65 protein-coding genes, 1 tRNA gene and 1 riboswitch (1 of these 67 cut by a window edge) are annotated in these 85,557 nt (G+C 31.3%); of the genes, 21 read left to right on the forward strand and 45 right to left on the reverse strand.

What is annotated here, in order from left to right; genetic code table 11:
• The 3 genes in view from glmS to J3U20_RS09510 are tightly spaced (at most 39 nt apart) and all read right to left on the reverse strand, a layout consistent with a single transcriptional unit that may run on beyond the window.
• Nucleotides 1-291, reverse strand: partial view of a glutamine--fructose-6-phosphate transaminase (isomerizing) gene (gene glmS, locus J3U20_RS09500; protein ID WP_160543048.1) — the 5' portion only. It extends 1,554 nt beyond the left edge of the window; the window shows 291 of its 1,845 coding nt (coding positions 1-291); it begins with the start codon at nucleotides 289-291; the stop codon falls past the left edge of the window.
• 39 nt (nucleotides 292-330) lie between these two features.
• Nucleotides 331-1,845, reverse strand: coding sequence for a DUF4270 family protein (locus tag J3U20_RS09505; protein WP_160543047.1), 1,515 nt, complete (start codon nucleotides 1,843-1,845; stop codon nucleotides 331-333).
• A gap of 7 nt (nucleotides 1,846-1,852) precedes the next feature.
• A complete protein-coding gene (locus J3U20_RS09510; protein ID WP_160543046.1) occupies nucleotides 1,853-2,662 on the reverse strand; it encodes a glycogen/starch synthase in 810 nt (269 codons plus the stop codon).
• Nucleotides 2,663-2,766: 104 nt separating this feature from the next.
• On the opposite strand from J3U20_RS09510, the gene panC reads away from it, so the two are divergent.
• Both panC and J3U20_RS09520 read left to right on the forward strand, forming a co-directional pair.
• Complete coding sequence (panC, locus tag J3U20_RS09515) at nucleotides 2,767-3,609, forward strand: pantoate--beta-alanine ligase (protein WP_160543045.1); 843 nt, start codon at nucleotides 2,767-2,769, stop codon at nucleotides 3,607-3,609.
• Between the two features lie 271 nt (nucleotides 3,610-3,880).
• Nucleotides 3,881-4,909, forward strand: a complete 1,029-nt coding sequence (locus J3U20_RS09520) for a lysylphosphatidylglycerol synthase transmembrane domain-containing protein (RefSeq protein ID WP_160543044.1) — start codon at nucleotides 3,881-3,883, stop codon at nucleotides 4,907-4,909.
• Nucleotides 4,910-5,054: 145 nt separating this feature from the next.
• Here J3U20_RS09520 and J3U20_RS09525 read toward each other — a convergent pair whose 3' ends face one another.
• The 4 genes from J3U20_RS09525 to J3U20_RS09540 form a co-directional block, all read right to left on the reverse strand.
• The gene (locus J3U20_RS09525; protein WP_105296945.1) at nucleotides 5,055-5,636 is read right to left on the reverse strand and encodes a 50S ribosomal protein L25/general stress protein Ctc; all 582 of its coding nucleotides are present in this window, start codon (nucleotides 5,634-5,636) and stop codon (nucleotides 5,055-5,057) included.
• Between the two features lie 7 nt (nucleotides 5,637-5,643).
• Complete coding sequence (locus J3U20_RS09530; RefSeq protein WP_105296944.1) at nucleotides 5,644-6,579, reverse strand: ribose-phosphate pyrophosphokinase; 936 nt, start codon at nucleotides 6,577-6,579, stop codon at nucleotides 5,644-5,646.
• Nucleotides 6,580-6,696: 117 nt separating this feature from the next.
• The gene (locus tag J3U20_RS09535; RefSeq protein WP_160543043.1) at nucleotides 6,697-8,112 is read right to left on the reverse strand and encodes an SGNH/GDSL hydrolase family protein; all 1,416 of its coding nucleotides are present in this window, start codon (nucleotides 8,110-8,112) and stop codon (nucleotides 6,697-6,699) included.
• Between the two features lie 10 nt (nucleotides 8,113-8,122).
• Entirely contained in the window at nucleotides 8,123-9,361 is a 1,239-nt protein-coding gene (locus J3U20_RS09540) for an OmpP1/FadL family transporter (protein WP_160543042.1), read from the reverse strand.
• Nucleotides 9,362-9,590: 229 nt separating this feature from the next.
• Between J3U20_RS09540 and J3U20_RS09545 the strand changes: the two genes are divergently transcribed.
• Both J3U20_RS09545 and feoB read left to right on the forward strand, forming a co-directional pair.
• A complete protein-coding gene (locus J3U20_RS09545) occupies nucleotides 9,591-9,830 on the forward strand; it encodes a FeoA family protein (protein WP_105296941.1) in 240 nt (79 codons plus the stop codon).
• Nucleotides 9,831-9,837: 7 nt separating this feature from the next.
• Nucleotides 9,838-11,868 (forward strand): ferrous iron transport protein B, encoded by a 2,031-nt coding sequence (gene feoB / locus J3U20_RS09550; RefSeq protein ID WP_160543041.1) that lies wholly within the window; start codon nucleotides 9,838-9,840, stop codon nucleotides 11,866-11,868.
• 53 nt (nucleotides 11,869-11,921) lie between these two features.
• On the opposite strand, the gene J3U20_RS09555 is transcribed toward feoB, so the two are convergent.
• Both J3U20_RS09555 and J3U20_RS09560 read right to left on the reverse strand, forming a co-directional pair.
• Entirely contained in the window at nucleotides 11,922-12,437 is a 516-nt protein-coding gene (locus tag J3U20_RS09555) for an HPP family protein (RefSeq protein ID WP_160543040.1), read from the reverse strand.
• Nucleotides 12,434-12,973, reverse strand: a complete 540-nt coding sequence (locus J3U20_RS09560) for a TetR/AcrR family transcriptional regulator (protein WP_160543039.1) — start codon at nucleotides 12,971-12,973, stop codon at nucleotides 12,434-12,436. Before J3U20_RS09560 ends, J3U20_RS09555 begins: the two co-directional genes overlap by 4 nt.
• Before the next feature lie 350 nt (nucleotides 12,974-13,323).
• Between J3U20_RS09560 and J3U20_RS09565 the strand changes: the two genes are divergently transcribed.
• The 8 genes from J3U20_RS09565 to J3U20_RS09600 all read left to right on the forward strand — a co-directional run bounded on the left by J3U20_RS09565 (nucleotide 13,324) and on the right by J3U20_RS09600 (nucleotide 25,773).
• Nucleotides 13,324-14,979, forward strand: coding sequence for a fatty acid--CoA ligase (locus tag J3U20_RS09565; protein WP_160543038.1), 1,656 nt, complete (start codon nucleotides 13,324-13,326; stop codon nucleotides 14,977-14,979).
• A 224-nt stretch (nucleotides 14,980-15,203) separates the two neighbouring features.
• Nucleotides 15,204-16,430: an isocitrate dehydrogenase (NADP(+)) gene (locus J3U20_RS09570; protein ID WP_160543037.1), complete on the forward strand. Its 1,227-nt coding sequence runs from the start codon at nucleotides 15,204-15,206 to the stop codon at nucleotides 16,428-16,430.
• Between the two features lie 169 nt (nucleotides 16,431-16,599).
• On the forward strand, nucleotides 16,600-16,851 hold the full coding sequence (locus J3U20_RS09575) for a type B 50S ribosomal protein L31 (RefSeq protein ID WP_105296935.1): 252 nt from the start codon (nucleotides 16,600-16,602) through the stop codon (nucleotides 16,849-16,851).
• A 133-nt stretch (nucleotides 16,852-16,984) separates the two neighbouring features.
• Nucleotides 16,985-17,299 carry a hypothetical protein gene (locus J3U20_RS09580; protein ID WP_160543036.1) on the forward strand — a complete coding sequence of 105 codons (315 nt, stop codon included), beginning with the start codon at nucleotides 16,985-16,987 and terminating at the stop codon, nucleotides 17,297-17,299.
• Nucleotides 17,300-17,372: 73 nt separating this feature from the next.
• On the forward strand, nucleotides 17,373-18,089 hold the full coding sequence (bshB1, locus tag J3U20_RS09585; RefSeq protein WP_160543035.1) for a bacillithiol biosynthesis deacetylase BshB1: 717 nt from the start codon (nucleotides 17,373-17,375) through the stop codon (nucleotides 18,087-18,089).
• A 39-nt stretch (nucleotides 18,090-18,128) separates the two neighbouring features.
• Nucleotides 18,129-18,202 (forward strand) — tRNA-His (locus J3U20_RS09590).
• Between the two features lie 1,297 nt (nucleotides 18,203-19,499).
• Entirely contained in the window at nucleotides 19,500-23,081 is a 3,582-nt protein-coding gene (locus tag J3U20_RS09595; RefSeq protein ID WP_160543034.1) for a C10 family peptidase, read from the forward strand.
• Between the two features lie 370 nt (nucleotides 23,082-23,451).
• Entirely contained in the window at nucleotides 23,452-25,773 is a 2,322-nt protein-coding gene (locus J3U20_RS09600; protein WP_160543033.1) for a C10 family peptidase, read from the forward strand.
• 71 nt (nucleotides 25,774-25,844) lie between these two features.
• Here the strand turns inward: J3U20_RS09600 and J3U20_RS09605 are convergent, their stop codons facing one another.
• From J3U20_RS09605 to J3U20_RS09645, 9 genes are all read right to left on the reverse strand, one after another.
• Complete coding sequence (locus J3U20_RS09605) at nucleotides 25,845-27,110, reverse strand: APC family permease (protein ID WP_160543032.1); 1,266 nt, start codon at nucleotides 27,108-27,110, stop codon at nucleotides 25,845-25,847.
• A gap of 27 nt (nucleotides 27,111-27,137) precedes the next feature.
• Nucleotides 27,138-29,582 carry a TonB-dependent receptor plug domain-containing protein gene (locus J3U20_RS09610; protein ID WP_160543031.1) on the reverse strand — a complete coding sequence of 815 codons (2,445 nt, stop codon included), beginning with the start codon at nucleotides 29,580-29,582 and terminating at the stop codon, nucleotides 27,138-27,140.
• Nucleotides 29,583-29,688: 106 nt separating this feature from the next.
• Nucleotides 29,689-29,787, reverse strand: a riboswitch (SAM riboswitch).
• Nucleotides 29,788-29,863: 76 nt separating this feature from the next.
• Entirely contained in the window at nucleotides 29,864-31,012 is a 1,149-nt protein-coding gene (locus J3U20_RS09615) for an MFS transporter (protein ID WP_160543030.1), read from the reverse strand.
• Between the two features lie 115 nt (nucleotides 31,013-31,127).
• Complete coding sequence (locus J3U20_RS09620) at nucleotides 31,128-33,659, reverse strand: ATP-dependent Clp protease ATP-binding subunit (protein WP_160543029.1); 2,532 nt, start codon at nucleotides 33,657-33,659, stop codon at nucleotides 31,128-31,130.
• 160 nt (nucleotides 33,660-33,819) lie between these two features.
• Complete coding sequence (locus J3U20_RS09625; RefSeq protein ID WP_105296926.1) at nucleotides 33,820-34,155, reverse strand: DUF2149 domain-containing protein; 336 nt, start codon at nucleotides 34,153-34,155, stop codon at nucleotides 33,820-33,822.
• Between the two features lie 2 nt (nucleotides 34,156-34,157).
• On the reverse strand, nucleotides 34,158-34,754 hold the full coding sequence (locus J3U20_RS09630; RefSeq protein WP_160543028.1) for a MotA/TolQ/ExbB proton channel family protein: 597 nt from the start codon (nucleotides 34,752-34,754) through the stop codon (nucleotides 34,158-34,160).
• 34 nt (nucleotides 34,755-34,788) lie between these two features.
• Nucleotides 34,789-35,481: a hypothetical protein gene (locus J3U20_RS09635; RefSeq protein WP_160543027.1), complete on the reverse strand. Its 693-nt coding sequence runs from the start codon at nucleotides 35,479-35,481 to the stop codon at nucleotides 34,789-34,791.
• Nucleotides 35,482-35,500: 19 nt separating this feature from the next.
• A complete protein-coding gene (locus J3U20_RS09640; protein ID WP_160543026.1) occupies nucleotides 35,501-39,715 on the reverse strand; it encodes a cobaltochelatase subunit CobN in 4,215 nt (1,404 codons plus the stop codon).
• A gap of 43 nt (nucleotides 39,716-39,758) precedes the next feature.
• Complete coding sequence (locus tag J3U20_RS09645) at nucleotides 39,759-40,994, reverse strand: T9SS type A sorting domain-containing protein (protein WP_160543025.1); 1,236 nt, start codon at nucleotides 40,992-40,994, stop codon at nucleotides 39,759-39,761.
• 120 nt (nucleotides 40,995-41,114) lie between these two features.
• Between J3U20_RS09645 and J3U20_RS09650 the strand changes: the two genes are divergently transcribed.
• Together J3U20_RS09650 and J3U20_RS09655 are read left to right on the forward strand one after the other, a co-directional pair.
• Complete coding sequence (locus J3U20_RS09650; RefSeq protein WP_160543024.1) at nucleotides 41,115-43,286, forward strand: TonB-dependent receptor plug domain-containing protein; 2,172 nt, start codon at nucleotides 41,115-41,117, stop codon at nucleotides 43,284-43,286.
• Between the two features lie 3 nt (nucleotides 43,287-43,289).
• Nucleotides 43,290-44,342, forward strand: a complete 1,053-nt coding sequence (locus J3U20_RS09655) for an HmuY family protein (RefSeq protein ID WP_160543023.1) — start codon at nucleotides 43,290-43,292, stop codon at nucleotides 44,340-44,342.
• Nucleotides 44,343-44,387: 45 nt separating this feature from the next.
• On the opposite strand, the gene J3U20_RS09660 is transcribed toward J3U20_RS09655, so the two are convergent.
• From J3U20_RS09660 to rsfS, 6 genes are all read right to left on the reverse strand, one after another.
• Nucleotides 44,388-45,281 carry a bifunctional 5,10-methylenetetrahydrofolate dehydrogenase/5,10-methenyltetrahydrofolate cyclohydrolase gene (locus J3U20_RS09660; protein WP_160543022.1) on the reverse strand — a complete coding sequence of 298 codons (894 nt, stop codon included), beginning with the start codon at nucleotides 45,279-45,281 and terminating at the stop codon, nucleotides 44,388-44,390.
• A 243-nt stretch (nucleotides 45,282-45,524) separates the two neighbouring features.
• Nucleotides 45,525-46,181, reverse strand: coding sequence for a phosphatidylserine decarboxylase family protein (locus tag J3U20_RS09665; RefSeq protein WP_160543021.1), 657 nt, complete (start codon nucleotides 46,179-46,181; stop codon nucleotides 45,525-45,527).
• Nucleotides 46,178-47,041 (reverse strand): phosphatidate cytidylyltransferase, encoded by an 864-nt coding sequence (locus J3U20_RS09670; protein ID WP_160543020.1) that lies wholly within the window; start codon nucleotides 47,039-47,041, stop codon nucleotides 46,178-46,180. The genes J3U20_RS09665 and J3U20_RS09670 overlap by 4 nt, the downstream gene beginning before the upstream one ends.
• Nucleotides 47,042-47,053: 12 nt before the next feature.
• Nucleotides 47,054-47,623 (reverse strand): hypothetical protein, encoded by a 570-nt coding sequence (locus J3U20_RS09675; protein WP_160543019.1) that lies wholly within the window; start codon nucleotides 47,621-47,623, stop codon nucleotides 47,054-47,056.
• A gap of 99 nt (nucleotides 47,624-47,722) precedes the next feature.
• Entirely contained in the window at nucleotides 47,723-49,720 is a 1,998-nt protein-coding gene (gene ftsH / locus J3U20_RS09680) for an ATP-dependent zinc metalloprotease FtsH (RefSeq protein WP_185149857.1), read from the reverse strand.
• A gap of 50 nt (nucleotides 49,721-49,770) precedes the next feature.
• Nucleotides 49,771-50,145, reverse strand: coding sequence for a ribosome silencing factor (gene rsfS / locus J3U20_RS09685; protein ID WP_105296916.1), 375 nt, complete (start codon nucleotides 50,143-50,145; stop codon nucleotides 49,771-49,773).
• Between the two features lie 126 nt (nucleotides 50,146-50,271).
• Here rsfS and J3U20_RS09690 point away from each other — a divergent pair, with 126 nt between their 5' ends.
• From J3U20_RS09690 to J3U20_RS09705, 4 genes are all read left to right on the forward strand, one after another.
• Nucleotides 50,272-50,967: a biotin--[acetyl-CoA-carboxylase] ligase gene (locus tag J3U20_RS09690; RefSeq protein WP_160543018.1), complete on the forward strand. Its 696-nt coding sequence runs from the start codon at nucleotides 50,272-50,274 to the stop codon at nucleotides 50,965-50,967.
• A 108-nt stretch (nucleotides 50,968-51,075) separates the two neighbouring features.
• Nucleotides 51,076-52,452, forward strand: coding sequence for a tetratricopeptide repeat protein (locus tag J3U20_RS09695; protein WP_160543017.1), 1,377 nt, complete (start codon nucleotides 51,076-51,078; stop codon nucleotides 52,450-52,452).
• A gap of 46 nt (nucleotides 52,453-52,498) precedes the next feature.
• Nucleotides 52,499-53,140: an ACP phosphodiesterase gene (locus J3U20_RS09700; RefSeq protein ID WP_160543016.1), complete on the forward strand. Its 642-nt coding sequence runs from the start codon at nucleotides 52,499-52,501 to the stop codon at nucleotides 53,138-53,140.
• Nucleotides 53,137-53,535: a thiol-disulfide oxidoreductase DCC family protein gene (locus tag J3U20_RS09705; protein WP_160543015.1), complete on the forward strand. Its 399-nt coding sequence runs from the start codon at nucleotides 53,137-53,139 to the stop codon at nucleotides 53,533-53,535. The genes J3U20_RS09700 and J3U20_RS09705 overlap by 4 nt, the downstream gene beginning before the upstream one ends.
• Nucleotides 53,536-53,589: 54 nt before the next feature.
• Here J3U20_RS09705 and J3U20_RS09710 read toward each other — a convergent pair whose 3' ends face one another.
• From J3U20_RS09710 to J3U20_RS09730, 5 genes are all read right to left on the reverse strand, one after another.
• Nucleotides 53,590-55,737, reverse strand: coding sequence for an endonuclease MutS2 (locus J3U20_RS09710; RefSeq protein ID WP_160543014.1), 2,148 nt, complete (start codon nucleotides 55,735-55,737; stop codon nucleotides 53,590-53,592).
• A 117-nt stretch (nucleotides 55,738-55,854) separates the two neighbouring features.
• Nucleotides 55,855-57,228, reverse strand: a complete 1,374-nt coding sequence (gene dgt, locus J3U20_RS09715) for a dGTP triphosphohydrolase (protein ID WP_160543088.1) — start codon at nucleotides 57,226-57,228, stop codon at nucleotides 55,855-55,857.
• Between the two features lie 124 nt (nucleotides 57,229-57,352).
• Nucleotides 57,353-59,020, reverse strand: coding sequence for a formate--tetrahydrofolate ligase (locus J3U20_RS09720; RefSeq protein WP_160543087.1), 1,668 nt, complete (start codon nucleotides 59,018-59,020; stop codon nucleotides 57,353-57,355).
• Nucleotides 59,021-59,189: 169 nt separating this feature from the next.
• A complete protein-coding gene (locus J3U20_RS09725; RefSeq protein ID WP_255448192.1) occupies nucleotides 59,190-61,616 on the reverse strand; it encodes a TonB-dependent receptor in 2,427 nt (808 codons plus the stop codon).
• Nucleotides 61,603-63,276, reverse strand: a complete 1,674-nt coding sequence (locus J3U20_RS09730) for a M23 family metallopeptidase (RefSeq protein WP_160543013.1) — start codon at nucleotides 63,274-63,276, stop codon at nucleotides 61,603-61,605. The genes J3U20_RS09725 and J3U20_RS09730 overlap by 14 nt, the downstream gene beginning before the upstream one ends.
• A 458-nt stretch (nucleotides 63,277-63,734) precedes the next feature.
• On the opposite strand from J3U20_RS09730, the gene J3U20_RS09735 reads away from it, so the two are divergent.
• On the forward strand, nucleotides 63,735-64,196 hold the full coding sequence (locus J3U20_RS09735; RefSeq protein ID WP_160543012.1) for an energy transducer TonB: 462 nt from the start codon (nucleotides 63,735-63,737) through the stop codon (nucleotides 64,194-64,196).
• Entirely contained in the window at nucleotides 64,183-65,502 is a 1,320-nt protein-coding gene (locus J3U20_RS09740) for a M28 family metallopeptidase (RefSeq protein WP_160543011.1), read from the forward strand. The genes J3U20_RS09735 and J3U20_RS09740 overlap by 14 nt, the downstream gene beginning before the upstream one ends.
• Before the next feature lie 60 nt (nucleotides 65,503-65,562).
• Here the strand turns inward: J3U20_RS09740 and deoD are convergent, their stop codons facing one another.
• Nucleotides 65,563-66,279, reverse strand: coding sequence for a purine-nucleoside phosphorylase (gene deoD, locus J3U20_RS09745; RefSeq protein ID WP_160543010.1), 717 nt, complete (start codon nucleotides 66,277-66,279; stop codon nucleotides 65,563-65,565).
• 112 nt (nucleotides 66,280-66,391) lie between these two features.
• Entirely contained in the window at nucleotides 66,392-67,588 is a 1,197-nt protein-coding gene (locus tag J3U20_RS09750; protein WP_160543009.1) for an aspartate aminotransferase family protein, read from the reverse strand.
• Nucleotides 67,589-67,960: 372 nt separating this feature from the next.
• Between J3U20_RS09750 and J3U20_RS09755 the strand changes: the two genes are divergently transcribed.
• Complete coding sequence (locus tag J3U20_RS09755; protein ID WP_160543008.1) at nucleotides 67,961-69,331, forward strand: hydroxymethylglutaryl-CoA synthase family protein; 1,371 nt, start codon at nucleotides 67,961-67,963, stop codon at nucleotides 69,329-69,331.
• A gap of 69 nt (nucleotides 69,332-69,400) precedes the next feature.
• On the opposite strand, the gene J3U20_RS09760 is transcribed toward J3U20_RS09755, so the two are convergent.
• The 14 genes from J3U20_RS09760 to J3U20_RS09825 all read right to left on the reverse strand — a co-directional run bounded on the left by J3U20_RS09760 (nucleotide 69,401) and on the right by J3U20_RS09825 (nucleotide 85,319).
• The gene (locus J3U20_RS09760; protein ID WP_160543007.1) at nucleotides 69,401-70,531 is read right to left on the reverse strand and encodes a DegT/DnrJ/EryC1/StrS family aminotransferase; all 1,131 of its coding nucleotides are present in this window, start codon (nucleotides 70,529-70,531) and stop codon (nucleotides 69,401-69,403) included.
• Nucleotides 70,532-70,649: 118 nt separating this feature from the next.
• Nucleotides 70,650-71,420, reverse strand: coding sequence for an FKBP-type peptidyl-prolyl cis-trans isomerase N-terminal domain-containing protein (locus tag J3U20_RS09765; protein WP_160543006.1), 771 nt, complete (start codon nucleotides 71,418-71,420; stop codon nucleotides 70,650-70,652).
• A gap of 28 nt (nucleotides 71,421-71,448) precedes the next feature.
• A complete protein-coding gene (locus J3U20_RS09770) occupies nucleotides 71,449-72,186 on the reverse strand; it encodes an FKBP-type peptidyl-prolyl cis-trans isomerase (RefSeq protein WP_160543005.1) in 738 nt (245 codons plus the stop codon).
• 225 nt (nucleotides 72,187-72,411) lie between these two features.
• Complete coding sequence (locus tag J3U20_RS09775) at nucleotides 72,412-72,720, reverse strand: hypothetical protein (RefSeq protein ID WP_160543004.1); 309 nt, start codon at nucleotides 72,718-72,720, stop codon at nucleotides 72,412-72,414.
• Between the two features lie 314 nt (nucleotides 72,721-73,034).
• Nucleotides 73,035-74,126, reverse strand: coding sequence for a DNA polymerase III subunit gamma/tau (gene dnaX, locus J3U20_RS09780; protein ID WP_160543003.1), 1,092 nt, complete (start codon nucleotides 74,124-74,126; stop codon nucleotides 73,035-73,037).
• 42 nt (nucleotides 74,127-74,168) lie between these two features.
• The gene (locus tag J3U20_RS09785) at nucleotides 74,169-74,591 is read right to left on the reverse strand and encodes a Fur family transcriptional regulator (RefSeq protein ID WP_160543002.1); all 423 of its coding nucleotides are present in this window, start codon (nucleotides 74,589-74,591) and stop codon (nucleotides 74,169-74,171) included.
• 1 nt (nucleotide 74,592) lies between these two features.
• Nucleotides 74,593-76,356, reverse strand: a complete 1,764-nt coding sequence (argS, locus tag J3U20_RS09790) for an arginine--tRNA ligase (protein WP_160543001.1) — start codon at nucleotides 76,354-76,356, stop codon at nucleotides 74,593-74,595.
• Nucleotides 76,357-76,519: 163 nt separating this feature from the next.
• Complete coding sequence (locus J3U20_RS09795; RefSeq protein ID WP_160543000.1) at nucleotides 76,520-77,833, reverse strand: PAAR-like protein; 1,314 nt, start codon at nucleotides 77,831-77,833, stop codon at nucleotides 76,520-76,522.
• Between the two features lie 4 nt (nucleotides 77,834-77,837).
• The gene (locus J3U20_RS09800) at nucleotides 77,838-78,737 is read right to left on the reverse strand and encodes an ankyrin repeat domain-containing protein (protein ID WP_160542999.1); all 900 of its coding nucleotides are present in this window, start codon (nucleotides 78,735-78,737) and stop codon (nucleotides 77,838-77,840) included.
• Between the two features lie 150 nt (nucleotides 78,738-78,887).
• Complete coding sequence (locus J3U20_RS09805; protein WP_160542998.1) at nucleotides 78,888-79,925, reverse strand: hypothetical protein; 1,038 nt, start codon at nucleotides 79,923-79,925, stop codon at nucleotides 78,888-78,890.
• A 248-nt stretch (nucleotides 79,926-80,173) separates the two neighbouring features.
• Nucleotides 80,174-81,163 carry an alcohol dehydrogenase catalytic domain-containing protein gene (locus tag J3U20_RS09810; protein ID WP_160542997.1) on the reverse strand — a complete coding sequence of 330 codons (990 nt, stop codon included), beginning with the start codon at nucleotides 81,161-81,163 and terminating at the stop codon, nucleotides 80,174-80,176.
• 97 nt (nucleotides 81,164-81,260) lie between these two features.
• Nucleotides 81,261-82,457 (reverse strand): glycoside hydrolase family 10 protein, encoded by a 1,197-nt coding sequence (locus tag J3U20_RS09815; protein ID WP_160542996.1) that lies wholly within the window; start codon nucleotides 82,455-82,457, stop codon nucleotides 81,261-81,263.
• Between the two features lie 73 nt (nucleotides 82,458-82,530).
• On the reverse strand, nucleotides 82,531-83,862 hold the full coding sequence (locus J3U20_RS09820) for a DNA recombination protein RmuC (RefSeq protein ID WP_160542995.1): 1,332 nt from the start codon (nucleotides 83,860-83,862) through the stop codon (nucleotides 82,531-82,533).
• Nucleotides 83,863-83,921: 59 nt separating this feature from the next.
• Nucleotides 83,922-85,319 (reverse strand): dipeptidase, encoded by a 1,398-nt coding sequence (locus J3U20_RS09825; RefSeq protein ID WP_160542994.1) that lies wholly within the window; start codon nucleotides 85,317-85,319, stop codon nucleotides 83,922-83,924.
• Between the last annotated feature and the right edge of the window lie 238 nt (nucleotides 85,320-85,557).

The following is an 85,557-nucleotide window of genomic DNA, read 5'->3' on the forward strand; positions in this document are numbered from 1 at the left end:
AATTGCTAATTTTCCGTTATTTGATATATGAGGGTGTGCATTTATATCACTGGGAACTCCATGGGTGGCCCATCTTGTATGGCCTATTCCTACGGTTGCTTCTGAGTTTAAATCTTTACATTTAGCTATTAAATCGGATACTGAACCTTTTGTTTTTCTTAATTCAAAGGCTCCGTTTTCATTTAAAACTATGCCCGCACTATCATAACCTCTATATTCTAACCTTTTTAAACCGTTTAATATGATGGGTAAGGCTTTTTTATTTCCAATATATCCAGTTATTCCACACATAATTTAATGTTTTTATATTTTTCTATATTAAATATATATTTAATTTTTAGTATAAAGTATTTCTAATCTTAACTTTTTATCTCCTGAATTTTTATTACCATAAAAAGTTAATCGGAAAGGTTCATAAGCTCTTGTCGTCTTTGAATATCCTAAATATTCATTACTGTTGTTAGAACGGGTTATAAAATTACCCATTTCTACAAGTATTTCATCATTAGGTTTATTTTTTTCTACAATATCTTTGATTTGTTTGGTAACGTTCAGTGTATAATATTGGGGATTAGTTTCAAAATCGTACTTTGGATTAAAAAAATAACCCGCTAAACCGGAATAAAAAGTTAAATCAGGCAAAAACTTCTTTTGTGTATAATTATATCCGTATATATAATCAGGTTTTGACTGTACGTTTTCTGTAAGGTAAAATTTCAATTTTGCTCCCGTAATAGCCCAATTGTGATTTTGAACCGAATCTTTTATAGCTTCTAATTGTGAATCATCTAATTTAAGATGAATGGAAGGCCCTCCCATACCTTGTAAAAATAAAATGGATTCACCTAACTGCTTATTCGGATTCTGCATTTGCTGCTTAAATTGGGAACTGGCAGTATTACGATTATAAAAGTTATATTCTCCTACCATTGAATTATAGGCCGAATTCATGGTAAATGAATAAGTTGCAGGTGTAAAATTATCTGATGATTGATCTTTATATCTATAATAAGCAATTAAGGTCATTTTGCTTACCGGGAAATTGAACATGAATTTTGAATTTTCATCGACCGGTTGTATTTTAATTCCTTTAAAATACTGAATAAATCGTGAATTATCACTAATATCTGCACTTCCTTTTTTACTGAAAAAATATTGGTAGAAATAATCGGGATCTAATTTTATTCTATATCCGGCAGCAGTAGGTTCTGAAATAACTTTTCCATCACTTGTTTTTACCGATATACTGGTCAATGAATCACCTAACAGTGCATTTCCTAATTTATCGCCAACATCAACTGTTTTATTGGAATAAAACTTAGAAGAGGTTGATTCCAAAAATGTATTAATCCTATTTACATTAACTTCCATGGAATTACCTGCTTTACCTAAATAGGAAGCTAATGTATATTTTTTAACGTATTTTATAGTATCGACACCACTGGTACTTCCGGGATTTAAAATGATTTTCTTTTCTTTGTAAGAAGAGGAATTGAACGCCGGATTGAGGCTTAACACAACAGAATCGACTTGCTGGATAGTACCTTTGATTTCATCGGCTGTACTTAGTCTTACTTGAATATTAAAAGAGGCTTTTGATTTCCCAAAAGTATTATCTTCATAAATACCTATCAAACCACTTCCTAGAGTGTTATAATCTGCTCGAATAGTATCGTTGTTTGAAATATTATACGCAACCAGATCAACAAATGTTTTATTTCCTTCTAATTTATCAGGTATTAGATTAGCTCCAATATCTGTTGTATCATTTTCACAACTTAATAAAAAAAAGGTTGGAAGTAAAGTTAGAGCTAATAACTTTACTTGAGACTTAAATATTTTCATAGTTGTTTTACTCTTGGATCTTTATTTCGCTGGTGACGTGATAAATTTCTTTGACATCTTCATTTTGAATAAAATCAAATTTAGGATTGCTTGATTGTTTAAACATGTCTTCCAATTCGTCAATTAAAACTTCTTCGCCTTTTACAATAGTGTCGGATCCTTTCATGGCTTCTTTGATAATACTTACGTATTTGTTATCAGTTAAGTAATTTAATTTACTTGTATCTATATTATCAAATTCCAAAATATCTTTAAGATTATTACTGAAAATCCCGTTACTTCCTTGGTTATAAACCGATGTGATCACTTTTATATCACTGAAGAATGCATCATTAGCATAATTAGTTTTCAAATAAATTGGTAAAAAGCTGGCCATCCATCCATGTAAATGAATGATATCGGGTATCCAATTTAATTTTTTTATTGTTTCTAAAACCCCTTTGGTAAAGAAAACAGCCCTTTCATCATTATCTTCAAACCATTCATTTGCTTCATCTTTATAGGGAGATTTTCTTTTGAAATATTCATGATTTTCAATGAAATAAACTTGCATCCTTTCTCCCGGAAGTGAAGCTACTTTAATAACCAATGGCTGATCTAGGTCATTTATAATCAAATTCATACCTGATAGCCTGATTACCTCGTGAAGCTGAAATCTTCTTTCATTTATTTGCCCGAATCTAGGCATAAAGATTCTAACATCATTTCCTTGTGCAAACATTTGTTTGGCTAAATTGTAAACTCCTGATGAAATCGGATTTTCGTCAAAGTATGGTACTAATTCTGAAGTAACGTGAAGTATTCTTTTTGAACTCATTATAAATTGAAGGCTGATTATAATTTAACAAAGTTACAAAAAATTAATCAAACTGTAGTAAGTTTGCATTTTAAACCATGACATTCGTCATTTAAATCTTAAGTATGTTATTATTAAAAACCAGAAATGAATTATTTGATTTCATTCAATATATCCACGCTAAAAAATTAACTTTAGGATTTGTTCCTACTATGGGTGCACTTCACGAAGGCCACCTTTCTCTTTTTAAAAAAGCTATTGAAGATAATCAATATACTATAGGCAGCATTTTTGTAAATCCTACGCAATTTAATAATCAAGCGGATTTGATTAAATACCCTCGCACGGAAGAAGCAGACATTGCAAAATTGGAAAGTGTCGGTTGCGATGCATTATACTTACCAAGCGTTGAAGATTTATACCCAAATGGGTTGGAATGTGAGTCAATAGATATGAACGGATTGGATGTTGTTATGGAAGGAGCTTTTCGCCCGGGTCATTTCCAAGGTATGGCAACGGTTGTAAAGCGTTTGTTATTACAAGTTCAGCCTACCAGAGCCTATTTTGGTGAAAAGGATTTTCAACAGTTACAAATTATCCGCCAAATGGTCAAAACTTTACAATTGCCTGTCGAGATTTTAGGAATGCCAATCATACGTGAATCCAACGGTTTAGCTATGAGTTCGCGTAATATGAGGCTTACTGAGGAATTTAAGAAAAAATCATTATTTATATATCAATCATTACTTAAAGCTAAAGAATTATCATCCCATTATGCTCCTGAAAATGTGATTTGCAAAATTGAAAAATTGTATCTCAATTCAGATTTAAAATTGGAATATTTTACTATAACTGAAGAAGAATCACTACAAACGGCTCAGTCTTTTGACCCCTCTAAACACTACAGGGCTTTTATAGCAGTCCATGCCGGAGAAATCCGTTTGATTGATAACATTCAAATAAGATAAAGCGTAAAATAAATTATATCATTACAGACCATTAAAAAACTATTACATTATTTATTTATAAATTATAAATACTTTATCTTTATTTAAATAATATTATATCTTATAATCTTAACTATTTATTTAAATTATAATATATTAAACATAAATTTATTATATTTATGTTTATTTATTACAATTTTTCAACTATTTATATTTTTACTATTTTTAAGTTTTTTGATTTTGGAGATTATACGATTAATTATTATTTTGGTCTGAATAATACATTGAATACATGAATAAAAAATTAAAAAATATTCTTACAGTTTGTATATCTGTTATAATTGCCGGTGGACTAATGTTTTTAGTTTCTAAAAGCTTAGGTGGTGATTTTATAGAAAAAACCATATCAACTGCAAAAAAAGCAAACTATTTTTGGATAAGCATGGCTGCTATCTTCGGTTTAGGAGCTTATTGGATCAGAGCTGTCCGATGGAATTTACTTTTAGAACCCATGGGCTATAAAATTAAAAATTCGAATGCTTTATGGGCTCTTTCATTTGGGTATTTTTTAAACTTAGGAATTCCAAGAATGGGAGAAATAGGAAGAGCAACTGCTTTACAAACCGTAGAAAAAGTACCTTTTACCAATTCATTTGGGACTATCGTTACTGAAAGAATTATCGACTTATTTTTTATGTTATTTTTTATTCTTTTAGCTTTAGTTTTTAATTATTCAACATTACTGTCTTTTTTTGAATTACTAAGTAAGAATAAAACGAATAATCCTGATGAAAAAAATTACACACTTTATATTTCTATACTTGTCGTAATTTTATTATGCTGTATTCTAATGTACATATTCAGAAAAAAATTGCTTCAATTATCAATTATTAAAAAAATAGTATTTTTCATAAAAGGAATTATTGACGGATTAGTTTCAGTTTTTAAATTAAAACAAAGAGTGAAGTTTATTTTATTGTCCTTCGGAATATGGATATGTTATTTTTTTGCTTCTTATCTTGTAGTATTTGCCTTGCCAGAAACTTCTTCTCTACCTGTCCAAACAGGCTTTTATATTTTAGCTGTAGGAACTTTAGGCATGTTAGTACCTGCCTCGGGAGGCATAGGTGCTTTTCACCTTGCAATGATGATCGGGTTTTCGGCTTTATATTTACAATCCGGAAAATCTCTAGATGAAGGTAAAGAAATTGGCTATTCTTATGCAATACTTGCTCACAGTTTACAAATGGTGTTAATGATTATAATGGGAATCATTTCAATAATTATGCTCACAAGGAATAAAGAAAAAACAATAATTTAAAATTAAAAAAGTGATAAACTTTTTAATTATAACAAATTAGTTATATTATATAAAAAATAAAAAAGCTGTTCGTTTTGAACAGCTTTTATTTTGATTTATATAGAATACTATAGATTCTAAATTAATTTCGAAAACTTTATGAGTATTAGTTTTCTGATTCGTCATCTGCAGAAGCAGCCTTAACATTTCTAGATGTTTTCACAGCTGCAATTACAGTATTAGCCGGATGCAATATTTGGTAATCTTTTAATTCAACTTTAGATACTTCAAATTTATTACCAACATCTAGAGAAGTTACATCTATAACAATCTCATCCGGTAAATTTGCTGGAAGAGCTTTAACTCTAAGTTTTCTTAAGTTAACACGTAATACACCTCCTCTAACAACTCCTTTTGCTCTACCGGTTATTACCACAGGTACTTCCATAGTAACATATTTTTCCGGATTTATTTGATAAAAATCAGCATGGATTATCTTATCTGTTACCGGATGAAATTGTAAATCTTGCAAAATAGCATCTATTTTTTCTCCATCTATTTCCAAAGTAACTGTGTGTGCTTCAGGAGTATAAACTAAATCAGTAAAGCTTCTTTCTTTAGTAGAAAAATGGATTACATTTTTTTCTCCATAAACAACACAAGGAACTTTTTCAGCATTACGTAAGGCTTTTGAAGAATTTTTACCTACGCTTTCTCTTTTTTCTCCTTGAATTGTAATTGATTTCATATAATATTTACATTATAAATTTTTTACTTATTGATTCTCTGTTATGTACCAAGTTCATCACTTCTCCAAACAAAGGGGCGCAAGATAACACTTTTATTTTACTTACCAAAGTATTTTTTAAAGGAATTGAATCAGTTACAATCACTTCCTCCAATTTAGAATCGTTGATCCTGTCATAAGCAGCACCTGAAAAAATAGCATGTGTTGCCATGGCTCGTACACTGGTTGCTCCTGCATCCATTAATATATCAGCCGCTTTAGTTAAAGTCCCTGCAGTATCAATCATATCATCTACTAAAATCACATTCCTTCCTCTAACATCACCGATTAAAGTCATAAAATCGACATTATTGGCTTTTTTTCTTTCCTTATAACAAATAACCACATCAGCATCTAAATATCCCGCATAGGTTCTTGCTCTTTTTGCTCCTCCCATATCCGGAGATGCAATGGTTAAGTTGTCTAGATTTAGTGATTTTACATAATTAATAAATATTGCAGACGCAAATAGATGATCAACCGGAATTTCAAAAAATCCTTGAATTTGATCAGCATGTAAATCCATAGTCATAACACGCGTTGCACCGGCAGCAGTCAATAAATTGGCTACCAATTTTGCTCCTATCGGAACACGAGGTTTATCTTTTCTGTCTTGACGCGCTAAACCAAAATAGGGAATTACAGCTGTTATCTTATCTGCAGATGCTCTTTTGGCTGCATCTATCATTAACAACATTTCCATCAAATTATCTGCCGGTGGAAATGTTGACCCTATAATAAAGACTCTGGAACCTCTTACCGATTCTTCTAAACAGGGTTGGTATTCACCATCACTAAAATCAAAGAAACTCATTTTCCCTAGGGGCATTCCATAACTTTGTGATATTTTTTCTGCTAAAGAAACACTTTCTCTAGTCGAGAAAATATGGACTGGTTGAATCATTTATATGTGTTAAAAATATTTTCTGAAAACGAGTACTGCAAATTTATGATTTTTTTAATCATACCATAATAAAACTGAACAAAATTTGTTCAGTTTTATTAAATATTTACTTTATCTTTAAGGAAACTTAACTGCTTGATATAGATTAGGATTAACGGAAGGAAGATTCGATTTAAATTTAAAGTTTATACTTTTAATAAATTCATTAGCTATAATTGCATACCCTCTTCCGGTTGGATGTATACCATCTAATGAAAAAAATCCTCCTGTTATAAATTCATTGGTATAACTTACTCCGTTGAAAAGAATACCTTCTTTTGTTTTTAAATTTTTAATTAGTGAATTTGTATCTGTGATTGCCAGATTATACTGTTTTGCTACAGTTTCAATGCTCTCATTAAATGCTTGAGTTGCATCTTTGATGGTTAGAATCTCCTTATCGGTCAAAACATATTGATCCTCTATAGGTTTTGAAGTTCCTCCACCCGTTTTTAAAATGGAAGATACTGACAATAGAAATAAATCTTTTGAGGTAGACATCCTTATAGAAGGAAGTCCCATCGCATCTAAATTTGTTAAATTCTTATCTATAATTACTCCTCCATTAGCTTTATCTTCCGTAAAAACAATTTTTCTACTTGCGGCTTCTTCTTCTGTAATTATATTTTTTGCTTTTGCTTGATCCAAACCGGAATTATACTTTTGATAGGAAGCATTTAAATTTTTTATTTGCTGCGGTGTAAATTGATTGGCTTTAAAAGGTAAGGACGAAACTTTATTGAAAAAAGGAAAATCGGTAACGTCCGGAATTGTAGCTACCACTCCTTTTGCCGAATTTGAGGTAAGTGTTTGTACCAATGTACTATAAGCATTCTGAAAAGTTGAAATATCTGTAATCACAGCCGATCCATCTCCTCCGGAAGTGGCATAGCTTAAAATATCATTAATTCCAATCCATAAAGAAAAAAAGGTAGGATTTTGTTCCATTACATCTTCTACCACCGTTGCATTGGGCTTAGAAGCAAATCGTACAAAATAAGGATTGGATTTTTTGGAAGCTAAATGAGTCGGATTTCCATATCCCGCCGCAAGCAAATGAAATGATTTAGCTCCCGGTATACCCATATTTTGATATCCATCTTTTGAATATATATTTGCCAGTGTAGTTGTTCCTACACCCTTACTGGTAACCGGAGCAAGAGAACCCTCGGCTACTACCAATATTTTTTTATTATCCACTTTCGCACTCGGAATTCCTCCTAATTCATCTGCCATAAAAGGAATATTAAATTTTTGGCAGCCTGAACGCTTCATTTGCTCGGCAATCATTAACGGAAAGGATTCCTTTTGTCCTGATATATACAGTGCATTATCTCTAAAACCTGCAGTAAACGAATCTCCTAAGGCTATATATTTAGAAAAATTTGCATCTCCCGAACTAAATACCGTATGTAAATCTTCATTAAAGTCATTATTGCATGAAAGGAAAAAAATAAACATTCCTAACCAAAGCATTAGTATATTCTTACTCATTTCTAATATTTTAAAAAGGATTCCAAGCTAATCCCAGCCCGAACATAAAGCTATGCATCTTGACATCTCCTTTGAAATTATAAAATTTATTTACTACTTTTCTTGAATTACCAACATAATACATCCCTGTCATATCAAGCATTAATTTATCTTTTAAGAATTTATAACCAATACCTCCGGTTATGGCATTATTATCTGTACTTGGCATTTCCGGACTCCAATAGTCTTTACTGATCGGTGAAGGATCGTAGTAGTATCCTAAACGAACATCCAACTTATCAGATACGGAATATTCTGAACCCACTCTAAATGTATGAGTGTTATGTAAATTTTTAGGCGATGTGGATATCGTTGGATCGTTGGGATCATTGCCTACCTTATTTTGATTGAAATCAATTGTCAAAGCTTTGTATTTATTCCATCCAGAAATATTCAAATCGGTGGAAATCGTCCATTGAGGCAAAAGCCTATAGGTTAATCCCAGTGTGATTTCAGAGGTAAGGGGTAACTTTGCATTAAATCGGTCATTTTCCGTAGGAAATGATTCACTTCCAACTAATGATTTTGGAAGGTAAAACCGGGCTTTTCCATTGACCGCATGAATATCGATATTGGAACGATAGGCTATACTGAGATCCAAATCTTTAATCGGTCTAATATACATACCTACATTATACCCATTACCGGTTGCATTTTTATCAACCAGTTTCATTCTTCCGCCTATTGATGATATAGCTTTTTGCAGATTAACGCTTCCTAATGCATATATATATCCGGCACCCACGCTAAACCAATCATTTAGACGATAGGCTACAGTTGGTTGAAAGAAATACGACCGAATAGTAATTTTAGTAATTAAATCTTTACCTTCCCAATTTTGTCCCCAATCGACGCTGCTGCCGAAAGGAGTAGTAAAGCTAAAAGCAACGGATAGTTTATCAGTGGCTTTATAGGCTATATTAAACAGAGAAGGCGTACTTACCGGATTATCTGTTTTTGTTTTATATAAAGTAGGCTTATTTTGAAAATCAGCATTTCCCATTATTATGAAAGTTCCCGCTGCAATGCTTAATTTTGAGGGTATAAATGATATACCTGCCGGATTGAAGAAAGCAACGCTTGCATCTCTGGCATGAGCACTGGTGTGTGCCATAGCTGCTTGTCTAGCTCCTTGAAGTGATACCCTAAACCCTCCTCCTTGCATTATAATAGATGTCATAATAAAGAACATAAATACTGCTTTTCTCATCATTATAAATGTCATAGTGTAGCAAAACTATAGGATTTTTAAGAAATTAATAAATTTCTATTTCTTTAATTTTTAATTTGATAATATACCTTAAGTTTTAGTGGTAGTTTTATATTAAGAATCTTTTGGTATCTAGTCTATTAAATAATTTTTGATTTTATTTAGATTAAATACAAATAATTCATATATTTGCTAGAGAATATTAAAAAAGGTGTTTAGTTATAAAATCATGCTTACCCATAAATCCCTTTCATTTTTAAAACCAGCACAACAAGCAAAAGTTATAGGATTTTCTGAAGAAGATATACCCACTAAGATTTTAGAAATGGGAATAGTTCCCGGTGTTTTTGTTAAATTAAAACGTCAGGCTCCTTGGAATGGTCCTCTTTTTATTGAATACGGTAAGGAGAAAAGCACGGTTATGCTGCGTAAGGAAGAAGCAGATTGTATATTGATAGAAATGCAATAGAAAAACAATGAGTATTAAAACTATTGCTCTCATAGGAAATCCAAATGCCGGAAAAACAACACTTTTTAATCAACTAAGCGGATTACATCAAAAAACCGGAAATTATCCGGGTATTACCGTTGAAAAAAAAGAAGGTAAGCTTACTTATAAAGATACTGACTATAGGCTAATTGACCTTCCCGGGGTATACAGTCTTTGTCCATCTTCTGCTGATGAAGAGGTGGTATTATCAATTCTTGCCAATCCTGATAATCCTTACTATCCTGATATTATTATAGTAGTGGCCGATGTTCATAATATGAAAAGAAGTCTATTTCTGTATGAACAAATCAAAGATTTAAAAATTCCTACTATTTTAGTTATTAATCAGATTGACAATATCGAAAAAGAAGGAATTCTAATTCGAGACAAAAATTTAGCCGATTATTTTTCTACTCCTGTTGTGCTTGTTAGTTCCAGAAAAGGTAAAGGTATTGATGAATTAAAAGAAATTATATATAATGGTTTTGTCAATGAATCGTTCGAAACTTTTCAATATCCTAAAGAATTTGAAAAACCGGTAAGAGAATTATCCAATAAATTTGAAATTGATGACTACCTCGCTTGGCTTTTCTTGGCTCAAACAAAAACGAACAACATCCCGAGTGCGTATCGTGAAAATGTATCGGAAATTATAAATAAGTATAAGTTGATTCCTAAAAGGCTTCAACTTAAAGAAACTATTTTAAGGCATCGCCAAATTGACGATCTTGTAGAAAAAGTGGTCTATAAAGATCCAAACTATCAGACTTTCACGAACAAATTCGATAAAATTGCAACGCATCATTTTTGGGGATATTTTTTATTTTTTTCAATCTTATTTTTAATTTTTCAAGCCTTATTTTTTTTGTCAGGCTATCCTCAAGATTGGATTGAAACTCTTTTTGCCAATACTAGTGAACTTCTCGAAGCCTATTTACCGAACGGACCTTTATCGGAGCTCATTACGCAAGGTATAATTCCCGGTATCAGTGGAGTTGCTGTATTTGTCCCTCAAATTGCAATTTTATTTTTCTTTCTGTTGATTATGGAAGAAAGCGGTTATATGGCTAGAGTTGTATTTTTGATGGATCGTTGGTTCCGACCTGTTGGACTGAACGGAAAAAGTGTTGTTCCTTTATTATCCGGTGCCGCTTGTGCTATTCCTGCAATAATGTCGGCACGAAATATTGAAAATTCAAAGGAACGATTAATTACAATTTTGGTAACACCATTTATAACCTGCTCGGCTCGCCTTCCGGTATACTCCATTATCATCGCTTTAGTTATTCCTAAAGGAAATGGAATTTTTAATTTACAGGGCATTGTTATGATGATTATGTACTTATTGGGAGTAATAATGGTTTTTATAAGTGCATCCATTGCCAACAAATTAATAAAATCTAACTATAAAAGCTATCTTATTTTGGATATGCCGAATTATAAAGTTCCTTTTTGGAGAAATGTATTTTACGGTTTATTTGAAAAATCATTGAGCTTTATAGCTAATGCCGGTAAAATCATCGTTGCTGTCAGTGTCATACTTTGGGCATTAGGAAAATTTGGAAAAATAAACGAAAATGGTAAAACAAATTATCTGGCAGATGTTCCTTTAGAAAATTCTTATTTAGGAAATTTTGGAAAAGTAATTGAACCGGTTTTTAAACCTTTAGGGTATGACTGGAAAATTGATATTGGGATTCTTTCTTCATTTGCTGCCAGAGAGGTTTTTGTCGGAACCATTGCTTCCATATACAGTTTGGAAGATGATGGCAGTGAAAATCTTAAATTAAAAGAATTAATGAGAAAGGATATTAATCACAATACGATGAAGCCTACATTTAATTTAGCGACAGGTATTTCCATTTTATTGTTCTATGCTTTTGCCATGCAATGCGTCAGTACCTTGGCTGTTGTTAGAAAAGAAACAAATTCGTGGAGATGGCCGGCCATCCAATTATTTTTTATGACGGGCATAGCCTATTTAGTCGCTTTACTTGCTTATCAGCTCTTAAAATAAATTTTAAATATTATTTACGAACTTATCTACTACTAAATCATTATATAAATTAATTAAATCCAAAATTTAGGATATTTTCTTTTTTTGCTCAGATTGTTGAATAATAATGCAATAATCACCAACACGATTGCTCCCGATAAAACCGGATTAATTAAAAAGTTCCACTTTACATCTCCGGTAATAATTATAAGCGGATCTGCTCCTGCCGGCGGATGTGTAGTCTTCGTTATTTGCATGACAAATATAGCTAATCCTACTCCCAGTGATAGGGAATACCATTCATTTTTTAATACCATCGATACAATTAAACCCATAATTGAAGATAAAATATGGCCACCAATAATATTCCTAGGTTGAGACAGTGGACTTTCAGGTACACCAAATGCCAATACACAGGTTGCGCCGAAAGGTGCCATAATAAATGGAATTGAGGTTGATTTTGTTAATATGGCTATACACATAATTGCTATACATCCTCCAATTCCCGATAAAATTGAAAAATTAAAATTAACTTTAAGAGGACTTCGTTCTCTACTTATAAATTTTGATAGATATTTTTTACTATTCATTTCATTAAATTTTTGACGTTATTTTTTATTTTCTCTATAAGTTTCTGTGTTCTATAAACTTGACTATCGATCATACATGCTTCAAAAAACATATAAATAATGAAGGCGTCATTTTCCTCACCTATTATATCAATAAAAAAATTCTGTAGTTCTGTTTTATGTTTTTGTATCACACTTAAAATGCGAACATTATCCGGTTGTATTTCTGATAGCATGTTTAGAAAGCAACAACCACGAAAATTTTCTTTTTCATTCATTTGTTCTAAATAATCAAAAGCTGATAGTACTTTTTCTTTTGGGGTTGTTTTCTCTTCTGTAAAATGTTTTAATCCTTCAAACCAGGTTTTATGACGTACTTCTAAATATTCCAGAGCTAAATTTTCTTTTGATTTAAAATGTTGATAAAAACTGGCTTTTGCAACCTTGGCTTTTTCAATTATTTCATTGATTCCTGTAGCATTGTATCCTTGCTGATGAAATAATTTTGATGCTACGTATACTATTCTTTCTCTGGGAGGCTTATTTTTTAATTCCATTCAACAAAGATAAAATAAATATCCATTATAGACATACTTGTCTGTATGTTTTTATTAAATACATTAATATTAAATTTTTACTCTCTTTTATAAAATATATAAATCAGCATAATGATAACGTAATTAGTTATTCTGCTTTATTACTCCTATACCAAATAAATATGAAATCCAATAAATTAATTATAATTATTAATTCATCAAGCAATATCTATATATAAGCTCAAATATTTATATTAATTAGAAATTGTGCTATAATTCTACTATTAAAACAGCATTAATATGATTTATAATAAAAACCATTAGCATAAAATATTATATTTTGTAAATTAGCGCATATTTAATAATTTAAGATGATATTTAAAAAAATTAACTCTGTAAAAAATGCTCACAAGTCTCCTCTGCTCATTAAAGGATTATATGATTATTGTACTACTTTAAATCCTGATAATGAAATTATTTACAAAGATATTTCCAGATATAATTATCGAGAATTCAAAAAACGAGTTCAACGATATGCCAATATGTTAAGAAATCTTGGGATAGACGGAGGCGAAACCATTGCCGTAATGGATTATGACAGTCATCGCTATCTCGAATCTTATTTTGCTATTCCTATGACCGGAAATGTTCTTCATATGATTAATTGGAGATTGTCAGCTGAACAAATTCATTATACTATTAATCATGCTGAAGATTTAGTTATCATTGCTCACGCAGATTTTATTCCTATTTTGGAAAAATTTGCAGGAGATATGCCCTCTTTAAAATATTTAATCATTTGTAAAGATGATGATACTATAATAACTTCTGAAAATTTAAGTATTACCGGAGAATACGAACAATTGATGGCTGAAGCTTCTGATTCATATGAATTCGAAGAGTTTGATGAAGATGCAGTTGCCACAACATTTTATACAACAGGTACAACGGGCAATCCTAAAGGCGTATATTTTACCCATAGACAATTGGTGCTTCATACCTACAATACGGCAGCCAGTTTTGGATTTTCCGGTTCAATTGCATGTCGTTTAAATTCCAATGATGTGTATTTACCGTTAACACCGATGTTTCATGTTCATGCATGGGGATTTCCTTATCTTGCAACCACCTTTTCATTAAAGCAAATATATCCCGGAAAATTTAATTTAACCGGATTTATTGATATTTTCACAAAAGAAAAACCAACATTCTCTCATTGTGTACCTACTATTTTGCAAATGATTTTAGAGAGCAATGAAACTAAAGATATTGATTTTAACGGATGGAAAGTTATTATTGGTGGAGCTTCTTTAACCAAAAAGTTAGCAAAAAATGCCCTGGAAAAAAATATTGATATTATGTCAGGATACGGGATGTCCGAAACTTGTCCAATTATAACATTAACTCACATAGATCCTAAATATAAAAATTTAGATATAGATGAACAATCTGAAATGAGAATCAGAACCGGAACTCCTGTTCTATTTACAACCATAAAAATTATTAACGAACAAGGAGACCATGTACAAAATAATGATTTAGAACAAGGAGAAATCATTATTCGAGCGCCCTGGCTAACTCAAGGTTATTTTAAAGACGAAGAAAGAGGAAACGAATTATGGAGTGAACAATATTTACATACAGGAGACGTAGCTACCATAAATTCCAATAATTCTATAAATATTACAGATAGAATAAAAGATATTATCAAAAGTGGAGGTGAGTGGATTTCTTCTGTTCAATTAGAAAATATTATTACCGGACATGAATCTGTGGCTGAAACCGCCGTAATTGGAATTCCGGACGAAAAATGGAGTGAAAAGCCTTGTGCATTTATCGTTTTAAAACCGAATATGACGTTAACTCATGATGAATTAAAAGATTATTTAAAACAATATACGGAATCCGGAATATTGAGTAAATGGGCTATACCTCAAAATATAAAATTTGTTTCAGAAATCCCCAAAACCAGTGTGGGAAAATTAAATAAAAAACTAATCAGAAAACAATTTGTAGAAAATTTATAAGAGTTTAAAAATCAATTTTTTAAGTAAAATAAAAAGGTTAATAAATGGTAATTATTAACCTTTTTCATTTTTAGTCTTTACTGTTTAAAGAGCCTCACCCAACTCTTCTATTAAACTTAAGTATACCATATAGGTTTTTATTCATTTTATTAAACTAAAATTAGGTTAAATATTTGTTTTACTGAGGTAAGTATTGTTATATTTGATACAAATCAATAGTTATCATGCAAAAAATAAAAGTACTTAATCCGGTTGTTGAAATGGACGGAGATGAAATGACAAGAATTATATGGAAGTTCATTAAGGACAAACTCATTCTCCCCTATTTAGATATAGATCTGAAATACTTTGATTTAGGTATTGAAAACAGAGATAAAACTAACGATCAAGTTACTATAGACTCTGCAGAAGCAACTAAAAAATATAATGTTGCCGTAAAATGTGCTACTATTACTCCTGATGAAGCCCGTGTTAAAGAATTTAACTTAAAAAAAATGTGGAAATCGCCTAATGGCACCATTCGTAATATTGTTGGAGGAACAGTTTTTAGAGAACCTATTATTATGAATAACGTTCCGAGATATGTGCAAGGATGGACGCAACCCATTGTAATTGGCCGCCATGCTTTTGGAGACCAATATAAAGCAACGGATGTGGTAACTAAAGGTCCCGGTAAATTAACCATGACTTTCACACCTGAAAACGGTGAGCCTCAAACTTGGGAAGTCTTTGATTTTAAAGATGACGGAGTTGCAATGTCCATGTATAACACCGATGAATCTATTGAAGGGTTTGCGCATTCTTCATTTCAAATGGCATTAACCAAAAAATGGCCTTTATATCTGTCCACTAAAAATACCATTTTAAAAGCTTATGACGGAAGATTTAAAGATATCTTTCAGAAAATATATGAAGATCATTATCAATCTAAATTTGAAGAACTGGGAATTACTTATGAACATCGTCTAATCGATGACATGGTAGCTTGTGCCATGAAATGGAACGGAGGCTTTGTATGGGCTTGTAAAAATTATGATGGTGACGTGCAGTCAGACACTGTTGCTCAAGGTTTTGGTTCTTTAGGCTTGATGACTTCTGTTTTGGTTACACCGGATGGCAAAACCGTTGAAGCAGAGGCGGCTCATGGTACTGTTACCCGACATTATAGATTATATCAAGAAGGTAAAGAAACTTCTACCAATCCCATAGCATCTATCTTTGCATGGACCAGAGGCTTAATGCATCGCGGTAAATTAGATCATACTCCGGATGTTGTCAATTTTGCAGAAACGCTGGAAAAGGTTTGTATTGAAACTGTTGAAGGAGGTAAAATGACCAAAGACCTTGCTTTATTAGTAAAAGGTAAACAAATGACCAGAGAAGATTATCTTAATACTGAAGATTTTCTAGATGCTATTGACAAAGGGTTAAAAAATAAATTAGTTAAATAATCAAGTAATTTTAATCTGTCACACAAATATAATTATCTTATTAAACAACTACTTGTGTAACTAAATATTAACACATTTTTCTAATATGAAGAATCTCATATTTTTTTCCTAAGTATTCTTGATTATTTAGAAATAAAATTGTAATTTTGCAACTCAAATTTTTAGAGAAATGAAAAAAGACATTCATCCGGATAACTATAGATTAGTTGTTTTTAAAGATATGAGCAACGACGAGGTATTTTTATGTAAATCTACTGCAGAAACAAAAGATACAATTGAATATGAAGGAGTAGAATATCCTTTAGTTAAGATGGAGATTTCAAGTTCTTCTCACCCTTTTTATACAGGAAAAGTTAAATTGGTTGATACTGCAGGTAGAGTTGATAAATTCTTTAACAAATACAAAAATTATAAAAAGTAATATAGTAATACTATTATAAAAATTAAATATACCCATAGTAGTAATACCATGGGTATATTTTTTTATCTTTTTGGCATAAATATTGATGGAAAGAATAGTAATTTAGGTTTCTGCCTTATTAAAACAACATATTATGAATGCTAAAATTTTAATTTTATTAGTAACAATGACCTTTTCTTCTATATTTGGTTATTCTCAAGAAAAATATAAATATAGAGAAGAAATACAATCTACCAATGAAAAAGTACAGAAAGTGGAAGCTTTGATTCAACAAGAATTTGGCTCTGCTTCTTCACCCGGAATTTGGACTTCAAATAATCCTGATTATGGTCTTATGATCAGAACAAAAGGGAATACATTTACCATAAGTGCCTGGCAAATTTCTGATAATACAAATATAAAGGCAAGAATTGAAAAACTTATGTCCAAAGTAAAATCTGAACTGTAAAAAAATTTTATATACCAAACTTTAAAACTTCAGTAATGACTTACTGGAGTTTTTTTAACTTAAAATTTGACCAATGAAATTAGATATATTAGCCATAGGCGCCCATCCTGATGATGTTGAACTAGGGTGTGGAGGAACTCTGGCCAAAATGATTTCTGAAAATAAAAAAGTGGGAATATTAGATCTGACGGAAGGTGAATTAGGGACAAGGGGAACAGCGATTACCAGAAAAGCCGAAGCCGAAGAAGCCGGTAAAATACTTTCGATTGCTTATCGTGAAAACTTAAAATTCAGAGATGGTTTTTTTAAAAATGATGATACTCATCAAATCGAATTAATTAAAATAATAAGAAAATATAAACCGGATATTGTTTTAGCTAATGCGGTAAACGATAGACATCCAGATCATGGGAAAGCTGCTAAACTTGTTTATGATGCCTGTTTTCTCTCCGGACTATTAAAAATACAAACAAGTTATAATGGGGTTACACAAGATACTTGGAGACCTAAACATATATTCAATTATATTCAATGGAATGAAGAAAAACCGGATTTTATAATTGATATATCTCATTTTTTAGATAAAAAAATAGAAGCTTGTATGGCCTATAAAACACAGTTTTATGATCCGAATTCATTAGAACCTAATACTCCTATTACCTCCATTAATTTTAAAAAAAGTATTATATACAGAGCAGAAAATTTGGGTAGGTTAATAGGCTGTGATGCTGGCGAAGGCTTTACTTCTCAAAAATGGATTGGTCTGAAAGATTTTGAAAATTTTGTTTGATAATATGAAATCTATTCCTATATTTGCATTCCCAAAACGGTGGCCATAGCTCAGTTGGTTAGAGCGTCGGATTGTGGTTCCGAAGGTCGTGGGTTCGAGACCCATTGGCCACCCTAAAACCTAAAATTTGCTTATATGAATTTTAGGTTTTTTTTATATTTCTGATTTACATATTATTACAATTTCTATTTTGTTTTTAAATTTAATAAAGAATAAAGTTTTCATAAATTACTTCTTTTTTATTGATCCAAAAAAAATCTGAATTCATAAAATTTCAATATCTAATAAAATTATAAATAAATCAATATTCATAATGTTTATCTATCTTATAAATTCCATTGCCCCCCCTTTAGTTGAATAATTGTTTCAAAAAATACTTTATTGATTAATAAAAAATATAAATATTATTTTTTATCTTTTATTTTAGTTACTTTTAAATTCGTCTATTAATTTTAATATTTTTAAATTATAATTATGAATTAGTTCTGATATAACAGGGCTTTTTTTATTTATTAGAATATTTTTACTCACAAGATCATTTAATAAAAATTTAATTAAATCACAGTGTTCTTTTATTCTCAAAATTTAAACGCCATTTTTTTATCTTTAAAAAAATTAAATATTCATATGCTTCAATCTTTTTGGTTTATAATCGAACTTTTTAATTTTAGAAAAACCTTATTAATCAATTGTAAACTAATGTTGTCATAATTATAATTGAATTTAATTTATTTGGTCAATAGGTTTACAATTAAAAATAATCTTACACTATATATATTAAATTTTAATCCTCTTATCTTTCTCAAAAATTAATTATTATATATATTTTTTTTAAACTATAAAGTAATCAATATTATTAAATACTTTTACTATTTATATCATAAAATCAAATTAAACATTAAATATCAGATTTTTTTACCTAATAATACATAAATTAAATCATAAATTATATTATATCAATAATCACTTTTCTTTAATCTTTTCATTATTCCTTATAAACATAAAATATATTTTTTTGAAATTCATTATATCTAATAGTATGTTAGAAATATTATTAATATATAAAGTAAAAACATTAATTACGTATCAAATCTTAATAATATATTTACTATTGATAAAAAGTTAATTTATATTTATCAACATAAATATATTATATGTTTATAGTATTTTGTTATAATATAAATAATTTTTATATATTTGAATTATGTTAACCAAAATATATATAAATGAAATGAAATAATTAAGATTTAATAAATTATATTTTAAGCATTTATACCTTTTTATTAAATAATAAGGTATTTTGATCCCTAATATTTTCATTATTTTATCTTGAATAAAATAGTAAGAATACTTGTTATACAATATAAACTCAACATTATTTTATTTACTAATTTAACCTAAACTCTGATTATGATAAATTTTAAACCGTTGCTCTTTATTACAGCTTTCATTATATTTAGTGTTTCTCAAGCACAAGATATTTCAGAAAGAACTGCTCAAAGAGTAGCTAACAATTTTTTAAAATTGAAAGCTAAAGATCCTTTAAAAAGATTATCGAAACAATTCAAATTAACAAACATTACATCAACTTTTGATAAAAAATATGATGGTTTTTATGTATTCAAAGTGGAGAATGGAAACGGATTCTGTATTGTATCCGCTGAAAGCGCAAATCATCCGATTTTAGCTTATTCTTTAAACTCATCCATACCAACAAATAAAAAGACTTCTCCAGAATTCTTAAATATTTTAAATAACTATCAGTATACCAATTCAAATCTTAGAAAAAACTCTTTAAAAAAATCTAATAGTAAAGATCAGGAACAAATAAAAAAAGAATGGGATGCTTTACTTTCCGATAATGAATTTCCAAATTATACACAATTATTAAAAAAGCCATCGGTTAATGCTATAATTCCGGATTCGATTGCTCCATTGATAAAAACCAATTGGGATCAAGCTCCTTTATATAACAAAAAAACTCCGATAACCTATGAAGGGCAACCCACATTTACGGGTTCTGCTGCAACAGCTTTAGGACAAATAATGAAATATTGGGATTATCCTGCTACAGGAAATGATTCTGTAACTTATCGAATTCCTTCCTCTTATTTTTATTATTTCTATAATTGGAAATGGAAAAAGTTAAGTGCTAATTTTCAAAAAACAAACTATCAATGGAGTAAGATGCCTAACTCGCTTTCAGGAAGTTCTACTGAAGAGGAGATCGATGCGGTGGCTACACTCTTGTCTCATACCGGAATTTCCGTTAATATGATGTATGGACCAATTGGATCAGGTGCTCATAGTGAAAAAGTTCCCAATGCTTTAAAAAAATATTTTAAATACAGCTCAAATATTGAATTAAAAAACAGATCCGATTTTAATTCAGATGAGGAATGGTTAAATATTATTAAAGACCAAATTTCACAAGGATTCCCTGTTTATTTTTCATCTATAGGCCCGGGTGCTGAACATGCATATATAGCTGACGGATATGATTCAAATAACTATGTACATCTTAATTTAGGATGGGCTGGAGAGGCTAACGGATATTATTATATTAATGATCTTCACGGTTATTCATCCAGCCAAATGATAGTAATAAATATCTATCCTTCAGATACTTATTGCGTTCCACCTTCAAGTCTTTCAACATCAAACATATCATCCAACAGTGCCACTCTTAATTGGAATAATGATATTAGATTTAAAAGTTATAAGATTGAATATAAATCGAGTGGTGATTCTAATTGGACTGTTGCTAATGATAAAGCTACAGGATCTTCTCTTGAATTAGTAAATTTAAAGGCAAATACAACATATACTGCAAGAGTAGCAGCCAATTGCGATGCTAATTATTCTAATACAAATAACTTTGCAGAAACAACTTTTCAAACTAGTATCTCTGAATCCCCTACTTCATCTGCTTGCGTTAATAATTACGAACCTAATAATTCATTTGCTGATGCTTATTTAATAAATTCTGATTCTACTTACTATGCAGGTATAGGATATCCTGGTGACGTTGATTACTACAAAATTGTTTTTACTACTAATTCAAATTTAATAGTAATAATGAATAAATTCAATAAGGATTATGATATAACATTATATAATCGTTATTTTAAAGAAATTGGGAAGAGTATTGCAGGTAGCGAGTCAAGAGAAAGAATTAAAATTGAAAATCTTTTACCCGGTACCTATTATTTAAAAGTATCTGGTTATAATGATGTATATGATGAGTCAGAATGTTATGAATTAACGTTCAATTCCGGACCTGCTGCTCCTACATGCAGTACTAATTATGAACCCAATGAATCTTTTGAAGAAGCTTATCCAATTGATGTTCTTACCACTTACTATGCGGCTATTGGATCTTCTAGAGACATGGACTATTATAAATTTACATTAAAAGAAACTTCTAATGTTAATATAAGTCTTCAAAATATTTATTTTGGTTATGAATTCAATTTATATGATTCATCTAAAAAATTTGTAGCTAAAGGAGTATTTGATGAACCCAATAACAAAGTAATTCATATTGAAGATCTCCCTTCAGGTACCTATTACATTGAAATAACAGGTAAATTAAATCCAATAGAATGTTACAGACTTTTAATTGATACTGATATATCCAGACATTCTTGTATTAATAATTATGAACCCAATGATTCATTTGAACATGCCATTCATATTAAAACTGATAATACATATTCAGCAGGAATAAGAATTCCTAATGATCTTGATTATTATAAATTTATTTTAGATAATAAATCTAACATCTCGGTTACTCTTCAAAATATAGCTGATAAATATGAATTGAAAGTTTATGATTCTTCTAAAAGAGAAATAGGAAGAAGTTATAATGAAGATCTAAGCGATGAAACTATTAATCTAGACAATTTAGATCCCGGAACTTATTATATATTGGTTGAAGGAATTGATAACGCATTTAATGCTACTCAATGTTATGACTTATTAGTAGAAACGATCGCAACAGATTCTCCATGTGTTAATAATTTTGAATCTAATGATTCGTTAGAAAAAGCAACGCCAATAAATCTGAATACCGTATACGAAGCAGGTATTGGTTCTCCAACAGATAAAGATTACTATAAATTTACAATCAGTGAAACATCAGACATAACGGTTTTACTTCAAAATTTACCTAAAAACTATGATTTAAAACTTCTTGATGAAGTAGGTGATGAAATTGACAGCAGTTCAAATAAGGGTACAATAAATGAAAAAATTGTAGCTGAAAATTTACCTGCCGGTAATTATTATGTATACGTATATGGATATGAAGGTGCCTATGATACTACTTTTTGTTATAATTTAGAAGTTCAAACAGAAAGCAGTAATTCATTATGTAAGGGTAATTATGAGCCTAATAACACCTTTGATTCTGCTTATACAATAAGAAATATCTTGACCTATTCTTCTGATATAAGTTCTTCAACTGATGATGATTATTATAAAATATATATCGGTGAAAAATCTGATCTTTTGGTTGTTTTAGAAAATTTACCCAATGATTATGACCTTAAACTTTATGATAATTTAAAAAGAGAAATAGGAAGTAGTACTAACAGCGGAACTACCAAAGAAATTATTGATATTAAAAATTTAAATAAAGGCATTTATTATGTATATGTTTATGGTAAAAATGGCGCATATGAGCCGGGCAAATGTTACAATCTAAGTGTTAATTATGTTCCTGCCAAGAATTCAGTTGAATTTGACAATCCTGAGAATTCCGTTATCGTATATCCTAATCCTGTTCATGATGCTATAAATATAAAAGGTTTAAATATACTCGAAAAAGGAAAACTTATTACATTAACAATAGTTGACAGAAATGCGCGTGTTGTGAAAATTTTGCAATCTAAAGTTGACGATAATATACTTGTAAATGTTTCAGACCTCCCTCCGAATATTTATTTCTTACAAATTCAGGGGCAAAATTACAAATTCATTAAAAAATGAGTTTTTAATTTTAATTAAAAAAGAACCGAAAGATCAATCTTTCGGTTTTTTTATGCAAATTATATTTATAAAATAGATATGCAAAAAAGAAAAATTAATAGTAAACTTTATATTATCATTTTTACACATTATTTAATATAATTTAGTAAATTTGATATATAGTAACCTAAAAAACTTAAAAAGCTTATGTTTTATCTTAATAAATTTATTTTTTCCTAGTAAGTAATTATTTTAATTTAAAATAATTACATCAAAATCTTTTCACTCCATTCAACTATATATTCTATACCAAACAGTATACGTTTATTAGAATAATTAAATTTATAGTAATTACAATTTTACTTCATTATTAACACTAAAAACAATTCCGATGAGATTAAAATATTCTATTTTAATTATAGCTATATTTATATCTTACACATTTTATAGTCAAGATATTTCTGAAAAAACTGCCCGTATTGTAGCCAATAATTTTTTAAATCAAAGGATTCAGTTAAAAAATTCAAACCACAATAAATTAATTAATATTACCAATCGTTTTGATAAAAAATACGATGGTTTCTACATTTTTAAAAGCTTAAATGGTTTTATAATAATTTCTTCACAAAGTGAAAACCACCCAATTCTAGCTTATTCATTTGATACAACTCTTAACCCGGAAGGAAATCAATCGCCCGAATTTTTATACTTTCTTAGAGAATACCAATCAGCAAACGAATATTTAAGAAAAAGTAAAATAAAAAAAATCGGCGAGGATAAAGAAAGATCTTTAATAAAAGAAGAATGGGACGCTTTACTTTATAGAAAAGAAATGCCTTTATCTAAAATGAATCATAAATACAATGAAATTCCTTTAACAAAAGATCCTTTGATTACAACAAAGTGGAGTCAAAATACATTTTATAATAAGTTGGTACCCAAAACTTATGAAAACCAATCTTGTCTAACGGGTTGTGTGGCTACCACTATGGCCCAAATTATGAAATATTGGAATTACCCTGTCAAAGGTAAAAGCTCTAATACCTATAAGATTCAAAATACTTATTATGATTGGAAAGGTAAAACATTAACAGCTGATTTTGCTAACACTACCTATTTATGGAATAATATGCCTACTTCCCTTTCCCTTACATCCACCACGCAACAAATCGATGCAGTTGCCACATTAATGCTTCACACCGGTATATCGGTTAATATGATTTACGGACCTAACAGTTCGGGGGCATTTAATAACTCAGTTTTAAAAGCATTGAAAAATTACTTTCAATACAGTTCGGATATAAAAATGGTTAATAAAGGAAATTATAGTAATCCCGAGTGGATAAAACTAATTAAGGATCAGCTAATAAAAAATTATCCTGTGTTTTATAAAGGAAGCAACAGGCAAGGAGCACATACCTTTATTGCTGATGGAATTGATAGTAACAACCTCATTCATTTTAATTTTGGTTGGGGCGGTTATGCAGATGGATACTTTCAATTATCTGAACCGGCAGGATATAAATCCAATCAAAGTGCAATAATAAATATACACCCTATTAATTATACTTGTTCTATACCTTCGGGTCTCACTACTTCGAATATATCTTCAACTGGTGTCGTATTAAAATGGAATAATATACCGGGAATTCTAAGTTATACTATTGAATATAAAACAAATAAAGAAGAAAATTGGAATACTAAAACCCTTGAATCAACCGACACCTTATACACCCTTACAGGATTAAAACCAAATACCTCATATAGTTGGAGAGTAAAAGCAAATTGCTATACTTCAAACAGTTCCAATTATGCTCAGTCTACATTCAATACCTTAATTTATCCAACTCCTACCCATCTGAGTGCTTACGATATTACTAGCAACAGCGCTATTTTAAAATGGGATGAAATGCCCGGGATTTCAAATTATACCGTTGAATATAAATCATCTTTAGAGTTAACCTGGACAACAGCTGCCATTGCAACTACAAATACATTTTTTCTTCTCTCAAAATTAAATGCAAATACCACTTATAATTGGAGAGTAAAAGCCAATTATTCTGCCTCTATCAGTTCCAATTTTGAAGAAAATTCATTCCGTACTTCTACTAATTGTGCAGCTAATTACGAACCTAATGATTCGTTTGAAACTGCATATCCTATAAACATCAATACTTTATATTCAGCTGCACTTGGCTCCAGTTATGATTTAGATTATTATAAATTTTCAATTTATAAAAAATCTACTATTGAAATTATTCTTAAAAACTTTTCTGAACATTATACTTTGGCTTTATATGATTCTTCAAAGAATTATATTACCCGTAGCACGAATACAGAGAATAATAAAGATCAATTTCAAATAAATTTAATTCCCGGATCATATTACATAATGGTTAAAGGATATAAAGATGCTTTTCTTGAAAATAAATGCTATGATTTAATCGTAAATCAAATTTTCAATGATAAAATTACTGATAACAATAACATAATCATATATCCTAATCCCGCTCATGAAACACTTAATATAAAAGGTGTTCCTTCAAATATTCAAAAATTTATAACATTAACTATATTTGATAATAGTGGAAAACTAGTTAAAAATGTACGACTTTTAATTGAAGACAAAATTTCTATAAATGTCTCTGATCTACAGCCCAATCTTTATATTATAAAAATTTTAGGAAAGAATTACAAATTCATAAAAAAATAAACCTAAGAATTACGTTAAAAAACCGAAAGACAAATCTTTCGGTTTTTTTTATATTCATTAAACTGATATTTTCAATCAACTCTTTTTTTATCAAAAAAATAAAGGGTCATACCGGCTCCTATGATTCCTAATCCAATAATACTCTCCCGAGGATGGTTGACAAAAGTAAAATACAAAATATAAAAGCTGAAAAGTAAAAAGATAACGGGCATTAGTAAAAAAATATTTCCTTTGAAAAGTACCCGATCTTTTTTCTTAATAAATAAAGAAGTACTCACGGCAGCCGTTGAAAGAAGTTGAAGTACAAATGCTGTGTAAATAAAAATTTCTTCAAATTTACCACTCAATATTATTAGTATACTAATAAGAGTATGAGCAACTACAGCCCAAATAGGTATTCGGTTTTTATTTTCTTTACCTAAATAACTCCAAAGATGATTTTCTTTTGCTGTTGCCTGGGTTACTCTCGATCCAACCCACAAATAGCCACTAATGGTTGAAACTAATTGCAATGCAATCAAATAACTTATCCATTTTACTCCCCGAACGCCTAAAATATTGGTAAATGCGATATTGGCAATGTCTTCTTTTCCTTCCATTTGTTCGATTGAAGCATGTTTTAAAAAAACAAAATTTACCAACACATAACTTACTGTTACAAAAACAGTTCCTATTATCAACGCTTTGGGAAGATTAACTTTTGGCTTTTCAATTTCTTCAACAATATAAGAGGCAGAATTCCAACCGGTATAGGCGTAGGTTACAAACACTAACGAACTGGCAAAAGCCGAAACGATAATTTCATGAGTCCAAGAATTATCCCATAATAATGCATTGGTAGGAGACGGACTTATCGAAATTCCAATTAAAATCAGTACTATAATGAATGCTACCTTAAGAACGGCAAATATATTTTGAAAACGACTGCTTACCTTTAGGCTGAAACATTGAAATATAGCAATAATAATGATAATGAGAATAGCTGTACTTCTTTCATTTTCAAAACCCAAATATTTAGCCATAGCTAATGCCGCTAAAGCAATCGGACCGGAGAAACCAACTATAAGCGATACCCAACTGGTGATGTAACCCATGATAGGATGATAGGTACGAGAAAGATAAATATAATCTCCTCCCGATTGCTTAAAATGAGCTCCCAATTCCGCGTAGATAAAAGCACCTATTAAAGCCAGTATTCCCCCGATTGTCCATAAAAGAATAATGGTAAACGTATTGTGTAATTCCGGAACTTGATATCCTAAACTTGTAAACACTCCCGTTCCTACCATATTGGATATGACTATGGCAGTTGCTGTCTTCCAGCCTATTTTTTTCATATTTATTTTAAATATATAAGTCTAATTTTAGAAATTCATAGAAAGCTTAGTAAACCAATTAGCTCCGGTTGTACCCATCTGTACCGGTGCATACTTGAAAACATTATAATAAGAATTTTCATAGATTTGCTTATCCGGAAATACATCAAAAATATTATTCCCGCCCATCGTTAATATTAAATCTTTTCGTATGGAATAACTGATACTAAAATCGGTTACTAATTTAGGATCGTGATGTTGTACCGAACCGTATGGGTAACCATCTCTCGTAACTTTACCGAAATAGGTATTTCTTACTAATAAATTCCATTTCGAAACTGAGTAATTGAAGCTTAAAGTTGCCTTTGCTTTTGGACTTAAAGATTCAATTATATTGGTTTGATCGGGACCGAAATATTCATTTCTGTCTCCTTCAAAAACTTTGGGAAAATGATAATCAACAATTTCTGTTTCTGTATAGTTTCCTGATAAACTTATATCCAGATTTCCCCTTCCTAAACCAACTTTATATGTGGCCACTATATCAATACCTTTCGTTTCCGTATCCACAGCATTAGTAAAAAATCGTGCTCCTTCCACTCCATAAGATTCTACTTTTGCATTAACAAATTCACTCGTGAGTACAATACGATCTTTAACTTTGATATAGTAAGCATCAGCGGTTACATATATTTTTTTAGAAGGTTTAAATGTTAAACCGGCACTCGCATTTATAGATTTTTCTTCTTTAAGTTTATCAATACCTAAAGCTTTTGCCAAAGGACTGTCATTTCTAAATATACCTTTAGAAACAACTCCTGATCCCGACGATGAGATACTGGAAAAAGAATTATTGAAATATTGCTGTTGAAGAGACGGGGCTCTGAATCCATTACTGAAAGCTCCCCTTACAGCAAATCCGTTTACATATTCATAACGCACCGCCAACTTTCCTATCCAAGAATTACCAAAATCGGAATAATGCTCATATCTTCCTGCCAAATCACCGGAAAATTTTCCTTTTTTAAATGCTACATCCGCATAACCGGAGGCATTATTTCTGTCCTCTTTTAACGCATTTTCAGGAGAAAATCCTATAAAACCTTGTGCTCCCCCCTCTCCCAGTATATCGGTGGGAAGAGTAGATGCTGTTGCCGGATTACCAAATTTATCGTAACGCATCCATGAGCCTTCTTCACCGGCCTTTATTCTATACTGTTCGTATTTAAATTCTCCTCCGAAGGCAACGGAAAGAAGTGTATTTATTTTTTTAGAAATATCCAGATTGATAGTATTTTGCATAAACTCATGTCCCCCGGCTTTAAATTCCGTTGGAGAATGTATACCCAACGAAGCGTTGTTTGTATGCGTAGCCTTATAATTAAAAAGGTTTTCTCCAAAGGTATTACTTATATCTACCATCCAATTATTATGCATATATCTTATTCCCGTAGAGTTAGAAATATCATAAATAGTGGATTTTAATAAAGGTTGAAATCCTATCGGATAAAGTTCTTTAACTACATTAGTTTTTTCACTGGGAAGTCTTCGGAATTCAGCTCCTTCTCCTTGTCTTAAACTTGCTCCGCCGAATGAATAGAACTCATACTTTTCGGATAATGGATAAATGGAATTTATAAAAAACTGTTGATTTTTAATTTGAGCATCTCCTGCCCTGAAACGGAAGTCTTTTTGGGTTAAACCCATTTCTGCCATAATTTTTTCATCGTTTATTCTGGCCTGATCGGGATCCGGTGCAAAATCATAGGCAAAGTTATCGCCAAACTTGTCCAGATTATTATCATAAGAACGATTGGTTTTATTTCTTTGGCTGACTACAAAAGAAAGATTGATACTTCCTCCTTTATCTCCTAATTTAGCCCCGTAATTTCCGCTAAAATTGTAAGTTTCCCCGTCATTTCTATTGGTTAATCCATAGGTGATGGATGCCGAGCCGCCCTCATTCTTTTTTAAAATAATATTAATTACACCGGCAATGGCATCCGAACCGTATTGAGCTGCAGCACCATCTCTCAAAACCTCTATTTTTTCTATTGCTGAAACGGGTATGGCACTTAAATCTGTACCCACAGATCCGTTACCTACTGTATTTTGATAGTTGACTAATGAGGTAGTATGCCGTCTTTTTCCATTCACTAATACCAGAACCTGATCGGGACCCATACCTCTCAAGGTAGCCGGATCAATATGTTCCGTTCCATCGGAAGAAGATTGGCGAACTGAATTGAATGAAGGTACTAAATAATTTAATAAGTCGTTAACGGTTAATTGAGGAGATGCCTTTTCTATTTTCCTGACATCTATTACATCTATGGCAACGGGAGAATTTACTTTGGTTCGTTCTGAACTTCTGCCACCGACTACAACAATCTCTTCAAGATCAAGGGAATCTACGGCTCGTTTTTCTTGAGCATCCACATAATTGGTAAATTCTAAAATTAAACTTACCATTAACAAAGAAACTTTTTTCATTATCTTTCTTACAGTTAGTAAATTATATTTATTAAAACTGTATCAAGAAAAACCGGAAAGGAAAAAAGAAATTATTCACAACTCAACATACTCACAACTCGCGAATCACTCATCTTTCCCCTCAGGGCTGGAATTAGCACCAAGCCTAAGCAGGCCGGTTGCCAAGGTTTCACAGGGCCAGTCCCTCCACCTTTCTTGATAAGTGATGTAAATATACCATAATTTTCATAATAAAATAATTTTATATTATATTATTTTACCTCTAAGATAAAGAAATATATTTACTTTATCTTAAAAAATCTTACCAAGAAAATTATTCCTATTCCAAATAAGGAAATGAAAGTAAAAGATATTTGTAATGAAAATTTTTCAGCTAAAAAACCAATGCAAGGAGGGCCTAGAAAAAAACCGATAAAACCAATGCTGGTAATAACTGTAAGCGCTTGTTCGGGCGAAGCAGTTTTTGAATTTCCCGCTAAGGTATATACTAAGGGTACGACTGCAGATATTCCCAGTCCAACAATAACGAACGAAAGAAGTGTAGTTAGTAATGTTGGAAATAGAACAGCACAGATCATACCTATAAAAATTAAAGATCCGCTGATGATCAACGTAATTTTTGAACCGAATTTTCGAACTACAAAATCAGAAATGAATCGTCCGCAAGCCATGGCTGCCATATAGGCAGTCAATCCATATCCGATATATTTTTTATCGGCTTTCACTATATTCCTCATATATTCATTGGACCAATCGGTCATCGTTCCTTCAGAAACCATAGCAAAAAAAGCTAGAAATCCTAAGACAATAAGATTTTTATCAACTCTGATAAATTTTGATTTTTTTGGTAATTCCATTGATTCTTCTTTGGATTCATCCGGCAACAAGTATCTGAATAACCAAAGGGAAACCAGAATTCCTATGGAAGAATATAAAATAAAATGCTCAGAAGGTGGTATGTTTTTAGCAATCATTACCGCTCCTAACCAAGAAGCAAAAAAACCTCCAATGCTCCAAGTACCGTGCATGGAGCCTATTATTTGACCTTTATAGGATTTTGACACATTAACAGCTTGTGTATTGATAGCTATATTGGTTAAATTACCTATGGCCCCGTAGGCTATTAAATTGAGTTTCAATTGCCATAATTCACCGCAAAATCCAATCCCGATTAAAAATATAAAGTAAAGAATGATAAATATAAGGGTTGATTTTTTACTTCCCAGCTTTTTTATTAAATTACCCGCAAAAGGTAACGTAATAAGTGTTCCGATTGATAAAAATAGTAAAACCAATCCCCAGTTGGAATCGGAAACATTCATCGATAATTTAATCGTTGGAATTCGTGAAGCCCAGGTCGCGGAACTGCCTCCAAAGAAAAAAAATAAAAGGGTTACAGCCATTCTGGGCAAATGCTTTTTGTTTATCATTAGTAATTCTCTCGGATTTTTTATGGATTGTAACTATTTATTAACTACTCCGGTATTTATAAAATAAAAAAAACCTGCTTGATACAATCAAACAGGCTGTTCATTAATTTAAACTTTATTCATTAGTCGGAGATTCTTTTTCAACCTCCAGTATTTTAATTTCCGTACTGTCTTTTTCTTTATTTAATCCAATATAGAGATGGTCTCCATCATGTATCGATGAATTGATAATTTCTTCAGCGATCACATCTTCCACATATTTCTGGATCGCTCGTTTAAGCTGACGTGCACCGAAATTTTTGTCCCATCCTTTTTCAATGATGAATTCTTTAGCTTCCGGAGATAATTCTACTTCATATCCAATTTTAGCAATTCTATCGTACACATTTTTCAATTCTAAATCTATAATTTTGGATATATCTTCCTTTTCCAAATTATTAAAGATGATAACATCATCGATCCTATTTAGGAATTCAGGCGCAAAAGTTCTCTTTAAAGCGTTTTCTAAAGTAGATTTTGCTCTTATATCGGAAGATGATTTTTTGGCAGAAGTTCCAAATCCAACACCGTCACCGAATTCTTTGAGTTCACGAGTTCCGATATTGGAAGTTAAAATGATTATTGTATTTCTAAAATCTATTTTTCTTCCCAAACTATCCGTAACATGTCCGTCATCTAAAATTTGCAAAAGGATATTAAATACATCCGGATGTGCTTTTTCAATTTCATCTAAGAGGATTACAGCATAAGGTTTTCTTCTTACGGATTCTGTCAATTGCCCTCCTTCTTCATATCCTACATATCCCGGAGGAGCTCCTACTAATCTAGATACGGCAAATTTTTCCATATATTCACTCATATCTATTCTAATGAGAGCATCATCTGAATCAAATAATTCTCTGGCAATAACTTTTGCTAATTGAGTTTTTCCAACTCCGGTTGCTCCTAAGAATATAAATGTACCTATAGGCCTGTTAGGATCTTTTAATCCGGCACGGTTTCTCTGAATGGCTTTTACTACTTTGTTGACCGCTTCGTCCTGACCGATAATTTTACCTTTCATCAAATCTTTCATTTGAGCAAGTTTTTTAAGCTCTCCTTCTGCAACTCTTTGTACAGGTACACCGCTCATCATTGAAACTACCTCTGCAACATTATCTTCGGTAACAATCTCCCGATGTTCTCTTGAAGATTTTTCCCATTCTCTTTGTGCATTCGCTAATTTAGTTTCAATCTCTTTTTCGGTATCTCTTAATTTTGCAGCTTCTTCATATTTTTGGCTTTTAATTACCTTAGTCTTTTCAGCTCTGATTTTTTCTAATTCTTTCTCATAATTAACTATTTCCTTTGGAACTTTGATATTTTTAATATGGACTCTTGATCCCGCTTCATCGAGCGCATCAATCGCTTTATCCGGTAAATATCGGTCGGTAATATATCTTGTAGTAAGATTTACACAAGCTTTAATTGCCTCCTCGGTATAAGTTACATTATGATGTTCTTCGTATTTATCTTTAATTTGATTTAATATGATAATGGTTTCTTCCGGAGAAGTTTGTTCTACCATTACTTTTTGAAATCGTCTTTCTAAGGCGCCGTCTTTTTCAATATATTGCCTATATTCATCCAAAGTAGTCGCTCCGATGCATTGTATCTCTCCTCTTGCTAATGCCGGTTTGAACATATTGGAAGCATCTAAAGAGCCTGTGGCTCCTCCGGCTCCTACTATGGTATGGATTTCATCAATAAAGAGAATAATATCCGAGTTTTTCTCAAGCTCATTCATGATGGCTTTCATTCTTTCTTCAAATTGTCCTCTATATTTAGTACCTGCAACCAGTCCGGCTACATCTAGGGTAACTACTCGTTTGTTGTATAAAACACGAGAGACCTTTTTTTGAACAATTCGTAAAGCGAGGCCTTCTGCAATGGCTGATTTACCGACTCCGGGCTCTCCTATTAACAAAGGATTATTCTTTTTTCTTCTGCTTAATATCTGAGAAACTCTTTCAATTTCTTTTTCCCTTCCTACTACCGGATCTAAACGACCTTCGAGTGCAGCGGTGGTTAAATCTCTACCGAAATTATCTAATACCGGTGTTCTGCTTTTCGAAGGATTGGATCTGCTTCCTTTAGGTGCTTCGTATTGATTTCCTTCACTAATGCCTTCTTCTTCAGAAAATTCATTGGTGGGTTGTTCCGTAAAATCTTCTTGAAACTGAAATCTATATTCTTCTTTAAGGATGTTAGCATCGATATTATACTTTTTGAAAAGCTGGGTTACCGGATCGCTTTCTATCCTCAAAATGCATATCAATAAATGTATGGTTTCTATTTCCGGGCTTCTAAAAAGCTTAGCTTCTAAAAAGCTTGTTTTTAAAGCTCTTTCGGCAGCTTTAGTAAACGGGATGCGATTCCTGTCTACTTTTATACTTATTTCAGGTTTATTAAGATTTTCTATTTTTCTCCTTAAGTCACCTAAATCAACATTTAAACTTTGAAGTATGGTAATAGCTTTGCTGTTACCTTCACGTAAGATACCCAGTACAAGATGTTCCGTCCCTATATGGTCATTACCTAATCGTAATACTTCTTCATTGCTGAAGCTTATTACATCTTTGACTTGTTGTGAAAAATTTTCGTCCATGTATGACTTACTGTTCTATATATTAATATTTTACGATTTGAATCTTGCATTTATCATGCCACTTTACTTATCGGTTATTTTGTCATATTCCTTGATAAAGTAAAATATTTTTTTCTGATAAATGTACTCTATTATTTTAAAATATCATATAATGTCGGAACTATTTCTCGGGTACGTATATTATTTCTCCATTTTCCAGTTCATAAGCTATCCCTACTTTTTTCCCTTTTTTACCTGTGGATTTCTCTTGGGACGGGGTATACTTGTTTATTTTATTTCCTTCTTTGGTTATTATTTCCATATCTTCTTTTCCCGGATTTTTAACAACGGTAAAATCTTCATTGGAAAATACTTCACCCATATTTAAATTCATAACCATGGCAACCATAAGAGCAACGGCAAAAACCATAGCTACATCAAATAGGTTTACAATGACACTAAGCGGATCGGTATCTTCTTCTTTTAGAAATCTGTTAATTCTTCTTCGCCTTTTCATTCTTAATTTACATTACCCGTTACTACTCTTGCTACATAATCTAAATTGTTAACTTCTTTTGCATACCATCGTTGTTTAACTTGTAAAGTTACTAATCCGATTGCGCTTACTACCAATCCCACCACAGTTGTTGCAAAAACTACTTGCATGTTATACGCCATACCGGAAATATCCCCAGAGGACAGCCCAACCAGTGCCGGACTCATGGCTATCAGAGTACCGATTAAGCCTAAGACAGGTCCGAGTTTTGCAAGCATTTTTGATAAGGAAAGGTCTTTATCTACTTCATTTTCAAAATTGGAAATGGTAAAATCGGCATAGGCTTCATGGGTGGTATTTTCCAATAATGTCCTTAAATATTTTATATATAAGGAATTGTTTTTTGAAGGCAAGGTTGCTCGTAAATCTTTTAATTTTTCTTGAGTAAGGTTTTCAATAACCGGATTTATCTTTTTATCGTTATTCCTTTTAACGATAAATTGATTGTAAAAGCTTCCTAAAAGAAGCAATGAACGAGCGAACAATATTAGTAAGATGATGATATCGGGAATTAATAAACTATTCGCTACCCAAAATAATACTTTTGATATAATTTCCATATTTATTAGTTATTTTAATTTTTTCTTTTAGTGTTTAACAATTTTTCCATTTAGTTAACCTCCATTTAATTTTATTTCCTAAAAATCCTATTAGAAAAAAGAAAATGAATAGTCCCATCGATAAAAGTATATAGTTAACATTTATGGTTTCTTCTGAGGATTTATATACTATTTTTCCATCAACGGTGGTTATGAGTCCTAGTATACAAATGATTAAGCTCACCATAAAATGTATTTCAAGTCTTAAATCAAATTCCGGAATCAGTTTTTTAAGAGTTATGACAGCTAAAACCATACATAAAATAACGATTGATGCATAAAGGATTGCCATGGTTAAAAAGTGGAAACCGGTAAAGGTAAATGCGGCTTGAGTCAATCCATAAAATAAAACTAAAAAAAGCAAAATTCCCGGATAATATTTTAACATTAATCGAACTATCTTATGTTTTTTACTTCCAAACCGTCCCATTAGTGCTGCAAAACAGAAAGCAAAACATACCGCCGATTCTACCGTAACTACTACGGACATGTTTTGCATCATCACATGATCAGCTAAAAAATCTTCTATCTGTGTTTTAGATTGCTTAATGGCTACGGGATAAATTAAAAGTATATAGACTATGTATACTAGCATCATTAAGGCTATTTGCCCTATTTTCCAAAAACTTAGCTTAATAATGCTATTTAATAGGATAAGAGCCATTAATAAATGTATGATGAGTTCCATAAAATAATATCCTTTGATCTTAACCGTTTTTTCTTCTTTTCCTTATATACATTAATAGTGAAAGGGCAACAATGCTTATAACCGTAACTATAATTACTCCATTGACTGCTGTTTTTTCTGATTTATTAACTCCTTTGGAAACTTCTTCTTTTTTCAAAACCATCCCCTCTTTAGAATCTGATGAAGATTCTCCTATTTTCATTTTAGTTACTTGTTGCTTATATTCTGTAGATTGCTGAGGTGTAACTTTATTTGAAATATAATCCTGGAGTTTTTTATTATTTCCGGAAAATCCTGCTCCTGAATGTCCAAATTCTTTCACAACTTGTGTATGTACGAGAGCCGTTTGTTTTATTTGTTCTTCAGTGGCTTTCCACATCCCTTTTCTTGAAGTTTCAAGCATGATTGCTGTAATTTCTTCTAAGGCTGCCGGACTCACTTTTTTGAAAAATTCTTTGGTTCCTAAATTAGTTTTATCGGTTACATAGGTATCATAAATCTGATCCCACATCTCATTATCGATCACATCGGGCTTCATTACATTCCAACCGTAGGTATTGGTTATAACCTCTGTTATATCGGCCGCGCTGGATGCTCCCCCTTTCATCTTCTCTTTAATATAGGCAGGATTGAAGATGGTGGTACGAGCTTCTACTCCTATAGCTTCTTTCAATTCTTGCATTTTGAAATTAGTATGATTTCTGTAGTCTGCAAAATAGGCATCGGGATCTTTACCTGTAACATTTCGAATGGCTAAATTCATTCCTCCCATAAACTCGTATACATGATCTAGACTTAAAGCTCCCCAAGTATTGCTTTGTCTTGGATGAACAACCATATCTGTATTTTTTAGTACAGCTTTTAGCAATCCCTTGTGAAAATCACCCCAATTTTTATCACTGCCGTATATTGCTCCCATATTATTGATATAGGTTTCTGCTATTTCTTTTTCATCTTCCCATTTATCTCCGCTGGTTACCATTTCTTGAATTCCTGTTCCATACATTCCGTTAACTCCTCCGAATATTCGTTGCGTTGAAATCTGACGGGCTTCTTGAGGAGGTACTCCTTCATCGACTAAACTTTTTTCTATATCCAGAGTGCTTTGAGCTACTAAATTTTCATAGCTGGAATCTTTTGCAGATGCGGCCATTTCCACTGCTCTTGATAGTAATGCCAAACGGGAAGCTGCCAGATCTCTAAATTGTCCTGAAGTTTGCACCACTACGTCAATTCTCGGTCTTCCTAAATCTTTGGATTCAATTAGTTGTAAATCGGATACTCTTCCGAAGGCATCACGAACCGGTTCAACTCCCAACATATATAAAACTTGCGCTATGGTTGTTCCTTCGCTTTCAATGAATTCACTGCTCCAAAAGGTATAATTCACTTTTTTAGGATACGTTCCATGCTTTGCTTTGTATTGTGCCAAAGTTGCATTAACAAGTTCCTTTCCTCTGTCCCATGCTATTTCGGTAGGGGTGGATTCTGCATTAATGGAATACAAATTTCTACCTGTAGGAACTCCGTTCGGATTCGCCACAGCATCTCCTCCTGAAGAAGGTTCAATATAGCCTCCGGATAGTGCATTGATTAATGCTTTAAATTCCAACTCCGGACTTTCTTCTAAACTTTTTTCGTATTTCTTTATGTTGGTTATAGTTCTTTCAATTTCAACAATGGCTCTTGCTCTAGATTTTTGCTCTTTGGTATAAGTCATCTTTTTATTAGCCATTCCATGCATAGGCTTTTTCTCTGATTCCTTTGGAGCTGTATGTGCAACTTGTTGCGAAGAGGTATTTTTGGATTGACCTGAAGAGTTTTCCATTTTAGAAGGTTTGCCTGCGGTACTTTTAGTACTTTTTTTAAACGTTCTTTTTGGAGGCGAAATAATCATTTTAGACTGTTCCAATTCTTTTTCATCAATTCCGGCAACGCTGCAAATAAATGCAGGACTCGCTTCTTTTCCTGATAAGATTTGATTAACTATATTTTTGGCTACGTCTAAATATCTTTGTTTAAAATATACTTTATTTTTGAGTTGTTTTTCGGTTACTTTTCCTCTTTGTTTATCCAAGGCGGCCAGACTATAAGCAATTGGATCTGTACTCATTGCCTGAACGGTTGATATGATTTTATCTTTAGTATAGGGTACTCCGGAAGTATAAAGATGCCCGGACATTTTTTCATTGGAAATTTCTTCGGCAAAATTTTCTATTCTTTCTATCTCTTCTAAATTATAGGGTTTGGTTGCTATACTATCTAAACGCAAATCTCTGTGCAATCCCATTTTTACCGCTATTTTCTTTACTTCAAGGGATACTAACGGCTGATTGGATTCTTCGGATTTATAGTAATATTGTATCTTATCTTGCAATTCTTTAAATTGAGAACGGGTTTGACTCTCCATAAATGCAGGAGTTAGATAAGATAGTAAGGTGGCATAGGAACGTCTTTTAGCCATCATACTTTCTCCGATATTTCCAATGGTATAATAATAAAAATGTGGCAAGGTTCCGACTAGTCTATCCGGCCAATCTTCATTGCTCAGGGCAATTTGTTTTTGAGGAGTAAACTCCAGACTTCCATGAGTTCCAAAATGAATCAACGCATCGGCTTGGAATCCGTGCTGTACCCAAAGATAGGACCCAATATAGGTATGAGGAGGAGCTGTTTTTGCTCCATGGATTATGGCAAAGGTATCATCTCCCAATCCTGCCATAGGTTGAGGTAATAGTACAATATTTCCGAATTGAACTCGTGAAACCGCTAAATACGATTTTTCACCTATATTTTTACTCATGTAATTACCCGGAGCTTCTCCGTAAACCACTGTAACTTCGGCATATTTTTCGGGGGTAAGTGTTTTTTTTGCCCAGTTTTCATACGTTGTTTTATCAATCAATTCGGGATTGCCATTTTTCAAGTATTCATCAAAAGCTCCTTGGGCGTAAGTACTCATTACAGAACCTTGGGTCATCAATATTTTTTCAAAATCTTGTACATTTTCGGGTAAATTATCTACTTTATATCCTTCTTTTTTTAATCGTTTTAAAAAATTATAAAGTGAAGGAACAGTTTCTAGTCCTTGTGCGGTTAAGGATTCTTTACCGGGTCCTTTATAATAGTAGATGGCTATTTTTTTATCTTCATTTTTTTTATGTTTTAACTCTACAAAATTGTGAATGATTTGTACAAAATTTTGGAGTCTTTCGGGCACTGTTTTAAATAAATAAAGATTGTTATCTGTTAATTCTTGGGTATTTAAAACGTATGGATATATAGATCCATCCAATTCAGGCATAACTACACTTTGTGAGAGGAAACCTCCCATCATTCCCATGGGATCTTTAAGCCATTCTTCTTTAGTTTTTAATATGGTAAGTGGCGTAAAGACAGGAATATTTCTTTGTTTTAACCAGTTTACTGCTTCTTCTGCTTTTCCCAGCGCTAGTCTTCCGTGTGCGAAATGTATAACTGCATCCGGTTGAATTTCCTTTAAAAATTCCAACCTCTCAAATGTGGAGGATATGGGATATACATTAAATCCTTTTTTTTGTAAAGAAACGAGTAAGCTGTCCAGGTTATCTCTATTTCCACTATACGGATCATTTAATCCACCCAAAATGACAACTTTGGGCGCGCCCTCTTTATAAAAATTATTTTTCTTTAAGTAATTTTCGTATTCATTTACATTTTTAAAAGCCAAGTCTTCATCTAAATGATACAATACATCTTCTGCAGTCTCAACTATGGGGCTCGGTTCCGTAACAAAAAATATCTTTTTATCTATATTTTTACGTATATATCTGGCAAGGCTTTGATAATTTTTTTTGTTTCCACTATCCATAAATGCTTCTACCGCTTTCATCCGTGTGCTGTCTAAATTGCACAGATTATTTTCGGGATTGGTTGCTCGGTATATATAAAAGGGTTTACCGTCTTGCATAATTTTTTTTAGCTGCTCCCTTTCTTCCGCAGATGCTTTCATTCCCATACCGAATCCTAAAATAAAATCGTACTTTTTTAATTTAGATAAATCTTCTAAAGAAACTTCTTCGTATTGAATGAAGGGGTCTTTATTGGATTGAATGAGACTGGTGGTTTGAAATTTTTGAAAGTTTACTAAAGCTACTTTTGTTGGTGAGGCAGTTTTATTCCAAATGATCCAACTTGCCATTAGTAATACTAATATACACACTATTATACTCAATAAGAGCTTCTTTTTTTTCATTTTCATAATATTTATGTAAGCCTGATTTTTCTTTGATAAACGTTTATTTGACAATGATTTTTTTGGTCGCTTTATGATCTCCTACTTTGAAAACGAGAATGTAAATTCCGGGTGTTAAGGCAGATAAATTCAATTCTTTTGAATAAAAACCGGCTTGCCCCAAGATTTTATCTTCGTACATTTTCTTACCACTTAAGCTATATATGGATAATTCTGCCTTATTTGCATTGGAATTTTTAATATCATATAGTAAGGTAGCCGTTTTATTTACTATTGGATTAGGATAAACCGTAAAGGAAGAATGATCTGTCAATTCTTCTATTCCTAAGTTATTTATTTTTTTATAAGTGAAATTGATAGTTCCTGTAGCTGCTCCTCCAAAATCCGTAAACCATAATTCATATAAGCTCGTTGTTTGATCTTTTTCTGTTTTAACGTAATATTTATTTTTTGGAATTACGTATGAATAACCGGATAGTTCCTTCCATCGGTCTCCTATGGTATTAATCTCTTTTTTAAAATTTTCATTTTGAAGTTCAGTTTGGTCGCCTTCTAGTTTTTTAGCAACGGCAACGTGAGTATTTTGTAATGCTCCTGTTACAGAAACATAATCTATGTTTTTATAGAACGAAGTATATTTTGTAAAAAGCAAATCCCAATCTGCATCCAATGGAATTGTATCTACCAATTTATTATTTTTCAATGAATAATAGTTAAACATTTTTCCTTCACCTGTGGAATTTAAGATTGTAAAGGATCGATCTGAACTCCATGATGTTCCTTCCCAAATGGCATATTTACAAGTATATCCTTTAAAATAATCTTCAATCATAAATTTCATAAGAGTTCCATCGTCATATTCTAATACAAATATGATAGAACCCACTACATGATGGGTGGGCATAAAATATTCTCCCCATCCGTAGGTTGCCGAACCGTTATCGAACGCTCCTTTTTCCCATTTAACCTCGCTATTATATAATTTTTTCCATTGTTGTTTCTTAGATACATCAATGCTATTCCAATCTGAAGCTGCATTTGCTGCTTCATAAACTTTAATGCGTGCATCATTCACGCGTGTAGCAAAACTTCTGGCATCTTTTCTTAGAAAAGCTAAGTCCCAATCTGTTGTGGGCAGGGTAATTTGATTATTAGAACCCAATTGAAAATATACTTGTTGGGTATAAGAAGAGCCTAAGGAAAGAGCGATATTTTTTTCTTGAGCATGTACGGTAACTTGTACCATAAACCATACTATAAGCAGTATAGTCCTTTTCATAATCAATAGATTTAAGTTTTTATTCTATTTTTATTTAGGGCAAATATAATTATTATTTAGATTTATTCTCAATAATATTTAGATTTATTCTAAATTATTTTTACTTTTGCTAAAAAAACTATGAAAAAGAATAGCTCCAATAAGTTCTTTTTATTATATATATCTCTGATTTTAAGCAATTTATCTTATTCTCAAGAGACTAATGACAAAAAAAATAAAGTAAAGGATATTGACGAAATTGTGGTAACAGGTCAATATCATCAACAAAGTGTGGATAAATCCATATATCAAGTTGAGGTCATATCCCAAGAAGATATTAAAAATAGAGCAGCATCCAATATATCGGACATTTTAAGTTATTATCTTAACTTTAATACTCTACCCAACAGTAAAAACGGGGATTCTGAAGCTTCTCTTTTCGGTTTGGACGGTCAATATTTTAAAGTATTAATAGATAACATTCCTATGGTGAGTGATTATGGAATGGGCTCCAATGTTGATTTAACTAAAATTAATTTAGATAATGTGGAACGGATCGAGATTGTGAGAGGAAGTATGGGTACGGATTACGGTTCTAATTCACTTACGGGAATTATCAATATCATAACCCGTAAAAAAATCAATTCCCAATGGAAAGTTTCCGGTTATGTACAAGAGGAAACGGTAGGTAAAGAGTATGATTGGAAAGAACAGGGCAGACATATTCAATCGTTAGATATTTCTCATTCTTTATCAGATAAATGGTTTTTATCGTTAGGAGCAAATCGTAATGATTTTAAAGGTTTTTTCGGAAACAAAAAGGGTAAAAGATATTATGAGAATGATGGTAATAGAGGATATGAATGGCTTCCAAAGGAACAATGGAATTCCAATGCTCTTATTCATTATAAAACTACTGATTTTAATGCTTTTTATAATTTACAATTCTTAATTGAGTTGACTAATTATTATAATCCTATCGTTGATTACAGGGCATTGTCTGAAGGTGGTCTTTTTACTTATGCTTCTAAGGATCGAAATTTTAAAACAGATCGTTGGCTTCATCATCTTTTTTTAAGTGCCAAACTTTTCAATTATCTAACTTATAACGGAGATTTTTCTTATCAAAAACAAAGTAGAAAAAGCAGGGATTATACATACGATATTGGTATGAGAGAGGTTTTTGGAAAGAAAGATGCCTATAAAAAATATGCCGGAACTGATGCCTGGTACACTCGCGGAACTTTTAGTTCTCCTTCCCTAAATAAAATATTATCTTATCAAATTGGCTATGAATTTAATTTTATTGAAGGATTAAGGTCTGCGAATTCCAGTTCGATTGGAGGAATGAACACTTCCGGCTTTCAAGAAGATTTGAAAAAACATTTAGACAATTATGATGTATTTGGATCTGCTGAAATCAAAGCGAACCCGGACCTATATTTAAAACCCGGATTCCGAGCCAGTTTTAATACAAAATTTGATAATCAGTATTCTTATTCACTGGCTATGAAATATCAACTATCTCCTAATTCTAATTTTCGTACGGAAGTTACTTCTACCAATCGAACTCCAAATTTTGACGAATTGTATACGTATTTTGTAGATACTAATCATAATGTACAAGGAAATGAAAATCTAGTTCCCGAAAAAGGATATTCCAGTTCCATTTATTGGAATCAGAAATTTAAATCTAAAGATAACTTTAAAGGTGATATCACGCTAAGTACGTTGTATATTAATTTAAAAGACAAAATTGAACTTGCAACGGTTAATATGCAACCGTTAGAATATAAATATTTAAATGTGGATAAGTTCAAAACATGGGGAGTACAATTCAATTCAAATATGAGAATTCAAAATTTTCATTTTAACCTGAATGCTTCTTATTTTGGAGTTTCTCGAACGTTAGAAGACAATATCAACGGAATTCCTATTACAACCCCTGATAACGATTATTTGTATACCTTTCAATTAAACTCTAATGTTAACTATACAATTAAGAAATGGGATACTACTTTTTCTCTTTTTTATAAATATAATGGAAAAGAATCTTCTTATGTATTAGATTCTAAAACTGATTCTTATTACTTGGGAAAACAAGATGATTTTAATTTATTAGATTTTTCGGTTAGGAAATCATTTTTTAACAAATTTATTGAACTTACGGCAGGGGTAAGAAATATTTTTGATGTTAAGAAAGTAAATACTACTGCTGCACAAGCAGGAGCTCACGACGGACCTGTAAAAAGTATCAATTTATTTTATGGTAGATCGTACTTCGCTAAACTTGGTTTTAATTTTAATATATAAATGATGAAAAAATATTTTTTACCTATACTCATTTCTTTTGTTGTTCTTTTAAATTGTAAAGAAGATGATAGTCCTATCGTGGTTCCTCAACCGGGAGCTACTTTAGATGTTCCCGTTGGAGGACCTACCGAACCTAATCAAGTTTGGGTTGATCTGGATCAAAACCGAGTGAATGTAAATCAAAGGGATTCTTGGGATTTTGGATTTTATGGTGGGGATAAATTCCGTGTTATTTTAAATAATTCCACGTTAATGGCTGCAGGTAAATTGAATTCTACTTCGATAGATGAAGTGCAAGAATCTGATATCGCTTCTATGAAATCGGTAGTAACGGTAGGTAATTTTCAAGCGGATAATGTGCAGTATGTTGATGATATTATGGGAAATTATTTGGAGCGCACCGCCATTGATGAAATAAGCGAAAAAGATGAAGAAAACCATGTGTATCTTGTTAATATGGGATATTCTGTGTTTAGCGGTAATACGAATGATTTAACGGTTGTAGGAAAACACAGAGGATGGAAAAAAATTAGGGTTCTTCGTAATGATTCTAATAGTTATAAAATTCAATTTGCAGATATAAATGATACAACGCATCATGAAATGATAGTTAAAAAAGATAAAGAGTATCATTTTTCTTATTTAAGTTTATCCGTTGGCATCGTCAAAGTTCAGCCTGCCAAAAACTTGTGGGATCTATGCTTTACAGTTTTCATCAATGAAAATAAAGGACATGGTACGTATACTTTTTCTGATTTTGTGACCATAAATACGATGAATAACACCGGAGCCTATCAAGCAAATATATCTGATGTGGGAAGTTACGAAGATTTTACCAAGGAAAAAGTAGATTATACAAAATTTGTTTATAACGATCACAGAGCTATTGGCTCCAGTTGGAGAACAACGTATGGAGGGGCAAAGGTATTTACGGATCGGTTTTATGTTCTTAAAGATTCTAAAGGCAATTTATTTAAACTCAAATTTTTAAATATGACGGATAAGGATGGACGAAGAGGATATCCGAAATTCGAATACAAATTACTCACTAATTAATTGCTCTTTATTTACAGGTTGTTGGTTTTTCAACAACCTGTTTTTTTATATATTTTTATTATTTATTTCTTTGCTGTAAGCATATAGGGTATTTTTCAAGAGCATGGCTCTGGTCATAGGCCCTACACCTCCGGGAACCGGAGTTATCCAAGATGCTTTTTTTGATACTTCTTCAAAATCAACATCTCCGGCTAAATAGTACCCTTTTTCATGTGTGGAATCCTCAACTTTAGTAATTCCAACATCAACAATTACCGCTCCTTGTTTAATCATGTCTGCTTTTAAAAAGTGGGGAACTCCTAAAGCGGTTATAATAATATCTGCATTTCTAGTATGTTTAGGTATATCTATGGTTTTAGAATGTACTAAAGTAACCGTCGCATCCCCGGGATTTCCTTTTCGGCTTAGAAGAATACTCATCGGACGCCCTACAATCCTGCTTCTGCCAATGACAACCACTTCTTTGCCCTCAGTTGGAATGTTATATCTGGACAGCATTTCCATAATTCCGTAAGGAGTTGCGGGTAAAAAACTTTCAATTTCTAAGGCCATTTTTCCAAAATTTACGGGATGAAAACCATCAACGTCTTTATCGGGATTTATAGCCGTTATAATTTTTTCTTGATTTATATGTTTGGGAAGAGGTAATTGAACAATAAATCCGTCCAATCCTTCCGTTTCATTAAGTTTTTTTACTTCCTCAAGTAATTCATCTTCTGTTACAGTACTCTTAAGTTTTAATAAGGAAGATTTAAATCCTACTGCTTGACAATCTTTAATTTTATTGTTTACATAGGTTACACTTGCAGCATTTTCGCCCACAAGAACAGCTAATAAGTGAGGTTGACGATGCCCTTGGTTTACATATTGGATTACTTCTTCTTTAATTTCTTGTTTTATTTGCTTAGATAATTTGATACCGTCCAATATATTAGCCATATTTTTAATTTTAAAAGTGATACAAATGTAAAAATTAACTTCTAAATGATCGGTATTATATCAATTGTTTTTATCTGATTTCTTAATCAAATATTTTTTTATTTAGTAATAGTAATTTGGATAAAAATAATTTAATTATTATTGTATAATTGTATTACTTAACTATATGATAAAATAGACTTATAAAAATATTGTAAGGAAATTCGCTTATGAAAAATTAAGTAAGAAGATTAGTAAGTAGTACTACCCTTTTAATCTGGCAATTACCCGTTCTCCTCCATCAGGTATAATATCTCCTACTTTAACTAAAATTTCAGTTCCTAAAGGAAGAAACACATCCATTCTAGAGCCGAATTTTATAAAGCCAAAATCTTTACCTGCTTGAGCTGTATCTCCTATTTGAGAATAAATTACTATTCTTCGAGCCATTGCTCCTGCAATTTGTCTAAAAAGAATTTTTTGTTTTTGTTCCGTTTCAACAGCAACTGTAGTTCGTTCGTTTAATTCTGAAGATTTTTCATGCCAAGCAACTAAAAATTTACCCGGATGGTATTTCTTAAATATAACTTTTCCGCTTACCGGATATCTGCAAACGTGTACATTTAAAGGTGACATAAAAATAGATACTTGGATGCAATTGGTTTTAAGAAATTCTTTTTCATAAACTTCTTTCACAATTACCACCTTTCCATCTACAGGTGCAATAATTTCATTTGCCTTTGCATCATAGCTTCTTATCGGATTTCTGAAAAACCAAACAATAAAAAATGATAATACCAGAACTGGCACCGCTATTATAAGTCCCCAATAGTTAAGAAAATAAATGGAAAGGATACTTATTAGTATGCTTACTATTAAACTAATACCTATAATGGTTTTACCTTCTTTGTGTAACCTCATACAATAGTATTTATTAAATAATAGGCAAATATAGCAGGGATGCAAAAGATAAAACTATCTAATCGATCCAATACTCCGCCATGTCCGGGAATTAAATTTCCGGAATCTTTAACTTTAAATTTTCTTTTCAGCTTAGATTCGGCCAGATCACCTATTGGTGCAAATATAGCTATAATTATACTTATTACAATCCAATTACCACGTAAACCCGGCTCCAGATATTCGATAACTAATCCTGCTATTATAGTAGACAAAATTCCTCCGATTAATCCTTCAACGGATTTGTTGGGTGAAATCTTGGGAGCTAGTTTCCGTTTACCGAATTTACTGCCTATTAGATAAGCAAAGCTGTCACTTATCCAAAGTAATAAAAAGACATAAAATATTTCGGGAGTTAAAGGATTGGTACTCCGCGGTATAGCCAGACTCAATCCAAAAGGTATACTTAAATATGCTGTTGTGAATATGAGTTTTGCACTGTCCGTATAGAGCTCATCAGAAAAATAAAATAGAGTTATAATGGATAGGCAAAATAAAACTAAAATAAGAATATATCTCCAATAGAGTAACCGTAAACTAAAACTGCTGTTAAAAAAATTTTGAGAGAAAGTATAATATACAACACCTATTAAGACAAAGGTTAAAAGTTTATATATGAAATTTGAATACTTTAAAAGCTTTACTGTTTCAAAACTGCACCCTAATAAAAATAAAGTAAGCAAAGCATATAATAAATAGGAGGAATTTATTTTTAAGTCAAAGTAAATATAAAGTATGTCGGATAGAAAATGAGTGGTGCATAAAAAAATAAGCAGCACATAGACAAGACCTGATAAGGCACGGACAAATATTGTTTTCACCAGTTTTAAAAATTATTCTTCAACTAAAAGTAAATATAGTTTTTTAGCTGTAGATATACTACTAAATCCTTGTACTTGATTGCCATGTATTGAAGTAATATTGGAAGGAATATTATTCTTTTTAGCATATCTTATCTTAGCTAATCCTACACTTGAGGAAGAGATGATTTGACCCGGTGTAGCCCAAACAATAATTTTTTTGGGTAAATCCGTTTTTTTTAAGTGATAGGTTTGATCAGAAGAAATCATTATTGAACCATCCAAAGCTACTAAGTACTCACAATTAATAAGGGCAATATCTTGATCGCCTGTACTTTGTGTTGAATAATTGCAATCTAATTGATTAATCATAGATATTAGTTTAGGTTCCACACACAGGACTTCACTAATATCTTCATTCATAAGTATTTCTTGTAAATAATGTAAAGATTCTTCCTGATTTTCACAGTAAAAGAACATCCCTCCTCCTGCTTTAAATTTCCTAGCAAATGCTACATCCTCTTCTTCTCCTTCATTGTAAAAATCCAGATTAGTAGTTTCTTCTTTGTTTTTTTTTCCAAATATTTTGTTAAGAAATCCCATTCACTTTTTAGCACTTAAAAATCAAAATTATTATCAAATCAAATATATAAAAATCTTTTTATTTTATATGTTGTTTAGAATTTATCAAAATACTTGCCATTATTCGGATTTTGATTCACTATTTTGATCATTTTCTTTAAGGCTTTCCTCATTTATTTCTTCTGAAAAAGTTTCTTCATCAAATTTTCTTTTACCGAAAATTTCTTCTAAATCTTCTTTAAATATTACTTCTTTTTCTAATAATTTATTAGCTAATCTAGTTAATTTATCTTTGTTATCTGATAAGATCTGAACAGCTCTTTTATATTGCGATTCAATGATCTTTGATATTTCTTTGTCAATAGTTTCAGCAGTAACTTCTGAGTAAGGCTTTGTAAAACCATATTCGTTGCCTGAGCTATCATAATAAGAAATATTCCCTATTTGATCGCTCAATCCGTAAATGGTTACCATCGCATTGGCTTGCTTTGTTACGCGCTCTAAATCGGACAAAGCTCCGGTTGATATATTATTAAATATCACCTCTTCTGCAGCTCTTCCCCCTAAAGTAGCACATATTTCATCTAACATTTGTTCTGTGGTTGTTAACTGTCTTTCTTCAGGAAGATACCAAGCTGCTCCTAATGAGCGTCCTCTTGGAACAATAGTTACTTTTAATAAAGGAGCTGCATGTTCAACCATCCAGCTGATGGTAGCATGTCCTGCTTCGTGAAAAGCAACTCTCTTTTTCTCATGAGGCTTAATTACTTTATTCTTTTTTTCTAAACCTCCGATAATTCTATCCACAGAATCTAAGAAATCTTGCTTTCCTACACTTTCTTTTCCTTTACGTGCTGCTATTAACGCCGCTTCGTTACAAACATTGGCAATATCTGCTCCACTAAATCCGGGAGTTTGTTTAGCCAAGAAATCGACATCTAGATCTTCATCTAATTTTAAAGGTTTCAAATGAACTTGAAAAATCTCTTTTCTTTCATTTAAATCCGGTAAATCAACATAAATGGATCTGTCAAAACGGCCCGGACGCATTAATGCCTTGTCTAATATATCTGCTCGGTTGGTTGCTGCCAAAACGATAACGCTGGTATTTGTTCCAAAACCATCCATTTCTGTTAGCAACTGATTTAACGTGTTTTCTCTTTCATCGTTAGATCCGGTAATATTGTTTTTACCCCTGGCTCTACCGATAGCATCAATTTCATCTATAAATATAATTGATGGTGATTTTTCCTTAGCTTGTCTGAACAAATCTCTTACCCTGGAAGCCCCTACCCCCACAAACATTTCGACAAAGTCTGAACCTGATAAAGAGAAAAAGGGAACTTTAGCTTCTCCGGCTACCGCTTTGGCTAATAAAGTTTTACCGGTTCCCGGAGGCCCTACTAATAAAGCACCTTTAGGTATTTTACCTCCTAATTTGGTATATTTTTGAGGATTTTTTAAAAAATCAACTATTTCTTCTACTTCTTCTTTTGCTCCTTCTAATCCTGCTACATCTTTAAATGTAACTCGAACATTATCGTTTTCATCAAAAAGTTTTGCTTTGGAGCGACCGATATTAAAGATTTGGCCCCCTCCTCCGGCACTTCCTCCGGCCATCTTACGAAATAAGAAAAACCATATTAGTGCAAAGAAAAGAATTGGTAATAATAATTGAATAAATACATCTCCCCATTGACTAGGGTTTTCAAATTCTAAGTTGGTATTTAAATTGTAATTTGCTTTATCTTCGTTGAATCTTTTTTCAAAAAGTTGTTTATCTCCTGCTATGAATGAGAATTGTGGAGAATCTGAAAGTTGTTTAAATGGACTGAATCCTTGATTGTCCATGTTATAAACTTCAGGATTCTTCATTGCTTCCTGTGTCAAATATACTTTTACCTCAGAAGAGCCATTAACAAATACTACATTTTTAACGTAACCTTTTTCTAAGTAGCTGAAAAATTTAGCAGAATCTATTTTTACGTCTTTTCCGGAATTTAAAAATTCTTGAGATACTAGTAGTATAGCAAATATGATAAGTATACCGTAAAACCAATTAAACGAAAATGGTTTGTTATCTTTTTTCTTTTTATTATTTTTATTATTTGTTTCCAAAATTAAGTCTGATTTTTTATAATTATCGGATTATGTATATTTATAAGATCTTATTTGTCCGGATTAGGAATTCTGGTTATTTCCACATCACCCCATAAATTTTCTAAATCATAATATTCTCTGTATTCGGGTTGAAAAATATGAACAACTATAGACACGTAATCCATTAAAACCCATTGTTGATTATCAACTCCTTCAATATGCCAAGGTTTGTCTTTAGTATTTTTTCTTACGAATCTTTCCACAGAATTGGAAATTGCGGAAACTTGAGTATTAGTTCCCCCCGTGCATATGACAAAATAATCAGTAATTGTATTTTCTAATTTGGTAAAGTTCAAAATAGTTATATCGTATCCTTTAACTTCTTCTATCCCTTTTATAATATTTTCTAATAATTCTTTTTTTTCGATCTGTGTATCAGTCATCTAATCTATTTCTAGTATAATGTGTCTTTTATAAAATGTAATGAATTTATGCAAAAATAATCAATTTATCACTTATATTAATTATAATTTAATAATTTTATCATTTAATTGTATTTGTCAAATCTTATGCCATTAGAATATTTTGATAAAATTGGTTCTACTAACGATTTTGTCAGAGAAAATATAAAGCAATATTCAACTAATTTCCACGGTGTATTTTCTTTTAATCAAACGAAAGGAAGAGGCGTTAATGGCCATCAATGGATGTTCGAACCCGGTAAAAATATTGCTCTGACATTTTGTCTTACCACCCCTTCCATTCCTAATAATTTTCTTAGTTTTTGGGTAGCTATTCGGGTATGTTTATTCATAAAAAAAATCACAAAAACTGATGCCTTAATTAAATGGCCTAATGATATTTTAATAAATAAAAAAAAAGTCTGTGGTATTTTAATTGAAAAATCAGGAAACACGTTTATTGTAGGAATTGGCATCAATGTTCTTCAAAAAGAATTCACGGGAATTCCTCATGCTTCATCCTTACTTTCTTTTTCTTCTCAAAATTATAATTTAACGGATCTAGTACATGGTTTAATGAAAGATTTTGAAAATAATTTCCATTTACTTGATGATCCCTTGTATCTTCTTTCCAATTATAATGAATATCTGTTTGGTAAAGGAAAAGTACTTGCTTTTAAAATAGGCGGATCCATTAAAAACGGAATTATTCAAAAAGTTGAAGAAGACGGACTTTTAGAGGTTAGAATTGAAAATAAGGGGATTATGAAATTTAGAATCAAAGAAATCGAATTTTTATATTAAATTATTTAAATTTTGTTTAATACTTGTGAATAATAAATTATTTCAAATAGTTATAATACTTTTTTTTTAATTATATTTACATAAATTTAAAAATAAAGTAAAAACTAAGTGGAAGATTTTTTTGACAATGAGCTGGTAAATATGTTCGAAGAAATGTTGGAAGAAAATAAATCCGTTTATTTTGAAGCGGATGAGTTTTGCGAAATTATTTCTTTCTACTTGGAGATTTATGATTTTGAATATGCTATTAAAGCTCTTGATATTGCATTTTCTCTATACCCAAACAATATTGATATTAAAATTAAACAGCTCGAATATTTTGTTAAAATCGAAGATTTACATAATGCTTTCGATTTAATCGAAGAATTAAAGGAATTATGTTTTGCTGATACTGATTACTTAATTGCTACTGCAAAATATTGGTCTTTGCGTAATTTTCCTTATAAATCTATTGATTTCTATAAGGCGGCATTAAAAAATGAAGAAGATGAAGATTATATTTATAATTGTTTAGGCCATGAATATCTTGAAATTAAGGAGCCCACGTTTGCTTTAAATTCATTTAAAAAAGCATTAGAATATAACAAAAACGATGAGTATTCCTTATTTTCTTGCATACATTGTTACGATATTTTACATCAGCATAGAGAATGTATAACTTTTTTAAATCAATACATTGATGTAAATCCTTATTCCGATGAAGCTTGGTTTCAATTGGGATTACAATACTTAAATCAGAATTGGTATGATAAAGCTTTATTTGCTTTTGATTATACAGTTATAATTAACCCTAAGAGCATTGCCGGATATACTCAAAAAGCCTTTTGTTATGAAAAATTAAACCAATGGGAAAAAGCGATAAGTGTTTATAACGAGTCTTTAGATTTTGACGATACGGCTGCTTTTACTCTTTTTAAGATTGGACAGGCTTATAATAAGCTTCGTAAACCTATACAAGCGCTTACCTCTTTTCAAAAAGCAGTAAAAGAAGATCCTCAATTTGACAAAGCTTGGTATGAAATCTCTGACATCTATGATTCTTTAGGTAATAATGAAGAAGCTCTTCACTACATAAAAAAAGCTCTGGATATAGAATCTAAAGAGGTTAATTATTGGAAAAAATATGCTTACCTCAACATTCAGCTTGGAAAATATGAAGAAGCTTCTGATTCGTTTGAAATAATTATTGAGCTTGAACCCAATCATTTCTATAATTGGTTGGCTTTTTCCGAATTACTCATCAGTTTGGGGGATTATAGTAAGGCCGCATTACTATTGCATAAAAGTTTTAAGAATTTTCATAGAGCAGAACTCTACTATCAACTAAGCAACTGCTATTTCTTATTGAAGAATTATGAAAAGAGTGAAAAATTTTTAAAAATGGCACTAAAATTGAATCCTTCCATTAAACAAGAAATGCAGGAAAAATACTCAATTTTACTTAGGGATAACACAATTAAATATAAAAATCCCGGCATTATTTAAAACCTATTTATTAATAAAAACCATAAAGAATAATTGATAATATTAAATGAACATTGTAGCCCATCAATTGCTATCGTATCAAATTCCTGATATACAATTAGGTAATGTGTTGGGTGAAGTTGTTCGGGGTAAAGATTATCAAAATTATCCTCAGTCTATAGCTACCGGCATTCTTTTACATCGGCATATCGATTCATTTACGGATTCTCATCCTATTGTTAAAGAAACAACTAGTATTTTCCATAAATCGTATGGAAAATTTGCCCCTATAATCACCGATGTTATCTATGATTATTTCTTAATAAAAAATTGGCATCTTTTTTATGAAGAGGATTTTGAGCATTTCAAAAATTCATGTTATGATTTAGTTCAAAGTACGGAACTTTTGTTTCCGAAAAAATTAGATACCATTTTAAAATCTTTAATTGAAGATGATTGGTTTGAAAAATACAGTACTTATGAAGGTATTGAATGGACGCTGCATCATCTAACCAAAAAATCCAAATTTAATCAAAGCATTGCTGATATGGGTAATTCAATTAAGGAGATATATTTACAAGAAAAAAAAATTGAAAGGCATTTTCTTGATTTTTTCCCTCAACTTCAATCTTATTGTAAAAAATTTATTATAAAGTTAATGCCGGAATATGAAGTTTTAATTTTGCAAAACCATACTCATCGTTTATGAAAACATACATTGTTTTATTTGACGGCGTTTGTAATCTTTGCAATTCTACGGTTCAATTTATTATTAAAAGAGATAAACATAATCAATTTAAATTTTCCTCTCTACAATCCGAATATGGACAAAATTTTTTAAAGGAAAGAAATCTTGATTCTTCCGATTTTAAATCAATAATTTTATATGAACCCGAGGTAGCGTATTATACTAAAAGTACAGCTGCTTTAAAAATAGCACAGAATCTTGGTTTTCCCTATAATCTCTTATCTGTTTTTCTATTGATCCCATCTTTTATAAGAGATTGGATTTATTCTTTAGTATCCAAATATAGATATCATTTATTCGGAAAAAAAGATAGCTGCATGGTTCCTACTCCTGAAAATAAAAGAAAATTTATTTAAAATTTCGGATAGATATTTCTAGGTTACTTACATTAATTTTTATAAAAATTAATATTATACTTTTTCAATTTCATAAACTGAAATTTTAGTTGTAAACAGTCCGTAATTTAGAAATGCGGTTTCTCCTTCAATTTTATCTATGGTAGCAACACTGGAGCTGCCTTTGATTCGAACTCTTTTCCCTTCTTTCATCCATTTTTTTGCTCTATCTGCAGTTGTTCGTACTTCTTCAGCCTTTGTTTCTTCTAATTGCTTTTTTATTTCTTCTTTTTTTAACTCGGTCTTAACTTTGTTTCGTTGCTTCTTAGTTTGAATTTTTTCAACTTCAGTAACTTGTGTTTTTTTATATTTTTCTTGTTCCAGTATTTTAGTAAAGTCTTTTATAATGTCTCTTTTTTTCTTACCACTTGAATATGCGTCTATATATTTTTCAAATTTTTGACCCAGTTGATTTAACTTAGTTTCTTCATCATACAACTTCTGAAAATTAATCAGTTTTTGTTTATAATTATTGATCGTATCGGTCAATTGTTTTTTCTTCTCTTCTGAATGATCAATTTGCTTATTTAAATCGCCTTTTAATTTTTCAACTTGATATTTTTCCTGCTGTAAACGTACTATAGTTTTATCTAAATTAACCTTATCTTTTTCAATTTTTTGCTTGGCAATCTGAATAATTTCTTTAGGTATTTTATTTTTTTCTGCCACTTCAAATGTAAATGAACTTCCCACCTGTCCTACTTCCAACTTATATATAGGTTGCAAAGTTTTCTCGTTGAATAACATAGACGCATTTTTGGTATGATTTAATTCTTCTATCTTCAATTTGATATTGGTATAATGAGTCGTAATAATACCGAATGATTTTTTATGATAAAAATATTCCAAAAATGCTTCTGCCAATGCACCCCCTAATTCAGGATCAGATCCGGTTCCAAATTCATCAATCAATAATAAGGTATGTGCATCGGCTTGTTTAATGATTTGTTGCATTTTCCTTAATCGAGAACTATAAGTACTTAACTGATTTTCAATCGATTGATTATCTCCTATATCGGTAAGTATTTTATTAAAAAATCCTACCTTAGATTTAGGATGCACCGGAATTAAAATACCACTTTGTATCATGAGCTGCAACAATCCAACTGTTTTCAGTGTAATACTTTTACCTCCGGCATTTGGACCTGAAATACATATAATCCGAATGTTTTTGTCCAGGGTAAGTGTCTGTGGAATCGTTGTTTTTTTCTCTTTTTTATTTGTAAGAAAAAGGATTGGATGATAAGCATTGATCAGATGAACTTCCGCTTGATCAGTAATTTCAGGCAATACTGCATCTAAAGCTTCCGCATATCGAGCTTTAGCCTGTATTACATCCAATTTATATATATAGTGTTGATATTTCTCTAATAACGGGTAAAATTCAACCATTTGTTGAGTCAGGTTAAAAAGAATTTTTTCTATTTCCTTTTTTTCCTGATTGATTAATTCCATTAATCGTACATTGGGTTGAATTACAGATTCCGGTAGGATAAAACAGATCGAACCGGTTTTAGAAAAACCTAATACTCTGCCTTTGACTGATTTTTTAAAAGAAGATTTTACTGCTAACACTCGTTGGTCATCAATAACACTTTCCCTGATTTCATCTAAAACTCCTGTTTGAGAAAAATGGGTGACTGTCTTATCAAAATTTTCCTGTATAGTTTTCCTGACTATCTGGATATGCTCTCTTATATTTTGCAGGGTAACGGTTGCATCATTCTTAACTTCACCAAAACGATTAAATATTTTATTTACCATTAAAATAATCTCTTTGGTATATTCAATATGTGAGAGATTTTTATGTAGAGTAGGAAAATAATCTTTAAATTTTTCAAAATGAACAATTAGTGAATTCACTAATTGAGATAAATTTCTAATTTTATGAAAGGATCTTGATTCTAATGTAAAATTTTCTATAAGAAGCATTTTTAATTCAGTTTCAATATCATCATATTCCCTGAACGGAATATAATTTTCATTAGAAAAGCTTCCTAAATATTCATTGACACAGTGAAGACTTTCTTTAATTTTTTCTTTTTTAAGAGGTTTGAGCTTAGCAACTAAATCCTTTGACTTTTCTGAATAACAAAAGGGTATTATTTCATCAATAATCTTCTGAAATTCTAATTCTTTTAACGTATCTTCTGATATCTGCATAGTATCCTTTGTACTGTATATAATACGTATACAAAAATAAGGCTTTTTTCTTCTTCTATATTTACTCTTCGATAAACTTCACTTTGAATTAAACCTAAATTTTGCTTAAATATCGAGTTACAAAGTCATGCCTATATCAATTCCCTTAATTTTTCTGTATAAATCTGTAGCGTAATTATCGGTCATTCCCGATACAAAATCAATAATACCCAAAACTTTTTCATAATCTTCTTTGTCTTCGAATAGAAACTGTTTAGGGATGAGTTGAACCGCTCTTTTTTCATATCCTAAACGTTCTTTTTCTGATTTTAAAATTGACGGTATAAAATGATCCAGTAATTCATACATCACATTATATCCTGCATTTTCAATTTCAACTACCGATCGATGATTATATATATGGGTTTTGGAAAATTCTTTGATTGTTTGAATTGCTTTGCATTCCTGCTGAATTAGGTCATATATGGAAGTTTGCAAAGTACCTTTTATAATTTCTTCAAAGTATTTTTTATACAATTCCACTGATCTGGAAATTAATGCACCGATTGATACAGCACGCAGAAAAGAAATACGATCGTTTTTATCTTCAATACTATCCAATTTTTTCTTCACTCTGCTCCATTTATTATTACCGTGTATTTCTTCAATAATTTGCTGCAAAAGTTCTTCACATATTTGAGCATTTATAAATCCTAATCGTTGGGCATCTTCCAAATCAATAATGTTATAGCAAATATCATCGGCAGCCTCTACAATCCAAACAAAGGGATGTCTATGATAACACAAGGGATTTTCTTGTACCAAAATCATAGACGTTTCGTGGGCTATGTCTTTAAACGTGTTTTTTTCGGATTGAAAAAAACCAAATTTTTTTCTTTCTATTACATTTTTATCTTTTGCTATGGATTCACAGGGATATTTAGCAATCGACGCTAAAGTTGAATACGTAAGCATAGCTCCTCCTTCGGACTTACCGTTTTGTTTTTGTGTCAAGATACGTATGGCATTAGCATTTCCCTCAAAATTTAAAAAATCGCTCCATTCTAATGCTGAAAATTTATCTTTTAATTGAGAAGCATTTCGTTGGAAATAACTGGCAATTGCATCTTCTCCGGAATGTCCAAATGCAGGATTACCAATATCATGACATAAACAAGCTGTTGAAATTACGTTGTAAAGACTATGCCTATATAATTCTTTATTTTGTTCTGTTAACTCCGAAGCATAGGCTGTTGCTATAAAGTTTCCAATATCGCTTCCTAGAGATCTGCCCACTGAAGCTACTTCTAATGAATGCGTCAACCGATTATGTACAAAGACGCTTCCCGGCAATGGAAAAACTTGTGTTTTATTTTGCAATCTTCTGAAAGAGGTTGAAAATATAACCCGATCAAAATCTCTTTGATACTCACTTCTTGCGTCTGTATGTTTATCCGTAGATTTATATTGTATACCTGTTCTTTTTTCTGAGAACAGTTGGTTTATATTCATCATTCGTTTAATGATAATTAAAAATAAAAATTATTTTATATGTCAAAATATTTAAAGTATGCCCTCTAAGACACACCTCTTTGTTCCGTTTTATTTTTATTTAATTTTTTGGATGATTGTATTTTTAACTTAAACCTTCTACTAAGCCATTAACCAAATTTATATGCATGGCTGCAGGATTTTTTGGCAAACCGGGCATACGCATAATATCTCCTGCAATTACTACTATAAATTCCGCTCCTCGGTTTATTACCAAATCCCTAATTTCTAAATCAAAGTCTTTAGTTACTCCGTAAGCCGTAGGATTTGCAGAAAATGAAAATTGAGTTTTTGCGATGCAAACGGGAAATTTACTCATATTACTATCTTCCAATTTTTTTATTTTTTGAGATGCTTGTTTACTAAAACTTACCGATGAAGCTCCGTATATTTTTTTTGCTACTTTTTCAATTTTTACTTTAATTGAATCCTCATCTTTATATACAAATTTCAATTTTTCGGAAGGACTATTTTCTATCGTTTCTACTACTAATTCTGCCAGGTCTACTGCTCCTTTTCCGCCCTCTGTAAATGCATTATTAATTGCAAAACCAACCCCTCTTTTTTGACAAAATTCTTTTACTAAAGATATTTCTTTCTCTGTATCATTTGAATATTTATTAAAAGCAACTAATACGGTTTGCCCGTATGATTTAATATTATCGATATGCTTTTCCAAATTTTGAAGCCCTTGAGCGATTCCGTCAACATTTTCTTCCTTTATATGAGATATAGGAACTCCTCCGTGCATTTTCAATCCTTGAGCCGTTGCCACAAGAACTGTGAGTTTAGGTTCTAACCCTGATTTTCTGCACTTTATATCATAAAATTTTTCAGCACCTAAATCAGCACCAAAACCCGCTTCTGTAATTACATATTCTCCATGACTCATAGCCAGTTTTGTTGCCAGTACGGAATTGCACCCATGAGCTATATTGGCAAAAGGGCCTCCATGAACAAAAGCGGCTGTATTTTCAGTGGTTTGTACTAAGTTAGGAAGTAGGGCATCCTTTAATAAAACCGTAATAGCTCCTGCAACACCCAAATCTTTTACAGTAAAAATGCTACCATCTGTTTTGTAGCCTAGTAAAATATTTTCAATCCTTCTTCGTAAATCATCTATATCCGTTGCCAAGCATAGTATAGCCATAATTTCCGAAGCAGGGGTTATATCAAATCCCGATTCTTGAATTACGCCGTTAGCATTTCCTCCCAATCCGGAAACTATATTGCGTAGATTTCGATCATTAACATCTAATACTCTCTTCCAAACGACTTCTTTTAATACCTCCGTAGTGCCTCTGTTTTGATAATTATAATTATCCAATAATGCCGTGATCATATTATGAGCTGAGGTTATAGCATGAAAATCACCGGTAAAATGAAGATTGATATTTTCCATGGGCAGCACTTGTGCATATCCTCCTCCTGCAGCTCCTCCTTTCATGCCAAAACAAGGTCCTAAAGAAGGTTCTCTTAAAGCAACTATTGCTTTCTTACCAATTTTATTGAGCCCTAAAGCCAAACCTATGGATACTGTTGTTTTTCCTATTCCTGCTTTAGTTGGCGTTATGGAAGTTACTAAAATTAAATTGGATTTGTTTATTTTCTCTTTGGATTCCAGCTCAAGGGGAACTTTTGCTATATATTTTCCAAAGGGTATTATTTCTTTTTCAGGAATATTTATGTTTTCAGCTATTTCGGATATAGGTTTCAGTTTTATGGAACGAGCTATTTCTATATCTGAATTTATTTTTTTATATGTATGTTTACTTTCCATCTGATTAAAATTTAAATACTTAATTCCAAATATATATATTTTATATCAATAATCGTATAATAATAATTCAACATTATAACTTGTTTAACTTAATACCTAAAATAGCAACAGATCATACGTTTCCTGATTAGGAGATTCTAGGCTATAATTTTACATTTAATTTTACATTAAAAAACCTTCCTGTAAGTTTATTAGGCACAGCATAATAAGAAGTTGAATTGACATCTCTGATCCAATCATTACTGACCGTATTTCTAACATCAAAAACATTAAATATTTCTAACCCCAACGATAACTCCTTAAACTTATCCCAAGCGGTACCGATACGAGCTTTATTCTTTTTTTGATCCACAAAAACATAAGTCAAGCCAACATCGGCTCGTTTATAATCCGATAAGGTGGTTTGATAGTTATACGGATCTGAATATAAAGGGGCTCCGTTGGGAAGACCGGATGCATAGACTAAATTTACATTGGCTTTAAATCGAGGATATTTCTTCATATAATCCTGAAAAAATAATCCAATTTTAAATCTCGGATCTGTCGGACGCGGTATATAACCTCTTCCGTCAATATTCTCTTCGGTTTTACCGTAAGAAACCGATAACCACGATTCGGCACCCTCTACAAATTCACCATTCAATCGGGCATCTATTCCATAGGCATACCCTTTGGAATTATTTTCTCCGGTATAAATTATCCTGACATTATCTACAAAATAGGGTATTAAATCATCTAATTTCTTGTAATAAATTTCTGTTGTTAATTTAAATGGATGTTTGTTGAGCATTTTAAACTCAAAGTCATTACCTAAAATAAAATGTATGGAACGTTGCGATTTAATTTTATCATTAAGTGTACCGTCTAACCGTAAAGCTTCTTTATAAAAAGGGGGTTGATAGTAGAAACCCGTAGCAAGACGAAAAAGCATATCTATCTTCCAATCCGGCTTTAAAGCAATTTGTGCTCGAGGACTCACATTGGTTTCTCCATTAAAATCCCAATGGGTTGCTCGAACTCCTCCATTAATTAATACACGAGTGGTATTCCACATGAATTTAGTTGAATATTGCAAGTATCCATTAACTCGATTGGATTTTAACTTATTATTAGCTGAGATATGATTTATTAAAATCAAATCGGATTCATCTAAATTTCCCGGCGGTACTAAAGGTCTTGGTATGACATATCCTGCCGAATCAATGAGCTGCCATTCGTTTTTAAGGTTTCTTATATCTTCATGTTGATATTGAAAACCCGCTTCAAATGCTGAATTTACGTTTAAATTATATTTAGCCTTCAATTGTGTACCTAATACCAACATATCCAAATTATTTCTCCCGTGATTTATTTGTCCTCCTGAATTGAAGGAAGGCAAGAAATCGCCTGTATCCTGATCTGCTTCTTGTAACCTATATCCGGCTGAAATATCAAAATATTCCTGTTCTTTAGAATGAAAAGCATATCCATCTAAATTAAAGGCTAGTTTATTTGAAGGTTTAAATTCTAAAGAGACCGTCCCGTTAGCCGTTCGATATTTATCTTTTTCATTCCCATTATAGGCAACATTTAGCTTGATAGGCTGTTGTAAAGTTCCAAATTCTACTTCTCTATTTTTGGGTTCCATTGTATAATCATTGGAAGCATAATTTCCTAAAAATGACAATTTCCATTGAGAAGTCCAGGTATACTGAAGATAACTTTGTACATCAAAATATTGCGGGTTGAAATCCGTATCTCCATCAAAAGTATTTAAAATGAGATCCGTATTTCTATATCTTGCACCTACAATTCCCGAAAATTTATTTTTTTTGTCTGCATACCCAACAGTTGCTCCGCCCCCTAATAAACTTGCTTCCAGACTAGATTCAAATTTTCGAGGTTTCCTGTATTGAATATCCAACACGCTCGACATTTTATCTCCGTATCGAGACTCAAATCCTCCGGCAGAAAAATTAATGGAAGAAACCATATCCGGATTAATGATGCTCATTCCTTCTTGTTGTCCGCTTCGCACGGTTAAGGGCTTATATATTTCTACTCCATTTATATAGACTAAATTTTCATCGTAATTTCCACCTCTAACTCTATAAAGTGAACTTAACTCACTGGCCGTACTTACAAAAACCGTATTTAAAATTTCTTCTACTCCTCCGGAAAGAGTAGGTGTATTATCAAGATTGTGTACATCAATCTGCTGCATAGTTATATCAGCCGTTTTTTTTCGAGTTCCTTTAAACACAACTTCAGGAATTTCTTTTTCTTTATCGGGTATAAGATTAAAATCAATCTTGATATCTTGATCAGACGTTATAAAAGTTTTTGTATCTGATAAATACCCCTTATGTTCAACGGTTAAAGTTATAGTAGTATGGGAAGGTATTTGTAATCCATAATTTCCATTTCTATCAGATATGGAAAATGGTTCCGGATTTGCATAAATCTTAGCTTCGGATATTGGCTTACCGTGATTATCTTGTATTTTACCCGAAATAGTTATGGTCTGCCCCCATACACTATAGGAGATCGTCCATAAGACTAGAAATGTTAGAATTTTATAATTTTTCAAAGTCGCTCGTATATATTTTTTTATTATTTACTTTATCGGTAACTATTACCTCAACTTGATGCTTACCTGATCGAATTCCTTCTTTTTCTAAGTTAGAAATAAATAGGCTGTTTTGCTTATATTCATATTCAGCAAGTACCCATTTTCCATCGATAAAAACATCATAGGTTTTAACTCCCGATCCTGTGTCTTTAATTTTAAATGATAATTTATTTCCTATTTTTTTTGATTTTGTGAGCATCGGACAGCTAATAGTAGGTATTGATTCATCTAGTGCCAGATAGAATTTTCCAAAATCTTTAGGAGTTGCTTTATATTTTCCGTTTTCATAAGAGGTATCTAAATATTCTTTTTTTAATGGACCGTAATTTGATTCTCTGATAATAACATATTTATCTGCTTTAGATTTATCCAAATTGCTCCAATCGGGTGTTATGGTGATTTCATATTTTTTGTGAATAGGAACTGATGATTGATGCACTTGATATTGATTACTTCCGATTTTTTTATAATTAAAAATGAAATCTTCATAAAAAGATCCTTTTTCAAAGTTTACAAACAATCCATCCTGTTTAAATGAATATGGATTTTTAAAATTTACGTTTAAAAGTTCATTTCCTAATTTTATTTTTTCCCCATCATTTGTATTTTTATAAGCAATACCATTCATGGTGAAACTTCGTGCGGTAACATTACCGGCATAGTCTCCCACTTCTATTTTAACTTGATACGTTTTACCTGCTTCTACTTTTAAAATTCCTCGATTAACCTTTTGTTCATACATCTGCAAAGAATTACCCGGTAATAAATAAGTGCGATATATCCAACTGTTGTTAGCCAATAATTCGGGATAATCCACGGAAGCATTAATAGAACGGGTTTCACTAAAAGAATGCTTATCCGCTTGAAATATGGATAGAATTTGACCGTTAACCCAAGTTTTAATAAAATAAACTCCGTTTAAATTTTGAGATCCGCTCTGTTGATCGTATGCTTTTACACCGAAACCAATTTCTCCTGATACGGTATAACTTCCACCTTCAGATGTTATAATTTTAGAACTACTGCCGTTTACCTGTCCTTTTACAGGATAAATCCATGTGTCTCTTAATAAAGGTTTTATTTGATCTTTAACATCGTATCTGAATAAAAACGGATTTAATATTTCTTCTGTTTTGGTATCTCTAACTTCAAAATGTAAATGAGGTCCCCCGGATCCACCGGTGTTTCCTGAAAGTGCGATAATTTCTCCTTTTTTTATTGGAAGTTCTCCCGGTTTCAAATAAAAATCAACAGTAAAACTTTTATTTTTATATTGTTCTTTACGTGCTCTTTCTTCAATGGCTCCTTTCAATTCGCTTAAATGACCATATACCGTTGTGTATCCATTGGGATGATCTATATAAATTGCTTTACCGTATCCATAGGGTGAAATATTAATTCTAGAAATATAACCATCTTGAGAAGCCAACACAGATAATCCTGTTCTCTGTTGGGTTTTCATATCCAAACCGGAATGAAAATGGTTTTTTCGTAGTTCTCCATAATTAGCAGATAAATAAATAGGTATAGTTAAAGGGGATGCAAAATTTTTAGGATAATTTTGTGAATGGGATAAGAGCGTGAATAGTAGGGCTGCTGTTACTGCTATTTTTTTCATGGGAAATTTTAAATAATCATCTTTATGTATTATGATATAGTAATCTTTCTCAAAAATAAGAATTTCATTTTTATTTAGATTCTTTTAACACTTAATTAAGTTAAATTTTATTTATGGTGTTTAAATTGGTAATGAATATGAATAGTTGTTTGCTTACTAGTTTATTCTGTCTTTAGTGACAAAGTCATTTGTCAGATATTGAATTTCATTCATAGAATAATGAATTCTATAGTAAAATATTATTTACATTCATTATAAATTTAGGATAAAAAAAATCAGGCTTATTCATCTAAATGAACCTATTATCCAGAAGTTATCAAAAAATCTCTCCACCGATTGAATTTAAATTTTGAAATTATTTAAACCTAAAAAAAATTATCCCGTATATTTGAAAAATTATTGCCAATTTACCTCGTATAAATATTTAATACGTTTAAATTTTAACAAAACCACTTTTTATGTTAAAAAAAAACATACACACGTTTCTATCATTTATTGTCATTATTTTATTTTATAATACTCTTTTTGCTCAAGAAAAACCATCGTTACCTAAAAGTAACATTTATGAACCATATCAGGTCCAAATAAAAGGGGAATATGAAGGAGGACGAAAGCAATTACTCAAAATTTTATCTTCTAATCTTGAATATCCTGTTAAAGCCATTAACAACCATATTCAAGGAAAAGTGATTGTGAAATTTGTTATTGAAAAAAACGGCACAATTACTAATTTTGAAATTTTAAAAGATATAGGATACGGATGTGCCGATGAAATTATTCGTGTTTTAAAGAAAACACAAGCCAGATGGAATTCGGCCATATTAAATAAAAAGCATGTTCGTTCTTATTATACTTTACGAGTTAATTTTGAAATACCATCCAATCAATCAAAACCTTATATTCAAGATGCCCATAACTAACAAGCTGATTTCAAAAAGTTGTATTGTTTTAATTATTTTTTTCTTTAATTTATCCATAGCGCAAACGCCTAAAGTATATGCGGAACAAGTGATAAAAAAACTAACTTCTTCCGAATTTGCCGGTCGAGGCTATGTTGAAGACGGAATGAAAAAAACATCGGAAGAAATTGCTGCACAATTTGAAAAAATTGGTTTATCTAAAATTCATAATTCGTATTTCCAATCCTTTTCTTATCCAATTAATATCATAGACAAAAGTTTTGTTTCTGTAAATGGCAAAGAATTGAAATTAGGTTCAGATTATTTGGTTGGTGCCGGTTCGCCATCTTTAAAGGGAACATTTTCTCCCGTTGTATTTAATACGGGGGTAATTGACAGCTTATTTGAGTGGAATGACCGTTCTTATATTGATAAAGAATTGGAAAAAATAAATACCCGTTCAGTGGTTTTTCCGAATAAAATTTTCCCGGATAACCTGATTTTACAGGAGGAATCGGCTAATCAATTATATCGTGAGATTCCGCAACTTATTTGCAATGAAGTTTGGGATATTTCAGTTCCATTGGTAATACAGCAAACTTCATCAAAATTTATACATTCTTTAAGTCCTAAACAGACTAAAACCGTTAATTTATTTATTAATAATCAATCCGTACCTGATACTATTTCATCCATCACTTTAGATATAAAAACCCATTTTGAACCTAATTTTGAAGCTAATAATGTAGTAGGTTATATAAAAGGCAAACGTTCCGACAGCCTTATTGTATTAACTGCTCATTATGATCATCTGGGTAAAATTAATGACGTTATATTTCCCGGTGCAAATGATAATGCCAGTGGTGTTGCTCTGTTACTTTCAATGGCTAAAGTTTTTGAAAAAAACAAACCCAATTTTGATATAGTATTTATTGCTTTTGCCGGAGAAGAGGCAGGATTAAAGGGTTCTCAATATTTTGTGGATCATCCTTTGTTCGATCTAAAGAAAATTAAATTTTTAATAAATTTTGATATGGTAGGTACGGGAGAAGATGGAATTCAAGTTGTAAACGGTAAAGAGTATTTTAAGCAATTTACTAAGCTTGACAATATAAGTTATATGTATAATTATTTAAAACAGGTTAAAATCAGAGGAAGTGCCTGTAATAGTGATCATTGCCCTTTTTACGAAAAAGGAGTTCCTTCTTTTTATATTTATACTTTAGGGGGAAAAAGCGGATATCATGATATATACGATTCAGAAGTTTCTCTGTATGCCTTCGATAAGTTGGTGGCCCTACTAACTAAATTTATAAATGTATTATAATATATTCATAAAAAAGGCAAGTAAAAATTACTTGCCTTTAACTTTATTTATCATGAATTTTTATTGAAAACCGATAGCTGACTCCAAAGCTAGAACCATCATCGTATCAAAAGAGGATTGTCTCTCCTGTGCTGATATATTTTCTTTTGTAATGAATGAATCAGAGATGGTCAACAAACAAGCTGCATTCTTACCTAAAACTTGGGCATTATGGAATAGAGCAAAACTCTCCATTTCTACGCAACCGCAACCATGATCTTGAATTAATTTTTTATAATCAGTTCCTCCTTCTACATAAAAAACATCACTGGAATGTATACAAGCTTCATGAATTGAAATGTTCAATTCAATTGCTTTCTTTGCAATAAATACATTTAATTCTTCTGACGGATAGGTTTTATCTTTGTCGTATCCTGACTGAACTTTTGCATAAGAGGATTCACTATATGCGCTATTTCCTAATACTACGTCATATATTTTAATGTCTTCAACATACGAACCTGCTGAACCAATTCGTATAATAGTGTCAACTCCGTACTGAGAGAATAGCTCATAAGAATAGATACCTATACTTGGCATTCCCATACCGGATCCCATAATAGATATTTTTTTTCCTTTATAAAGACCGGTATATCCAAGCATGTTCCTGACAGAATTAAATTGTATTGGATTTTCTAAATATTTATCCACTATATATTTAGCCCTTAAGGGATCTCCGGGCATCAATACTGTTTTTGCAATTTCTCCGAATTCTGCCTGAATGTGTGCAGTTGCCATATGATTTAATTTTAGTTTTTACGTGAAGTAAAGATAAGAATACTATCTTTACTTGATTAGTTATTTGTTTAATTAAAACTTGAATTATTATTCGTTTTAAACTTAGTACAATTTAAAATTCTTTAGCTACTTCATCGATGGATTCTAAAATAATATCACATCCTTTAATAATCTCTTCCTGAGTAATGGTTAATGGAGGCGAAATTCGTAAGAATTCATTTCTGTATAATTGCCAAAAAACGATTAATCCTTTGTGCATACATCTTTCAGCTACTTTTAAACTAAATTCAGGTGATCGCAGTTGCACAGCCAACATTAGACCTCTTCCGTTAATGGAGAGAATTTCCTTATGTTTTAATTTTTCTCTGTATAATTTTTCTTTGCTGTGAACTTGATCCATCAAATCGGTTGTCAATAATTCTTCCATAACCGCACAAGCTGCTGCAGCCGGAATAGGATTACCGCCGAAAGTGGTCACATGACCTAGTTTAGGATGATCTGCTAAAGTATCCATCATTTCAGCAGAAGCCATAAAGGCTCCTATCGGAATTCCTCCGGCCATACCTTTCCCCATGGCCAAGATGTCGGGAACCAGGTCGTACCACTGAAAAGCAAATAACTTACCTGTTCTGCCAAATCCGGGCTGTATCTCGTCTAATATTAGTAATGCTCCGACTTCTTCACATCTGTTTTTTAATTTTTTCAAATAATTGTTTTCAGGGGTTATAAATCCTGCTGCCCCTTGAATGGTTTCAACTACTACTCCCGCTGTTTTATCGGTTATTTTAGTTAAATCTTCTTCTTTATTAAAGCGTATAAAATTAATTTGAGGCAATAAAGGCTCAAAAGGCTTTTTATTAGTATCCCTACCTGCTAAACTCAAGGAACCTTGCGAGTTTCCGTGATAAGCATCAATAAACGAAATGATTTCTTGCCTTCCTGTATATCGTTTAGCTAACTTCATGGACGCTTCTATGGCTTCCGTTCCGGAATTGACCAAATAGGTTGTATGGAGCGGATCCGGTAAATTTTCCGATAACATTTTACATATCTGCACCGGCTTTTCCATGGCATATTCTCCATATACCATTACGTGTAAGTATTTATCCGCCTGATCTTTAATCGCTTGAATAACTTTCGGGTGGGAATGACCTAAAGTATTTGCCGAAACTCCCGCTACAAAGTCCAGATATGCCTTGCCATCTTTTCCGTATATATAATTTCCTACAGCTTTGTCTACTTCAAAACCTGAGGCATAAAAAGTTGTTTTTGCTTGATATTTAAAAAAATCCTCTTGTAATTTACCCATTTCTCAATGATTTTTACACGCAAAAATACGGAATATATTGCAGCTTGTAAATGGTAAATTTTTAATAATTATTACTTAAAAAATTCTTTTTATTATTCTGATTTTGGTTATTATTATATGATAAATATCACCAAGACGATTCAACTTTATTTTTTTTGTATATCTTTTCTTATACAATATTTTTAAGATATTTAATTATAGCTTTAAATAAATTATTCTGTATAGGTACTTTATGAAAATATTTAAGATTTATAAATTTAAATTTTTCAACTTAAACAGTATAAACATTCGTTACTTTTCCTTTTGATAAAACTTTATACCAACCTAAAATACATTTGTTTTTACTACTTTTGTGAAGAATTTATTGATATTATGAATTATGATGTAAAAGTGGGTATTGACGCATTTTCTTTTGATATCCCGAAAATATATTTACCTATAAAAGAATTAGCAATTGCGAGGAACATTGAACCGGCAAAGCTTGAAAAGGGTTTAGGTTTACTTAAAATGTCGCTTCCTGATGTTCATCAAGACGTAATAGTTTTTGCCGCTAATGCTCTAAAAAAGTTATTGGAGCAAGAAGGATTGCGCCCGGAAGAAATTAGCCGAATCTATATAGGTACAGAAAGCGGTATTGATTCTTCCAAACCTATCGGATCTTTTCTGGTATCCCTAATGGAAGATCTTTATGGAGAAGGTTCTTTTGAGCATTGCGATGTGGTAGACCTTACTTTTGCCTGTATTGGAGGGGTAGATGCCCTACATAATTCATTAGATTATATTCGAGTGAATCCTGATAAAAAAGCGATAGTCATAGGTACGGATTATGCAAAATATGACCTGAATTCTACCGGAGAATATACACAAGGAGCAGGTGCTGTAGCTTTATTATTGTCTGCAAATCCGAGAATCATTTCTATCAAAAATAAAATTGGAATTAGCACAAAAGGGGTTTTTGATTTTTTTAAGCCTAAAAGAAGCTTATCAAAAAAAGAAGTGACTGAAAAAGATAATAATCCGATTTGGTTCGGAATAGAAGAAGACGAAATCAATCTTTTTAAGGAACAACCTATTTTTGATGGTCAATATTCGAATACTTGTTATCAAAATAGACTGAAGGGTGCCTATTTTCATCTTAAAAAATTATTAGGCATTGAAACCACTCTTTATCAACAGTGGAAAAATATAATTGTGCATTCTCCTTATTCTTTTCAAGGGAGAAGAATGTTTTCTGAAATATATGCTTTAGATTCCGATTTAAAAGAATCTTTACCTACTCAAGAAAAGGAATACACCGATAAACTCAAGGAAATAAGTAAAACTCCGGAATATAAATCTTTTGTACAAGAAAAGTTTGCTCCTGCCGAAGTTGCATCTTCCAATATTGGAAATATGTATACCGGATCAATTTTTATGGGATTATTATCTACCTTGTATTATCATGTAAAAAACAATTCCGAAATTATCGGAGAAAAGTTTGGCTTTTTAGCTTATGGTAGCGGTTCAAAATCGAAGGCGTTTGAAGGTGTGATTGAAAAGGAATGGAAAACTCAATCTGAAAAGCTTCACTTGTTTGAAACATTAGAACATACTCAGGCTATTGATATGGATACTTATCATGCTTTATATAAAAAAGAATTAAAAACATCTGTACTTGCTCCTAAAAATGAATATATGTTGGAAAGTATTGAACATGAAAATCCTGTATTACTGGGTGCCAGATATTATAAGTTTAAACAATAAAAAATTATTATAATATAAAAGCCTGAGAATATTCTCAGGCTTTTTATATTTTTAGGATCTTTACCGTTTTTATTTAAAAAAACTTAAGACCGTTTCCGTAATGTATTTTAGCTGATCATCTTGCAATTCCGTATGCATAGGTAAAGAAATTACTTCATTGATTAGCTTGTTGGTTGCCGGAAAATCTTCATCTTTATAATTTCCGTTATCGTAAGCTTTTTGTTTTCTTAAAGGTACAGGATAGTATATCATTGCAGGAACTTCTCTTTCTGAAAGATATTTTTGTAAAGCATCTCTATCTGAATTAACCACTTTTAACGTGTATTGATGAAACACATGGGTGGAATAATTTTCCATTCTTACAGGAATAACTAAATTAGGATGATTGGAAAAAGCTTGATCGTAATAGTCAGCAGCCTTTCTTCTCTTTTCATTATAGGAATCCAATAAAGGTAATTTTGCATTCAAGACTACAGCCTGTAAACTATCCAATCGTGAATTTACCCCAATTTCATCATGGTAATATCTTTTGTACATTCCATGATTAACAATTCCGCGTATTTTATGTGCTAATTCATCATTATCTGTAAAAAGGGCACCTCCGTCGCCGTAACAACCTAAATTTTTAGATGGAAAAAAGGAAGTGGTTCCTATAATCCCCATTGTTCCTGATTTTTTACGAGTTCCGTTACTAAATGTATATTCTGAACCTATAGCTTGGGCATTATCTTCAATAACATATAAATTGTGTTCATTTGCAATCTGTATGATTTCTTCCATATTTGCACATTGCCCGAATAAATGCACAGGAATAATAGCTTTTGTTTTAGGTGTAATGGCTTTTCTTATAGCATCCGGACTTATAGTAAAAGTATCATAATCTACATCTACTAAAACAGAATTTAGCTTTAACAAGCTAATTACTTCCACGGTTGCTGCAAAAGTAAAATCAGCGGTTATGACTTCATCACCGGGTTGTAGATTCAGAGCCATTAGAGCTATTTGTAATGCTTCTGTACCATTACCGCATGGAATAACATGTTTTACATCTAAATATTTTTCTAAATTTTGAGCAAATGAATTGACTTGCGGTCCATTGATAAAAGAAGCGGTGTTTAATACTTCTTCAAATCCTTTATCTACAGTAGGTTTTATATGCTGATATTGGTTGATTAAATCCACCATTTGAATTTTCTTCATATGTAAAATTTTGAACACAAATTTACTAAATGAATTTGTAATGCCGCTTCTATAAAAAGAAAAACTCTTATAAAAAATAAGAGTTTTTCTGCCTCATCTACTATTTTATAAGAGTAATTTATTTTTGTTTTTGTTGGGTTTGTTCTTGTACTTCATCTAATTGTTGAGGTGTAATCTGCATAGGTGCTTGATTTTTTACATCTTTAGGCATTGGTTTAAAATCTACCAATTCCACTTCAAATATTAGAGCTTGATTAGGACCTGCAGGACCATTTTCCCCATAGGCTAAATCTGAAGGCACATATAATATGTATTTGGCTCCTTTAGACATCAATTTAACCCCTTCTTTCCATCCGGGTACCACTCTTGCTAAAGGAATATCAGCCGATTTACCTTCGGTTTGTTTTTTAGAATCTTCAATCACGGAACCATCGGTTGTTTTCAATACATAATTTACGGATACCATATCTTCATCGGTTGGCTTTGCTCCGTTTCCTTCTTTTTCAACTTTATATTGTAGTCCAGAAGCTGTTGTTTTAACGCCTTCTTTCTTTTTATTTTCTTCTAGGAATTTTTTACTTTCTTCTGCATTTCTTTTAGCTATTTTTTCCAAATGTTTAGGAACATAAACAGTCATAAAAGATTGTATGGAATCTTCTGAGAATAATAATTGTTTACCCTCAAATTTGTCTTCCATGGCTTGTTTAATAATATTTACATTTAAATCTTTATCAAACCCTTGAATTTTAAAATTACGAGCAAGATCTAAGCCAATTGCATAGGCTGCTTTTTCATCATCGGTATTTAATTTTGTAACTCTTTGTCCTTCCTTATTACATGCAACAAGGCTGATACCTGCTAATGCCAGTAAAATTGTTTTCTTTATCATTGTGTTAAATAGTTAAATATAATTTTTTTTAATTGGCTGAGTTTTCTGTATTATCTTCCGGATTTTTAAAATCCACTAATTCAATATCAAAAATCAATACAGAATTAGGTCCTATATCCATTCCCGCTCCATTTTCTCCATAAGCAAGTTCAGAAGGAATGAAAAATCTATATTTTGACCCTTTGGTCATTAAGGCTACCCCTTCAGTCCAACCTTTAATTACTCTGTTTAATTGAAATTCAATTGGGTTACCTGCATTATTTTTATCTGTCGAATCAAATATTTTCCCATCGAGAAGTTTACCGGTATACTTAACTTTTACCATATCATCTTCGTTTGGCTTTTCATTAGATTTGCTTTTTTCTAAAACCTCATATTGTAACCCAGATGCAGTTGTTATTACTCCTTTTTTCTTTTTATTTTTTTCTAAAAAAGCTAATCCTTGAGTTTTATTTAATTCTCCTTGTTCTTTTCTTTTCTTTTCAAATTCCAGTCTTTTTTTTGAAAAATATTTCTGCATAAAGGAATTTACAGAATCCATAGGGTAAATCGATGGTTTACCGGCTAATTCATCCCTAAATGTCTGATTAAATATATTAATATCTATATCTTCTAACATATCTTGTTGCTTTAAACTTTGAACAATGTTATATGCTAAAGAATACGACAATTTTTGTTTATCTGTTTTTAATTCAATTTTATCTTGTGCAGAAAGTGATAATGAGCAAATTATACCTAATAATGTAACGATTTTATTTTTTTTCATTCGTTTAAAATTTATTATTTTTTTATTCTTGACCTTCTAATTTTTATACTATAAAAATAACATTTAAATTATTTTTTCAATAGTATAAGTACCCTGCAAATATCCGATAATTTATTGAAACACGAATATAAATTTTAGTTAATATTCTATAAAAAAGAATTTATTCTTTTTTAATCGGTAAAAATCTTATAAATAAATATTGGTCATTATATTTTTTTAGTAATTTTAAAAATCTAATCGAAAATCATTTCTTAACTTCTCTAATAATGGATTTTCCTTTACCATTTTTTCGTATTTATCTTTATCTGTTAGAAGGATCGTTCTTTGAGTTTCCTTAATTTGATATTTAAAATTAATGGAATAATTATTTACCTCTTTTTTCAGTTTTTGAAAAATATCTTCACGTAAGTGTTCAAATTCATCATAAGCTGAATTGGAAGGAAATTCAAAAAAAATAGTATGATTCGGGTTAACACTGCATTGGGTCGTGTTTAAAACACTATATAAAACCGGTTGGTTTTTTAAAGTTTCCAAATAGGTATTCCAAAAACTCTTAACTTGATCTTCAGTAAAATCGTCTTTATCTCTTTCGGAAAAATCTAAATTAGCTACCTTTTCTTCTTTTTGAGAAGCCGTGTGAAGTGATCCCTTAATTGAAAGAAATGATCCTTTTTTAGTTTGATTTCCCAGAGGTATTCCACTTTTTACAATTGGTTTTGAAGGTAAACTATTTTCAACTTTTACCTGAGAATTACCAACTTTTTCTATCTGTTTCTCTTCCTCGGATTTTATGGTTTGGGGTGTTAATTTATTTTCCTGCTTTGCAGGAAGATGATTAGGCGGTGGTATTATCCTAAACTTTTTTTTTTAGTTGAGGAAGATTCACCAGCTGTTAAAGAAGCCAATTGCATTAAGGCTATTTCAATGGATAGTTTAGGACTTTTACTATTCCTAAAGTTTATATCAGCCTGATGACAAATTTCAATAGCGTCTATCAAAAATCTGGATGAGCAATTTTGAGCTTGTTGTAAATATTTTTGCTTGGTATTGTCTCCTACTTCCAACAGGGAAATTGTTTGAGGATTCTGTGCTACCATTAAATCTCTAAAATGACTTCCTAATCCTGAAATAAATAATTGTGGATCAAATCCTTTTTTTATAATATCATTAAAAGCTAATAGTAATCCGGGAATATCATTTTTTAAAGCTAAATCCGTTATTTTAAAATAATATTCATAATCAAGAATGCTTAGGTTTTCTGTGACGGACGCAACTGTTAAATTTTTTTGAGTAAAAGTAACGAGTCGGTCAAACATAGAAAGAGCATCGCGTAATCCCCCGTCTGCTTTTTGGGCGATAATATACAAAGCATCTTCTTCATATTGAATGCCTTCTTCTTGAGCTATTTTTTTTAAATGATTGTTTATATCGTTAACTTCAATTCTCTTGAAGTCGTAAATCTGACATCTTGAAAGAATGGTAGGAATGATCTTTTGCTTTTCTGTTGTTGCCAAAATAAAAATGGCATGTGCAGGTGGCTCTTCCAATGTTTTCAAAAAAGCATTAAAAGCAGCATTAGACAGCATGTGCACCTCATCAATGATATATACTTTATACTTTCCTACCTGAGGAGCATATCGCACTTGTTCAATCAGATTCCGTATATCGTCTACGGAATTATTGGAAGCTGCATCTAATTCAAATATATTGAATGCAAAATCATTCTCATCAGTCTCTCCGTATTTTTCATTAATTTTTCTAGCTAAAATACGGGCACATGTAGTTTTACCTACTCCTCTAGGTCCACAGAAAAGCAATGCCTGAGCTAATTGATTATTATCAATGGCATGTTCCAAAGTATTGGTTATGTGACTTTGCCCTACAACAGCATCAAATTCTAAAGGTCTATATTTTCGGGCTGAAACTACAAAGTTTTCCATGAGTGTACAAAGTTACTAATTTTCTGCTTTTTCTGTTAATTTTTAGATAGGTTTCTCTGCACAATCGTTACATAATCCATGAATAACAATATCTAATTTTTCAGCGATAAATCCTTCTGGAATGTTTATATTCGGCGTTCTTACAGTCCGCATACAGTATATTTTTTTACAATTTTTGCAACAAAAATGCATATGGCTGTCAGCATGTTGCTCCTCAGAACAATTATCCATACATAAGGCATAAACAGTTATATGCCCATCTTTTATAGTATGCAATAATCCTTTTTTTTCAAAAGTCTTTAAAGTCCTGAATAGAGTAGTTCGGTCAGAATAATCAAATCCAGACTCCAAATCCGATAAGGATAAAGCGGTATTTTGTTTTAGAAAATAATCTAAAACCAATAAACGCATGGCTGTGGGATTTATATCTTTTTGTTTTAATATGTTTTCTAAATCATACGACATACTACATTCTTTCCGGTGCCCCTATACCCAATAGACTTAACCCGTGTCTAATCACATTTCCGGTCCATTGAGTTATTGCCAAACGCAGTTGTTGTTCTGATTCATTTTCGGCATCCAAGATACGATTACTTTGATAGAAAGAGTTATATTCTTTAGAGACTTCGTATATATAATTGGCTATTAATGCGGGATTTAAATCTGCAGCAGATTTTTCAATCAGTTCCTCATAAGAGGATAAAAGTATGATTAATTTTTGTTCTGCCTTATTTAATTCTTTATCTTTAATTTCTAAGGTTTGCTTTGCGGCTTTTCTAAGCACGGAACAAGTCCGGGCATATGTATATTGGATAAACGGACCGGTATTTCCATTGAATTCGATACTTTCATTAGGGTCGAATAAAATTCGTTTCTTAGGATCAACTTTCAATATAAAATATTTTAATGCGCCTAAGCCAATAAGTTCATTCACTTGTTCTTTTTCATTTTCGGTGTAGCCTTCTAATTTTCCTAATTCGGAAGTTTTTTTAACTGCTTCTTGATGCATTTCTTCCATTAATTCATCTGCATCAACCACCGTACCTTCTCTTGATTTCATCTTTCCACTTGGTAAATCTACCATTCCGTAGGAAAGATGATATAATTTATCTGCCCATTGATAACCTAATTTTTTTAAAATTAGAAACAATACCTGAAAATGATAATCTTGTTCATTTCCTACTGTATAGATTAATTCATTAAGATGATAACGGGTAAATCTTTCAACGGCTGTTCCTAAGTCTTGTGTGATATAGACAGAAGTTCCGTCTCCTCTCAACAATAATTTTTGATCTAATCCCTCTTCTGTTAAGTCTGCCCAAACAGATCCATCTTCTTTTTTAAATAAAATTCCTTTTTTAAGTCCTTCTTCAATAACATCTTTTCCCAGCAAATAGGTGTCACTTTCATATTGGACTAAATCAAAAGATACTCCTAGTCTTTGATATGTTTTCTCGAAACCTGAATACACCCAACTGTTCATCTCTTTCCACAAAGCTTTTATTTCCGCATCGCCGTCTTCCCACTTTTTCAACATTTCTTGAGCTTCTAAAAGAATGGGTGCTTTTTTCTTAGCTTCATCTGCATCCATTCCCGATGAAATTAAAGATTGTATTTCTTCTTTGTATTTTTGATCGAAAATAACATAATATTTTCCTACCAAATGATCTCCTTTAATTCCTGTTGTTTGTGGAGTTTCTCCATTTCCATATTTTTTCCATGCCAACATGGACTTGCAAATATGAATACCTCGATCATTAATTATTTGTCCTCTCAACACCTCATTTCCTGCTGCTTTTAAGATGTTACTAATTGAAAATCCTAATAAATTATTTCTTATATGTCCTAAATGAATTGGTTTATTGGTATTCGGAGAGGAATACTCAACCATTATTTTTTCAGTATGCTTTTTCGTAAGCTTAAAATCTTTAACTGAATATTTTTCTTTTAATAGTTTAGTAAAGACGGTCGGATTTAAAGAGAGGTTAAGAAAGCCTTTAACTACATTAAAAGCAATAAATTCTTTCTTAGCTGTAAGATATGATCCTATTTTATTGGCTATTTCCTCCGGCTTCTGTTTCACTAGCTTAACAAAGGGAAAAATCACTAAAGTATAATCTCCTTCAAATTCATCTTTAGTTATTTGTATTTCAACATCTTCAACTTTCTGTTGAAATAAATTTTCAATTGCTTGTATACTTTGTTCTTTTATATAAGACTTTAGGTTCATTGTTTTTAATTACTAGTGAATGTACAAATTTAGGCATTTCCCTTAAATGTGTAACTTTTTATCCTACTTCAATTAACACAAATATGATGACGTATTTTTTTTCAATGTATTATTATATTTAAAGACTATTTATAGCGATAATTTTTAGTTGATATAATTTAATTTATATGTTCATTTCTGCTAATACAGGATTACCTGCGTCCATGCTTTTCTTCATTTTTTCCATGGATCTAATTAAATCATTAAGTAAATGGTTATCAATAATATTATTATTATCTTGAGGTACTAAAATTCTTTGAACTCCTGTTTGACGGGGTAATCCTCCGGTTGAGATTGCCCAGTTTCCGACAAAACCCAAAAATCCGCCGATTGAACCAAAAGGACCTAACACAGCTCCGCCAATTCCTCCTATAACAGCAAGTGAAGGTGCTAATGAAACAGCACCCGATAAAATAACTTCTCTATTGTCCTGAACCGCGTTTAAAGGATCTTTGGTACCAATATAGGCCTGTACTTGATCAGTGTTTTTCTCCATTTGGTTTCGTTTATATGTCTTATCATTAACTGCTGCTGCATTATATGTATAGGTAGGATAACCAGTTTTTGCACCAGCTATAGTAGCCAACCCTCCACCCAAAGAATGCCCGGTTATAATTACCTCGCCTTTAATATATCCATTATTTTTAGCTTCTTGAATTTTATCTGATAATTTAACTGAAGCATCATATTGATCGGAACTTACTCCCATAGCTTGGTACACATCTTCCAAAATATCGTTTATTCCCGCTCCAACATCAGTACCTCTGTAAGCAATTACTACATTTCCATTTTTATCCTCATATAATGTTGAATAAAATCCATTATCTTCATCCTGATCTAATAATTTTTTCCATCCATCTCCCAAAATTTGTTTTGCACGTTCAGCATCAACCGGTTTGAATCCATCTATTTCCTCATTATTCTTTGGGTTTTCATAATCAATCAGCTGATACACTGCCTGCGCTAATCGCGCATATGTAATAGCTTTTGTCATATTGGGAAGTAATATTTGTATCAAACCTCCCATAGTACACCTAAGACGTGCTTTTTCTAACAAGGCATGTTGCCCAGTTAAATATACTTTAGGATGGACAACTGTCCAGCTTGAATTAGAACATAAGGTTGAGCACAAATTAGGTAGTATATTACTTGAAGGGGTTCCAAATATTCCCCTTACCCATTGACCGGCAAAAATACTTACAGAAGGATTAGTGGCAAATCCATAAACACCAATAGCAGCACCTAACATTCCTTCAAGAAGTGAAGGTCCTTTTACCATTTTAGAGCAATGAAAATTACCTTTAAATCGATCGTTTTCTGTTGCTTTTAATTTCCCGTTCATATAAATCCTATTTTGTGAAACTACATGAATGTAAGTATTTACTTTACCTTCACTACAGGTCACAAGAGTTCCATCAGGTACATATGATTGACTCATAATTTTAATTGATTATTGATTGACCCATTAATGTTTTTCCTTTTTCCAACGAATCTTTTAGTTTCCGAAAATATTTTTTACTTTCCTCCATTCCAGGAAGTTCTTTAATCTCCTGAGGTAAACGTTCATAAATAGATATTTCATTTTCAATTCCTTCTTTTCTATTTTGTTTAACCGGGAATTTTATTCCATATTCATTTTCTAACCGATTCTTTACATCTTGTAAAATTTTTCTTTGATCATCTGAACCACGAAAATTCTCCAATTTCAATTGAACCGAATAAGCTAAACTATTTCCATATCTATTTACAGATTTTGGATCTGAACCTTTATCCAAAAAATATAATATAAATTCATAATGCGATCCAGAAAGAGCTATCTGTGCCGCATTATCACAACTTCCATATTCTTTGAAATTTGCATCGGCTCCATATTTGAAAAGTAAATCAAAATATTCTTGCATATTTTTATGGGACATAGCAACGTTTAAAGGAAGCAAACCTACCATAGTATTAGGATTAGCTCCATTTTCCAATAATATTTTTGCAAGCTTTATATTTCCTCTAGCTACAGCAAAATATATATTGGTGGTTTTAGCAGGAGGTTTTCCTTTAGATATATCCATTATAACTTTATTAGGATCTGCTCCTAAACTTAATAAAGTTTTTACGACTTCAATATCTTCCATCAAACAGGCATAATACAAATATCGAAAACCGCTTTTGCTGCTCATATAGTTAATATCAGTGGATAATTCTTTTTGTAATCGTTTTATTTCTTTGGTATCTCCTACATATATAGCTCTAGCCAAAGGTTGCATTTCTGGCTCGAAACAATATTCAGGGGTATATTTTTTATGGTTTTTACTTTTTATTGGATCAAAGCATGCACTCGGTATATTCATTCCTAGTATTAATATAAGGGTTAGTATAATATTTTTTTTCTTACTAAAATATAAATACATATTCATCTAAAATTTTTATTTATCTTTTCACTAAATTATACTTTATCTCATCTATGAATTATTTATTGATATTCAAAAACTACATTTTTTTTACATTTTCAATGATATATTGGTTAGAGTATATTGAGCTATATACATTAAATCTTTATTCATTTGTTCTTTAACATATATGATTGCTTTTTCCAATTTATTATTTTTTTTATTAAAAAAATAACTAGATTCAATTATAAATGTTGGAGAAAAGGCTGTTTTTATTAGCTTAGAGTATCCTTTTTCATATATTTCTTTGAAATGGTTTAATGAAGTTGAAGGAACTTCTGTTGTTAAATTAAAAAGTAAATATTCTTTTGTTTCCTTACTGGTATATTTCAAATCATAAATAATATTCTTTTCAGGAAATAATAATGAATTTACGACAATTTGTCTTTTTAAAAGTTGGGGATAAAGACAAGGGTACTTTAATTTTGCACATGAAAAAAAAATTAACTGATATAATAAATTTTTTTGTATGTGACTCGTAATATTCTTAAATGCATGATCATACTGTTTAACAATAATTTTTATGAATTCATCCTTAAATTCATAAAATTTTATTTTATTTAGTTTAATTTCTTCCCATTTTTCTAAAATTTCATTTTTATTTAGCACTTCAATAATATTATTATTTACATCTAAGGCCAATTTTAGATGATCTGTAGATTCATTAATCATCATGATTATATCCAATAAAGGTTTTAACTGAACATTTGATTTTAGAATATTTTTTTTTATTATATTTAAATCAATACAACCATTTATTTCTGAAAAATTCCAGATATTTTTTGATTCATTTTCACTTATAGTTTCATTATTAACTAGTAAAACATTTTTAATTCCAATTTCATATTTACCATTTGTATATAATGAAAAACAATGTATATTTTTTAATTTATCATCTATTGTAATATCTTTATCAGAAATAATTATTCCTTTAATATGAGAAGGTATTTTATCTTCTCTAGGTATAAGATATTCCAAATCGCAATATTTATTGTGATAATCTCTAAGAGCGGAAACACTAATTTGTAATTCTTCGGCAACACTTTGTAATGTATCACCCTTTTTTAATTTATAAATTTTATGAGACATGAGCTATGACAATGTCATTTAATAAAAAAATTTTAAAAATGTAATATCACATATTATGCCATATTTTTATAAAATTTTAATAACTTTATATATATTTATATAATATTCATTGTTGTTTTTATAATTTTACCAAAAAAAAAAAAAAAAAAAAAGATTGAATCCTTTTAATCTCCTTTTTTTATATTAGAACTAAGAGTATTTTTTATTGTAAAGATTAGCTTATATCTATAATTTTATTATTGTTCAATTTAAAATTCAATAAGATATTTATAACTGGAATTAGTATGTTTCATTTCGGCCAGATGAGAAGGTAAACGGTCAAAACTGCTGATTTTTTGATCTCTCAACTTTAATTTACCTGTACTGATTTGTTGTAAAAGTTTCTCCCCATCAGTCATTAATTGAACCATTTGTTTTTCCGATGCAAATCGGTGAAATGCTCCCAAAGCGATTTCATGTAAGGAAACACAAGTTGAAAATGGAGGTAAAGGATTAGTATCTACTCTTCCTTGTATGGCAACTATATGTCCATAATAGGCTGCTAGATCTAAAAGTTGAGAAGCATGATTTCCACTAACCGTGTCAAAAATAACATCAAAGTTACTTCCGGGTAGAGCCTCTTTTATTTCATTTTTCCAATCATCATTTTTATAGTCGACTGCTTTACTAACTCCCATCTTATAAAATTCGTTATGATGTTGGAGATCGGCAGTTATATAAACCTTAGCTCCTGCATTCAGAATTAATTGGGTAAGAAAATATCCTACCGATCCTCCTGCTCCGCTTATTAGTACATTTTTATTATGTATATCCGGAATCTTCTGCATAGCCTGCCAGGCGGTTAAGGATGGACAAGGAAATGCTGCAGCTGCATAATCACTAAGTTTTTCAGGAATATGCATAATGCGGTTCCCTTTAAGAATAGTATAAGTGGAAAAACTACCTGCTTGGGTAAGATCAGAATGATAACATACTCTTGCTCCGATTTGTATACGCTTCATTTTCTTTCCTGTTTTAATAACAATACCGGCACCATCTACTCCGGGAATCTGATCTTTTACCCATGAAGGATTGCCGGATGATATCAGTTTCCAATCAACCGGATTAAGTCCTATGACAGTATTTTTAATGAGTACTTCATCATCTTCAACTTCTCTGATTTTATATTCTTTACAAATTAAATCTTCCGATTCTCCTCTATGCTGCCAACACCAAGCTTTTGAATATATTTCGTTCATAATTATCGTCAAATTATATAGATTTATAAATGATATGTAAACTGCTCAACTCAAATTAAGATTTTATCGAAACCTACACTTTTATACTTTAAAGAATTTATTCTGCAAAAGGTCCGGATATTAGATTGGTAAGAACCCCTTTAGGATCATTTACTAGTGATTTATAACTGAAAAATATACTTCCTTTAACTTCTGGAAACTCACGATTAAAATATACTTGCTCAACAAGTTCATTCGGATTTTTCCATTGATTGACTCTATAGGCCGCCATTCCTATATACAGTTTGGTGTCTGTTTCTTTAGCCATGCTGCTCCACCATTCCACTAAAGTGGCATAATCGGCAAGATTATGTCCTCGATGCCAATATAACTGAGGAGCTATATAGTTTAACCACCCTTTTCTCATCCAAAGTAAAACATCAGCGTACAAATCGTCATAATTTTGTAATGCTTTGGTTTTCGATCCTAAAGGATCATTATTTTGATTTCTCCAAACACCAAATGGGCTAATGCCAAATTCTATATCTTTATTTTTGGATTTAATGCTCTTATATAATTTTTGTACAAAAGTATTAATGTTGTCTCTTCTCCAATCTGCTTTACTGGCAAAAGTTACCCCATATTTAGTGTAAGCCGTAAAATCAGGATAATCGAGTTTACCCACTTTATAGGGATAAAAATAGTCATCCAAATGAATACCATCTACTTCATAGTTATTAACTACTTCCATAATGGACTGTATTACATAATCACGTACTTCCGGAAGACCCGGATTTAGATATAATTGATTGGCATATCTAACTACCCAATTGGGATGCTTGAATGCAATATTATCAGTAGCCAATGAGCTCCAATTGGCATTGGCTGCAGAAAGTCTAAAAGGATTAAACCAAGCGTGTATTTCTATATCTCTTTTATGTGCTTCTTTAACCATAAATTCAAGGGGATCGTATCCCGGATCAACACCCTGCGTTCCTGACAAATAACCCGACCAGGGACTTAATTTAGATGGATATAATGCATCAGATGCGGGTTTTACCTGAACAATAATGGCATTCATTTTCCATTTTTTGACATTCTCCAATAAGGTTATAAATTCTTCTTTTTGTTGTTCAGCAGGTAAACCGGGTTTTGAAGGCCAATCTATATTTAAAAATGTTGCCACCCATACGGCCCTGAATTCTTTCGTATTTTTTTCTTCATTCTCTTCTTCTACAGGCTCATTGGTACCGGCAAAAATTAATGTTAATGATAAAAAATGTGCTACAATCAAAAATAATTTTTTGCTTTTCATTTATTTTATTGTTTATTACTTAGAGAATTCATTCAATTTATTTATAAAATTTTATTACACAGTGTTTTTAAAATTAAGATTCACTTTCAAAAATTTCAGCTTTTGATATAAGATCTTCAGGCAAGGTTTTCTTAGCTTTTGCACCCATTTTTTTTAAATTATGTATTTGAGAGACAAGATTACCTCGCCCTTCTACCAGCTTGTTCATAGCGTTTCCATATTCATTTTTAGCCTCATCCATTTTTTTCCCTATACGCAACAAATCTTGTAGAAATCCTTCAAATTTATCGTATAAATTACCGGCAGTTTTAGCTATTTCATATGCATTTCTTTGTTGCTTTTGGTTATTCCACATACTATCAATAGTTTTCAAGGTTGCTAAAAGAGTAGATGGAGTAACTATAACAATATTTTCTTCGAAGGCTTTGTTATATAAAGATGATTCATAATTTAAAGCTAAAGAAAAAGCCGTTTCAATGGGGATGAAAAGTAATATAAAATCTAATGAATTTTCTGCATGTAACCCCTGGTAATTTTTCGATGAAAGTTGATTAACATGTTTTTTAATAGAATTTATATGATCTTTTAAATGAAGTTTTTTTTCTTCTTCATTATCATTGTTTATGTAACGTTCATAGGCTATTAAAGAAACTTTGGAATCTATAATCATCTTTTTATTATCAGGAAGATATATGATTACATCGGGAATATACCGTTTTCCATCTTCAGAACACAAGCGTTCTTGTATAAAATATTCTCTTCCTTTTTCTAATCCCGATTTTTCTAAAACTCTTTCTAAAACTAATTCTCCCCAATTTCCTTGAATTTTTGTATCTCCTTTAAGAGCTTTAGTGAGATTTTCAGCCTCCTGAGAGATTCTTAAATTTTGGTTTTGTAAATAATGTAATTGTTCTTTTAAAGATGCATAGATCCCTATATTTTCTTTTTGGCTTTCTTCCACTCTCTTTTCAAAAACGGAAATTTTCTCTTGTAAGGGATCTAAAAGTGTTTTTATATTATGCCTGTTTTGTTCTGTAAATTTTTCAGTTTTTTGTTCCAGTATTTTACTTGCTATTATCTCAAATTCTTTCCTAAAATTATCTTGAATTTCTTCAATCTCCAATTTTTGCTCTTTATTTTTATGCATTAAGTTTTCATAATCGGCATCTTTACGAGCTAATTCAAGCAATAATTGTTCTCTTTCCTTTTTTATTTTTTCCTTTTCAAACAACTCTTTTTCTTTTAGTTCTTCACTTTTACTTAAACCAGCATGTAAAGCTTTTATCTTTTCATTTAAAAGAATTTTTTCGGAATTAATGGATGAAACATTAATTTTTTTTCCGATATATATTCCTATTAATAAAAAAATGATACTAAATAGTAAAACCAAAAATATTTCAATCATAAATATAAGAGTACAAAAAAGGATGTTTGAAAAATCAAGCTCTACTTACGTTTTAAATATTATTTTTTACTTCGTAAGTTTTCTGTATAAAATTTGAGAAAATAGGGAATGGTTTCAATTCCTTTATAAAAGTTAAATAAACCATAGTGTTCATTAGGAGAATGAATAGCATCACTATCCAATCCAAATCCCATTAAAACGGATTTTGCTCCCAATAATTCTTCAAATAGAGAAACAATGGGAATACTCCCCCCGGTTCTGTAGGGTAAAACTTCTTTATTAAAGGTTTTTTCCATAGCCAGTTTAGCTGCTTTATATCCGGGATCTGAGGAGGGTAAAACGTATGCATTACCTCCGTGATGAGGGGTGACTTTTACTTTAACACTTTCCGGAGCAATGGATAAAAAATGTTTTGTAAACAATTCAGTTATTTCCTCAGAATTTTGGTCAGGAACTAATCTCATGGATATTTTAGCATAAGCTTTTGATGGAATAACAGTTTTAGCTCCTTCTCCTGTATAACCTCCCCAAATACCATTTACATCTAAGGTAGGTCGTATAGATGTTCTCTCTAACGAGTTATATCCTTTTTCCCCTTGCGTCCCTTTTAAACCGATTGATTTTTTAAACTCTTCTTCATCAAAAGGAATTTTATTTAATTCTGCCCGATCTTCAGGAGATATTTCTATTACCTTATCATAGAATCCTTTAACAGTAATTTTGCCGTCTTTATCAATTAACGAAGCGATCATATCAGAAAGCACGTTAATAGGATTAGGAACTGCACCACCATATAAACCGGAGTGTAAATCTCGATTAGGCCCTTCTACTTCAACTTCTACATAACTTAGACCTCTTAAACCGGTTGTAACGGTCGGAACTTGATTTGAAAAAATATGTGTGTCTGATATCAATATAATATCACATGAAAGTTTGCTTAAATTTTCTTTTAAAAAATTCCCCAAATTGACAGAACCTATTTCTTCTTCTCCTTCAATAATTAATTTAACATTACATGGTAAAGTATTTGTTTTTATAAGAGACTCAATAGCCTTTACATGCATAAAGAATTGACCTTTATCATCAGCAGATCCTCGAGCATAAATTGCACCTTCCGGATGTATGTTTGATTTTTTTATTACAGGATCGAAAGGATCAGTTTCCCAAAGATTCAAGGGATCTGCAGGTTGTACATCGTAATGACCATAAATTAAAACTGTTGGTAAATCGGAGCTAATAATTTTATCGGCATAAACTACCGGATTCCCTTGTGTTTTACATATTTCAACATTCTCAAATCCGGATTCTTTTAAATTATTAGAAATACTATTGGCACATTTTAATATGTCATTAGCATATGCTGAATCCGCGCTAATAGATGGAATTCGTAATAAATCAAATAATTCGTCTAAATATCTTTGTTTATTTTCTATTTGGTATTGAAAAGCTTTATCCATTTATTTATTATTATAGTAACAAATATATAAATAAAAAAACCGCTTCCAGGATAGTTTTTGAAATTAATAAATAAGAAGATGGTAATAAACAGGTAAAAAGAAGGTTATCAAAAAAAACAACCCAAAACAAAACAAAAAAAGCCTTGTATATTACCTATACAAAGCTTTCTTTTTTAAAAAACCGGCGGCTACCTACTCTCCCGCGTTTGCAGTACCATCAGCGCAAGTAGGCTTAACT

Source organism: Apibacter sp. B3919 (assembly GCF_026537405.1).
GTDB lineage: Bacteria > Bacteroidota > Bacteroidia > Flavobacteriales > Weeksellaceae > Apibacter.

What these genes read in the sequence shown, in the direction of transcription:
- J3U20_RS09610 (WP_160543031.1), bottom strand. Translation starts at nt 29,582, where the DNA reads ATGAAAAAAGTTTCTTTGTTAATGGTAAGTTTAATTTTAGAATTTACC.
- J3U20_RS09755 (WP_160543008.1), top strand. Translation starts at nt 67,961, where the DNA reads ATGAATTATGATGTAAAAGTGGGTATTGACGCATTTTCTTTTGATATC.
- J3U20_RS09770 (WP_160543005.1), bottom strand. Translation starts at nt 72,186, where the DNA reads ATGAAAAAAAATAAAATCGTTACATTATTAGGTATAATTTGCTCATTA.
- J3U20_RS09635 (WP_160543027.1), bottom strand. Translation starts at nt 35,481, where the DNA reads ATGGAACTCATCATACATTTATTAATGGCTCTTATCCTATTAAATAGC.
- dnaX (WP_160543003.1), bottom strand. Translation starts at nt 74,126, where the DNA reads ATGGAAAACTTTGTAGTTTCAGCCCGAAAATATAGACCTTTAGAATTT.
- J3U20_RS09675 (WP_160543019.1), bottom strand. Translation starts at nt 47,623, where the DNA reads ATGGGATTTCTTAACAAAATATTTGGAAAAAAAAACAAAGAAGAAACT.
- J3U20_RS09525 (WP_105296945.1), bottom strand. Translation starts at nt 5,636, where the DNA reads ATGAAATCAATTACAATTCAAGGAGAAAAAAGAGAAAGCGTAGGTAAA.
- argS (WP_160543001.1), bottom strand. Translation starts at nt 76,356, where the DNA reads ATGAACCTAAAGTCTTATATAAAAGAACAAAGTATACAAGCAATTGAA.
- J3U20_RS09800 (WP_160542999.1), bottom strand. Translation starts at nt 78,737, where the DNA reads ATGAATATACCGAGTGCATGCTTTGATCCAATAAAAAGTAAAAACCAT.
- J3U20_RS09595 (WP_160543034.1), top strand. Translation starts at nt 19,500, where the DNA reads ATGATAAATTTTAAACCGTTGCTCTTTATTACAGCTTTCATTATATTT.
- J3U20_RS09510 (WP_160543046.1), bottom strand. Translation starts at nt 2,662, where the DNA reads ATGAGTTCAAAAAGAATACTTCACGTTACTTCAGAATTAGTACCATAC.
- J3U20_RS09705 (WP_160543015.1), top strand. Translation starts at nt 53,137, where the DNA reads ATGAAAACATACATTGTTTTATTTGACGGCGTTTGTAATCTTTGCAAT.
- J3U20_RS09750 (WP_160543009.1), bottom strand. Translation starts at nt 67,588, where the DNA reads ATGGGTAAATTACAAGAGGATTTTTTTAAATATCAAGCAAAAACAACT.
- J3U20_RS09535 (WP_160543043.1), bottom strand. Translation starts at nt 8,112, where the DNA reads ATGAGTAAGAATATACTAATGCTTTGGTTAGGAATGTTTATTTTTTTC.
- J3U20_RS09710 (WP_160543014.1), bottom strand. Translation starts at nt 55,737, where the DNA reads ATGCAGATATCAGAAGATACGTTAAAAGAATTAGAATTTCAGAAGATT.
- J3U20_RS09615 (WP_160543030.1), bottom strand. Translation starts at nt 31,012, where the DNA reads ATGATAAACAAAAAGCATTTGCCCAGAATGGCTGTAACCCTTTTATTT.
- bshB1 (WP_160543035.1), top strand. Translation starts at nt 17,373, where the DNA reads ATGAAATTAGATATATTAGCCATAGGCGCCCATCCTGATGATGTTGAA.
- deoD (WP_160543010.1), bottom strand. Translation starts at nt 66,279, where the DNA reads ATGGCAACTGCACACATTCAGGCAGAATTCGGAGAAATTGCAAAAACA.
- J3U20_RS09575 (WP_105296935.1), top strand. Translation starts at nt 16,600, where the DNA reads ATGAAAAAAGACATTCATCCGGATAACTATAGATTAGTTGTTTTTAAA.
- J3U20_RS09820 (WP_160542995.1), bottom strand. Translation starts at nt 83,862, where the DNA reads ATGATTGAAATATTTTTGGTTTTACTATTTAGTATCATTTTTTTATTA.
- J3U20_RS09785 (WP_160543002.1), bottom strand. Translation starts at nt 74,591, where the DNA reads ATGTCGTATGATTTAGAAAACATATTAAAACAAAAAGATATAAATCCC.
- J3U20_RS09665 (WP_160543021.1), bottom strand. Translation starts at nt 46,181, where the DNA reads ATGAGGTTACACAAAGAAGGTAAAACCATTATAGGTATTAGTTTAATA.
- J3U20_RS09655 (WP_160543023.1), top strand. Translation starts at nt 43,290, where the DNA reads ATGAAAAAATATTTTTTACCTATACTCATTTCTTTTGTTGTTCTTTTA.
- J3U20_RS09640 (WP_160543026.1), bottom strand. Translation starts at nt 39,715, where the DNA reads ATGAAAAAAAAGAAGCTCTTATTGAGTATAATAGTGTGTATATTAGTA.
- J3U20_RS09565 (WP_160543038.1), top strand. Translation starts at nt 13,324, where the DNA reads ATGATATTTAAAAAAATTAACTCTGTAAAAAATGCTCACAAGTCTCCT.
- J3U20_RS09735 (WP_160543012.1), top strand. Translation starts at nt 63,735, where the DNA reads ATGTTAAAAAAAAACATACACACGTTTCTATCATTTATTGTCATTATT.
- J3U20_RS09540 (WP_160543042.1), bottom strand. Translation starts at nt 9,361, where the DNA reads ATGAGAAAAGCAGTATTTATGTTCTTTATTATGACATCTATTATAATG.
- J3U20_RS09570 (WP_160543037.1), top strand. Translation starts at nt 15,204, where the DNA reads ATGCAAAAAATAAAAGTACTTAATCCGGTTGTTGAAATGGACGGAGAT.
- J3U20_RS09795 (WP_160543000.1), bottom strand. Translation starts at nt 77,833, where the DNA reads ATGAGTCAATCATATGTACCTGATGGAACTCTTGTGACCTGTAGTGAA.
- J3U20_RS09765 (WP_160543006.1), bottom strand. Translation starts at nt 71,420, where the DNA reads ATGATAAAGAAAACAATTTTACTGGCATTAGCAGGTATCAGCCTTGTT.
- J3U20_RS09690 (WP_160543018.1), top strand. Translation starts at nt 50,272, where the DNA reads ATGCCATTAGAATATTTTGATAAAATTGGTTCTACTAACGATTTTGTC.
- J3U20_RS09740 (WP_160543011.1), top strand. Translation starts at nt 64,183, where the DNA reads ATGCCCATAACTAACAAGCTGATTTCAAAAAGTTGTATTGTTTTAATT.
- dgt (WP_160543088.1), bottom strand. Translation starts at nt 57,228, where the DNA reads ATGAATATAAACCAACTGTTCTCAGAAAAAAGAACAGGTATACAATAT.
- J3U20_RS09520 (WP_160543044.1), top strand. Translation starts at nt 3,881, where the DNA reads ATGAATAAAAAATTAAAAAATATTCTTACAGTTTGTATATCTGTTATA.
- J3U20_RS09580 (WP_160543036.1), top strand. Translation starts at nt 16,985, where the DNA reads ATGAATGCTAAAATTTTAATTTTATTAGTAACAATGACCTTTTCTTCT.
- J3U20_RS09650 (WP_160543024.1), top strand. Translation starts at nt 41,115, where the DNA reads ATGAAAAAGAATAGCTCCAATAAGTTCTTTTTATTATATATATCTCTG.
- J3U20_RS09625 (WP_105296926.1), bottom strand. Translation starts at nt 34,155, where the DNA reads ATGAAAAGGCGAAGAAGAATTAACAGATTTCTAAAAGAAGAAGATACC.
- J3U20_RS09545 (WP_105296941.1), top strand. Translation starts at nt 9,591, where the DNA reads ATGCTTACCCATAAATCCCTTTCATTTTTAAAACCAGCACAACAAGCA.
- J3U20_RS09620 (WP_160543029.1), bottom strand. Translation starts at nt 33,659, where the DNA reads ATGGACGAAAATTTTTCACAACAAGTCAAAGATGTAATAAGCTTCAGC.
- J3U20_RS09730 (WP_160543013.1), bottom strand. Translation starts at nt 63,276, where the DNA reads ATGAAAAAAATAGCAGTAACAGCAGCCCTACTATTCACGCTCTTATCC.
- J3U20_RS09505 (WP_160543047.1), bottom strand. Translation starts at nt 1,845, where the DNA reads ATGAAAATATTTAAGTCTCAAGTAAAGTTATTAGCTCTAACTTTACTT.
- J3U20_RS09810 (WP_160542997.1), bottom strand. Translation starts at nt 81,163, where the DNA reads ATGAACGAAATATATTCAAAAGCTTGGTGTTGGCAGCATAGAGGAGAA.
- J3U20_RS09605 (WP_160543032.1), bottom strand. Translation starts at nt 27,110, where the DNA reads ATGAAAAAAATAGGCTGGAAGACAGCAACTGCCATAGTCATATCCAAT.
- rsfS (WP_105296916.1), bottom strand. Translation starts at nt 50,145, where the DNA reads ATGACTGATACACAGATCGAAAAAAAAGAATTATTAGAAAATATTATA.
- J3U20_RS09825 (WP_160542994.1), bottom strand. Translation starts at nt 85,319, where the DNA reads ATGGATAAAGCTTTTCAATACCAAATAGAAAATAAACAAAGATATTTA.
- J3U20_RS09560 (WP_160543039.1), bottom strand. Translation starts at nt 12,973, where the DNA reads ATGGAATTAAAAAATAAGCCTCCCAGAGAAAGAATAGTATACGTAGCA.
- J3U20_RS09600 (WP_160543033.1), top strand. Translation starts at nt 23,452, where the DNA reads ATGAGATTAAAATATTCTATTTTAATTATAGCTATATTTATATCTTAC.
- J3U20_RS09530 (WP_105296944.1), bottom strand. Translation starts at nt 6,579, where the DNA reads ATGATTCAACCAGTCCATATTTTCTCGACTAGAGAAAGTGTTTCTTTA.
- J3U20_RS09630 (WP_160543028.1), bottom strand. Translation starts at nt 34,754, where the DNA reads ATGGAAATTATATCAAAAGTATTATTTTGGGTAGCGAATAGTTTATTA.
- J3U20_RS09760 (WP_160543007.1), bottom strand. Translation starts at nt 70,531, where the DNA reads ATGAAGAAAATTCAAATGGTGGATTTAATCAACCAATATCAGCATATA.
- J3U20_RS09815 (WP_160542996.1), bottom strand. Translation starts at nt 82,457, where the DNA reads ATGAAAAGCAAAAAATTATTTTTGATTGTAGCACATTTTTTATCATTA.
- panC (WP_160543045.1), top strand. Translation starts at nt 2,767, where the DNA reads ATGTTATTATTAAAAACCAGAAATGAATTATTTGATTTCATTCAATAT.
- J3U20_RS09645 (WP_160543025.1), bottom strand. Translation starts at nt 40,994, where the DNA reads ATGAAAAGGACTATACTGCTTATAGTATGGTTTATGGTACAAGTTACC.
- J3U20_RS09660 (WP_160543022.1), bottom strand. Translation starts at nt 45,281, where the DNA reads ATGGCTAATATATTGGACGGTATCAAATTATCTAAGCAAATAAAACAA.
- J3U20_RS09700 (WP_160543016.1), top strand. Translation starts at nt 52,499, where the DNA reads ATGAACATTGTAGCCCATCAATTGCTATCGTATCAAATTCCTGATATA.
- feoB (WP_160543041.1), top strand. Translation starts at nt 9,838, where the DNA reads ATGAGTATTAAAACTATTGCTCTCATAGGAAATCCAAATGCCGGAAAA.
- J3U20_RS09555 (WP_160543040.1), bottom strand. Translation starts at nt 12,437, where the DNA reads ATGAATAGTAAAAAATATCTATCAAAATTTATAAGTAGAGAACGAAGT.
- J3U20_RS09805 (WP_160542998.1), bottom strand. Translation starts at nt 79,925, where the DNA reads ATGTCTCATAAAATTTATAAATTAAAAAAGGGTGATACATTACAAAGT.